Origin of the sequence: Flavobacterium sp. 83 (assembly GCF_000744835.1) — a bacterium.
Classification (GTDB): domain Bacteria; phylum Bacteroidota; class Bacteroidia; order Flavobacteriales; family Flavobacteriaceae; genus Flavobacterium.
In genome coordinates this window covers 2364202-2479544 of sequence record NZ_JQMS01000001.1, presented here as the reverse complement: position 1 = coordinate 2479544, position 115343 = coordinate 2364202, and the positions used below count along the sequence as shown (strand labels likewise).

Below are 115343 nucleotides of genomic sequence, written 5' to 3'. Positions count from 1 at the left end.
TGCTTCTCGTTGGTCTATTGTACATGAGTTTTTGAATGAAGAAAACAAACTTTGCGCAACCATAACCGTTGACGGCGCTTGGATGGATACCAAACTTCGAAAATTAGCTTCTCCAACTCCTGAAATTGCAATTGAAGCCCTGAGTATTTTTCCTAAAAGTGACGATTTCGTAAGTCTTTAAAAGGAATTTAAACTCAATTAGTCAATAAGAAAACAAAAAATATGAAAATATTCCCATTTAAGAAAAGTATTTTAAGCCTGATTATTATATGCTTCTTATCATGTTCATCAGTAAAAACAGCTACTGTTAGTGGGAAAGTTTCAGCTATTCAAAAAGGGAAAGATGGATACACCGTAACAATTGAAAATGCAAAAGGCAATTTTTTTCACGGAACAATTAGCATTCCTAATATGAGCTATCCTCAATTATTCAAACAGGCAGAAATTGGAGATACAATAACAGTAAAAGGAGAAGTTTGGAAAATGGGAAAAGAAAAACAAATTAGTGTTAGAGAAATATTGGAACTGAAAAAGAAGAATAATGCCGAAGCAAAAATTACTGGAATAGTTCAATCTGTCGAAAAAGGAAAAGATGGCTATACTGCCAAAATAAAAACAACTGAAGGAACAATCTATTTTGCTGTAATTAGTATTCCTAACCTTGGAAGCACAGAGAAATACCGCACTTTCAAAATAGGAGAAAACGCAACTTTATTTGGAGAAATCTGGAAAATGGGAGACAATAACCGGATCACAGTTAGAAAAATTTTAGATTAAAACTACTCCAAATTAACATTCGGTAATAGATTTTCAATTATACGAAATTGCTTTTATCAGATTCTTAAATCATATTCAATCTATTTATGTAATTCCAAAAAAGTGATACTTTTTTTTATACTTTTATAAACACAACAAGATTTATGATCGGTTTTAAAAAAAGATTACAAATCAACAGCCAAAAAATAAATAGAGATGAAAACATTGGGACTTATTGGTGGGATTAGTTGGGTTTCTACTGCTGATTATTATAAACTTATTAATGAAGGAGTAAACGAGAAACTGGGAGATATTAATTTTGCCAAATGCATAATCCATTCTTTCAATTATGCAGATATTATAAGAAACAATAACAACAATGATTGGGAATCAACATTTATAATGCTCTCAGAAGCTTGCGAAAACCTGCAACAAAGTGGTGCAGAAGCAATTGTTCTATGCGCAAATACAATGCATCTTTTGGCGGATAGAATTGAACAAAAAATGAATATTCCTGTAATTCATATTGCAACTGAAACTGCAAAAGAAATAAAAAAACTGAATCTGTCGAAAGTCGGGCTTTTAGGAACTAAATTCACAATGGAGCTGGATTTTTTCACCTCCAAACTCAGCAATGAAAATATTGAAACTTGTATTCCAGAACCAGAAGACAGAGATTTCGTTCAAGATACCATTTATCATGAGCTTGGAAAAGGAATAATTAACCCTGATACGAAACAGCGTTACATCAATATTATCAATAAATTAATAGAAAATGGTGCTGAAGGAATTATTCTGGGTTGCACTGAAATTCCATTATTAATTCAACAAGAGGATATTGAAGTTCCTATTTTCGACACTGCATTAATTCATTCGGCAGCTGCAGTAGCATTTGCTTTAAGCTAAAAATACATTACCATAATTTTCAATTAAACCAGAATAAGTTTAAATCAAATAAAATATGAAAGCAACAAAATTACTATTATTAGCGGTTATCGCCTTAGCCATTACCAGCTTTAAAACAATAACTTCTGATACTAAAATCGTAACGCCATCAAGAGAATTCTACCAGCTCAAAACCTACATTTTGAATACGGAACAGCAGGTTCAAACGACTGACAAATTTTTGAAAGAAGCCTATTTACCAGGATTAAAAAAACTAGGAATAAAGAATATTGGTGTTTTTAAACCAAGACCAAATGCAACTGATACCTTAAAAAAGATTATAGTTTTAATTCCGTTTTCTTCCCTGTCACAATTTCTTGGATTAGAAGAAAAACTAGCCAAAGACAAAACCTATTTGGCTGCCGGAGCAGATTATTTGAATGCAAGCTATAAGCAAGCTCCTTATGCGCGTATCGAATCTGTTTTATTAAAAGCATTCGCTGATCATCCCATTATGACAACTCCTGTTTTAGATAGCCCTAGAGCTAATAGAGTTTATGAATTAAGAAGTTACGAATCAGCAACCGAAGCAATTTACAGCAATAAAGTCGATATGTTTAATGCCGGCGGAGAAGTAAAACTCTTTAACCGACTAGCCTTTAATGCGGTTTTTTATGGTGAAGTACTTTCGGGTGCGAAAATGCCAAACTTGATGTACATGACCACTTTTGCAAACCAAGAAAGTCGAGACGCACACTGGAAGGCTTTTTCGGAATCGCCTGAATGGAAAGGGCTAATTGCTATGGAAAAATACAAAAATAACATTTCCCACATGGACATTACTTTTTTATACCCAACGGACTATTCTGATTATTAATTTGTTGTTTTCTAACTTATACTTAAAAAATAAGTTGTAAAAACTCAATTGCTATTTACTCATAACGCAAGGCTTCGATAGGATTTAATCTCGATGCTTTCAACGCTGGATAATAACCAAAAAATACTCCTGTAATAAAACAAACTAAAAAAGAAAGAAGTACGGAGGATTGTGTGATTAAGGTGGGCCAATTCATAAAATAAGTAACCAGTTTGGTAGCGCTAATTCCCAAAATAACCCCGATCAATCCTCCAGTTATACTGATCATAATGGCTTCAATTAGAAATTGCATTAAAATATCGATTCCTCTGGCGCCAAGGGACATTCGCAACCCAATTTCTTTGGTACGTTCCGTTACCGAGACATACATGATATTCATGATTCCAATACCGCCTACAATCAATGATATTCCTGCAATAACCGTCAGCAATACCGTCAAGGTTCGACTGGTTGATGAAAAAGTACTGATGAGTTCCGCTTGTGTTCGTACCGAAAAATCATCATCCATCCCTTTCTGGATTTTGTGACTGATGCGCAACATTTTCTGAATTTCTAAAGACGCTTTATCTGTTGTATTTTCATTAACCGCTGAGGCAAAAATAGTCTGATAATAGGTAGTAGAAAGTATTCGTTTTTGTACCGTCGTAACTGGGGTAAGGATTACATCATCTTGGTCCTGACCAAAAGTATTCTCCCCTTTCTTACTCAACACACCAATTATTTTGAAAGGAATCTTTTTGAAACGAATGTTTTTTCCCAACACCTCTTCTCCATCGGGAAAAAGGTTATTCAGTACGGTTTGTCCTATCAAACAAACTTTGGCAGCCGATTTTACATCTTGATTGGTAAAAGAAATGCCTTCCTGCAAATTCCAGGCACGAATAAATAAATACTCCGGATATACGCCCTGCAAAATTGTAGAACTATTATAAGGACCATTAATAGCTTGTCCTCTGGAGGAAACCATGGGGGAAACCGCATTGATATATTCTGATTGATTTTGAACTGCTTTTACGTCTTGTTCTGAAAGTGACTGAACATTTGAATTGTCTATTCTTGTACCTCCCATCACATTGCTGCTTGGTCGTATCGTAATCATATTACTACCCATGCCTTTGATCTGGCTTTGAATACTTTGTTTGGAGCCTTCTCCAATGGCAATCATAGCAATAACGGAACCTACACCAATTATAATTCCCAGCATAGTCAAAAAGGAGCGCATCTTATTGCGTTGTATTGCCCTTAAGGCCAAGCGTAAAAGATTAGTTATTTTCATTTTGCTGGAGTTGGTAATTCACTAAGTGGCGGAAGGCTCTGCAGAACTTCTTTTGCAGAGCGAACATTGGTATTGATACTATCATTTATAATCTGACCATCTCGCAGTGTAATGGTTCGTTTACTGAACGTAGCAATATCCGGTTCATGGGTGATAAAAACAATTGTTTTTCCCTGAACATCATTTAGTTCTTGCATCAATGCCATAATCCCATAAGAATTTCTGGAATCCAGATTTCCGGTGGCTTCATCGGCAAGAATCAATATTGGATCATTTACCAAAGCTCTCGCAATGGCAACACGTTGCTGTTGACCTCCAGACAATTGACTTGGAAGATAATTAATCCTGTCTTTTAGATTAACAGCTTCCAGCGCTTTCGTGGCTTTTCCCTTGCGCTCTTTTGAAGATATTTTCGGATTATACAAAAGCGGTAACTCCACATTTTCGATTGCTGATGTTCTAGGCAATAAATTATACGATTGAAAAATAAAACCCAATTTCAAATTGCGAAGTCTTGCCAGCTCATTTTTGGAAAATGTGCTGATATTAGTTCCATCCAAAAAATAATCACCAGATGTAGGTTGGTCTAAACACCCTAATATATTCAATAAGGTCGTTTTACCCGAGCCGCTGCTGCCCATGATCGTGATGAATTCGCCGGAATTAATGGTAAAACTGACATTGTTAAGCGCTTTAACAACTTCGCCACCCATTTGGAATTCTCTAAATAGATTTTTTATTTCAACTATAATGGAGTTCATTACTCTTTTATTTTATTCGTTAATTTCTGGAACCGCCTGAGCTTCTTCTTCCTGGCATTTGCGGCATAAACGGGCTTTTTTGTGCATTATTCGCATTATTGTTTTCACCATTGGTTATCGCATTTGTTATTACGTCGTCCTTTGGCGAAAGCCCTTTTATCACTTTTACAGAAGCATCATCATTCAAACCAATCATTATGGTTTTCTGTTGTAAAGTGTCTCCTTTTTTTATCCAAACAAATGCTTTTTGCATGTTTTCATTTACACTATCCTTTTGGGGCTTATTTCTTTTGATACCATTTTTGTCGGTTCCTATAAAACTTCTTTCCTCCTTTATAATAACATATCGAGCAGTCATAGTGGAATCAGGTTTGAAGTTCAATGATCGGGATGGAATTAATAAGGCATTATCGTCTTGTTCCGTATAAATATTGATGCTTGCCGTCATACCCGGCTTAAGTTTCATTTCGACATTTTCAACATTGATTAAAGTTTTATAAGTTACCACATTTGCCGATACCGAAGGATGCAGCAAAATTTCTTCAACGGTTCCTTCAAACGTGTCATTAGGGAAAGCATCTACCGTAAAAGTTACCTTCTGTCCCGCTTTGACTCCGCCTATATCAGCTTCATCGACGGACGCACGAACCTGCATTTTAGTAAGGTCTTTTGCAATAACGAATAATGTTGGCGCATTAAAACTGGAAGCAATGGTCTGACCAGCGCTCACATTTCTATTGAGTACAACTCCGTCAATAGGAGAATAAATATTGGTGTAATAAAGATTCTTAGTCGTAATATTTAATTGGGCAACGGCACTAGCAACTGAAGCTTTCGCACTATTATATTGATTTTGCGCCAACTGGTAATCGGCTTTGCTGATGGCTCCCAAGTTGAACAATTGCTTTTGTCTTTCAAAAGTGCTTTCCTGAAAGGTCAGATTACTTCTGGCGGTCATGAGGTTTGCTTTTGATTGTTCGGTTTGTGCTATAATAATTGACGGATCTATTTTGGCTAGCAATTGCCCTTTCTTAACCACACTATTAAAATCAACATAAATATTTTTTACAACACCAGAAACTTGTGCACCAACAGAAACGGTATCCACAGGCTGAACGGTTCCTGTTGCCGTCACACTTTTGGCAATAGCCCCATAATGCGCTTTACTGGTTACAAAAGTAATTTCCTGCGTTTTTTTTCGCGACATGAAATACAGAATGGCAGCAACTCCAATTACAATTAAAACGGATAACCCTATTATCTTTTTTTTCATCGTAGTGATTTTATAATTGTATTGGAATTCCTCTATAGAAATCATATATTTTTTGTTGCAAAACAGCGGTATATTTTGTTTGTGTATAAGACTGAACAGCCTGTACATATTGATTTCGCTGCTGTAATAAATCAAATGAATTTATACCGCCCAGCCGGAATTGTTCATTGACAATTCGGTACGTTTCTGTCACGGCGCTCAATTGCTCTTTCGCCGCATTATAAGCCTGTAAGGCATTTGTAAAGTTGAGATACGCCTGTTCCACCTCTTGCGATAAAACCAGTTGGCTATTTTGCAGATTGATATTGGCTTGTTTAAAACCAATATTAGCTTTTTCAAGATTGGTTTTATTGATTCTGTTTGAGAAAATTGGAATGGATAAATTGAGTCCTACACGTTGGTAAAAATTATTATCTAATTGCGTAAAATAGCTAGTTTTCGAGAAATTTGAATTGGAAATTACCGAACTGTAACCCGTGCCCAATGCCCCATTTGCAGCAAGCGTTGGCTTAAAACCCGCTTTCGCTTTGGCGATATCCAGAGAAGCAATCGCAACTTCTAATTCTCCAATTTTTATTTCAGGGAAAATTTCAAAGGCAGTTTGTTGCACACTTTGAAGTGAAGGTGCAACGGTAACAATTTCTATTGATACTGGTATAAAAACATCAAATAAAACCTCAGTTGGTAATTGCAATATTTGTTTTAGTGATAGGATATTTTGCCTAATGGTGTTTTGGGTTTGTACCACTAAGTATTTATCGCCTGCCAATTGTGCTTGTAACTGCAGCAAATTATTTTTTGGAATACTGCCAGCATCGTAAAATAGTTGTCCTTGTTTTACCTTGGCTTCTGATGTGGTATAAAGATCCAAAAGGTAGGTTAGGTTTTCTTTTGCCAGTAAAATAGCCAAATAACTCTGCGTAATCAAAAACGTAATTGTATTCCTTGATTGCTGCACCGAAAGTCCTGCCGATTGTCTTAGCAAATCTCTTTGCTTTATATTGTTTTTTATATAATTCGCATTCCAAAGAACAATCGATGAATTAACGGAATAGTTTCCGCTACTGGTTAATTGGTTTTCCAAATTGCCGCTACCAGCGCTTTCAATTTTACTATTATTGAATTGGTTATTAACAGAACCAGAAAGATTAGGGATTTGGCTCCCTTTGGCTGCATATAAATCTTGGGCAGAAGATTGTTCCATAAGTAGCAGTGTGTTTATTTCAATATTATGCTCCATCGCATATTTAAAACACTCTTCAATACTCCATTTCCGAATAGAATCTGAAATTTGTGCATGAACAGGATTAAAAATCACAACCACTAAAAGGCAAAATAAGCACAACATCAAATGTTTCATTTGAAAAATATTTAGCTATTCTGACAAAAAGAAAAATAGTAACATAAAAAAAAAAACATACAATTCTGATAAACAATATTTTACAGAAAATTAATTATTGTTTATTCCTACTAAATTACACTCAAATTTAAGATTTTGTTTCTGAAATATGGGTACATATCTTTAAAATTATTGCTTTAATTCCAATTAATTATTATTGAAAAAATTTAAGTTATCCTTTTGAAATAAAATAACAAATTGTTCAAAATATAGAAACTGATTCTTGACAAAATTTATTTAAGACTTTAGATTATTGTTAGACAACAGTTCCAACACGATTATATAATTAAATTAGTTATCTTTATTTGTATATTCTGCTATGGAAAATCTCAATCATTTTTTCAAACTTGCAGCCGGGATTGGTTTATTCCTTTTCGCAATGTATCTACTGGAGGAATCCTTAAAAAATCTTTCGGGGCGGAGTTTCAAACTTTTTCTGCAACGCATTACCAAAAATAAATTGGGCGCTGTTGTAGGTGGTGTCATCATAACGGGTATTTTACAAAGTAGCTCTATGGTTACGCTGATGTTACTGGCTTTCGTCGGCGCAGGGGTTTTCAGTATGCGAAATGCCATGGCAATTATCTTGGGCGCAAATCTAGGGACGACTGTTAATAGTTGGCTAATTGCCAGTCTTGGTTTTAAAGTAGATATTGAAGTAATTGCATATCCTGCAATATGCTTAGGAGGAATATTTCTTATCCTTTTTAGTAATCGCAAGTCGATGAAATATCTAGCCTACTTCCTTTTTGGTTTTGGTTTGTTATTCATTGGTCTTTCCTTCATGAAAACGGCAATGGAATCACAAGTACTGGATTTTGATTTTTCAAAATATGTCGAAATGCCTAAAGTTATTTTCATACTTATAGGCTTTCTTATAACCCTTATCGTACAATCTAGCTCCGTAACTATGGCGCTAACACTTAGTGCGCTTCACGCCGGAGCGATCAGTTTTCCTATTGCAGCTATAATTGCGCTAGGATCAGAAACAGGTACAATTATCAAAATTGTATTGGGAGCTATAGGCGGTAATGCTTCTAAAAAACGAATTGTTCTTGGTAATTTATTTTTTAATATTTTCATTACAGCATTGGTTTTTCTATTTCTAAATCCAATTCTTTTCTTGATTACTGATGTTTTAAAAATAAAAGATCCATTAATTGGTCTGGCCACTTTTTCCAGTCTGATCAATTTTATGGCCATTCTTATTTTTTTTCCAATACTCAACTATTTCACAAAATTTTTGGAACTATTTTTCAAAGATACCGATGCCGATACAGCAGCTTTTATTAATCATGCGACAATCAAAGAACCTGAAACTGCTCTTGATTTACTCCGTATGGAAACAAAATATTTCGTCCATAATTCCATGTTATTCAATTTGGAATTATTCAAGATTGACACCTTAATGCTTCGTAAAAATGAGGACTTTAAAACTACCAATGAAAAAAGAAATTTCTTTTCGAAAACCATAGAAGAAAAATATGAATTCATGAAACAATTACAAGGCGAGATACAGTCTTTTTATTTAGACTTAAGACCAAAATTAGAAGGCGATCAGCAAGTGGAACTCAACCAACTCATTTCTGCAGTGCGCAGTGCGATGCATTCTGCAAAAAGTATAAAAGACATTGGCACTAATATTTCAAACCTCAGAAATTCATCAAAAGATATCAAGTATAATTTTTTCCTACACCATAAAAAAGAAACTGAAAACCTGTATCTTGAATTTAATACGTTCCTTACTCAAAATAAAAAAGCAAGTTTTGAAGACCTCCAACATCTATTTGATTCCATACAAAACAACTATACAACTGCTCTCAATACGTTCTATACAGAAGCCGTAAATGCACCCATTGAAAAAATAGACATAACGACTGTCATTAACTTTAACAGGGAATTATTCACCTCAAATAAAGCAATGCTTATGGCAATAAAAGAAATTTTATTAGAAGAAAAACAGGCGGAATATTTCAATGAAATTCCTGTTTATAAAACCTAACCTATAAAAATTGTTTCGTTTACCATTCATTTTCAATTAAACAGGTCATGGAATTGTATTTGTAATATTTAAATCCAAAAATTTTACAAGTTAATATCCAAATTATATAAAACATTTCTGATTTAAAATTACATCTTTGTGTTTAATCCAATTTAGACTTTAAATTGGATTTCTAGTCTAAATTGGCTAATTTTAGACCTAAAATCAAGACCATTTGAAAAAATACTTACAAAAAAGTTTTAAAATTTTCCTATGGACAATAGGGACAATTTTACTATTGTTTCTATTGTTAATCATTGTTCTTCAATTCCCTTCCGTTCAGAATTATGCCAAAGAAAAAGCGGTAACCTACCTTGAAGGAAAAATTCAAACCAAAGTTTCAATAGACAAACTAAAAATTGCTTTTCCTGAAAAATTAATTCTCGAAGGCGTTTATTTTCAGGATCAAAAAAAAGATACACTCTTAGCTGGAGAAAAACTCGCTGTTGATATCAGTTTGTTGCAATTAATAAATAACAAAGTTGAGATTAACTCCATGCAACTCGAAGGTTTTACAACTTATTTAAATAGAGATTCTAATGGCATTTTCAATTTTGATTATATTATAAAAGTTTTCTCTTCGCCTGATAAACAAAAAGCAAATTCAAAACCGATGCAGTTTTCTGTGGAAGAAATACAATTGGATCGAATTCAATTTAAATATACTGATGCTATTTCAAAAAATGATATTGTCACGAATCTAAATCATTTTGAAACAACGATAAAGACTTTTGATTTAGAACAAATGAACTTTGAAATCCCTAAAGTAAAAATCAAAGGATTAAAGTTTAAATTGAAACAAGGCTTGGTACAAACAAAAGCAATTTCCGAAAAAAAAACTTCCCAAACTGCCTTAAAATTAAAACTGGGCGAAATTGATTTATCCAAAATTGATGTTGATTACCAAAGTGAAGAAACCAAGTTATCTACTACTTTTTATTTAAAACAACTATTAGCCAAAATTGATAAAATAGATTTCAATAATCAGATTTTATTAATCGACAGATTTGACCTGACAGGTGTTGAAGGTGCATTAGCATTTGAAAAATTAGAAAAAACAAAAAAACAATCTGTAAATTCAGCACCAAACAACTGGGAAGTAAAAGTAAATAAAACAGATTTTAAGCGCGTTTATTTCCGTTATGACGATAATAATGTTGCTGCAATAAAAGAAGGTTTAGATTACAACCATTTGTATCTTAATAAATTAAATTTACAAGTTGACGCACTTTACTACAATCCCGAAAACATATCCGGAGATGCAAATTCGTTAACATTTAAAGATAAAAGTGGTTTAAACGTTCAATCGTTTAATGCTGAATTTTTCTATGGCAAAAAGAATGCTTTTCTTAAAAAATTATATTTAAAAACTCCTCAAACCGAATTGAGAGATGAAATTCTAGTAGGTTATCCTTCAATTCAATCATTGGTGAAAAATCCAGGGGAATTAGGGATCACTGCTAACTTGAAGAAAAGTAAATTGGGTATTAAAGATATTTTGCTTTTTGCACCCATTTTAATAAAAACGAATCCATTCATGAGTTATCAGAATTCGATTCTGCTCGTAAATGGTAAAGTGTCGGGGAAATTGAAGAATTTTGCATTTCCAGGTGTTGAAATTAGCGGTATTGGAACTACGAAAGTGGCAGCCAGCGGAAGAATCATTGGTTTGCCAGATGTAAATAAAGCGTACTTTGATTTGGATATTAAAGATTTACAATCCGGTTCTAAAGATTTCAATGGAATTTTACCTCCTGGAACGATTCCAAATTCGATTCAGCTTCCTACAAAATTTAGTGCAGTTGGAACTTTCAAAGGAACTATTGCTGCTTTTAAAACCAATATGAATGTGGTAAGCAATTTTGGAAATGCAAAAATCAAAGGCGCATACGACCGTAGCATAAAAAATAAAGATAAATACGATGCTCAAATAGAGTTGAATAATTTTGATCTAGGAAAATTTATCAAAAACGATTCGATTGGTAGGGTTACATTAAAAGCCAATATAAAAGGAAGCGGTTCTAATCTAAAAACAGCGACGGCTTCGCTCAACGGAACAATTCTAAAAGCCTATTACAATAAATACACCTATAATAATTTAAACATAAAAGGAGTAATTCGCAATGGAAATTTCAATGTTACTGCTGTGGCAAAAGATCCAAATCTGACTTTTGATTTAGTCAGTAGTGGGAGTTTTAGAGACAAATATCCAAGCGGAAAATTAAAACTCAATGTTGATATCGCTGATTTAGAAAAACTGAATCTGCATGCGGGGCCAATGAAAATAAGAGGTGTTGTAGATGCTGATATTCAATCGGGAAATTTAGATTATCTCAATGGAATTGTAAATGCACATAACATAACAATCGCAAATGCGAAAGAACAATTTGCAATTGATTCGATCAATATAATAGCAACATCAACTTCTGAAAAGAATACATTACTACTGAAATCTCCTTTTATAGATGCTGAAGTAAACGGTAAATACAAATTATCAAAAATAGCTTCTGCTTTATCTAATTCGATTGCAAAGTATTATGACAGTAAACCAAATTCAAAAAAAATTGCTGTTGAAAAACAACAATTAGTTTTTAAAATTGACATAAAAGACAGTCCAATTTTATTAAAACTTATTCCTGATTTGAAAAGTCTGGAACCGATTAACATCAATGGAAGATACAATTCAGTTAACGATTCTATTGTTCTGAGCGCCACCATTCCTAAATTAATTTATGGTCAAAACACCGTTACAAATGCAGTTCTTAAAGTGGATACAAAAGACAAAGCACTTGTTTACAGCCTAATTGTAGACGACATTCAAAATAAACAAATCCAATTGCCTTATACTAATATATCTGGAAAAATACAAGACAACCTTGTAGAGTATACCTTGCAATTAAAAGATGTAAAAGACAAAGAAAGATACTTAATTACGGGAACATTACATGCAACAAACGGGAGTAACGAAATAGTTTTTGATCCGAAGAATTTACTTCTTAATTATGAATCATGGAAAATATCACAAGATAATTTAATCCGTTTTGGTAAAAAAGGGATCTATGCTAATAATTTCGAATTGAGTAAAGATGGAAGCAGTATTAGAATTCAATCTCAATCTGACGTCGCGAATGCACCTATAGCAATAGATTTCAAGGATTTTGACATCAAAACCATTACTAGTATCGTAGAGAAAAGTGATTTGCAAATGAGCGGAAAAATCAATGGAAATGCGTTGATAAAAAATCTAGCGACATCGCCACTTTTTACTTCGGATTTAAATATTGAAAATTTTACTTTCAAAAAAGATACCGTTGGTACCATTAGTATAAAAGTCAATAATGCATTAGCAAATAGATATGATGCCGTAATTTCGATTACTGGTCAGGGAAACCAAGTCAATTTAGATGGAAACTATAAAGCATCTGACAGCAGTTTTGATATGAACCTAGCCATTGGAAAACTAAATTTGAAAAGCATTCAGGGTTTCACATTGAATAATATCATAGAAAGCACTGGCTTTTTTAGCGGTAATTTCAAAATAACAGGGAATACTTCTCAACCTAAAGTTATTGGAGAATTACAATTCAATGAAATTGGTTTTAAAGCAACGCAACTTAATTCAAAATTCAAATCGGCAAATGATAAAATCGTTTTTACCGGCGATGCTATCCTTTTTGATAATTTCATTATAAAAGATGAAAAAGACAATGATTTAACCATTAACGGAAAAATAAACAGTACCAATTTCAGCAATTTTGGTTTTGATTTAGCCTTGGATGCTGATAATTTCAAAGCTATCAATTCTAAATCCAAAGACAACGATTTGTATTATGGCGAATTATACCTAGACAATCATTTGAAAATATCAGGCAATTTTGATAACCCTGTAGTGGAAGGAAATATCAAAATCAACAAAGACACTAAATTTACTATTGTTTTACCACAATCAGACCCATCAATAGCTGATAGAGAAGGAATTGTTGAATTTATTGATCAAGACCAGCCACAATTAATTGAGACGGTTGCCATCAATGAATTAAATAGCCAATCGGACGTAAAAGGAATCAATGCTTCTGTAAATATAGAAATAGACAAAGACGCAGAATTATCCCTTATTATTGATAAAGCAAGTGGAGATTTCCTGAAACTAAAAGGGGAAGCACAATTAAACGGTGGAATTGACCCTTCAGGGAAAACGACTTTGACCGGCCGATATGAATTATCTGAAGGAAGTTATGAGATGAATTTTAATTCTATAAAAAGAAAATTCGACATCAAAAAAGGAAGTTATATCCTATGGACCGGGGAACCAACCACGGCCGACATCAGTATTACGGCAATTTATAAAACGCAAGCAGCGCCAATTGATTTAGTTAATGATCAATTGGGATCTGTTACAGCTTATGTAAGAAATACGTACAAACAAAAAATTCCTTTTGAGACTAAATTAAAAATGACCGGTGAAATAATGAAACCTACTATTTCATTTGACATTGTTTTACCAGAAGGAAATAATAGCGTTTCGACAGAAATCATAAATACGACTCAAGCCAAACTGACTCAGTTACGCCAGCAACCGGATGAATTGAACAAGCAGGTTTTTGCCCTATTGCTACTAAATCGTTTTATAGGAGAAAACCCTTTTGCGAGTGAAGCAGGAGGAATAAACGTTTCATCACTTGCCAGACAAAGTGCCAGTAAAATTTTATCACAGCAGCTAAATAATCTGGCTGGTGACTTAATTAGTGGTGTCGAACTTAATTTTGATTTGAATACCGCTGATGATTATACAACAGGGCAGCGTGCGAATAAAACCGACCTTAATGTTGGTATTTCTAAAAAATTACTAAATGACCGCTTGAAAGTTACTGTTGGAAGTAGTTTTGGCATTGAAGGTCCACAGCAAGTTAATCAGAATGCAAATAATATAGCAGGTGATGTTTCTCTGGAATACCAACTTTCAAAAGACGGAAGGTATAAAATGCGAGTTTATCGAGTAAATAAATATCAAGTAGCGCTTCAAGGTGAAGTTGTAGAAACTGGAATTGCTTTTACCATCACTTTGGATTATAATAAATTCAAGGAGCTATTTGTTAAAAGTAAAGTCCAAAAAGCAGCGAAAAAAGACAAATAAAATCCGTTGAACCATTATAAAATTAAGAAAATTCACTAATTGATTCTTCTTAAGAAACATAAATTCTTACGGGTTTAATTTTTTAAAAACACTTCAACAAAATCAGATGAATAAGAGCCATTTATTATATTTTCTTTTTTTAGCATTGTTTGCTGCGTCATGTAGCAATACAAAATATTTGCCCGAAGGAGAACTTCTGTATACCGGTGCAACTTTAAAAGTGGAAGGAAATGAAATTTCTAAAAAAGAAAAAAAAGCATTAAAAACAGCGTTAAAAGATATTCTTAGACCGAAACCCAATTCCACAATTTTAGGTTTAAGACCTAAGCTATATATCTACAATATAGCAGGGACACCAAAAAAAGAAAAAGGATTCCGTTATTGGTTAAAAACCAAAGTGGGAGAACCGCCTGTTTTGTACAGTAAAGTAGATTTAGAATATAGTAAAAGTGTTTTACAGAATTTTTCTGAAAATAGTGGCTATTTCAACACTAAAACTACTGCTGATTCAACCCGTCATGGTAAAAAAGCAACCGCGGAATATAGTGTAAAACCAGGGAAACAATATAAAATAAGAGAAGTAAAATTCCCAACAGATTCCTCTGTAATATCAAGCGCCGTCCGAAGAACAAGCCGCAGAAGCTTATTAAAAAAAGATAATGGTTACAGCCTGGATATTATTAAATTAGAACGAATTCGTATAGATGCCAGGCTTAAGGAGAAAGGTTTTTATTACTTTAATCCAGACTATCTTAAAGTGCAAGTAGATAGCACTGTTGCTGATCATCAAGTCGATTTAATTGTCAAAGTAAAAGAAGAAGCTCCTAAGCTTGCAGAAATACCATATAAAATCAATAAAATTATTGTTTATCCAAATTTTTCAATTGGTTCTGATAGTTTGAAACCTAATTATAACTCTATTAAAAAATACAATGACTTTACCATTATAGATCCTGAAAACTTATTCAAACCACGAATTTTTGATCGTACTTTATATTTTAAAAAAGAAGATTTATACAATCGTACCAATCACAATTTATCGTTGAACCGATTAGTGAATCTGGGCACATTCAAATTCGTAAAAAATCAGTTCAAACCTTCAGACACTTTAGGTAATTATCTGGATGCGTATTATTACCTCACTCCATTACCAAAAAAATCACTGCGTTTAGAGGTTTTGGCAAAAACCAATTCTGCAAACTACACCGGGACAGAATTAAATATAAACTGGAGTAATCGAAATGCTTTTAGAGGTGCTGAATTACTTACTATATCTGCGTTTGGCGGTATAGAGGTACAAGTATCGGGGCTTAATAATGGCTTTAATGTATATCGCTTTGGAACCGAAGCTAATTTAGTTTGGCCTAGATTTGTTTCACCATTTAAGTTTAGATCTTCAAGTGGTTTTGTACCGAAAACAAAAGCAACATTAGGATATGAATTTCAAAACAGATTAAAACTATATTCATTGCAAACATTCAAAGGATCGTTTGGTTATTTATGGAAAGCAAGCGAGAAAAAAGAACATTTATTAAATATTACTGAAATTACGTATGCCAGTCCACAAAATGTAACGTCCTTGTATCAAGAACAAATAGCTGGCAATCCATCACTGGGTAAAGTAATTGAAAAACAATTAATTTTTGGGCCTACCTACTCTTTCACCTATACCAACACATTGGAAAAAAGAAGAAAAAACACTTTTTACTACAAGGGAACAATAGACTTGGCCGGAAATATTACAGGATTAGCTACTGGAGCAAACATAAAAAAAGGAGATACAATTAAAGTATTTGATGTTCCTTTTAGTCAATTTATAAAAATAGAAAACGATTTCAGGCATTATTTAAAGTTAGGGCCAGATTCGCAACTTGCCAGCAGAATTATTGTGGGTGCAGGATTCGCTTATGGAAATTCGAATGAGCTACCATTTATTAAGCAGTTTTTTATTGGTGGAACTAATAGTTTAAGAGCATTTCGTGCCCGATCCATAGGACCAGGATCTTATGATGGTTCTGCAACTGCCAGTAGTTTTTTAGCAGATCAGTCAGGAGATTTAAAACTGGAATTTAACACCGAATATCGAGCAAAAATCTACGGCTTAGTAAAAGGCGCCTTATTCATAGACGCAGGAAATATTTGGCTCTTGCACGACAACCCTGAAAAACCTGGCGCAAAATTTTCTAAAAAATTCATGAACGAAATAGCTGTTGGAGCCGGAGCTGGATTGCGTTTTGATTTCTCTTTTCTAATCCTTAGGACAGATCTTGCGTTCCCTATTAGAAAACCTTATTTACCAGATGGACAACGTTGGGTTTTAGATCAAATCAATTTTGGAAATGGTACGTGGAGAAAAGAAAATTTAGTGTTTAATTTGGCAATTGGTTATCCATTCTAGTCGTGATTCAATTGATTCTTTTAATAATTAAATAATAATGTTTTAAGACATTTACATATTTTTTTATTGAAATTATATGGGATGGTCGTACTTTTATTACACGCTAAAGTGCTTGGTTAAATTACTCAAAAGTAGCTAAAAATGAATACCCGAAAAAAATTATCTACTAAGTTTGTGCGTTTTTGGAAACTCCTTGGCCCCGGATTAATAACAGGTGCTAGTGATGATGATCCATCTGGTATTGCTACGTATTCACAAGCAGGTGCAGCATTTGGACTTTCAACGTTATGGACAGCAGTCATTGCATTTCCTCTTATGGCTTCTATTCAACAAATGTGTGCCAAGATTGGTCTAGTAACTTCACAAGGCTTAACAGGTACACTAAAAAAAAACTATCCAAGACCTGTCTTGTATCTGATGTTATTATTTAGTTTTCCTGCCATTGTTATGAATATTGGTGCTGATATCGCAGGAATGGGAGCTGTTGGTAATTTATTATTTCCCGCAATTGACGCCACTTTTTTCAGTGTTGTTTTTACTATTATTCTGCTAATACTAATTATCTATTTACCCTATCAAAAAATTGCGGTATCTCTTAAATATCTTTGTCTTGTTCTTTTAGTCTATCTAATAGTTCCTTTTTTATATAAACAAGATGTGACCGAAATATTAAAGGCAACCTTTATACCTACCATACAATTCAATAAAGAATATATCGGGATTCTGGTTGGGATTCTTGGCACAACTATTTCACCTTATTTGTTTTTTTGGCAGGCATCCATGGAGGTGGAAGAAATGAAACACAAGAAAAATCATTTGATGGTTAATAAAAAAATAATTAATGACATGAAAGAAGATGTCGATTTTGGTATGTCATTTTCAGGCTTAGTCATGTTTTTTATTATTCTGACCACCGGTACCGTTTTATTTAAAAGCGGCATCCATCAAATTGACACAGTGGAGCAAGCGGCATTGGCTTTGAAACCATTAGCAGGCAACTCAGCCTACCTCCTATTTGCAATTGGAGTTATTGGAACAGGTCTTTTGGCCATTCCTGTTTTAAGTGGCTCCCTTTCTTATATCATAACCGAAACTTTTGGTTGGGAACAAGGTTTAGATAAAAAGTTTCATGAAGCCAAAGCATTTTACATTGTGATTGCTATATCTCTAATACTTGGTTTATCTTTGAATTATATTGGTATTTCACCTATTAAAGCCCTAATTTATACGGCTATTCTTTATGGTTTGACAGCACCGGTATTAATTGCTATTATTCTACATATTTCAAATAACAAAAATGTAATGGGAGAATTTACTAATGGTAAAACCGCTAATATTCTTGGAATTACGGCTTTTGTTATTATGACTATTGCTGCAGTGACTTTAATTTACTTACAAGTATTTGAATGAGGCAAATAAAAAACTCTGACAAAACAAGATTGCTTTTATCAGAGTTTAAAGGATTTAAATGGTTTATATTTATTTCATTTCGTCCATCATTCCACCGCATTTTGAACATTTATCTGAATTTTTTCCTTTCATATGGCAGGTTGTGCACACGTAGCCTTTTTTAGAATGTCCTTTTTCTCCATATTTTGTAATTTGTTTACCGCATTTTGTGCATTTCCCATCTTTCATCATGGTTTTTTCTTTACACATTGGGCAATACGCTTTGGTCATATTTTTAGATTCAACTAAATCCATTCCGCACTTGGGACATTTCCCAGGATAATCTTGCATTACATCAGAATGCATGGGACAAGTATACATTTTTTCATGCATACCGCTATGCATTGAATCATGCATTTTCCCGTCCATCATCTCATGCATATCGCCTTTTTTACTAACAGTATCTTGGGCAAATCCAATAGCAGTAAATGCTACAGTCAATAGTATTAATAATAAATTTTTCATTTTGTCAGCATTTTAAATTAATTAAATATTTTTAGTTTCCTTCAAATCCAACTTATATAATAAAAAAATCAATCTTTAAATTCGTGATCCTATTCAAATAAAAGTGTATTATTCTATACCATTCTCTCTATCAAAGTTATACATTTTATTCGAATTATAATTTGTATTCATTTAAAAATGAACAATCTAAATAAAAAATTAAATCAATTAAAGTGCGTAAAATGTTTTTCATTCTTATACACTAGACACAATAAAGTAGGCAATACGATTAAAAGTAAAGGCATTGCAATTATAAATCCACCAATCACAGCAATGGCAAGTGGTTGATGCAATTCTGAACCGGTGCCAAGACCTATAGCAAGGGGAAACAAAGCTATGATCGCCCCAAGTGCAGTCATTAATTTGGGGCGCAATCGGGTGGAAATCGAATAAATTATAGATTCATTTACGTTTCGTATCAATTTGAACGTTTCTCTAAACTGTAAAAAAGTAAAAATAGCATTCTCACTTATTATTCCAACAATCATAATAATTCCTGTATAACTCCCTACATTTAATGGTGTTCCAGTTATAAAAAGCAAAAGATAACTCCCTGCAATTCCCAATACTGAAATTAAAAGAATGACTAATGCTACTCTGAAATCTCTAAATAAAAATAAAATAACACCAAAAACCAATAAAGAAGAAGCGATTAATATCATCAACAATTCTTTGAACGATTGCTGTTGCTCCTTATAAGCACCCGCGTATTCTATATAATACCCGCTTGGTAAATGAATATTCTCTGAAACTTGTGTTTGAATGTCCTTCATCACACTTCCTAAATCTCTATTATCCAGTCTTCCCGTAACAACACTTATCATTTGCAGATTTTCACGTTCTATTTCAGCTACTCCTTTTTGAGCTGAAATAGTAACTAAACTGGAAATAGGAATCGATTGACCATTGGGCAAAAACAATTGTAATTTTTTAATGTCTTCTAAACTTCTTTTTTCTGAATTTTTATAGATTAACCGAATGGGAGTTACACGTTCATTCTCTAATAAATTTCCAATAATATTGCCCTCAAGCGCAGTTTGCAACTGAAATTGTAAGTCGGCTGGAGTGATTCCATACTGCGCTAACTGACTATAATTAGGCTCTATATTTATCGATGGTCCCGCCAAAACAATACCATCAAATACATCAGCAGTTCCTTTTACTTTTTCGACTATTGCATTTACTTTTTTGGCTATTTTTTGCAATTCAGCTTGATTGTCTCCAAATATTTTTACTTCAATTGGAGAAACGGAGCTCATTAAATCACCCAACATATCCCCTATTACCTGACCAAAATCAATACGCAAAGCAGGCTGGGTAGCCTCTACATTTTGCCTGATTTCATCAATAATATCATTGCTTGTTTTACTTCGATCTTTTTTTAATTGAATCAAATAGTCTCCACGATTGGGCTCTGTTATAAAAAATCCCATTTGCGTTCCAGTTCGGCGACTGTATGCTTCTACTTCAGGTATTTTTATAATTATTTTCTCTACTTCTTTGAGTATTCTGTCTGTTTCTCCTAGTGAAGTTCCTGGTGGACTTTCATAATCCAAAATGATGCTACCTTCATCCATTTCCGGTAAAAAACCGGTTTCTAAATTGGGCAAAATAATAAAAATAGAAAGCACCAGTACAATACAAAATAAAATACTAATTATCGGTTTTCCAATAAAATAAGCTACCCAAGTCTGCGTTTTTACATCATGGATTTCAATTTCTTTTTTCGTTTCCGAATTATTTTCTTTTTTGGAAAGCAATAAATAAACTACCGGAAGTAACAGCCAAGTCACAAAAAAGGAACAGACCAAAGTGATTATCATAGTATCTGTTAACACTTTAAAATACGAACCCGCCACACCGCTCATTAATACAAAAGGAATAAAAATCACAATCGTACTTATGGATGAACCCACCATTGCCGGGAATAAATAGTGAATCGCTTTTTGCAAAAGCGAAACAGTAGGCTCATCAGGATGCTCTTCGTGTGTTCTATGAATTTGTTCTACAACTACAATCGCATCATCAATTATTAATCCTAAAGCCGCAGCAATAGCACCTAAAGTCATAATATTAAACGTTTGTCCGGTTAAGTACAAAACTATCAATGTTAACCCTAAAGTAACGGGAATAATAATCAAAATAGTGGCGCTGGCTTTCACCGATTTCAAAAATAAAACAGCAACAATTATGGCTAACAAAAGCCCTATTAACAAACTATCCGTTACACTTTTTACAGCATCATTTACAAAACTGGCCTGCTCATAAAATGGAGTTATTTTTATGTTTTTTGGAAGGATTTTTTTTAATGATTCCAGTTTATCATGCATCGCCTCTGATAGTGCAATCAAATTTGAATTGGGTTGCTTGAGAACGGCAATAAGAATACTCTCTTTACCATTCGCATTTACTTTTATGTATTCTTTAGCTTCCCGAATTTCAACAGCAGCAATATCTTTTAAGGTTACAATTCCTTTTCCGTTATTGCGAATAACCAAATTTTCCAGTTCGTCCTTTTTATCAACCTGGGCATCCGTAATCGTAAGATACAAATAGCGGTAATCCGATAAATACCCATTCGATTTAATAAAATTAGTTTGACTCAATACTTGTGTGATAGCATCTGGCGTAATTCCCAATGCTGTCATTTTAGTGAAATCAAGTGACAACCAATATTCTTTTTCTTTTCCGCCAATAATCCTAATCTCGGAAACGCCATCAATTTGAGAAAGGAAAGGTTTTATGGTATAATTGGCTATTTTTTTGAGTTCAATAGCCGAGATTCCTTTTCCTTCTATAGCATATCCAATTACAGGAAGAATGGAAGGATTCATTTTCTCGACTGAAATTTGGGTATCGGGCGGAAGATTATTTTTTATCTGATTGATTTGCTCTTCTATTCTGGTTTTGCTCAAATCGATATCCGATTTCCAATCCATAAATGCCGAAATTTCACAACTTCCTCTGCTGGTTGTACTTCGGACCGTTTTTAAATTCTGAACTTTTTTAATGGCATTTTCCAACGGTTTTGTAACCGTAATCATCATTTTATCAATCGGCTGTTGACCGGCGTCAGCAATGATTTTTATTTTTGGGAAAGTAATCTCCGGAAACAAACTGGTTTGCATTTTAGAATACGCAAAAAAGCCTCCCAGAATAATTAGAAAGATTATGGCACTCAGTCCGTTTTTATGTTTGACAAAAAAATTATTCATTTCAATCCGTTTTTATCACTTTTACTTTAATTGTATCTGCAACACCATAATTTCCTGAAAGTAAAATTTTATCTTCAGCAGTTAAAACAGGCGCTAGAATTTCTACTTTATCTTGCGTTTCTACTCCTTTTTTTATCGGGATTTTTATGGCAGTATTGGTATTAATCAGTTTCATAATCCAAAAATCCGTTTCTGTTTCATTACTCAAAACAGCCGCTTTTGGCAACGAAATACTTTTTGAATTTGAACTTTTATTAATTCTGACTTTTACAATTAAATTCTCTGGAATGTCATGTTTACCAATGACTTTTAGAATCACACTTTGCGTTTGTGAAGTGGCGTCAACGGTGGGCATGTATTTTTGAACTTTCGTTTTTATCAAAGTACTATCCGGTAAAATCACCGTTAGTTCTTCATTGATTGAAACATATTTTTTGAACTCATAAGGCAAACTCAGAACGATGGCAAAACTATTGGTGTCATTAATCGTTACTAGGGCATCCCCATCCTGAACATAATCGCCTTGTTGCACATTTACTGAAGTTACAAAGCCATTTGTATTTGCTCTAACTTTTATGGCTCCGCCAAAGTTTAAACTGGGGTCAATTTTATTAATCGTATTCCCTAACACTTTTGCCTCACGGGTTGTTATCGAAAATAATGCTGCCCCATTAGAAACATAATCATTGGGAGCCACATTAACGGAATTCAAATATCCAGTAGCATTTGCCTTTATAACATTTTTAACCAAATAAGTTGCTGTAGCATTCAGATCAATATAACTTTCAATTGAACTGGTATCAATAGCCGTTAAAGTCACAGGAACACTTGCGTCAATTACTTTCTCCGCTTCGTTGCTATTTTTACAGGAAATAAAAAAAAGCGCTATCAGGATAAAAAACAGAATTGGTTTCTTCATAGAATTAGTCATTAAAACTCCAGTAATTAATTTCATTTATGATTTGGAGTTTGGTGCTGTTATTTTGGGAAATGGCATTTTTGATTGCTATTAAATTGCCAACAGCAATACTATATTCGGTGATTTGTGCATCTCCGGTAAGCAATAATTTTTTATTGGCTTCAATTAATGCATCAGCAATAATAAGCTGCGATTGCAACTGATTTTCTATCGCCACTGCTTGCTTCAATTTCAAATTCAACATCATTATTTGCTGTTTGTATTGTTTATTGAAATTGTTTTTATACGCCAAAATAGTCGCTAATGCTGCATCGTTTTTTTGATGCTGTAAAGTGCGTTGGTTTCCGTCATAAATAGGAATTGACAGTCCTAAACCAACGCTAAATCCAAAATTTTTATACGCTTGGTAGACAAAACTGGAATTGTAACCCGCATCAGCTAACAGAGACAAGGAAGGTTTATAACTGTAATCAATAAATTTATTTTGATTCTGAAGTTTCAGACTGTCCACTTCAAATTGTTTCAAAAAAACTATTTTATCCGAAGACTGAATATTTTTCAGAGTTATTTCAGGCTTTTTCAAATTGATAAAAGTTGTATCGGTTTCTCCAGAAAGGTAATTCAGCAAAGCCAAATCATTTTGATATTGCTGTTTTAATTGTAACAATACTAAATCCTGTTGCTTCACAGTTGCGCTAAAAATCAAATAATCCGTTTGTTTGTAAACGGCATTTTGGGTTAATTTTTTTAGGATGCTTGTTTCCTGTTTTAAAAGAGTTGCAATTTTCTGGTTGAAACCAATTTGCTCTGAACTTGCCGAAGCCGAAATATATTGAGCAACAATGGTTTTGTTTAAATCTTTTAAAGTAATTTTTTGATTCAAAACCAAAGCTTCTTTTATCAATTGAAACGAATCTGATTGCGAATTGATTCTATTTTTTCCAATTATCTTCTGGTTAACACCCACCAAACCCGAAACGGATTGCCCGTTACTTAAAGCCGAATCATACCCAAAACCATTAATTATAGGGGCGTAATTAGCATTAAGATTTCCGGAAACTTGTGGTTTATAAACTGCTCGATTCAATAAACTGTCCAGTGTAGCCGATTTTATTTGGTTGCTGTAATCTTTAATTAAAGGAGAATTATTTTGTGCTTTAGTAATGAAGTAATTCAAATCCTTTTCTTGCGAAAAAGATTTGAAACAAATAAAAATTAGTAGTAAAAGCTTCCATTTCATTGGATAAATTTAGATAAAAAGAATGAAACTATTTAGAAATTGGCTCAACAACTAAAACAACAAAAGAATTAGGTACTATTCCTGCTCGTGGTTTCGGGTTTTCTGTTGTTGGTTCTGGTTTTGCACCAAAATCTGCTGTAGGTAAATACAATTGATTCGTAGTTTTATTCAGTGCAATGGTTCTGGCTCCTTTTTGAGTTTTTACAGTTTCAAGAACTGAAAAAGTATTTGCGTTATTCTCTTTTACAACGGTAATCGTTCCTTCGCCATTAGAACTAAAAATAAGATTCTTTTTGGCATCAAAAGCAACACCGTCACAACCATCACCAATTGGTAAAGTCTTTATTATTTTTCCATTTGTAGCATTAACAACGATCATCAAATTATTACCGCAAACAGAAAACAATCGGTTCGTAACTAAATCTATTGCCAATCCTGATGGTTCATCTCCGGGAGCAATACTCCAGGTATTTGTAACTTTTAATGTCGAAGCGTTTATCGTTTTTATTTGGTTTTTATCTTCAATATTCACATAAATTAACCCTTTAGTATTGGTTACTGAAAACTCTGGTTTTCCACCCAATGCAATTGTTTTTACCACTTTATTTGTATTGGCATCAATAACCGTAGCATCATTACTTTCTGCATTGTAAACAAACACTTTTCGAGAAAATTGATCGTATAAAATGGCATCTGGTTTAACTCCTGCAATTTTTACTTTTTCAAGTAATTCAAATGTTTTCAAATTGACAATTGCAATAGAATTGTCTTTTCCGTTGCTGATAAATGCTTTATTGAGATCATTGGCAACCGCAATTCCATGAACTCCTTTTGTATCTGGAATAGTAGCTATTGTTTTATCTGATTTTAAATCAATCACATTGACCATATTTCCGTGTGAAACAAATAAATGTTGCGCCACATCATCAACAGCGAGATAATCCCATCCGTCATTGCCAGAAGTGCTGATCTTTTTGGATAATTTATAGGTTTGACTGTAACTATTAGAAATAGAAGCAATAATTATAAATGATAGTAGTATTTTTTTCATTTTAAAGAAATTTAAAAGTTAATTGTAATTAATTTTATGAGACAAATTTCAGCTGTAATTCTATTTTAATTCTATGGAAATCACAACTGTTTAGATTATTAAAAAGAGTTGGATATAGAAACCCAACTCTCTATGATGGATATTAATTAATTAAAAAAATTATTCTTTTATCGAGGTACCATCTTCTTTAAAAGCAAGACTTTTACTCTTCATCCCTTTTTTTAAATCTACTTCATAAATAGTTCCGTGTTTTAAACTTTCAGTTTTATCAGCTTCTGCAATTTTCCAATCACTGTATTTCGATTTTACTGCTGCTAAAACCGCTTTTGGTAAATTGACAGCTTTAATTTCTCTTTCCGTTTCCAGCCAGGTTCCATCTTCTGAAAAATTAGCAGAAATCTTGTTTCCTTCCAATGTGAATTCTGCTTCCCATTCTTTTGGACCTTCAACTCCCCAACTTACTTTTGTTGCAGTAGGAAATTTTTTAGCGAAGGCTTTTTTTACTACATCCGGTGGAGTTCCTGCAAATGCACAACTGCAAATGAATACAATCGACATAATCATTACTAATTTTTTCATTTTTTTACATTTAAAAGTTAATTGTAAATAATTTCATAGTACAAATATTAAATACAATTCTATTTTAATTCTATGCGAAAATCATAGCAATTCAGTTTTTTTAATGCTAATAAAATTCAACTATTTATTACATCTGGTCAATTATTTGCAAAAATACTTCCTGCCAATAATTAGGATGATACGAGGTTTCTGTATCTCCAAAACGGACTATAATAATATTCTTTTCAGGATACATATAGAGATATTGACCAAACAAACCAACAGCAAAATAACTGCCATATTTAAAAGGTCCTATTCCCCAATTATTATTATAAAAGTGTTTATTATTTCCGGATGGATCAGAATGTGTCGAATATTCAACCCATTTTTTAGAAACAATTTGCTTCCCATTCCAGTTCCCTCCATTCAGATAAAGTCTGCCTAATTTAGCAAAGTCAATAGCTCTAGCTTGTAAACAACAAAAGGTTTTTTCGATAGCTTTATCATCTTTTCGGTCTAAACTCCAGGTCGCTGGTGCCTCCATTCCTAATGGCTTCCAAATTTTATCTTCCAAATATTTTGAAATAGTACCTCCGGTCACTTTCTCAATGATGTATCCTAAAAGCAATGTGTTTTCGCTACTATATCTAAATTTAGTATTGGGTGGACATTCGAGAGTTATATTAATCATTCTTTCCCGTAAATTATCACCCCAATAAAACTCCGCATTATCAGATGCAGGATCCAATTCGCTATCTGTAAATCGTATTCCGGAGGTATGCTGTAACAAATTTTTTATGGTGATTTTTTCCCAACCTATTTTATCTTTAAATTCAGGTAAATAATCAACGATGAAATCATTTTCACTTTTTATTTTCCCCTCATCAATTGCTATTCCTATTAATGTAGAGATAAATGGTTTAGCCATTGAAAAAGAGGAAACAAATGAGTTTGAGGTATATCCTTTGTTGTATTTTTCGTAAACAATTGTGTCATTGCGAATAATTAAAAATGTGATCGTTTTATGTAATGTCGCAAAACTATCCAAGCTTACATTTGTAGAATTAAAATCCCGATTGGCTAGTCCTATTGTTGTTCCTAACTGATATTCTTTATTGGATTTATAAAAATTATAAGCGGGACCTCCATTATTAATTACTCTGTGAGGAAAATGTTTATAATCACTTTGGCTAGGAATTCCCCCATATCTTAAGGATCGAAATACGTCACAAGAAATTAAGCAGCAAAATAAAACAATAAGAAAAAAATAGTTAAACAGCTTTTTTGATTTCATTACACTAACTCTTTTTTATTTTAATTCAACAGTATTGTCTTTTGTCAAAATAAAACAATGTTTACCACTAGTAAATTTATAGTTAAATACCAATCCGCTTACATCAGCAATTTCTTTTACGATAGACAATCCAAGCCCAAGTGATTCTTGTGAAGTGGAGTTTTTATGAAAGCGTTCAAATAACTGACTGTCAATTGGGTTATCAACCCCCAAATTTGAGATTGTAATTTTATTTTTCGCTATAAAAATTTCAATATTTCCACTATTAATATTATGCCTAATTGCATTTTGTAATAAATTATTAACCAATACTAAACACAAATCAGCATTCATCAAAACACAAAAATCGCTTTCAATATTTTTTATTATCTCAATTTTATTGGCTTGAATATGCTCTTCAAAAAAGACTAAGGAGTTATCAACTGTATTTTCAAAAGATACTTTTTCTGTGGTATTAAATTGTCTGTTTTCAATTTTGGTAAGTAATAAAAATGTTTTGTTCAATCGAATTATTTTAGAGCAAGCATAATCAATTGCTACTATTAATTTCATTTCATTCTCTTTCAAATTTTCAGATTGAATAAGTAAATCAATCTTAGATTTTATAACCGCTAATGGCGTTTGGATTTCGTGCGAAGCATTTTCAGTGAATTTTTTTTGGCTATTAAAATCAACTATCATTTTCTGCATCATAACGTTTAAGGAAAGATTCAATTCATCAAATTCAGTTACCGATGTATTTGCAAAACGTGGAATTACATTATCACTGGCACGAAATTTCTTTAAATTGGTTACTGTTTCATAAAAGGGTTTCCATACTGTTTTTGAAATCCAAAAATTTATAATCAAATAGGTCACAAAAAGCAAAATCAATAAAATAACTAACGAAGTAAAAATACCTCTGAACAATTCGTTATATTCTAATGTGCTTCTCCATATTTTAATGGAATAATTAGTATTTCCAACTTTAAAAACAGAAGAAAGTAATCTATTTTCCGCCAGTTCATTTTCTTTTTTATCAAAAATTAAAGTGTCCGAAAAAATAGGTGTAAAAATTTCGTTAGCATTTATTTTAGCTATTTTTTTAATTGTAGCTTCACTGCTTTTAGTGATTATTTTCAAAGAAATGGTGTCATTTTCTTTTAAATAATTTTCAATTAGTTCTTTCCGATTTAGCAATAGTTCGTTATTACTTTCTCTAACCTCTCTTGTAATGATATGAAAACAAATAAATCCTGATAGAATTAATATCGGGATACTCAAAATCAAATAATACAAACTTGTTTTAGCTAATAATTTCATTCTTGAGTTTTAAAATTATAACCTATGCCATAAATAGTTTGCAAATAATCTTCGCATTTTTTTTCCAATAATTTTTTGCGCAGATTTTTCACGTGATTGTATATAAAATCGAAGTTATCCAATCTATCCGAATTATCACCCCAAAGATGTTCTGCAAGCGCACTTTTGCTCACTACTCTATTTTTATTAGATATAAAGTAAAGCAATAAATCATATTCTTTTGACGTCAAAATTATATCATTATTATGAACTAAAACACGTCTTTCGTGAGGCAAAATTTTTATTTCATTGATACTAATTTCTAAATTTCCATCAAAACTTTTTCTTCTAATCAAAGCTTTAATTCGTGAATTAAGTTCCGACAAATGAAAGGGCTTTGGCAAATAATCATCCGCTCCAAGGTCCAAACCATTTACTTTATCATCAAGAGAATTTTTTGCAGAAATTATTATAATACCCGCTTTAGATTTTTTCAGTTTAATTTCTTTGAGTAAATCTAAACCAGAGCCGTTTGGCAAAGTAATATCAACCAAAATACAATCATAATCGTAAATCGCAATTTTCTGTTGCGCATGAGAAAAATCAGGAGAAATCTCAACAATATTCCCTTCCATTTCAAGGTATTGCTCAATGCTTTTTTGCAATTCTGGCTCGTCTTCTATTAGGAGTATTTTCATAGCTAACGTAAAAATAAAGCTAAAATCTATTCTAATTCTGTTTTTAAATTAAATTTAAGTGATTTCAATAGCTCATTAGTACAAATTAGCCCAACTACCCAAAATTTCAGAAGAACCTATTGCAACTCCAATCTTAAGTTCCTATTTATTTACGTTATTGAATAATTAGAATTTAAGTTGATACGTTGCCAAATATCTAACAAAACTCCATTTTAAAACCTTTTCATTGCTACATTCTATTATCTTTGTTTTAAATAAACCTACTAATAAATTATGGAAGAATGTATCTCTGTTTTTGATATGCTTAAAATTGGTGTTGGCCCCTCTAGTTCTCACACACTTGGGCCTTGGCGTGCAGCAGAACGTTTTCTGAGTGAATTGAAAAACGAAAATTTAATTCCTAAAGTAAACAGAGTAAAAGTAGATTTATATGGTTCCCTTTCGCTAACTGGTAAAGGGCACGCCACTGATTTAGCAATTATGCTAGGTCTAAGCGGACAAGATCCTGAGTATATTCCTATTTCGGATATTGATAAAATTATAAAATCAATCAAGGATAAAAATGAAATCAATCTTGGTAATGAAAACCAGATTCCCTTCCATTTTTCACACGATATTATTTTCAATAAAAACTTCCTTCCTTTTCATGCAAATGGTCTGACTTTTACGGCCTACATAACGGATGATAAAGAATATACTTCCACCTTCTACTCAATTGGCGGAGGTTTTGTGGTGAAAGAAGAACGCATCAATGCCAAGAAAAAAATTGCTATAAAATGTGCTTTTCCTTTCCCAATCGATAAAGCAACTGAACTTTTGGACTACTGCAGAAAAGAAAATAAAAAGATTTCGGAAATCGTTTACGAGAATGAAAAATCGATGCGTTCCGAAGAAGTTATTCATCACGAATTAATGCGCATTTGGAACACCATGCTGGAGTCTATGTATATTGGTTGCCATTCCGAAGGGATTTTACCCGGCGGATTGCATGTCCGTCGTCGTGCCTTTGATATGCATCAAAATCTTATTGGTTTAGCCAATTATAATTCGCCACAAACTTGGTTACAAGAAATTAGAAAAACCGAAGTCAAATTTCGCCAAATCCTAAAATGGGTGAGCTGTTTTGCACTTGCTGTAAATGAAGTAAATGCAGCTTTAGGGCGTGTAGTTACAGCACCAACTAACGGGAGTGCCGGAGTCATTCCAGCTGTATTAATGTATTACTTAGTTATCGAAAACCATAATGCTGGCGAAAAAGAAATCAAACAATTCCTGATGGTTGCCAGCGAAATAGGAAGTATTTTCAAGAAAGGCTCTACTATTTCAGCAGCAATGGGTGGCTGTCAAGCAGAGATTGGTGTTTCCTCATCAATGGCAGCAGCAGCTTTATGTGAATTAATGGGAGGAACTCCGGAACAAGTTTTAATGGCTGCCGAAATTGCTATGGAACATCATTTGGGTTTAACCTGTGATCCTATTGGTGGTTTAGTCCAAATTCCTTGTATCGAAAGAAATACAATGGGAGCCATAAAAGCGATTAATGCCGCCGAATTAGCCTTATCAACCGATCCAAAAAACGCTAAAGTTCCCTTAGACAAAGTGGTTGACACCATGTGGCAAACTGCTAAGGATATGAATAACAAATACAAAGAAACCTCCGAAGGAGGTCTGGCTATTGCCGTGAATATGGCCGATTGTTAAGAAAATATTCAGTGATCAGTCGTAGTTCACAATAACTGCAACTGATCACCAAATACTTATATTTAAATCTTTTTTCTTTCCAATTCCAATTTTTGAATAGGTTGATATACAAAAGGTATCTCTTCAATTTCAACATCACTTTTATCCAATCCAAACGCTTTCGTATCTGAAAGGGACCAGTTTTTAAGCATATAATAGGAATTCAACAGTAAAGCATCTTTAACGGCAAATTCGTTTTCGACAGAAAGGAATTTTTCCAAAATAATGAATTTAAAATCAGGTTCGGCATTGTATTTTGTAGAACCGTCAGGACGAATATGCAAATTCAATTCTTTATTTTGAACCAGATTTTGAACAATTTTCTTGAAATACAATTCAACCTTTGGCTGGATTCTAAAACCAATATTCAAAACAATTTTGATTACTTTGTCGTCTAATAATTCAATTACTTCATAATTTAGAGTAAAAGGATCATTGGTTCTGTTGATATGAAAAAACCAGTAAACATCTGCTCTTTTTGGTTTTTTGGAAAAAATGGATTTTAATATTTTTTCTTCAATTTCATAATTTCTATCTGCCTTTGACAGATAAATTAAATGCGTGGAGTACTTTGGAATACTGATGTCATTACTCAATTCCTGAAGTTGCAGTGTATGCTCCGTTAAATTTGTAAATTTTAGAAATTTATTATTAATTTTTCTTGCGAAAAACCAAGTATACATCGTCATGAAAATGAAAAGCTCAAAGAACAAAAACATCCAACGTTCTTTAATTTTTACAATATTGGCAATAAAAAAAGCAATTTCAATAATTCCAAAAACTGTAATAATTATGGCTATCAAAACCCGGTTCATTTTTTTGATATAAATCAAGTAATAATTCAAAAGTACTGTGGTCATCAACATGGCAATGGTAATGGAAAACCCATAAGCCGCTTCCATATTGGAGGAGTTTTTAAAATATAAAATCATCAAAACACAGCCTGCCCAAAGAATAGTATTTACTGAAGGAATATAGATTTGTCCTTTCAAATTGGTCGGATTTCGCATAGAAACTCTTGGCCAAAAGTTAAGTGACATCGCTTCATTTATTAATGTATAAGAACCACTTATCAAAGCTTGTGAAGCAATGATTGCTGCAAAAGTGGCAATGATAACACCTGAAAAAAGAAACCATTGTGGCATAATGGTATAAAAAGGATTTCTTCCTTCAAGAAATGTATTTCCTTGGGTCATAAGCCAAGATGCCTGACCTAAATAGTTCACGACTAAAGCAATTTTAACAAAGATCCATGTAATCCTGATATTCTCTTTTCCACAATGCCCTAAATCCGAATACAAAGCCTCTGCTCCGGTTGTACATAGAAAAACCGCTCCCAACAGCCAGAATCCATGAGGATATTCAACCAGTAATTGATAGGCATACATTGGGTTTAATGCGGTCAAAATAGCAGGATGATCCAGTATTTGTACAAATCCTAAAACAAAAAGCATCGAAAACCAAACTACCATAGCCGGACCAAAAAAGAAACCTACTTTTTGGGTTCCAAATCGTTGAAAATAGAATAATCCAGATAAAATTACAATCACAATGGGAAGTGTTGGAATACCGGGAACCACATCTCCTAATCCTTCAACAGCGGAAGCCACGGAAATGGGAGGCGTAATAATTCCATCCGCCAAAAGTGTTGTGGCCCCAAGTATTGTTGGAATTACTAATTTACCTTTCCCAAACCTTTTTACCAATGCATAAAGCGAAAAAACACCACCTTCACCATGATTATCAGCCGAAAGTGTCAAGAAAATATATTTGAATGTAGTTTGAAATGTAAGTGTCCAAAAGATGCAGGAAATCCCACCGTAAACCAGCAGTTTTGATATTTCTCTTTGTCCAATAATGGCTTTCATAACATATAACGGACTGGTTCCTATGTCTCCATAAATAATTCCTAATGCCACTAAAAGCGATGCGGCACTGACTTTTTGAATAGTTGATTTATTCATTTTAATTTTAATTTTTAAGATTGTAAAACGTATTAATTAATAGACAACAGAAATCCTTATCGTGATGTTTAGAACATACAATTCAATGATTTTTTTTATCTTTTTTTTGATTATTGCTTAAAGAGATTACTCAAAGCATTGTAAATTTTAGCTGGTGTTAAAGCGATAACCGACTCCGGATTCTGTGATGATAAATTTAGGTCGGTTTGGGTCTTCTTCTATTTTTTTACGAAGTTGAGCCACAAAAACACGCAGGTATTGTGTTTGGTCAGAATAGCTGTTGCCCCAAACTTGTTTGAGCAAATACTGATGTGTGAGTACTCTGCCTTCATTTTTAACCAAAATGGAAAGCAAATTATATTCAGTGGTTGTTAATTTTAAAATTTCATTTTTTAACTTGACAATTCTCGAAGTAAAATCAATCGAAATTGCTCCAAACCCGATTATTGGTTCATTTTCATCTTGGTTTAAATTCCTTAAAGCGGTGCGAATTCTAGCTAATAATTCTTGGGTTCTAAATGGTTTTGCCAAATAATCATTGGCCCCATTATCGAGTGCTTTTACAATTTCTTCTTCGGTGTTTTTTACGGTTAAAATCAAGATGGGCTTTTTATACCATTCTCTCAATCTTTTTAAAACTACCTGTCCATCTTCGTCTGGCAAACCTAAATCCAAGATGATTAAATCCGGCTGATGGTTTGCTGCAAGGGATATACCTTCCTTTCCATTTACAGCGAAAATAGTTTTATATCCATTAGAATCTAAAGCGATTTCGAGTAGTTTCCTAATTTGGATTTCATCGTCTATGATTAATATTTCGGCTGAATTATTCATTTGAAATGGCTGCTGTATTCATTACTAATGTTGGGAAATATATTTTAAAAGCGGAACCGCCTTCTTCCTTATTTTCTAAAGTTATTTTACCATTTTGGGCTTCAACAAAACCTTTTACAATAGACAATCCTAATCCAGTTCCTCCCGTTTTAGAATTTTGCAATCTGTAAAATTTATCAAAGACTTTATCTATTTCAGCTTCTGGGAAACCGTTCCCATCATCGGAAATAGTGATGACACACGGCATTAATTTATCTGGATTATATTCAAAATCAATATCCGGATTATATTCTACTTTGATTTCTATTTTAGCTCCTTTTGGAGTGTATTGAGAAGCATTAAAAACCAAATTGTAAATAATTTGTTCCATCAAACCGTAATCCAATTTGAAAAGTGGTAAATTTTCATCGGCAATAACAACAACTTTATGAAATTGCAGATCATCTTTCAAACTATCCAGAACATTATAAACCAATTCTTTTAAATCACACCAATCCATTTTTGGTTGTATTACCCCCGATTCTAATCGGGACATATTCAATAAATTTTCCACTTGATGATTTAAACGTAAAGAAGCTTTTTCAATTTCTGAATATAATTTTTGTTTATTTTCCTCAGAAATAGTTAACGTTTTACTTTGTATTGTATCAATGGAACCCATAATTGTTGAAATGGGAGTACGTAATTCATGTGATAATGAATCCAATAATGCATCGTAAAGCTTCATTGTATTTATCCTGAGTTCTTTTATTTGCAATATTTTTTCGGCTTTTCTAATTCTGTAGGTCAAAACTCCGTTGATGAGTGCAATTAAAAAGAACAAAAACAATAATAAAGAATCTTCGGCATTACTGATATGAAATGTATAATAGGGTTTCAAAAAGAAAAAATTCATGATTAAAGCACTAAGAATAGCACTTAATAATACTGGCAAAATGTCTAAAAATGTAGCTAATAAAGAAACTACAACCAGCAATAAATAACCCACAATTTTGTAATCCAAATAATCTCTGGTGAACAAACATAGTGAAGCGACTATGCTTACAGACAATACACAAATTAGGTATTGGTTTTCTCTTTTAATTTGGTTTAAAATACTTTTCACAACTATCTTTCTTATTAACAATACAAAGTTAAATGATATGTTGTAAGTATTTTATAATATATCTAAACAAGACATAAAGATTTTATAAAGATTTCTTTCGCTGATAACTTAAAACGATTCCTATAAAAAAAAGCTGTAATTTTTATTCATCGTCAATGAGGAATATATAAAACATCACTCATTCAACAACTTAAAATTTCTACCACCCTTCATTAAATCCATTTCTAAGAGCTAATTGGTATTTTTCCAAATCAAATTTATATAAATCCGGTGCTTTGTGCGCTCCCCCTTTTCTGCTTTCTTCTAATTTTTCGAGAATATCATAGCGCAGCATCTTTCTATAAAAATTACCGCGATTCAACTTCTTTCCTAAAATAATTTCATACAATTTTTGAAGTTCAGGCATAGTAAATTTTTCAGGCAACAGACTGTAACCAATAGGTTTATGATTTAATTGTCTGCGCAGCGTTTCTAACGCTTTATCAAAAATGCTTCTGTGATCCATCATAAAATCTGGCAATTCATCAATTGATTTCCATTCGCAAGCATCTGAAATATCATCCATTACTAAATTTACTTGATGATAATCGACTAGCGCATAAAACCCTACAGAAAGAAATCGCTGTTTGTTCCATAATGTATCCGGAAATTCATCGAAAATACCGTCAGAACGATTCAAATCACTGAAAACTTTAAATTCCTGTAAATAAATATTTTCCGCACCCGTTCTACTAAATAAAATTCTATTAGCAGCTTCTTTTAGATTTTCTGTTTTTAAAACATATCCGCCAGGAAGTGCCCATAGATTTTTTTCTTTTAATCTCGTTACCAATACTTTTAAGGTGGTGTCATGAAATCCAAAAACTACACAATCTATTGATAAATTTGGAATGTAAACATCCCAAGCTTCGGCTGAATTCTTCTCAATTATTTTATTAAATTCCATTATTTTATATTGATCGCAAAAATACGAAATTGATTATAATTTTTTCTTTAAAAACCGATAATCAAAAAATAAACTATCTTTTTTTGCAAATATTAAAAAAAATAATTAATATTGCTTCATATTGAAGCAATAAAAAAAACTATTTACTAAAAAACCAAATGAAGAACAAATCAATTTCAAAAATTGCAAAGACTTCGCTTCTTTCAGCGCTTGTCATTTCTGGAATTTCATGGGGGAAAAACCCAGAAATTAAAGAGACTAAATCCAACCCAATAATCACTATCAATGGATTTACCTTTTCTGATTTAAATAAAAACGGAAAGTTAGACCGATATGAAGATTACCGTCTTTCTACTCAGGACAGAATTCAAGATTTAATCAATCAAATGACTGATGAAGAAAAAGCAAGTATGCTTATCGGAATTGGAATGCCAGGTTTTGACTGGGCTAAAATGCAGTTTATCACTGGAAAAGACACTGCAAAAGTTCCAGGTTCTGCGGGAGGAACAACTGAAATTTCTCGTTTAGGAATTCCTTCAGTAATTGTATCTGATGGCCCTGCCGGTTTGCGTATTAAATCTATCAGAGAAGAGGATCCTAACACTTATTATGCTACCGCATTTCCTGTAGGAACAGCATTAGCTTCTACTTGGAATGAAGCACTTATCAATTCTGTTGGTAAAGCAATGGGTAATGAGGTAAAAGAATATGGAGTAGATGTTTTATTAGGTCCAGGAATGAATATTCACAGAAATCCATTGTGTGGAAGAAACTTTGAATACTATTCTGAAGATCCATTAATCGCCGGAAAAATTGCTGCAGCAATGGTAAATGGTGTACAATCTAATGGCGTAGGAACTTCTATAAAACACTTTGCTGCTAATAATCAGGAAAGAAACAGAATGGGTGTTAATGCACATGTGAGCGAAAGAGCTTTACGTGAAATATACCTAAGAGGATTTGAAATTACTGTAAAAGAGGCACAACCATGGACAGTAATGTCTTCTTATAATTTATTAAACGGTACATACACATCAGCACGTAAAGATCTATTGACTACTGTACTTCGTAACGAATGGGGATTCAAAGGATTAGTAATGACGGACTGGTTTGGTGGTTATAATGGTTTTGGAAGTATTATGGCTAAAGATGTTATTAGTGATGTAACTAAACAACTTAAAGCAGGAAATGATTTATTGATGCCAGGTTTACCTGCACAACAAAATGCAATTGTTGAAAACATAAAAAATGGTAAACTATCTAAAGAGGATATCAACATCAATTTAAGACGTGTATTAGAATTGGTAATGAGATCTCCTGCAATGAGCAATTACAAGTATTCAAATAAACCAAACTTAAAAGAAAACGCTCAAGTAACAAGAGATGCAGCAGCAGAAGGTGTTGTTCTATTAAAAAACAATAACAACGTATTGCCTTTCACTTCAAAATCAGCTCCTTTAGCCGTTTTTGGTGTAACTTCTTATGACTTTATCTCTGGCGGAACTGGTAGTGGTGATGTTAACGAAGCATACTCTGTTTCATTAATTGATGGTTTAACAAATTCGGGCTTTTCTATTGACAAAGAATTAGAAGGATTATACAAACCTTTTATGGCTACTCAAAAAGAGATTGAAACAAAAAGACGTGAAAAAGAAGGTTTATTGGCAACACCAAAAAGACTTCCTGAATTAGCATTAAATACAGAAGTCGTTCAAAATAAAGCAAATACCTCTGAATTAGCATTAATCACAATCGGTAGAAATGCTGGTGAAGGTGATGACCGTAAAGTAGATGAAGATTTTAATTTAGCTCAAGATGAAATCAACTTAATCAATACGGTTTCAGCAGCTTTTCATGCTAAAGGAAAAAAAGTGGTTGTAGTTTTGAACATTGGTGGCGTAATTGAAACGGCAAGCTGGAAAGATAAAGTAGACGCTATACTTTTACCTTGGCAACCGGGTCAAGAAGGTGGAAATTCTGTTGCAGATGTTTTCTCAGGAAAAGTAACTCCTTCAGGAAAATTAACCATGACTTTCCCTGTAAAATATGAAGATACACCATCAGCTAAAAACTGGATTGGAACTCCTGCTGAAAATCCTACTAGTGTAACTTACGAAGAAGGGATTTATGTTGGATACCGTTATTTCAATACATTCCATGTAAAACCATCTTACGAATTTGGTTACGGATTATCGTATACTACATTTAATGTGTCTAATTTAAAATTAAGTTCAAGTACATTTGTAAACAAAATGACTGTTAGTGTAACTGTAAAAAATACGGGTAAAATAGCAGGAAAACAAGTAGTGGAATTATATCTTTCTGCCCCAGCAAAAAAGATTGACAAACCAACTGAAGAATTAAAAGCTTTTGGTAAAACTAAATTATTGCAACCAGGAGAAAGTCAAACGATTGTATTAACACTAAACTCAAAAGATTTAGCTTCATTTATTCCTAAAAAAAATGCATGGATTGCTGAAGCAGGTTCTTACAAAGTGGCAATTGGAACCTCGTCATTAGATATTAAACAAACAGCAAATTTTACTTTAGCAAAAGAGAAAATTGTTGAAAAAACAAATGCAGCATTTGCAGCAGACACAGTATTTTCTGATTTGAAAAAATAAAGAATATTATTTATCATAATTGCTTAAAAATGGGTTCATAAAACGAACCCATTTTTTTGTTTCTAAAGAATTTGTTTTACTACTTTTACATTTTATAAACTGTCACCTAAAATTGTGACAAAAAGCAACAATCCATGTCTGTAGCAAAAAAAGATTACAAAAGAATTACAACAAAGTCATTAATTGAAATGAAAGCCAATGGAGAGAAAATTTCCATGCTGACCGCTTATGATTATACGATGGCTAAAATTGTTGATACTGCTGGAATGGATGTAATCCTTGTAGGCGATTCAGCTTCGAATGTTATGGCTGGACACGAAACAACTTTACCTATTACTTTGGACCAAATGATATACCATGCTTCTTCTGTAGTAAGAGCAACAGAAAGAGCCTTGGTTGTAGTTGATTTACCTTTTGGTAGCTACCAATCTGACCCTAAAGAAGCATTGCGTTCTGCCATCAGAATCATGAAGGAAAGTGGTGGACACGCCGTAAAATTGGAAGGTGGAAAAGAAATTAAAGATTCTATCAAAAAAATACTTAATGCCGGAATTCCGGTTATGGGACATTTGGGTTTAACCCCACAATCAATCTATAAATTTGGAACCTATACTGTTCGTGCTAAGGAAGAAGAAGAAGCGCATAAATTAATTGAGGATGCCAAATTGCTTGAAAAACTAGGTTGTTTTGCCTTAGTTTTAGAAAAAATTCCGGCACATTTAGCCGAAAAAGTGGCTCAAAGTATTTCGATTCCAGTTATTGGTATTGGTGCTGGAGGCGGAGTTGACGGACAAGTTTTGGTTATTCACGACATGTTAGGAATGAACAATGAATTTAGTCCCCGTTTCTTGAGAAGATACATGAATTTATATGACGGAATGACAACTGCAATCAGTCAATATGTTACTGATGTAAAATCAAGCGATTTCCCCAATGCTAATGAACAGTATTAAATTAGAGTTCTTAGATTATTGGACTTTTAGATTGTTAGACTAAAAAAATAGAGATGCATCGATTTAAGGATTTAGAAATTTGGAGACTAAGTAGAAAATTTTGTTCTGATATTTATATTGTTACGGGAAATTTCCCTGATTCAGAAAAATTTGGGCTCACAAATCAACTTCGCCGTGCTTCAGTTTCTATTCCGTCTAATATTGCAGAAGGTTGTTCCAGAAGCAGTAATAAAGATTTTTCTAGATTTCTTGAAATAGCAATTGGTTCAATTTATGAAATTGAAACACAGTTATTAATCGCTTTAGATTTAGGTTATATAGAACAAATAAAACTTGACGAACTATGTTTTAATAGTGATAGAATTCTAAAAATGACTTCTAAATTTCGTTCCACATTAAAATAAAGATATTAGTAAAATCTAATAATCAAGATGCCTAAAAATCTAAGGAATCCAACAATCTAAAAGTCTAAATGAAAATAATTTCGAACAAAAACAATCTCCAAATTCTACACGAAGACAACCATCTTATTGTGGTCAATAAACGTGTAGGCGATATTGTGCAAGGCGATAAAACTGGCGACAAACCGTTGAGCGAGGTTGTAAAGGAATATATAAAAGACAAGTACAACAAACCCGGGGAAGTTTTTCTGGGTGTTGTACATCGTTTAGACAGACCTACAACCGGTATAGTCGTTTTTGCCAGAACAAGCAAGGCTTTAACCCGAATGAATGAACTGTTTAGCAACCGAGAAACCCAAAAAACATACTGGGCAATTGTAAAAAATAAACCTTCAAAAGAGGAAGATAATCTCGTTCATTATATAAAAAGAAACGAAAAGAATAACACCTCAAAAGCGCATATCAAAGAAGTTCCTGAGAGTAAATTAGCTAGTTTAGATTATAGAATATTCAAAGAATTAAACAACTATTTTGTACTGGAAATCAATCTTCATACCGGAAGACATCATCAAATCAGGGCACAACTTTCTGCCATTGGTTCACCGATAAAAGGAGATTTAAAATACGGTTTTGACCGCAGTAATCCTGACGGAGGAATTCATTTACACGCTAGGAAATTAACCTTCATTCATCCAGTTACGAAAGAGGCCATAACTATAACTGCTCCCACTCCATCTGACTCTATCTGGGATGCACTATGATTTTTTTTTAAAGAATAATTCATTATGTAAATTATAAAAATTAACTTGCATAGCACTAAATAAACGGTGTGTCTCTAATGAATTACAAAACTACTATAGGTTCCAGAAAAGAAACTCTAATAAAGTTGCTGAATGTAATCATAACCCATGAAAATGAAATTATTCAGGCTTTATACGATGATTTTAAGAAACCGGCTTTTGAAGCGGTACTCACAGAAACCAATTACGTTATTTCTGAATTAAAAGACACTATAAAGAATTTACATAAATGGGCAAAGCCAAAGAGGGTTTTTCCTTCCATTCTCAATTTTCCTTCCACCGATTATATTTACAAAGAACCTTACGGCAAAGTATTAATCATAGCCCCTTGGAATTATCCATTTCAATTGGCTCTTTGTCCATTAATTTCGGCTGTGGCCGCAGGAAATCAAGTAGTCTTAAAACCATCTGAACTGACTCCAAAAACATCTGAAATAATTGCAAAAATTATTCAAAAAACATTTCAAATCAATCAAGTAGAAGTTATTGAAGGTGGAGTTGAAATTACTCAGAATCTGCTTTCACAACGTTGGGATTATATCTTTTTTACAGGAAGCGTTCCGGTTGGTAAAATTGTGGCAAAAGCTGCAGCCGAAAACCTGACGCCAGTAACATTGGAGCTTGGAGGAAAAAACCCTTGTGTTATTGATGAAACTGCCAATTTAAAACTCGCTGCCAAAAGAATCGTTTGGGGGAAATTTATAAATGCAGGCCAAACCTGTATTGCACCGGATTATATTTTGATACAGAAAAATATGAAAAGCCATTTTTTGGAATTCATGAAAGAGGAAATCACAAAAGCTTATGGGGAAGAGCCTAAACTTTCTCCTGATTATGCTCGAATAATAAATCAAAAAAACTGGCTTCGATTAGTCAATATGATTGACGAAGATAAAGTGGCTTTTGGCGGTCATAGTGAAATTGAAAATTGTTACCTTTCCCCTACACTTATTGATGAGTCAGATGTTGATAGCCTCATTATGAAAGAGGAGATTTTTGGTCCCTTGCTTCCTATTCTTTCCTATGAAAATGAGGAAGATTTAAATACTATAATCTCTAAATATGAGAAGCCTTTAGCCTTATATATTTTCACTGAAACCCATTCGTTTGCACAAAAAATGATACAAAAATATTCTTTTGGTGGAGGTTGCATTAATGATACTGTAATTCACTTTTCAAATAAAAGGCTGCCTTTTGGAGGTGTTGGCCATAGCGGGATAGGCGCTTATCATGGCAGTTTGAGTTTTGACACTTTTTCACATAAAAAAGGAATCGTAAAAAAAGCAAATTGGCTCGATTTACCAATGCGTTATGCCCCATACAATGATAAATTAAAAACAATTCGAAAATTACTAAAATGGATGTAACAAATGAAAAATCAGTAAGTGATGCCATTAAATACCGACGATCTGTTCGGGTTTTTAAAAACGAACCTATTGATACCCAAAAAGTAAAAGATTGCATTCACTTAGCAACACTTGCAGCTACGAGTAGTAATATGCAGCTTTGGGAATTTTATCATATTGTTTCTCCAGAAATCATACAAAAAATAACGACCGCTAGCTTTGGTCAAAATGCTGCAAAAACAGCACAACAAATGGTTGTTGTTGTAGCCCGAAAAGATTTATGGAGAAAAAGAGTGAACTCAAATATTTCTCATTTAAAATCACTTTACGGTAACAAACCTGAATCAACCTATTCCAAAAGAGAAAAATTTGCCTTAAATTATTATCAAAAAATTATTCCGACACTTTATTTTGATTTTCTGGGAATTATTGGAATAATAAAATTTATTGCTTTTCAAATCATCGGAATATTCAAACCTATTTACAGAGAAGCAAGACAGAGTGATATGCGCATTGTTGCACATAAGAGTGCCGGACTTGCTGCTCAAAATTTCATGATAAGTATGGCCGCAATAAATTATGATACTTGTCCTATGGAAGGTTTTGATTCGCTAAGAATAAAAAAAATATTACATTTACCCGCTTCATCCGAAATAAATATGATTATAGGATGTGGTATTAGAGAAGAACAGGGCATTTATGGAGAACGCTTTAGAATTCCTTTCGAAGAAGTCTATTTTAAAATATAAACACATTCAATTAATACCTTAAAAACTAATAAAACAATTGATGAGAACTACAAAAGAAAAAATTGAAGAGATAAAAAACAATGGATACCAATTAGATTTTGCAAACGTTTTTAATTTGGCATTTGAAAACTATAAAAAAATTGCCATATATGCCGGCTTAATGATATTTGTTTTCTCAGTATTAATAGGAATATTAACTGCTGGAATTATAATTTATACGTTTGGAATAGGTGAAATGAATCAACAGTTTTTAGAAAATTTAAAAAATGAAAATTTTACTGGAATTTATCTTTTGATTTATATTGTAAGTGCTATTGTTCTCACTTGTCTGCTAAGCCCTTTTCCAGCAGGATTAATCAAAATGGCTCATTGCGCTGAAAAAGATGAAGAATTTCATGTTTCTACAGTTTTCGAATATTATAAAGCACCTCATTTTAAAGAATTAGTCATTTCAACTTTAGCAATTTCTATTTTAAGTTCCATTCTATCCTCTCTTTTTGATTATAGTGGAATTAAATTTATAGGAACTTTGTTATCTATGACTGTATCCTTTTTTACGTTTTTAACTATTCCATTTATTATTTTTGGTAATCTAAAAGCAATCGATGCTATTAAATCTAGCGCCATCATTATTGCAAAACAACCCTTAGTAATTTTAGGATTAATTATTGTAGCTATTATAGCATCAATGGTAGGATTTATAGGATGTTGTATTGGTGTGTTTTTCACTATTCCTTTTATGTATTCCATGTATTATTCCATTTATGTTTCTATTATTGGAATTGATTCAGAAAGTGAATTGGAATAAATTAGCCTGTTTTAAAAAAAACACACATCTAAAAAAACTATGTTGTTGTTTTTTATTAAAAAATTATTAATTTACTGACCAAAAAGATCAAAACCCAAATCGTGTCTTTCTAACCTAAGCAAAATATATTCTATGGTATTCTACTATAGCACCTTATTATTAACGAAACTTAACCTTACTTTTTTTAGTTGGTTTAATAACTTCACGATTTCCAATCATTTTTTAGTAATTAAAAAACTGATTAATACAAATCTGAAATTTTGGTTACTAATTACTGTCTTACTTTTTTTTATTTTTTTATTAGTCTATAATTTTTTAAAAATAAAAGACTTTTTAAATAGCACCTTTATAGAAAAAAACCAGTACAACGATTCCAAAAATAAAGAATATCAAATCTATCTTTTGTTTTTAGGAATTATTCTACCTATCATAGAGATTAATTTTGAGCTTTTTGACATAAGGCCAAAAAGCTTATTGATTACAAACGGACTTATTGGTTTTTTTCTATTGATTTTCTATTATATTAGCACAATATCAGATTATATTTTTCGAAAAATTAAACCTTTATTTATAACTATCTTTCTTCTTTATTTTAGTTTAATCTGTCGGAATTTAATTTTCTCGCCTACTGACATTATTCCAATTATAGCATTTATAGTCACTTTCTTCTTTTCCTACAGTATTCTTAAACCTTTAAAATTATATTGGTTTTTTGTTATATCTGTTATTTCTTATTTGTTTATTGCTTCCTTTTTTGAATTAATCTCTATTAAAACAAGTATTCTATTATTAAATTATATACTAATAACATTCATTATAAACTACATTCGATACATATCCTCATTAAAAATAAAGAACAAGTTTCGTTTTAATGATCAAATTATAAATAAGGGAAATTCTCTTATTATTGCGACAAATAAAAAAGGAGAAGTTTCATTTTGTAGTGAAACAATTACTTCAATTTTAGGATATTCCATCAATGAAGTTTTGGGATTAGGGTATTGGGAGCTTACTGAGGATAGCAATTTTTTTGGAGAAGCATACCATGATGACTTCAATGAAGAAGCAATGTTCATAAGGAAACTTAAATGCAAAAATGGTGAATACAAATACATCCAGTGGAAAGATAAAAAATTCACAGAAGATCTGATTATAGGTATTGGGCAAGATGTAACCAATGAAATTCAAATTCAAAATCAATATAAAAATTTAATTCAAAACGCAACTGATATTATTTTTGAAGTAGATGATGATGGTAATTTCACATTTATAAATGACTTTACTATTAAAATTTTAGGTTATTCCGAAGAGGAGATTTTAACTAGAAATTACTCTGAATTCATTCGAATTGATTACACTGAGGAAATGATGCGGTTTTATCAAAACTTAGAAGAAAACGAAAATGATTTCCCAACAATCGAAATCCCTTTATTAAAAAAGAACGGAGAAATAATATGGATTTCTCAAAAAGTAATTATTCGTAGAAATGATTCTAATAAAATCATTGGTTACTCTGGTATTGCCAGAGATATATCAACACTAAAGGATATTGAAACTCAAAATAAGATACGCCAAGAAAAAACGGGAGAGTATAACAAAATAATTAAAACATTATCTACTACAAATTTCAACAGTTATTATAATCTAGAAATCAGTATTAAATTAATTCTTGAGACTGCTGCAAAAGCTTCAAAATGCAATCGCGTCAGCTATTGGAAATACTCTGATGAATTAATTTCTTGTGAGAATTTGTATCATTTAGATACTAATGAATTTAGTACAGGAACTATTTTAAATAGAGAAAAATTTCCAATTTATTTTGAATCTATAAAAACCAAAAAACAAATTTGTGCTCCAGATGTTTTTAACACTATAGAAGTTTCAGAATTTGTAGAAAATTATTTTTTGAAAAACAACATCAAGTCATTGCTTGACATACCTATTTTTACAAATGGTGAATTATCTGGAACGATAAGCTTTGAAGCAACAGGAACTAGTAGGAATTGGGATAATGAAGACATCAATTTTGCCCGTACAATAGCAGATATTATTTCCCTAGCTATAGCATCTCAACTGAGACATGAAACGGATAAAAAATTAGAATATAAAAGTGAACTATTATCCGCAATGGCACTTTGTACAGAAAAATTCTTAAATAGTAAAGATTTTAATGATATCTTTTCGGATGTTCTTATAATAATGGGTAAAGCTACTAAATCACACAGAGCATATTATTATGAAAACGATGAAAACACAGGATTAATAAGTCAGAAATACCGATGGATAATCAACAATATAAAACTAACTGAAAATAACATAAAGCTTCAAAACTTACCACATGCATTTTTTGAGGAATTATTAACTCCACTTCTAAACAATCAGATTTTTGAAGCAACTGTGCCAAAAATTAAGAATGAATCATTAAGAAATAAATTATCTAATGTAGATGTTACCTCATTAATTCTTTTTCCAATTTTTGTGAAAAATAAATTTCATGGCTTTTTAGGATTTGATGACACTCACAATGAAAGGATATGGAATGAAGATGAAGTTAATATTTTACAAACATTAGCCAGAAACATTGCGGCTTCTATTGAACGTAATACAAATGAGACTGCAATTTATGAAAGTGAAGAAAAATTTCGATTATTAGCCAATAATATTCCTGGTACAGTTTATTTGTCAAAATATGATAAATACGCCACAAAAATTTACATCAACGATGAAATTGAAAAACTGACAGGTTATCCTAAATCAGATTTTCTTACTAAAAAACTATCTTTCATAGATTTAATTCATCCTGAAGACAAAGAACAAACTTTACTTGCAGAACAAGATGCTATTGAAAACGGAAGACCAATACATTCTATTTATCGAATTCTTCATAAAAACAAAGAAATTGTATGGGTTGAAGAATTTGGTGATGCTATTTATAAAGACGGAAAAATTGCATTTATAGAAGGAATTTTTATTGATATTACAGAAAGAAAACAAACTGAAACTTTTATAAAAGCAAAAGAATTAGCCGAAGCTTCTAACAAAGCTAAATCAGAATTTTTAGCTAACGTGAGTCACGAAATCAGAACTCCTTTGAATGGAATTATAGGATTCACTGATTTGCTGATGAAAACTAATTTGGGAAGAACCCAGGAAAAGTACATGACGACAGTAAATCAATCGGCACATTCGTTGTTAGAAATTATAAATGACATTCTTGATTTTTCAAAAATAGAAGCAGGAAAACTGGATTTATTTATTGAAAAACATGATGTGCAAGAAATGTTGAGACAAATAATTGATTTAATTTTATATGAATCCAATCAAAAAAAATTAGTTTTAGAACTAAATATATTCCCTGATGTTCCAAAATATTTTTGGACAGATAATGTTCGTTTAAAACAAATTTTGATTAACCTTTTAGCAAATGCAGTAAAATTTACAGAAAATGGAAGCATTAAATTAGATGTTTCTGTTATTGAAAAAACGGAGGTTTCCAGAGCCAAAATTCGTTTTGCCGTTAAGGATACTGGAATTGGAATTTTAGAGGAAAACCAAAAGAAAATCTTTAAAGCTTTTTCCCAAGAGGATAGTTCTACAACCAGAAAATTTGGAGGAACAGGTTTAGGTTTAACAATTTCAAATCAATTATTAGGTTTGATGGATAGTCAATTGAAACTAGAAAGCGTTATTAATATAGGGAGTACTTTTTATTTTGATGTAGATTTAGAGATAAGTAACATAATTTCTGAAAATGAAAATAATGAATTCATTGATAAAAAAGAACCATCAATTAAGAGCAATAAAAAAATAAAAATTATGATTGTTGAGGACAATAAAATCAATATGTTATTACTAAAAACGATAATAAAAAACTTATATTCTGATGTCATCATTTCTGAAATTTTCAATGGTAAAGATGCCGTTGATCAATTTGAAAATCTAAACCCTGATATTATTTTCATGGATATCCAAATGCCAATAATGAATGGATATGAAGCCTCTAAAGAGATTCGCAACTTAAAAAACGGCAGACAAATTCCTATAATCGCAATAACTGCGGGTACTGAAAAAGATGAAAAAGACAAATGTATTACTGCAGGAATGAATGATTATATTTCAAAACCAATAATAAAAGGGATTATTGAAGAGACACTTTCTAAATGGACAAATTAATTCGAATAAAATTTGCACTTATTTTAAAAATAATTTTAAATTAGAGTAAATTATATAAAAAGAACTTAAAAACATAAAATCATGAAATGGATAGGACGCCGTCAAAGTGACAACGTAGAAGATAGAAGAGGCATGTCGTCAGGGGGTAAGACCATTGTTGGGGGCGGAATAATAGGAATTATAATTCTATTATTAAATGTTTTTGGAGGAGAAAATGGTCAAATGCTGACTCCTATATTAGAACAAATGAATCAGGGGCAAAATGCTCCTACTGAACAAAGAGAATTGACTGTTGAGGAAAAAAAATTAGCTGAATTTCCTAAAACTGTTTTCGCCGATACCGAAGACATTTGGGGAAAGATATTTAGTGAAAATAATATGCAGTATAAAAATCCTGGAATGGTTTTATTTACTGGTGCTGTTGAAACAGCCTGTGGAGGAGCATCCTCAGCTTCAGGCCCTTTCTATTGCCCCGGAGATCAAAAAGTCTATATGGATTTAGACTTTTTTGATGAATTACAAACTAAATTTGGCGCTAAAGGGGGAGACTTTGCAATAGCCTATGTAATTGCTCATGAGGTAGGACATCATGTGCAACATTTATTAGGCACTTCTGATAAAATGAGAGAAATGCAAGCAGGAAAAAGCGAGGCTGAAGCTAATAAATTATCAGTGGCATTGGAGTTACAAGCTGATTTTTATGCAGGAGTATGGACAAAATACAATCAAGAAAACCTTGACATTGACGATATTGACGAAGCTCTAAGCGCTGCTCAGGCAGTAGGTGACGATGCCATTCAAAGTAAAATGCAAGGACATATTGTACCGGAATCTTTTACACACGGCACCTCTGAACAACGCAAATTTTGGTTCATGAAAGGTTATAAAACAGGTGATATCAAACAAGGAGATACTTTTGCAGAAATAAGATAAATCACGATTCAATCAAACAATTAGAATTTAAAAATCGGGAACTAATTCCCGATTTTTTTGTGCCTATATTTAAACAAATCGAAGCAATCAAAAGCACATCGAAAAATTAACAGTACCTTTGCGCCCAATTAAAAAAGTAACCTAAACAATAGTGTTTACTTTATAAACACCATTTATGTCATTTAACTCATTAGGTTTATCTGATGCTTTACTTAAAGCCATCAGCAAAAAAGGGTACACAACTCCCTCTCCAATACAACAAAAAGCAATTCCCCCAATATTAGAAGGTAAAGATGTTTTAGCATCTGCACAAACAGGAACAGGAAAAACAGCCGGTTTTACACTACCTATTTTACAACTATTATCACAAGGGCAACACTTAAGTCGCAGACCTATTCGTGCCTTAATATTGACGCCAACGAGAGAATTAGCTGCACAAATATTGGCTAATATCAAAGAATACAGTGAATTTGTAGACCTAAAAAGCACCGTAATTTTTGGAGGTGTAAACCAGAATCCACAAGTAACACAACTGCGTCAGGGAGTTGATATTTTAGTGGCCACTCCAGGTCGATTAATCGATTTGCAAAACCAAGGTTTAATATCACTTGCCAAAGTGGAAATCTTAGTTTTAGATGAGGCTGACCGTATGCTGGACATGGGATTTTTACGAGACATCGAACGAATATTGAAAGTGTTGCCTACTAAAAGACAAAACTTACTATTTTCGGCAACTTTTTCAAAAGACATCAAGAAATTGGCGATGGGTATTTTGCACCATCCCGTTCATGTGGAAGCAACACCGGAAAACACTACTGTTGATGCTATTACACAAATAGTGTATCCTGTTGCCAAAGAGAAAAAAACTGAACTGATTATTAAATTGATTACAGAAGGAAACTGGAAGCAAATTTTGGTTTTTACCCGTACCAAACAAGGCGCTAATAAATTGACAGAGAGCATGATTAGTGCCGGAATCAAAGCAGCAGCCATTCATGGAAATAAAGGACAAGGTGCCCGTACAAAAGCCTTAGCCGGTTTCAAAGACGGAAGCCTAACCGCTTTAGTGGCTACAGATATTGCCGCACGAGGTCTGGACATCCCGTTATTACCGCATGTTGTCAATTTTGAATTGCCTAACATTCCCGAAGATTACGTTCACCGCATTGGTAGAACCGGAAGAGCTGGAGCAAGCGGAGAAGCTATTTCGCTATTCAGTCCGGACGAAACGGTCTTTTTGCGTGATATAGAAAAATTAGTGGGTTTAAATTTGCCTAAAGAAAATATCAAAGGTTTCGAACCCGATCCTAACGCTTCCAAAGAACCAATCAAACAAGGGCAAGGAAGACAACAACGCGATTCAACTCCGCGAAAACCAAAAACCGACACTACAAACCGAAGCAGCAATAACAGTTTTGGTCCAAGACGCCCAAGTCAAAATAATGACAGACGTTCTAATAGATAATTAATTTTTATTCTTTTTTAGGAGCAGAACGAGTTCGTTTTTTTAGAACGTATTTCCCGCTATACACTACAATCTTTACACCCTGTCAGGGTTTTGAACCCTGACAGGGTGTAAAGGATTTTCGTTTCTATCGGGGCTATTTAGAGCGTTTTACTTTCATAATACCATTTTGTAAATTCACTTCATAAATCTACAATAGCCAGACGAATTGTAAGAAAAAATCAATATATTTGAGATAAAATAATATGACCGTTGTCAAGTAGGCCTTTACTAAATTGGGATGATTTTGTCAGACCTATCACTAGTTTTATAGATAAAGCAGGGTGCTGGACTTAAAATCACCGGTGCTCAACGATTATATGATGCAAAAAAAGAGGATAAGAAAAATTAAGGATAATGGACTATATCAATATTTCAAAAGGGATTGGATGCTTTATAGCAGCATTTATTTATTTCCATTTTTTTAGCAAACCTTTTTTTGACGAAAAAAAAGAAGAGAGATTAGAAAAGGAGGGATATTCAAAAAGTTTTATCGAAAATTTTAAGTTAGATGACTATGTTAGAGATTTTAGAGGTAAAATAGTAGGGTATGGCTTTATAATTGTTGGGATTGTATTAATTTATTTAGGTTTGACAAAAAAATAATTTATGAACGTGTATGAAAAATCTTGAAATTTTCAGATTATTAATTACATTATTAGCAATACTATTTGGAATAGTGGTTAAAAATTCTAATAAGCAACAATTTAATTCAATAAATAATAATAATAATAATAATAATAATGCTTCGGCTGAAAATCCCGGCTAGCGCGAGCGTCCCGCTCGTGAACACTAACAAAAGTAGATCTCTATAAATTTGTAATAGGCACGAGCGGGACGCTCGCGCTAGCAATCGCATTATCGATTTTGCAGAAGTTAAATATCTGAAATCAAAAATCGTTAATCAAAAATCTGAAATCTGTTCCTATTCATAGGTATTCAAATCTAGATTAAGAATAGTACCTACTTTGCTAAACTCTTCATTAATCTTTGCATTCAAGATAAGTGGTTCATTTGTTATGGGATGATTAAAAATTAACTGATGTGCATGCAGCATCATTCCTCCCCGCTCCGCAAAGTCTCCGACTTTGAGTATATGTTTTTCAGTCTCCGACTAAACCAGCTCCGCAAAGTGTTCTTATAAAAAATAAATTTCTCGTTAATGCTGCGCAAATGTCTCTGACTTTGCGCAATTTTATGAATTTGTTATTAAAATTAAAACGCCATAAAGTCTCTGACTTTAATCCACCTCTGCTTTCCCAGCTCCTCAAAGCCTCAATACTTTGAGCTTTTAATTTAAATATTCTTAAAAATCGCAAACGATATAAAAGTCTCCCGACTTTTTTCGTAAATATCTCAAGAATTAATCAAAAATCTGAAATCTACTCCTCTTTATACTGAAAACTGTTGATTCCAAAAACAACAATAATTTAAAGCATTACTTTACAAAGCAGTATGCTATTCATACGTATTCAAATCCAGATTAAGAATAGTACCTACTCTGCTAAACTCTTCATTAATCTTTGCATTCAAGATAAGTGGTTCATTTGTTATGGGATGATTAAAAATTAACTGATGTGCATGAAGCATCATTCCTTTCACTTCAAAATGCTCCAACCATAATTTATTTTGTTTGTTACAACCATGTGGCCGACTTCCTAAAATGGGATGAAAAATATGTTTAAAATGTTTTCGTAATTGATGCATGCGTCCCGTTTCAGGTATCGCTTCTACCAAACAATATCGTGAAGTTGGTTTATTGTTAAATTCTAACTCAATTTCGGTAGTTTGCAAACGATGAAAGTAGGTTATAGCATTTTGTGTAATGCCATCATCATTGGTTAAATCATAATCAATCGTTAGTTCTTCGGGTGACCAACCACGTAAAATTGCTAAATATTTTTTTTCGACTTCGCGTGTGGCAAAACGATCATTCATAATTTTTAAAACTTCCTTATCCAACGCAAATAACAAGACACCAGATGTTTTGCGATCTAACCGATGAATAGGATAAACGTGTTGCCCTCCTATTTGATTTCTCAATTCTTGAATCGCATAAACTTTTGCATCGCGCGCATAAAACGATTTGTGGACCAATAATCCACTTGGTTTATTAATTGCAATAATATATTCGTCTTGGTAAAGAATTTCTAACATTTGGCAAAAATAAAAGAGATTCCTCTCGAAATCTCTTTTTTGACTTATTTATTTCTGTCTTTTCTTTTTTCCCAGCTCCGCAAAGTGTTCTTATAAAAAATAAATTTCTCGTTAATGCTGCGCAAATGTCTCTGACTTTGCGCAATTTTATGAATTTGTTATTAAAATTAAAACGCCATAAAGTCTCTGACTTTAATCCCCGCTCCGCAAAGTCTCCGACTTTGAGTATATGTTTTTCAGTCTCCGACTAAACCAGCTCCGCAAAGTGTTCTTATAAAAAATAAATTTCTCGTTAATGCTGCGCAAATGTCTCTGACTTTGCGCAATTTTATGAATTTGTTATTAAAATTAAAACGCCATAAAGTCTCTGACTTTAATCCACCTCTGCTTTCCCAGCTCCTCAAAGCCTCAATACTTTGAGCTTTTAATTTAAATATTCTTAAAAATCGCAAACGATATAAAAGTCTCCCGACTTTTTTCGTAAATATCTCAAGAATTAATCAAAAATCTGAAATCTACTCCTCTTTATACTGAAAACTGTTGATTCCAAAAACAACAATAATTTAAAGCATTACTTTACAAAGCAGTATGCTATTCATACGTATTCAAATCCAGATTAAGAATAGTACCTACTCTGCTAAACTCTTCATTAATCTTTGCATTCAAGATAAGTGGTTCATTTGTTATGGGATGATTAAAAATTAACTGATGTGCATGAAGCATCATTCCTTTCACTTCAAAATGCTCCAACCATAATTTATTTTGTTTGTTACAACCATGTGGCCGACTTCCTAAAATGGGATGAAAAATATGTTTGAAATGTTTTCGTAATTGATGCATCCGTCCCGTTTCAGGAATCGCTTCTACCAAACAATATCGTGACGTAGGTTTATTGTTAAATTCTAACTCAATTTCGGTAGTTTGCAATCGATGAAAGTAGGTTATTGCATTTTGTATAATGCCATCATCATTGGTTAAATCATAATCAATCGTTAGTTCTTCGGGTGACCAACCACGTAAAATTGCTAAATATTTTTTTTCGACTTCGCGTGTGGCAAAACGATCATTCATAATTTTTAAAACATCCTTGTCCAACGCAAATAACAAGACACCAGATGTTTTGCGATCTAACCGATGAATAGGATAAACGTGTTGCCCTCCTATTTGATTTCTCAATTCTTGAATCGCATAAACTTTTGCATCGCGCGCATAAAACGATTTATGGACTAACAATCCACTTGGTTTATTAATTGCAATAATATATTCGTCTTTGTACAGAATTTCTAACATTTGGCAAAAATAAAAGAGATTTCTCTCGAAATCTCTTTTTTGACTTATTTATTTCTGTCTTTTCTTTTTTCTCCTCCAGCGCGAGCGTATTCTCAATTTTGCAGCCGTGAAACATCTGAAATCAAGAATCTGAAATCTGTTTTAACCCAACCAACCATCACGATCCAAACTTCGATATTGAATCGCTTCGGCAATATGAGACGAAACGACTGTTGGCGCAGCATCTAAGTCGGCTATCGTGCGTGCTACCTTCAAAATCCTATCGTAGGCCCTAGCAGATAAATTCAATCGCTCCATGGCGGTTTTCAATAATTGCTTGGAAACATCGTCCAAAGCGCAATATTCCCGAATGTGTTTGGTATTCATTTGGGCATTGTAATGAATGTTTTCCATTTGCTCAAAGCGTTCGGTTTGAATTTCTCGTGCTGCAGTCACTCTTTTCCGAATATCAACACTGCTTTCTGCTTTTTGATCTTCGGATAATTTGTCGAAAGGAACAGGAGTCACTTCGATATGAATGTCAATTCTATCTAATAAAGGTCCCGAGATTTTACTCAAATACCGTTGCATTTCGTGTGGCGATGAAGTTTGTGGCGAATCCGGATCGTTGAAGAAACCACTCGGACTCGGATTCATACTTGCCACCAGCATAAACGAGGACGGATAAGTAACCGTAAATTTAGCTCTAGAAATCGTCACTTCTCTATCTTCCAAAGGTTGACGCATCACTTCCAAAACATCACGTTTGAATTCTGGCAATTCATCCAGAAACAAAACGCCATTGTGCGCCATCGAAATTTCGCCTGGCTGCGGATAACTTCCACCGCCCACTAAAGCGACATTTGAAATTGTATGGTGTGGACTGCGAAACGGACGTTGATTCATTAAACCTACTTCCTTTAGTTTTCCTGCAACACTATGAATTTTAGTTGTTTCTAACGCTTCACGCAACGTCATGGGCGGCAAAATACTGGGTAAACGCTTGGCTAACATTGTTTTTCCGGCTCCTGGCGGGCCAATCAAGATAATATTATGTCCTCCAGCAGCCGCTATTTCCATACAACGCTTGATGCTTTCCTGTCCTTTGACATCCGAGAAATCGAATTCAGGAAAATCTAAGGTTTTATAAAATTCGGCTCTCGTGTCAATTGTTGTTGGCTCCAGCGTTCCTTTTCCTTCAAGAAAATCAATTACTTCCTGCACATTTTCAACTCCATACACATCCAATCCGGCAACAATTGCGGCTTCTTTCACATTTTGCTTTGGAAGAAAAAAACCTTTAAAACCTTCTTCTTTGGCTTTTATCGCAATTGGCAAAGCACCACGTATCGGTTGAAGGCTGCCGTCAAGGGAAAGTTCTCCCATAATGATGTATTTATCAACGTCCTCGGCATTGATTTGTCCAGATGCCACCAAAATTCCGATAGTTAAAGTCAAGTCATACGCAGAGCCTTCTTTGCGCAAATCAGCGGGAGCCATATTGATGGTGATTTTTTTTCCGGGCATGGCGTACCCATTATTTTTAAGCGCTGCCGCAATTCGATAACTGCTTTCTTTTATAGCATTATCAGGCAATCCTACTAAATGATATCCAATACCTTTATCAATATTTACTTCGACGGTAATCGTTGTGGCTTCGACTCCAAAAACGGCACTTCCAAAAACTTTAACTAGCATACGTGTTAATTTTGTATGAAAATTAGTAAAATATTGGCATTAATGGTACGTAATTTAATTTATTTTTGAAAAATTATAAATCAAAAAAAATTATGGGACTATTTAATGCCATTTTAGGCAACGCATCAGAAGTTACTATCGAAAACGTTTCAAAAGAATTTGAACCTATTTTAATTGATGGTGAAATAATCGAGAAAGCATATAAAGTCATTAAAGACATGTTTATTTTTACCAATAAAAGACTGATTCTAGTAGAGAAACAATTAGTTGGAACTAAAGTCGACTATATGTCAATTCCTTATTCAAGTATAAAAAAGTTTTCAAAAGAAAGCGCTGGTATACTGGATATGGATGCTGAATTAAAAATTTGGTTAAAGGGTGAAGATACTCCCATCTCAAAACAATTTGGAAAAGGAGGAAACAATATCAATGAGGTTTATAAAATTTTAAGCCTGCATACCTTAAAGTAGTAACATCCTAAGATTTGTAAAAAAGCGCCTGATATAATGATTGTATCAGGCGCTTTCGTATAACACTAATTTTAACATTTTCATTACTAAATAGCCTATATTAGCATGATAATAAACAAATAATCGTCACAATATTAAAAAACCAATAATATATTATGAAAATATTAATAATTTTTAAAACATTCAATTTTTTAGAAAACCAGCATTAATAAATCATTAATTTTATTCTTTTATTATCATATACCCATAAAATATAAGGGGGTAAAATGAAAAATTAATAAAAATAAAATAATATACTCTTTTTTTATAGGGGGTTTAAAATGATTTTATATTTTTATCGAAATTTAAAACTAAAAACTATGCGAAAGATTATTTTAAGTGTGATATTGATCACAATTCTAGTATTATCCATTTTTTCAATTCATCTTTTTACTGAATCTTCAACACTGGGTGCACACGTTGTAGCATTAAAATTAGATACCGGTGATACTGCTTGGATGATAGTTGCTACTGCTCTAGTATTATTAATGACTCCAGGACTTGGATTCTTTTATGGCGGAATGGTTGGCAAAAAGAATGTCATTAGTACTGTATTACAAAGTTTCATGGCTATGGTTATAGTTACCGTATTATGGGTTGTTGTTGGATTTGGATTATGTTTTGGACCATCAATAGGTGGATTTATAGGTGACCCTATGCCAAACTTATTTTTTCAGGGAGTAAGTGCTAATACTGCTTGGGAATTAGCTCCAACGATTCCAATGATTTTGTTTGCTTTATTTCAAGCTAAATTTGCAATTATTACACCAGCCTTAATTACTGGAGCTTTTGCAGAACGTGTTCGTTTCTGGGCATACTTATTATTCATGGTATTATTCATACTATTTGTTTATGCTCCATTATGTCACATGACATGGCATCCTGATGGATTATTCTTCGGATGGGGTGTATTAGATTTTGCCGGTGGAACTGTTGTACACATGAGTGCTGGATGGGCTGCTCTTGCTGGAGCAATGTTCTTAGGAAAAAGAAAAGTACAAAAATCAAATCCTGCTCGTATTACTTATGTATTATTAGGAACAGGTTTATTATGGTTCGGCTGGTTCGGTTTCAATGCTGGATCTGCTGTAGGAGCTGGAAGTCTTGCTGCTCAAGCTTTAGGAACTACTACAGTTGCTGCTGCTGCTGCTGCAATGGGTTGGGTATTTCTTGACAAAATTCTTGGACACAAACTTTCTGCAATGGGAGCTTGTATTGGGGCTGTTGTAGGTTTAGTAGCTATAACACCTGCTGCAGGATTCGTAAGTATTCCTCATGCTATAGCAATTGGTATTATTGCTAGTATTGTAAGTAACCTTGTAGTAAGTAAATTCCCTAAAGGAAAAATTGATGATGCTTTAGATGTATTTGCTTGTCACGGTGTTGGAGGTATGGTAGGTATGCTTTTAACTGGTGTATTTGCTTCAAAATCTGTAAATGCGATTGTAGGAGACAACCAAGGTTTAATTTTTGGTGATGCTACTTTGTTTTTAATTCAATTAAAAGCATTAGTTCTTGTTTCAGTATTTGCATTTTCTGTATCGTATTTCCTTTTCTTTATTGTAAATAAAATTACTCCTTTAAGAGTTTCTGAAGAAAAAGAAGAATTAGGTTTAGATATTTCTCAACACGGAGAATACTTATAAATCACTTTTATAAATTAATTAAAACACTCTGAAAATGAATTTTCAGAGTGTTTTTTTTTGCTTCAATTCAGTTTACAATAAATTAAGTCTATACCTTAAAAGAAAAATACTGCAATAAAATGTACTTATATAAAATTTGCCGACATCCTTAATTTTTATTTTATAGATCCACATCATTGCACAAATAAAATGAATTGCTACAATTAATTACGCTACAGTCAGTATGGGCAAACAAAATTTCTATTTATTCTCATAACAGAACTAAGACAATCAATCTAAATGATATAAAAACTCCATCCCAATAAAATTGAAATGGAGTTAGTTAAAATGCCTCTAGAAATAAACTTTATTGTTTTATTAGTTTCACTGTTTTTTGATTACTCCCTTGACTAATTATTGCAAGATAAGTTCCAAATGGCAACTCTTCACCAAAATTAATTTCCTGTCCGTCGTTTACTTGAATTTGTTTTATTATTCTTCCTATCAAATCATAAACCACTACTTCTACTTTTGAAACACTACCACTTTTCACTTCGATGGTAAACTGATTGTTAGAAGGATTCGGATATACTTTTGGCAAAAACGATAGCGCTTCAATCTTTTCAACCTTGTTTTTAACAATTTTAGTAGTAATCTTAGTGTCATTAATCTCGATAGAGCCGCGCGTAATATTTGAAGCCGCATATCCATCTTGAGACATACCCATTTGATTATCATAAACCACAATTCCTGCTGAAGTTGTAATTACAATTCTAAATTGATCTGGGATTAGACACTTTTTATCATTACATTTTTTACCATCTCTATGATAACCATTATGATTTTCGTCCTTATCATAGCCATTATGATGATCGTTATCATCATCAATATCGCCATCATGTTCATCTTCTCCCTCACATGTTCCATTATCGATTGCAGTTACTATAAAATTATATGTCCCCATATTATTTATTTTACCTGTACCCTTGAATTGAGATTTATTACCCGCTATTACAAGCCATTGGAAAGAAGTACTTTCAAATTTCATTTTGTTTTTTTTCAATTGAAAATCAAGTTCTCCTTGTGGTAAAGTACTTCCTTTCTTGTACTTGATAGAAAATCCAAATCTAGCTTTAGCAATACAAGTCGTATTAAAAGAATACGCTCCCATGGGAGAATCAAAAGAACCATTTCCTGCAGCAAAACCTTTACTTGGATCATACACTGGTAAAAAACCTGGGGCAGATATTGCACATCCATTTCCTGCAATGGCACTTACTCCATAAACCTCTTCAGGCAATCCTTGTATAGTAATTGTAGCTATTCCGGATGCATTTGTTAAAGAAGTCCCTTTTGGCAAACCATCAAGATAGAATGTAACAGATATACCTGGTGTAACAGGAAGTACTTTTACTGTTAATGAAAATGTCGTATTAAACGGTACCGGCGAAATAGTAGTTAAATTTACAGTAATTATAGTTATTGTCAACACGCCATTACTAGACGTTATCGAATAATTACTTAACTTATTGTTTGGATCATGAAGAACTGGGATAATTGGATAAGTACCCGGTAATAAAGTTGCTAATCCTGTCGAATCATAGGTTACTGTAATACCATCACTACCTTGCACACCGGAAATAACACCAGTTAATGTTAAATTCTCACAATATTTAGATTTATTATCTGCAAATACTACAAGTTGAGCTTTACTAATAATAAACTCAAACGAACTAGAACTAGCTTCGTTGTAATTAGCATCTGCTAAAACGGTAGCTGTTACTGTATAACTTCCAACATTCGTTGGCGGTATTACACTCGCTGAATAAGTAGTTCCGCTCACTCCTAAATAACTATAAATTAATGCTCCAGTTGAACCTGTCTTGATTGCTGAAGAAGGTCCTTGTGCACTCCCGTTATAAACAAAAGTATTCAATCCTGAAACACTAACGGTTGAAGCTGCCTTTCCTATTTCAAAATTTTTACTGTCTGCACTTGCTTCGTGATTGGCATCGCCTACATAAGCATAACTTGCTGTGGCTGTTCCTGCATTAATATTGTTCAAATAATTCGCTGTTGGAGTTGTACTCAAATTCGCTCCAGTCACACTAACCGTGGCTGGCGTTTGGGCTGAGCCGGTGTAAGTAAATGGACCTCCGTTGATTGTTACCACTGTGGCAGAAGCTGCCTTTCCTATTTCAAAAGTTTTACTGTCAGCACTTGCTTCATGATTGGCATCTCCAGCATAAGCATAACTTGCTGTGGCTGTTCCTGCGTTGGTATTGTTCGAATAATTCGCTGTTAGACTTTCATTCAAATTGGCTCCCGTGACACTAACCATAGCCGGAGTTTGGGCTGAACCGGTGTAAGTAAACGGACCTCCGTTAATCGTTACCACTGTGGCAGAAGCTGCTTTTCCTATTTCAAAATTTTTACTGTCTGCACTTGCTTCATGATTGGCATCGCCCGCATAAGCATAACTTGCTGTGGCTGTTCCTGCATTGGTATTGTTCGAATAATTCGCTGTTGGACTTTCATTCAAATTGGCTCCAGTCACACTAACCGTGGCTGGCGTTTGGGCTGAACCGGTGTAAGTAAACGGACCTCCGTTGATTGTTACCAGTGTGACAGAAGCTGCTTTTCCTATTTCAAAAGTTTTACTGTCAGCACTTGCTTCATGATTGGCATCTCCAGCATAAGCATAACTTGCTGTGGCTGTTCCGGCATTGGTATTGTTCGAATAATTCGCTGTTGGACTTTCATTCAAATTGGCTCCAGTCACACTAACCGTGGCTGGCGTTTGGGCTGAACCGGTGTAAGTAAACGGACCTCCGTTGATTGTTACCAGTGTGACAGAAGCTGCTTTTCCTATTTCAAAAGTTTTACTGTCTGCACTTGCTTCATGATTGGCATCTCCGCCATAAGCATAACTTGCTGTGGCTGTTCCTGCATTGGTATTGTTCGAATAATTCGCTGTTTGACTTTCACTCAAATTGGCTCCCGTGACACTAACCATAGCCGGAGTTTGGGCTGAACCGGTGTAAGTAAACGGACCTCCGTTAATCGTTACCACTGTGGCAGAAGCTGCTTTTCCTATTTCAAAATTTTTACTGTCTGCACTTGCTTCATGATTGGCATCTCCGGCATAAGCATAAGTTGCTGTGGCTGTTCCTGCATTAATATTGTTCAAATAATCCGCTGTTGGAGTTGTACTCAAATTCGCTCCAGTCACACTAACCGTCGCTGGCGTTTGGACTGAACCAGTGTAAGTAAATGGACCTCCGTTAATCGTTACCATTGTAGTAGAAATAGCTTTTCCTATTTCAAAAGTTTTACTGTCAGAACTTGCTTCATGATTGGCATCGCCTACATAAGCATAACTTGCTGTGGCTGTTCCGGCATTGGTATTGTTTGAATAATTCGCTGTTGGAGTTGTACTCAAATTCGCTCCAGTCACACTAACCGTCGCTGGCGTTTGGGCTGAACCAGTGTAAGTAAACGGACCTCCGTTGATTGTTACCAGTGTGACAGAAGCTGCTTTTCCTATTTCAAAATTTTTACTGTCTGCACTTGCTTCGTGATTGGCATCTCCAGCATAAGCATAACTTGCTGTGGCTGTTCCGGCATTGGTATTGTTCGAATAATTCGCTGTTGGAGTTGTACTCAAATTCGCTCCAGTCACACTAACCGTCGCTGGCGTTTGGGCTGAACCGGTGTAAGTGAAAGGACCTCCGTTGATTGTTACCACTGTGGTAGAAATAGCTTTTCCTATTTCAAAAGTTTTACTGTCTGCACTTGCTTCGTGATTGGCATCTCCAGCATAAGTATAACTTGCTGTGGCTGTTCCTGCATCAATATTGTTCGAATAATTCGCTGTTGGACTTTCATTCAAATTGGCTCCCGTTACACTAACCATAGCCGGCGTTTGGGCTGAACCGGTGTAAGTAAACGGACCTCCGTTGATTGTTACCACTGTGGCAGAAGCTGCTTTTCCTATTTCAAAAGTTTTACTGTCAGCACTTGCTTCATGATTGGCATCTCCAGCATAAGCATAACTTGCTGTGGCTGTTCCTGCATTGGTATTGTTCGAATAATTCGCTGTTAGACTTTCATTCAAATTGGCTCCCGTTACACTAACCGTGGCCGGCGTTTGGGCTGAACCGGTGTAAGTAAACGGACCACCGTTAATCGTTACCACTGTGGCAGAAGCTGCTTTTCCTATTTCAAAAGTTTTACTGTCAGCACTTGCTTCATGATTGGCATCTCCAGCATAAGCATAACTTGCTGTGGCTGTTCCGGCATTGGTATTGTTCGAATAATTCGCTGTTAGACTTTCATTCAAATTGGCTCCAGTCACACTAACCGTCGCTGGCGTTTGGGCTGAACCAGTGTAAATAAACGGACCTCCGTTAATCGTTACCACTGTGGTAGAAATAGCTTTTCCTATTTCAAAAGTTTTACTGTCAGCACTTGCTTCATGATTGGCATCGCCCGCATAAGCATAACTTGCTGTGGCTGTTCCTGCATCAGTATTGTTCGAATAATCCGCTATTGGAGTCGCACTCAAATTGGCTCCCGTTACACTAACCGTGGCTGGCGTTTGGGCTGAGCCGGTGTAAGTAAATGGACCTCCGTTGATTGTTACCACTGTGGCAGAAGCTGCCTTTCCTATTTCAAAAGTTTTACTGTCTGCACTTGCTTCATGATTGGCATCTCCGCCATAAGCATAACTTGCTGTGGCTGTTCCTGCATTGGTATTGTTCGAATAATTCGCTGTTGGACTTTCATTCAAATTGGCTCCAGTCACACTAACCATAGCCGGAGTTTGGGCTGAACCGGTGTAAGTAAACGGACCTCCGTTGATTGTTACCAGTGTGACAGAAGCTGCTTTTCCGATTTCAAAAGTTTTACTGTCAGCACTTGCTTCGTGATTGGCATCTCCGGCATAAGCATAACTTGCTGTGGCTATTCCTGCATCAGTATTGTTAGAATAATTCGCTGTTGGACTTGCATTCAAATTGGCTCCCGTTACACTAACCATAGCCGGAGTTTGGGCTGAACCGGTGTAAGTGAAAGGACCTCCGTTGATTGTTACCACTGTGGCAGAAGCTGCTTTTCCTATTTCAAAAGTTTTACTGTCAGCACTTGCTTCGTGATTGGCATCGCCCGCATAAGCATAACTTGCCGTGGCTGTTCCGGCATTGGTATTGTTCGAATAATTCGCTGTTGGAGTTGTACTCAAATTGGCTCCCGTTACACTAACCGTGGCTGGCGTTTGGGCTGAACCAGTGTAAGTAAACAGACCTCCGTTAATTGTTACCAGTGTGACAGAAGCTGCTTTTCCTATTTCAAAAGTTTTACTGTCAGCACTTGCTTCATGATTGGCATCGCCCGCATAAGCATAACTTGCTGCGGCTGTTCCGGCATTGGTATTGTTCGAATAATTCGCTGTTGGAGTTGTACTCAAATTCGCTCCAGTCACACTAACCGTCGCTGGCGTTTGGGCTGAACCAGTGTAAATAAACGGACCTCCGTTGATTGTTACCAGTGTGACAGAAGCTGCTTTTCCTATTTCAAAAGTTTTACTGTCAGAACTTGCTTCATGGTTGGCATCTCCGGCATAAGCATAACTTGCCGTGGCTGTTCCTGCATTGGTATTGTTTGAATAATTCGCTGTTGGAGTTGCATTCAAATTGGCTCCCGTCACACTAACCGTGGCCGGCGTTTGGGCTGAACCGGTGTAAGTAAACAGACCTCCGTTAATCGTTACCACTGTAGTAGAAATAGCTTTTCCTATTGTTAATATTCCTACTCCAGTTGTAGAAGAATAATTTGTAGTACCAACAATACTTACTGAAACTTTATTTGTATATACCCCAGCACTATTTACTGTAGAAGGAATTGAAGAAAAAGGAACTATTAATGTAGCTACACCAGAAGCGCTCGTATTACCTGTGCCTACTACAGTTCCATCTAAACTGAATACAATAGGCAAACCGGCAATATTTAAATTAACATTAGCACTCAAGCTAATACTTCCTCCATAAATTCCAAAACCAGTAATCGCAGAAAAAGAAGTAGATGCTTTTGTAACATTAAAATTAACAGTTGCCGTTTGAGCAGCATAAGGTGTTGTATCTCCCGCAAAACTTACTTTTAATTTGTTATTCGTTCCATTGTAATTTCCAACTGGAATAGAAATACTTACAGACGATGTAGCCACTCCTAATGCATTTGTAATAGTTGAACCTAAAGAAGTACCATTATTAACACTAAAATCTAAAGTCCTTCCTGGAATTGGATTATTATTACCCACACATAATGTACAGGTTCCATTTGCACCGCTTTGACTAAGTGTACTAGAAAAACTGATAACAGATCCATAAACTGCTGTCGTTGGTGATGGTGAGGATAAACTTGTATTCGCATCAGTAAAAGTCCACTCTGCATGAATTCCTGAACTTTGTCCATTCGCAGTTAATAATAGTGTAGCACCTAATTCATCTTCATCAAATGGAACTAACCACGTTGAATTAATATTCCCACTTGAATCTGCAATTATAACCCATGGTAAATGTGCAGCACTGGTATCATTATCTCCATTTGCGAGAGTATGAATTACCTGTAGGTCGACACTTTCATCTGCCTGAAAACCACTCCCCGTTATAAAAACAGTTGCTCCAGGTGGATAATCCAGTAAATCAGTGGTAACCGTTGCCTGCCCGAAAGCTGTATTTGCAACAAAAAGAATAATCATTAAAAATGCGGATTTACGTAGAAATGTTTTCATATTTATTGATTTAAAATAATAAAATAACGAATACTATATGCCTAACTATAAAATGCAAAATCAATAGAATGGGGTTTCTATTTTTTTAATTTATTTTAGCTGAACTCTTTTTATAATAAATATTTCTTAATAGAAAACACTTACATAATTATCTAAAATTCAACAACTTAAATACTAATTTATATAATTAAGAAGACATTAATCTTATTTTTAATACATTTTCGACTAAAGGATTAAAAAAAACTATTAACTACACATTTAAATTATTTAAACAAAATAAAAGAGACTAATCAAAGAATAAATTTGCTTTAATCGCCTCCCCTAATTTAAATCCATCAAAATTTTATGCAATAAAAAAACCTGCTCAATCACTTGAACAGGTTTTAACTATTTTAAAATTTTAAATTATTATTTTTTAAAATTTGATATTCCGGTTTTTAACCAACTTTCATATTCGTCAACACCAACATAACTTATTGTTGGTTTAAACTCGTTTAGACTATTACCTTTCAAATCCGTTAAAACATACAAAGGTTGCGTATTGGTTTTATATTTCGAAATCATAAAATCAGTCCATTTATCGCCTGTCGTTTCTATTTCAGATCCAGTTGTCTTAGAAATATAATGTTCATTTTTAGGTAATTCACGCTTGTCGTCAACATATAAAGAAATCAAAACAACCTCATTATTCAAAATAGAGAATACACGATCATCAGACCAAACATTATTTTCCATTTTTCTGCAATTCACACAAGCATAGCCTGTAAAATCAAGCATAATGGGCTTGTTTACCGATTTGGCGTAAGCAAGACCTTTTTCATAATCGTCAAAAACAATTAGTCCGTGTGGTCCGATTTTAGCTCCTTCCGGTAAAAGAGCAGTCGAATTTTTAATTCCTGAACCTCCAAAACCCATCGGACTTTCACTATACTCTATTGGAGGTGGAAAAGCATTAATCAATTTTAACGGTGCTCCCCAAAGCCCTGGAATCAAATAAACGGTAAACGTCAAAACCAACAATCCCATTAACAATCTTCCCACTGAAATATGGCCCATAGGACTATCATGTGGCAATGTAATTTTTCCAAATAAATAAAATGCTAATGCTCCAAAAACAGCTATCCAAATCGCCAAAAACACTTCTCTTTCCAACAAATGCAATTGTAAAACCAAATCAGCATTCGATAAAAATTTGAAAGCCAAAGCTAATTCAAGAAAACCTAAAACTACTTTCACTGTATTAAGCCATCCACCAGATTTTGGCAAAGAATGCAACCAACCCGGAAACATAGCAAATAACATAAATGGTAAGGCCAAAGCCAAAGAAAAGCCTAACATTCCAATGATAGGTGCGATACCGCCTTTGGAAGCAGCATCAACCAAAAGGGTTCCCACAATAGGTCCTGTACAAGAGAAAGACACTATTGCAAGAGCTAATGCCATAAACAATATACCTATTATACCTCCCCTATCGGCTTGGCTGTCTACTTTATTTGCCCATGAATTAGGCAACATAATCTCGAATGCACCAAGAAATGAAGCGGCAAAAACAATCAATAAAATAAAAAATATGATATTAAACCAAACATTAGTAGACAACGCATTCAGCGCATCGGCACCAAAAATCCAGGTTACTAAAAATCCTAATACAACATAAATGAATATTATGGAAATCCCATAAACAATAGCATTTCTAATCCCTTTTGCTTTTGTTTTACTTTGTTTGGTAAAAAAGCTTACTGTCATAGGAATCATCGGGAAAACACAAGGAGTAAGCAATGCAGCAAATCCTGATAAAAAAGCAATAAAGAAAATAGACCACAACCCTTTTTGAGTAGCTGGTTTTGCAGCCTCATTTTTTGTTTTTACAGGAATAACGGTCTTATTTACTGCTGGTTTTGAAACTATTGCATCCACTTTTACAGTATCAGTTTTGATAACCTCAATAGGCTCTTTTGAATTTAATGGAATAGTAAACGTGAATTTTTTCTCTAAATTAATACAAGCATCTTTGCAAACTTGATAATTCAAGCTAACTTCAATTTTAACAATCTTAGGGTTTGTTATTTTTATTTCTTGCTGAATTTGCGCTTTATCATGAAAAAAAGTTTCATTTACCCCAAAAACATCATTGAAAGCGGTAGTCGTTTTACTTTCCTTAGCTTTGCCCACTAAAGTAAAATTGCCTTTTTGATCTTTAAAGATAATTTCCAAAGGCAGTGGCCCACCATCTGGTGTAAACTGTGAGTACATATGCCAGTCTTTTTCGATAACGGCATTAAAACTTAACAAATAAGTATTTTCAGATTTTTTTTCAATTTTAGTAGTCCATTTTGCAGGATCAAGAATTTGGGCATTTCCTTTGGCGAAAGCTAAAAAGGTAAAAAAGATAAATAATAATTTTTTCATTATTGTAATTCTATTTTAAGTATATTTTTTGTGTCGTTTTCTATTCTAAAACGGTTATCCTGACGGATACCAACAATCCAAATAATTTCATTTTGGGAACATAAAAGCCAAGTGTTTTCTTTCTCAATCAATGATAATTTCTCATCCTTGAATAACTTACTCACTTTCTTGGATTTGCCGTCCATCCCAAAAGGCTGAAAGACATCTCCTTCATTCCAATGTCGTAAAATCAAAGGAAATTGTAATTTAGTGGCATCTACAAAGATAGTTTTATTTGAAACGATACTAATGTCAGCTACTTTACAAAACGAAAGATTTAAGGGAATCTTAACTTCTTTCTGATTTACTTCGATTAAAAACTCCTCCTTTTCATTTACGAAATTTATTGGACTTAGGATTAATGAATCTCTGTCTTTCAATAATCGAAACTCTGAAGAAAAAACCTGTTTACCTGATTGGCTTTCGACCAAATCATAAATATCATCCCATGCCGAAAATCCAAATTCTTTCAGCCATTGGTACAAATACGATTTGTAATTGGGCAATTTCATCAATTTATTTAAATCAAAATGAATGTTTTCCTCCTTCTGCTTTGCTACTTGTTGATATACAATTATAGCTGCATCCTCAACCATAGCTTGCGCTTCTTGCAAATATATTTCCGTTTTATGAAAAGAAGAAAGGAAATTTGGATTCAATTCCTTTAACATTGGTACTACATGATGGCGTATTTTATTTCGAAGGTATTTATCCGATGCATTACTGCTGTCTTCTCGCCATTGAATCGTATTTTCTTTAGCATAAGCTTCAATTTCTTGTCGGGAAAACAATAAAAATGGCCGAATCACATTCTCGTTTTGCTCTGGAATTCCGTTTAAACCTTCCAATCCTGTTCCTCGTGTAAGATTTATTATAAAGGTTTCAATATTATCATCAGCATGATGTGCAGTGATAATATAGTCAAATTTTTCTGTTTCCAATAATTCATAAAACCAATTGTAACGCAACTCGCGAGCGGCTACTTGAGTAGAAAGTTTATAATCCTTAGCAAATGCTTTGGTATCAAATTGCGTTATAAATACCGGAATATCATTTGCAACAGCATATTCTTTCACAAAATCCTGATCACCGAAACTTTCCATTCCGCGAAGTTGAAAATTGCAATGTGCGATACCAATTTTATATTCTAATTGCTGAAATAAATGCACCATAACCATGCTGTCTATACCGCCGCTTGTGGCAAGAAGTAGTCTTTTCCCATTCAAAAATTGAAAATTGTGAAGAAGGTGATTTTGGAATTTCTGTAGCATATTCAAAAGTAATTAATTCATTTTGATTTAGCTTAAAACTTCTCGCATAGCTTTAGCTTTAAGCAAACATTCCTCATATTCCTTCGCCGGAATTGACTGTGATGTTATAGCACTTCCCACTGAAAAAGAAACATATTTTTTCTCCTGATTGTACAAGATACTGCGGATTACTACATTGAAATCAAAATCACCACTTGGCGTAAAATATCCTACTGCCCCGCTATACAATCCTCGTTTTGTTTCTTCCTGTTTTTCGATAATTTTCATTGCTGAAATTTTTGGTGCTCCGGTCATACTGCCCATCGGGAAAGTAGTTTTTATAGCATCAACCGCAGTATATTGAAGATCTAATTTCGAAGTAACTGTAGAAATCATTTGGTGTACTTGCAAAAAAGAATATATTTTGCATAACTCGGTTACCGTTACAGAACCTTTTTGTGCTGTATGCGACAAATCATTTCGGACTAAATCAGTAATCATAATATTCTCAGAACGCTCTTTTGGGTCTGAAGCCAATTGAGTTTTAGATTTTTCATCTTCCTCTGGATCCGAAAATCGTTTTGCAGTCCCTTTAATAGGCTGAGAAATAATTAATTCTCCTTCTTTTTTCAAATAACGCTCTGGAGAAGCTGAAAGCAAAAATTGGGTATTATTCTTAAAAAAAACAGCGAATGGCGCCAGAGAAATTTCGTTCAATTTTATAAACTTTTCAATGGGATCAATTGTTGTATTTTCTGCAAAAAACTCCATGCAAAAATTAGCTTCGTAAATATCTCCGTGGTGAATGTGTTCTAATATTTTGGATACCTTTTCGAGATATTTATCTTTTGAAATTCGTTGTTGAATTGTTACTATTTCTTCTATTTCGAATTTCGAATTTTGACTTTCAACTATATCTTCAAAATCTCCATCAACCTCATCATCACACATATTAAGATATCGAATTTCTAGTACATTTCCTTTCAACAAAAATAATTTCTTAGGCTGAAAGAAAAATAAATCTGGAAAACTCAGTCCGTCAAAATTATTAGATTGCAATTGCTCTACATCATTTTTTAAATCATATGATAAATAACCAAAAAGCCAGTCTTTGGTAATTTGCTGGTATTGTTTTAAATCTTCAAAAGCATTATGATAATCTGTTTTTATAGAAGTAAAAGCGTCTACTGCAAGCAAACAATCGTAACTAGAATATCCCTGCGGATAGTCATTACTATCCATGAAAACGACTTCACGGAATTGTTGCGACCAAAGTAAAAGTTGCTGCTTGAAGGCGGACAGATCGGATATTTGCTTATAAATTGAAACTCTCAAAAACGATTTATTTTAGAATTCAAAATTACAATAAAAAAATTCCATCCAAGAAGCAGTATCCAAAAATTAATGGCACGATTTTTATTACAAAAAGAATGACTGTACGTACTTAAATTGATCTGACTATTGATAAAAAATTACTTATCCGTTTTTAATAAAAACAACTCGATTAGCTCTAATTAGTAAATCATTTTTAATCAATATTTAAAATCAATTCTCTATGAAAACAATTGTAAAATTAAGCGTAACATCGTTCGCAATTATCACATTACTATTTTCCTGTAAAAAAGGGGAAGCTCAAGCTGAAGAAAGAACACTCGAATCGTCAACTAAATCAACTGCCGCCATATCTTCATCAGCAGCGGTTGAGAAAAAAGGAGATAATCGAAAATTTATTCGGACAGCAGACCTTAAATTTAAGGTGAAAAATGTACCACAATCAACATATGCAATCGAAAATGCAACCAATAAATTTGGAGGATATGTTACCTACACTAATTTACAAAGTACTATTTCAGACCAAATAGAGACCAAAATAAGTCAAGACAGCATTCTGGAAACTACAAAGTTTTCAGTAGAAAACAACATTACTATCCGAGTTCCAAATACCAAGCTCGATACCCTGATAAAAGTGATAGCAAAACAAATTGCCTTTTTAGACTATCGACTGATAAAAGCAGATGATGTTTCCATACAAATGATAAAGAACCAATTGATACAAACCAGAAAAAAAAATCATCAAAAACGATTGGAAAAAGCCATTAATACTAAAGGCAAAAAACTGAATGACATCACAATCGCCGAAAGTGATTTAGAAGACCAAAAGGAACAAAATGATTCCAGCAAAATCGAAAACCTATCGCTACAAGACCAAGTAAATTTCAGTACATTAAAGTTGCAAATCTATCAACCTGAATCGTTAAAACAGGAAAAAATTGCGAATACTAAAGATAAAAGTGACTATCAAACGAATATAGGAATTGAAATCCTGGATGCACTGAAAAATGGTTGGTATATGCTTAAAGAAATTATTGTTTTTATCTTCAATTTTTGGGCAATTCTGTTAATAGGAACCGTTGGTTTTATTGTTTATAAGAAATATTTGCATAAATAAAATCAAAACTGTTAAAAATCAATCGTTTTCGTTTTAAAAAATTAATTATCTTTATATAATAATTTGAAAACTAATTCAGATGAATTAGGAAATATTTGTAAATATATGGTTGTCAAAAGGAAGTTGATTTTAAATTCCTTTGAAAATTTACAGATAAGAATACAAGAAGAACTGATTGCTAGTGATACTGAAAGCAGCGAAAAAGGAGATGAAATAGTTAAAAATGCAATTGATACTGGCTATTTATAAAACGACAAGATGATGGATGAATATGCAGGTATAACTGATTTATAGGTGTACCAAATGTGAAATCTTGTGTAGGAATGGAAATACTATGCCAACGATAGTAAATTTTAATGTGTAACCTATAAAACCATATATCATGAAAATTGCAATCATTATTATTCGATCTTTACTTGGGCTACTTTTCCTTTATACCTCAATTAGTTTTTTTTTACATCTATCCCCTGAGGCTGAAACAACTGGAAACTTCAAAGCATTTAGTGTCGGTTTAATGGCGTCTACTTATTTGATGCCATTAGCAAAATCTTTGGAATTTCTTTGCGGGTTATCATTTATAACCGGACGATATGTAACATTGGCTAATCTTATCATTTTACCTGTAACTTTAAATATATTATTAATCAATTTTTTCTTAACACCACAAAATCTACCAATTGCATTATTTGTGTTTTTTGGAAATATCTTTTTAATCTTTAGCCATTGGGAAAATTATAAAAGTGTATTTGTGGCTAAATAATCCAGTATTATAAAACAAGAAACCCGCTTAGATAGCGGGTTTCTTGTTTAAAAAGATATTTTTTAATTACACATGTAAAGCTCTGTTATCAGTAGCAGCTAATGCAGCTTCTTTTATTGCTTCTGCAAATGTTGGGTGTGCATGAGACATTCTTGAAATATCCTCAGCAGATGCTTTGAATTCCATTGCAGTAACTGCTTCAGCAATTAAATCCGCACAACGAGCACCAATCATGTGAACTCCAAGAACTTCATCTGTTTTTGCATCAGCAAGAATTTTTACAAATCCGTCTAAATCTCCTCCTGCTCTTGCACGACCTAAAGCTTTGAAAGGGAAACTTCCTGATTTATAATCTACTCCAGCGGCTTTCAATTGCTCTTCCGTTTGTCCAACTGCAGCGACTTCTGGCCAAGTGTAAACAACACCGGGAATCAAGTTGTAATCAATATGTGGTTTTTGACCTGCAATAATCTCAGCAACCATAGTTCCTTCTTCTTCGGCTTTGTGCGCTAGCATAGCTCCACGAACTACATCTCCAATTGCATAAATATTAGGAACGTTGGTTTGCAAATGATCATTTACTTCAACCATTCCTCTATCTGAGATTTTCACGCCTGCTTTATCAGCATTCAATCCATCAGTATACGGACGACGACCCACAGAAACTAATGAATAATCTCCTTCCAGCGTAATTGTTTCTCCTTTTGCATTTTCAGCTTGAACTACAACGCCTTCGCCATTTCTTTCTACTGATTTCACTTTGTGTGAAACGTAGAATTTCATACCTTGTTTCTTCAATACTTTAGTCAATTCTTTAGATAATGAAGCATCCATTCCTGGAATGATTCTGTCTAAATATTCTACAACAGAAACTTGCGCTCCCAATCGTAAATACACTTGACCTAATTCAATCCCAATTACTCCACCACCAATAATTACCAAATGTTTTGGCACTTCTTTAAGTTTCAAAGCTTCAGTAGAAGTAATGATTCTTTCTTTATCGATTTTGATAAATGGCAAAGAAGAAGGTTTAGAACCTGTTGCGATTATGATGTTTTTAGCTTCGATAGTTTCAGAAGTTCCATCTGCTTTTGCAACAGCAACGTGTGTAGCATCAACAAACGAACCTAATCCTTCAAGAACTGTAATTTTATTTTTGTCCATTAAAAATTTCACACCACCCGAAGTTTGATCAACAACAGCTTGTTTACGTGCAATCATTTTTTCAAGGTTCACTTTTACTTCTCCGGAAACTTCAATTCCGTGATCTGCAAAATGAGCAATTTCACTGTAATGATGAGAAGAAGCAAGTAATGCTTTTGAAGGAATACAACCTACATTTAGGCAAGTTCCTCCTAGAGTGGAATATTTTTCAATAATTGCTGTTTTGAAACCCAATTGTGCACAACGAATCGCTGATACATATCCGCCTGGTCCAGAACCTATAATGACTACGTCAAATGAACTCATAGTATATTTTTTTATTGTGTTTTTATAAAATGTTGCACAAAATTAAGGAATTAAGTTTTGTTTAAAGTTTAATTTACAAGGTTTTTTGTTATGAATTTTTAGCAATTCGTATTTACATACCGTTGAATACCTACTTAAATTCGCATATATACTAAATATCAACAACGGTTGTATTTTTCACTTCGCTAATCATAAAAGTGCTGTGGGTACTTCCAATATGCTGTAATGTGGTGAGTTTTGTGACCAAAAATTCTCGGTACGCTTCCATATCTTTAACTATTATTTTCAATATGTAATCATAATCGCCACTCACATGATGGCATTCTATCACTTCTTTTAGTTTTACAACTTCACTTTCAAACTTAGTAAGAAACTCTTTGGTATGTTGTATTAATTTAAGATGACAGAAAACCACAAATCCTTTCTCAACTTTCGACCGATTGACTAATACAACGTATTTATCGATAATCCCTTCCCTTTCCATTTTTTTAATGCGTTCGTAAACGGCTGTTACAGAAAGATTAAGTTTTAAGGACAATTCCTTGGTCGTCTTCTTACTATCTGTTTGTAATAAAAAAAGCAACTTTTTATCAATTGAATCTAATGTCATTTTATTGAAAAATTTGGAATGGATAAATAATCTATAAAATTCTTATTTGAGAAGCTAATTTAGAAAATTAAATTACATAATTAAACTATAATAGTTTTAAAATCCAATATTAAACGATATGATTGATTATTAATCTATAACGCTGTTATTTTGAATAGATTTTATACAGACCGAAATCCCTAGCCCTGATAGCAGCGGCATCCTTTCTAATCCTGAACTTGTTTCAGGATCCTGAAACAAGTTCAGGATTAGAAAGATACAGCGAATAGCAGGAATAGCTTCAAATAACAAAAAATAATTATGAAAAATTTCAATCCCGCAGACAACATTCAGGATTTACAGTACTTTGGTGAATTTGGTGGTGTGAATCCATCGATTTCTGATTCCTCAACCTATACTTTCCTCTCGGCAAAGACCATGTTTGATACTTTTGAAGGTAATATGGAAGGCTGTTATTTGTATTCTCGCCATTCCTCTCCAAGTAATTTGTATTTAGACAAAGCATTGGCCGCAATGGAAGGAACGGAAACAGCCAATGTTTCAGCTTCAGGTATGGGAGCAATAACGCCTACGCTATTGCAATTATGCGGAACGGGTGATCACATCGTTTCCAGCAGAACAATTTACGGTGGAACATATGCTTTCTTGAAGAATTTCGCGCCGAGATTAGGTATCAAAACCACTTTTGTTGACATCACAAAATTAGATGTTGTAGAAGCTGCTATTACTTCGGAAACTAAAGTTTTATATTGTGAAACAGTTAGTAATCCTTTGCTGGAAGTGGCTGATATTGCCAGTTTAGCAAAAATTGCAAAAAAATACAATTTGAAATTGGTTGTAGATAATACTTTTTCGCCCTTATCAGTCTCTCCTGCACGATTAGGTGCTGATATTGTGATTCACAGTTTGACAAAATACATCAACGGAAGCAGCGATACGGTGGGCGGTGTAACGTGTGCTTCGCAAGAATTTATCGATAGTTTAAAAAATGTGAATAGTGGTGCCAGTATGCTACTTGGACCAACAATGGATAGTTTACGTTCGGCGAGTGTAATGAAAAATTTGCGCACATTACATATTAGAATGAAACAACACAGTTACAATGCGATGTATCTGGCAGAACGTTTTGAAAAAGACGGACTGAAAACAGTTTATCCTGGATTAGCAAGTCATCCAAGCCACGAAATCTATAAAACGATGATTAATCCGGAATATGGTTTTGGCGGAATGATGACACTTGATGTTGGAACTTTGGCGAAAGCCAATGAATTAATGGAATTGATGCAGGCAAAAAACCTCGGTTATTTGGCAGTGAGTTTGGGGTTTTACAAAACCTTATTTAGTGCGCCGGGAACTTCTACTTCAAGCGAAATTCCAATGGACGAACAAATAGCAATGGGATTGACTGATGGTTTAATTCGGTTTTCTATAGGTTTAGATAATGATATTGAAAGAACCTACCAGATGATGAAAAAATGCATGATAGAATTGAATGTACTCACATAAGAATCTGTTTTGATGGAATAGTTTTTTTTTAGTTTGTTGTAGTTTGTTGAATCCGTTTGAAAATATATTTCGAACGGATTTTTTTTATAAACAAAAAAATCGTCTTGCTTACACAAGACGATTTACTTTATAAATATTTAAAATTTAAACCTCTTTCAAATTCAACTTACTGTTGTTACGGCTGAAGCTAAAATAAATCACTAAACCTATTAACAACCAAATTGTAAAATAAATCCAGTTCCAAACACTTAGTTCTGCCATCATATACAAACAACAGATTAAACCAAGTAATGGAATTAATGACAAATTTTCCTTAAACGACCAAACGGATAGTCCAACCAAAACAATCAGAAAAATCCACATTGGTATTTTATGTTTAAACAATCCTAAACCACTTTCATACTTAACTGAATCTGATACTGGTAAACTGGCAATTACACTAGCATATTTCGCATCATCTTGTTGGTATTGACTTAGCAAAAATTCTAAATCCGGCGTACCTGTTGTCGCATTTTTAGCATCAACACTTACTAAATAATCATATACTTTTTGAGTTTCTTCTTTATTTAATGATGTAATTATTGCTGCTGAACTATTGATTTGGGTTTCATTAGTAATGAAATCCATTGTGTTTTTTTTGTTGTATCCAAAAGCAAAAACCAATCCCATTATCATTAAAACTGGCATAATGAATTTTGAATTCACGTAAGGTGTTTTGAATTTTCCACGAGGAATATCGGTTCTGTTTTGCAAAGCCAAAACTCCTGCACAAACCAATACGAAAGCAAACAAAGTCCCAATACTACATAAATCTGTAACCATGGTTAAATTCAAAAACAAAGCAGGTATTGCCACTACAAAACCAGTAACAATTGTAGCGTAAGAAGGTGTTTTGAATTTTGGATGTACTTTAGAAAAACGCTTCGGCAATAATCCATCACGACTCATACTCATCCAGATACGAGGTTGTCCCATTTGAAAGACCAATAAAACACTTGCCATGGCAATTACAGCACTTACAGCAATTATTCCCGACATCCATTTTAAATGCAGTTTATCAAATACAAATGCTAATGGATCTCCTACATTCAATTCATTGTAGCTTACCATACCAGTTAATACTAATGCGATTGCAATATATAAAAGGGTACAAATAATAATGGCCCACATCATTCCTTTTGGTAAATCGCGTTGCGGATCTTTACATTCTTCAGCAGTTGTAGAAATTGCATCAAACCCGATATAAGCAAAGAATACGGCCGAAACTCCTTTTAAAACGCCTGAAACTCCATTAGGCGCAAACGGATGCCAATTATCAACATCTACATAAAAAATCCCTACTGCTATTACTAAAAGTACAATGCATAATTTAACAACTACCATTATATTACTTGCATTACGAGACTCTTTCATACCGCGGTAAACCAAAGCCGTAATTAAAACAATAATTAATAAAGCTGGTAAATCAGCCACAAGGTGAAAGGAACCAATAACAGGTGAAGTAGTCCATGCTGTATATGCCGCTTGTGTTGCTAAACTTAGATTTTCAAATGTTTTCCCACTTTGCATTAAAGCTGTTGCATCTTTAAAACCATTGGAAGCCGATAAATAATCCATTTGGGCATATTGTGGAAGATGAACCCCCATACTATCGAGCAATCCGGTAAAATAATCACTCCACGATATGGCAACGGTTATATTCCCTACTGCATATTCCATTATTAATGCCCAACCAATAATCCAAGCGATTATTTCTCCAAAAGCTACATAAGAATAAGTATAAGCACTTCCGGAAACAGGGACCATCGAAGCAAATTCAGCATAAGCAAAGGCCGCAAAACTACAGGCTATGGCAGTAAACAAGAAAAGAAAGATAACTGCAGGACCTCCATCAGCACTTGCTTTTCCTATAGTACTAAAAATACCGGCTCCTACGATTGCTGCAATTCCAAAGGCGGTTAAATCACGAGCGGTTAAATGCTTTCCAAGTGCATTATGCCCATCCGCATTATTCTTTTCGACCTGTTTTAGAATGTCTTGTACTGTTTTCTTTCTGAATAAACCACTTAATGCCATATTGTAAATTTTATCATTAAAAATTAATCTGTCGTAAATTTTACGGTTTAATCCGAAAATAACGTAAATTTTATAAAAAATCAAATATATAAAACAATTTCAATATTAGAAATTTTAAGGAAACTATTTTGTTTTTAACTTCACATCTCATTCCATATTTCGTTTTTTTAACCATTAAAAAATATCAAATCAATATTTAATAGCCCTAATTTTTACGAAATAACAGATATAAAACAAAACTTTTAAACTAAATTCATTTTTTACAAATATTACACATTTAATGTTCCAAAACAAGTACTATCCTATTTTAAATATGACTTTAAAACTGATACCGGATGCAGCGCTTTTCTATTGGTACCGTCAAAAATCTGATGACGACAACTTGTCCCAGCAGCAGCAATGGTTATAGTGGCATCAGTCGCTCTGATTTTTGGAAACAAAGTATCTTCTCCCATTTGCATACTAATGTCATAATGCTCTTTTTCATATCCAAAAGAACCTGCCATTCCACAACATCCCGAATTATAAATCGTAACCGAACTGTTTTTTGGTACATTCAACATAGCAAAAGTCGCTTCAATAGAACTCAATGACTTTTGATGACAGTGCCCATGAATTTTTATTGTTCGCTCCGCATCAGAAAATTGTTCAGAATGAATTTTTCCAGTTGTAATCTCATTTTTAAAAAACTCTTCGATGGTAAATACATTTTTGGATAATTTTTCGGCATTGTCTTTATCATCTACCAAACGGATGTATTCATCCCTAAAAGTTAATATCGCCGATGGTTCTATTCCTATTAAAGGAGAATTATCAGTAATTATAGTCGAAAAAACAGCAACATTTTTATTGGCAATTGCTTTTGCTTCTTCCAGAAAACCTTTGGATATAAAAGCTCTTCCACTTTCCTCATGATCCACGACAATTACTTCATAGCCAATTCCTGTCAGTAATTCGTAGGCATCTATTCCTACCGAAACATCGTAATAATTGGTAAACTCATCACAAAACAAATATACTTTTCCGTTTGCAAAAGAAGTACTTGGCGCTTTTGATTTATTTTTTTTATACCATTTTCTAAAAGTAGTCGGAGCCAATAAAGGAACTTCTCTTTTTGGAGCAATACCCATACTATTTTTTACCAAAGGTAAATTAACTATAAAATTAGTAATCGAAGGAGTAACGCTCCCCAGGTTATTTAATTTAGAGTTGAAAGCAAATATTTTATTCCGCAATGAAAATCCGTTTGCTTTTTGGTATTGATACAAAAATTCCGATTTTAAAGCAGCTACATCTACATTACTTGGGCATTCGCTTGCACAAGCTTTACAACTTACACACAATTCAAAAACTTTATATAATTCTTCGTGATTGAACTTATTGTCTTTTTCTGAATGCGTCAAATATTCTCGCAGCGCATTGGCTCTGGCACGAGTCGTATCTTTTTCATTCCGTGTAGCTCGATAACTTGGACATAAAGTACCGCCAGCCGAAGGTAATTTTCTGCAATCTCCTGAACCATTGCATTTCTCAGCAGCACGCAAAATCCCCATACTATCAGAGAAATCCTGAATCGTTTTGATATCCGGTTCAACCCTTCCCGCTTCTACTCGAAGGTTTTCATCCATTTTGAAGGCATTTACAATTTTTCCAACATTTAAAATAGTATCTGGATCAAAAGCCTTTTTTACTCGCTTTAATAATTCGTAATTCTTTTCTCCAATCATAAAAGGTAAAAACTCACCACGAACTATTCCGTCTCCATGTTCCCCACTCAATGATCCCCTATATTTTTTTACCAAAATAGCTACTTCGGTAGCGATATTTCTAAATTGGTGCAATCCTTCTTTCGTTTTTAAATTTAAAACAGGTCGCAAGTGAATTTCTCCGGCTCCGGCATGGGCATAATAAATGGCGCTCTGGCCATGACGCTGCATCATTGCGGAGAACTCGGCAATATAATTGGGTAAATCACTTAACTCGACAGCGGTATCTTCAATAGAATCAGCTGCTTTATCATCACCAACAATACTTCCTAAAAGCCCGAGACCTGCTTTACGCAACTCATTTATTTTATCAATATCAGAGCCGTAAATTTTAGGTAAAGCATAACCAAAATTATTTCTTTCTAGATCTGCTATCAAAGCATTAGCTTGTGATTCGGCATCTTCCATGCTATGATGAGACGCTACTTCAAGCATAATAACTGCTTTTGGTTCCCCTTGTATAAAAAACCTGTTTTTGGCTTGTTCTCTGTTTGTTTTAGTACAATCTAATATGGTGTCATCCATCATTTCACACGTGTACAAATGATGTTTCATCGCTGTGACTACGGCTTCTAAACTTTCTTGAATGGTATGAAAATGCGCTACTACCATGACATTATTCGTTGGCGGTAAATCATCCACTTTCAACGTTATTTCTGTAGTAAATGCTAAAGTTCCTTCGCTTCCACAAAGTAATTTCCCTAAGTTTATTGTTTTTTCTGTTCCTGAAAACAGTTCTGATTTTAATAATAAATCTATAGCATAACCCGTATTTCGCCTGTGAATTTCTGGTTTTGGAAACTCCTTTACAATTTCTTTCTGGTTTTCTACATTCGAAAGTTCCTCATAAATTGCTTTATAAATTGTGTTCTCAAGTGTATTTCCTTTTGCTTTTTCCAAGAATTCTTCCGAAGTCAAATCTTTGAATACTGCGGTACTTCCATCACTCAAAACAGCTTTTAATTCCACAATTTTATCTCGGGTTACGCCATAACGTATTGATGTAGTTCCCGATGAATTATTCCCTACCATCCCTCCTATCATACATCGATTTGAGGTAGAAGTATTGGGTCCAAAAAACAAACCGTGTGGTTTCAAGAACAAATTCAGTTCATCACGAATCACTCCTGGTTGTACCGTTACCGTTTTTTTATTTGCATCGAAAGCAACAATCTTGGTAAAATATTTCGAAACATCAACAATAATTCCGCTACCTACGGTTTGTCCTGCCAATGAAGTTCCGGCAGTTCTAGGCGTTATTGAAATTTTATTTTTTGCTGCAAAGCGAATAATTTTGATAATGTCTTCTTCATTTTTTGGAAGTGCTACGGCAAGTGGCATAATTCTATATGCCGAAGCATCTGTGGCATAAAGTGTTTTATGAAGATTATCATATAAAAGTGTTCCTTCTAATGATTGAGACAATTGTTCTAGTTGAAGTGAGGTTGGCATGGTTGATACATTATATTTCATAAAAGCTGATACTACAGCATTATTTGACAAATATAAATATATAGCGTATTATATGACCGAAAATCAAATAAGAAAAAATCAAAAAAAATTATCTTTTGAGATAAAGTATTTTTTTTTAAAAATACTTTGGCAAAGAAATTGCGCTAGTAAAATAAGTCAAATTTTATACCTATTTTATCTGGTAAATTTCACTAAAAAAACTATTTTTGAATACTTTATAAAATAAGATCCTAATGAAAAAATGCAAGCTTGTCATAATACTTATTTCGTTCTTTTTACTTTCGTTTTCGAATGTAAAAGCACAAATGATAGCTACAAATCCTAAAAATGAATTTAGAGCAGTTTGGATAGCAACTGTTGTTAATATTGACTGGCCAAAAAGCAGCACGGACAATGTTAACAAACAAAAAGCTGATTTTATTGAAATTTTAGACAACTATAAAAAACTAAATTATAACGCCGTTATCGTTCAGATTCGAAGTGTTGGTGATGCCTTTTATCCTACTGAATTAGCTCCTTGGTCTCGATTTTTGACCGGAAAAGAAGGACAGGCGCCAAAACCATATTTCGACACATTAGCATGGATGATAAACGAAACGCATGCCAGAGGCTTTGAATTTCATGCTTGGCTAAACCCCTATCGTGCCACGATGGATTTAAACACAGCAATCTTAAGTCCTAAACATGATTTTTACCAACATCCCGATTGGATGATTAAATATGGCGGTAAATATTATTACAATCCAGCGCTTCCAGAAGTTCAAGACCATCTATTGAAAGTAGTAAATGAAGTGGTTAAAAACTATGACATTGATGCCATTCATTTTGATGATTATTTCTATCCATACAAAGTAAAAGGAGACTATTTCAATGACACTGCAGCTTTTGTAAAATATGGAAACAACTTAAGCTTAGAAGATTGGAGGCGATCTAATGTGAATAATTTTGTCAAAAATGTTTCCATTTCCATCAAAAACATAAAACCTTGGGTACAATTTGGTATCAGCCCGTTTGGAGTTTGGAGAAATAAATCAATGGATCCAAAAGGCTCAGAAACGGAAGCGGGACAAACAAATTATGATGATTTATTTGCCGATCCAATAGCGTGGATGCAAAACAAATGGATTGATTACCTTGTTCCTCAATTGTATTGGAGCATGGATCATCCTAAAGCTTCGTATTCAAAACTATTGCGTTGGTGGTCCGAAAACTCGACTAATACGGCAATTTACATTGGAAACGGAACTTATAAAATAAATACTGATTCTGATAAAAGATGGAATAATCCAAATGAAATTCCAAATCAAATTGACATTACCCGTAGTTATAAAAACATTCAGGGAAATGCTTTTTTTAGTGCCAAATCCTTTTTAAACAGAAATCAAACCGTAACGCAACTACTGTTAGAAAATCAATATAAATACCCTGCGCTTCCTAATGTTGTACCTAATTCCATTAGAAAAGTAGTTGATGTACCAACAGTCAATACCATCGTAAAAAATGCAGTTTCTTCTAGCTTCAATGTAAAATCCCCTTTGAACAGCAAAATTCGCTATGTCATGGTATATGGATCAAATGCAACTACTAAAATTGATATTAATGATCCAAGTCAAATCATTGAAAAAATACCGTTTCAAGAAAAAAGTAATGCTGTCGAAGTAATTATACCCACTTGCAAACTAGATAAAAATAGCTCCTGCGCCATTACATTCATAGATTTTTATGGTAATGAAAGTGAGCCAACTTTAGTGAACTTTACACTATAAAATTTGAATTGAATATAATCCGCTATAAATGAGAAAAGACAACAGCCCTTGGTATTGGATTCCATTATTAAATTTCGCATCGGGATTTCCGTATGCCATCATAATCTCTGTATCTGTGATTATGTACAAAAGTTTAGGTGTCAGCAATGAAGACATCGGAGTGTACACCAGTTTGTTGTATTTGCCGTGGGTTATTAAACCATTATGGAGCCCATTTATAGATTTATATTCAACTAAAAGAAAGTGGTTTCTGACGATGCAACTGGTTATTGCAATAACGTTTTTGATTGTAGGACTAAGCATCCCAATGAGTAATTTTTTCGTCCTAAGTCTGGCTATTTTTTGGGTTGCAGCTTTTGCATCGGCTTCAAATGACGTTGCTAGCGACGGCTTTTATATGTTGGCTTTAGCCAAAGAACAACAATCTTTTTTTCTAGGAATTCGAAGCACTTTTTATAGACTTTCTATGCTTACTGCCAATGGATTAATCGTTATTCTAGGTGGTTTTCTGGAACAGAAATATGGAGACAAAAGCAAAGCTTGGTCGTACACGATGATAATTGTAGCTTTGATTATGGTTTTTCTAACCATCTACAACTTTCTTACCACTCCAAAAGTAGAAGAAGCTAAAGTTACTGGTGAAACTAAAAATAAGCAGAGTTTTGGGGTTGTTTTTAAAACCTTTTTTCAGAAGAAACAAATCGGACTTGTATTAGCCTTTATATTGCTTTTCAGATTAGGAGAATCCCAATTATTAAAAATGCTAACACCCTTTTTAATTGATGAAAAAATTAAAGGAGGTATGGGATTAGCCACCGAAGACGTAGGAATCATTTATGGGACCTTTGGTGTCGCAGCATTGGTAATAGGAGGAATTCTTGGCGGAGTAGCCATTTCCAAAGGAGGGCTAGGCAAATGGATGTTACCCATGTTTCTGGCCATGCACTTACCCATAATAGGATTCATTTTACTTTCCCATTTTCATCCTGAATCTATTTTCTATGTTTATGCGACTGTAATTGCAGAACAATTTGGCTACGGTTTTGGTTTCGCTGCCTTCATGATGTATTTAATTTATATTGCCGATGGTGAATCAAAAACATCCCACTATTCCATCGCAACCGGATTTATGGCTTTAGGAATGATGCTGCCAGGAATGTTAAGCGGATTTATTCAAGAATATTTGGGCTATGGAAATTTCTTTATTTGGGTATTTTGCGCCACAATACCAGGATTAATACTTTCCCGATTTTTAATTTTCCCTTCCGATTTTGGAAAAAAATCAGAGCAAGTATAGAAGTATATAAACTTCAACCATATAAGAAATGTAAGGTCACTTAAGTAAGTGTGTTTTTTAGATTTTTATTTCAGCTTAAATTTCTTGTATGGTTAAAATTATTCTTAAAACTATTTCAAAATGACATTAGAACAAAAAATAGGGCAATTTTTCTTCCCTGCCGTTTTCATTAATGATACCGAAGAAAACATTCTGGCAACCGAACGATTAATCAAAGAACACAATATAGGCGGATTGACTTTTTTTCATAGCAGAGCCAGTGCCGCAACCAATTATGAAACTAAGAAAAAAATAGTTTTAAATGATAATAGCTTTCAGCGTTTGAAGGAACTTATCGTCAGGTATCAAAAATGTGCTACTACTCCATTATTGATGAGTATTGATGCTGAATGGGGATTAGCCATGCGCGTAGAGAAAACACCTCAATATCCATATGCCATTACTCTTGGCGCTCTACCAAATAGTGAAAAAAATTTGGTTTACGAAGTGGGGAAACAAATAGGTTTGGACTTAAAATCAGTTGGAATCCATTATAATTTAGCGCCATTGGCGGATGTCAATAATAATCCGAATAATCCTGTAATTGGGTACCGTTCTTTTGGTGAAAATAAAGAAAAAGTAGCTGATTTCGCCCTCGAATACCTCAAAGGAATGAATGAGGTTGGCATTTTAGGTTGTCTCAAACATTTTCCTGGCCACGGAAATACGAATGTCGATTCGCATTTGGGATTACCCGTTTTAGAAGAAACATTGGAAGAATTACTAGCCAATGAATTAGTTCCTTTTATAAAAGGTATAGAAAACAATGTCGATTCCATTATGATTGGTCATTTGGCAGTTCCCGCTCTAAATGACGGAAAAAACACATCGGCAACGTTATCCAAATCAATAATTGAAACGCTTTTGCGAAAGAAATTAGGATATGACGGTCTGGTGATTTCGGATGCGTTGAATATGCATAGCGTCTCGAAATTATACGAGAAAAAAGGGCAATTGGAATGGGAAGCTTTTAATGCAGGAAATGATGTTTTGTGTTTTGCAGAAAATGTATCAGAAGGAATTGAGGAAATCCTAAAAAACGCAACTCCGGAGCGAATTGAAGCCAGTTTTAACCGATTGTGGAAATGCAAACAAAAAGTGGGAATTGTCGATGCAGAACCCCTTTTACCCAACCTTAGCAAAAGTAATTTTGATTTTGAAACTACGTCCGTTTTAAATAGGAAAATTGCTCAAAACTGCATTACAAAAATAAAAGACAATCACAATACCATGACGGTTTTTGATGCTAAAAACAGAGAAGATCTCGCTAAAATTAGCTTTTATAAGAACGCCGATAATTCATTTTTCAAGCGCTTATCTGCTGCTTTACCTTCTCCTGAGTTTTGTTATGAAACGGGAAGTGATTTGACATTATATGAATTGGAAAAATCATTAAACCGTTTTGATACGCTTATTATTTCTTTGTTTGTGCCAAAGGCGAAACCTTTACATAATTTTGAAATTGAGGATTCAGTACTTCAGTTTTTGGATAATGTATTCCAAAACAAAAAATGTGTTTTGTATCTTTTTGGGAATCCTTATGCACTTCAAGTTATACCAAATTTAAAAAACGCTTCAGGAATAGTTCAAATGTATCAAGATTTTACAGAATTTCAAGAAATCGCTGCAGTGCAACTTTTAGAAAACAAAGAATGCAAAGGAACTCTTCCAGTAGAGGTTAACTTTTCGTAATCAATCACTTAAATCATTCAAAAATCACATCATAGCAATTCTCTATTTTGAAATAAATATTTATAATCAAATACTATCTCAACAAACCTTTTGTATAGGCTATTTTTGCACCATCAAAAAAAATTAACTAAAAATAAATAATATGTCATTAGTAGGAAAAAAATTCCCAAGTATTTCAGTTGACGCAATTTCAGAAATGGGTGATAATTTAAAAATCAACATCTTCGAAGAAGCAACAAAAAACAATAAAAAAGTACTTTTGTTTTGGTACCCGAAAGATTTCACATTCGTTTGTCCAACTGAATTACACGCTTTTCAAGCAGCTTTACCAGAATTCGAAAAAAGAAATACAATAGTTATAGGTGCATCTTGCGATACTAATGAAGTACATTTTGCATGGTTAAACACTCCAAAAAACAATGGCGGAATCGAAGGCGTTACGTATCCAATTCTTGCTGATACTAATAGAAACTTATCTAATATTTTAGGAATTTTAGACATTGAAGAAACGGGTTATAGTGAAGAAACGGATTCTATCATTATTGAAGGATCTAATGTAACGTATAGAGCTACTTACCTTATCGATGAAACTGGTAAAATTTTCCACGAAAGTGTAAACGATATGCCATTAGGTCGTAATGTAAATGAATATTTACGTATGGTTGATGCGTATACACACATCCAAGAAAAAGGGGAAGTTTGTCCTGCAAACTGGGAAGCTGGAAAAGAAGCAATGAGCGCTGACAGAAAAAGTACTGCAGAATACTTAAGCGCAAACTAATAAAAAACTAAATTCAACAGCTATTTTAAATTTCAAAATTGCTGTTGAATTTAAATAAAAAATAAAAATTATGTTAATCGAATTAAACGAAGATACATTAGCAGATTTAATCACAAAAGACGAAAAAGTTGTTGTTCAATTTTCAGCTTCATGGTGTGGAAATTGTCGTATCATGAAACCAAAATTCAAAAAACTGGCTTCAGAAAACGAAACAATTACTTTTGCTCTTGTCGATGCTGAAAATTTTCCTGAATCTAGAAAATTAGCTAATGTGAGTAATTTGCCAACTTTTGCCACTTTTGTAAATGGAAAATTAGTAAACGAAATACAAACCAACAAACAGGAAGTATTAATTGATTTAGTAAACGAAATTGTTTAATATTTTTTTTTGTTGAAAAACGGAATGACAAAGTCAAGATAGACTTCATTACACCATTTTCAATAGCAATTAAGAAACCTTAAACTTTTTAAACTTTAAACTTCAAATAAAACAATATGAAATTACCTGTAATCAAGCATTTAACACAGTTTATAGAAGACAATGATGAAGATTATATCATAGAAACCATTGAAGTTTTAGAAGCTATGACTGAAATTACATCATTGAAAGATGAAGAATTAGATGTAATTGGCGAATTAATTTCTAATATGTATGGTGCATTAGAAGTCAATAAACTGGTAAAAACCGGAACGGATAAAAAAGAGGCTTTAAATGGTTTTATGAAACGTGTTCTAGGTTCCATCGACAAATAAAAAAGGATTCTTTAATTCAATATTTATAAAACGCACTCCCAAACGAGTGCGTTTTTTTATGCATTTTATGAAAATAACATTGGGTTATACGGGTTTACTTGATACTCCAAAATCTTGAACTTTATCCCGAAGTTTCGTAACTAAATCTTAAATAATTTTCATACTTTTGAACCTCATTAAAAAACAAATATTATGGCTTCAATCACATTAGGAGGAAATCCAATACAGACTTCAGGAGAATTACCAAAAGTAGGTTCTAAACTTATTGATTTTAAATTAATTAAAAATGACCTTTCTATTGCTTCACTAAATGATTTTGCAGGAAAAAAATTAGTTTTAAATATTTTTCCTAGTATTGATACAGGTACATGTGCGACATCAGTTAGAAAATTTAACGAAAGTGCAAGTAAATTAGAAAACACTAATGTATTATGTATCTCAAGGGATTTACCTTTTGCTCAAAAACGTTTTTGTGGTGCTGAAGGACTTGAAAATGTCATCAATTTATCTGATTTTCAAGCGGGAAGTTTTGGAAAAGCAAATGGTCTAGAAATTGTAGACGGTCCATTAGCAGGATTGCATTCCAGAGCTATAATTGTGCTTGATGAAAACGGAACAGTTACGCACACAGAGCAAGTTGCTGAAATTGCAAACGAACCTAATTATGAAGCTGCTTTAGCGGCACTTTAATAGCATACGGATGGAATTTCAAAAAGATAATACTTTCTTTACCGGAAGATTAAAAAGTGTCACTTATGCTTTTAATGGTGCTGTAAAATTAATTACTACAGAACACAGCATAATGGTACAATTTTCATTAGGAATAATAATGACTATTGCTGGATTCTATTTTGGTATCACTACTACAGAATGGCTATTTCAAACTATGGCCATAGGCCTTATTATGAGTATAGAAGGTTTAAATACAGCTGTAGAAAAAATTGCCGATTTTATTCATCCCAATTATCATGAAAGAATTGGCTTCATAAAGGATATTGCCGCAGGTGCCGTTTTTTTTGCTGCTTTAACTGCAATAGCAATCGGTTTAATCATATATATACCTATATTATTCTAAGATAGAATTACAATCAAGAATGGCAAAAACAATTAAAACAGCACCTTTAGACAAAAAAAAAGATTCTAAATCTGAAGAAAATAATACCTGGAGAGTAAACAAACAACATAAAATTGTTCTGGGTTCTCTTTTGGTATTATTTTCAATTGCTTTATTATTTGCATTCATTTCCTTTTATATTTATGGCCAACAGGACCAAAGTGCTGTTGATGAACTGACTAACAGAACCGAAACTGTTCACAATTGGCTCGGTAAATTTGGTGCTTTTTTAGCTGACTTGATTGTTTATAAAGGATTTGGACTTGCTGCATTTATATTTGTCCGTTTATTTTTCCTTTCGGGAATATACATGGTTCTTGGTATTTCCTTAAGAAAACTAAAAAATATTTGGTTTTGGGATTTATTTGTAATCATCATTCTATCTGTTTTATTTGGTTTTTTTGCGACTTCAATTCCTGAATTAGGCGGAACAATAGGATATGAACTGAATTTATTTTTGCAGGACTACATCGGAAAAACGGGAACATTATTGATTTTGTTGTTTGGATTAATCATCTATGTAATTTTCAAAATTAAAATTTCACCTGAAAAAATCCACTCTTTTTTTGACAATACAAAAAAAGAAATCAATGCTGATTTAGCGACTATCCCTTTAAATAGTACTAAAAACAGTGTCTATAATTTAGAAGAATTTGCAGTTGAAGAAGAGGAAATAGATGAGATACATTTAAAAACAAATGGCTCTCAATTTGAAATCAACAAAGAAGCGTTGAAACCCACTATAAGTAACTCATCTGACATTAACAGAGATCCAGTTGTAAAGCCAATTGCAATGGAAGTTACACCTGTTGCTACTCCCGAAATTATTTCAAATCAGGCAGATACTTTCGTAATTGAAACTGCTCCAGAAGAAGATATTATTGAGGAAAACTTGGCATCTCGATTAGTGGCTGATTTTGGACTATTTGATCCAACTTTGGATTTGTCCAATTATAAATTTCCTACTTTAGACTTATTGAAAGAATATTCAACGGGAGGAATTACCATTAATCAGGAAGAATTAGAAGAAAATAAAAACAGAATTGTTGACACATTGCGCAATTACAAAATTGAAATTGCACAAATAAAAGCGACAGTTGGGCCATCAGTTACCTTGTATGAAATTGTACCGGAAGCAGGAATTCGTATTTCTAAAATCAAAAGTTTAGAGGATGATATTGCTTTGTCACTTTCGGCATTAGGCATTCGTATCATCGCGCCTATTCCCGGAAAAGGAACAATAGGAATCGAGGTTCCTAATAAGAATCCTACCATGGTTTCTATGAAAAGTGTTATTGGTTCAGCCAAATTTCAAGAAGCCGAAATGGAATTGCCTATTGCACTTGGAAAAACCATTTCGAATGAAACTTTCGTAGTAGATTTAGCCAAAATGCCTCACCTTTTAATGGCGGGAGCAACAGGTCAAGGAAAATCTGTTGGATTGAATGCTGTTCTGACTTCACTTTTGTACAAAAAACATCCAGCTGAAGTTAAATTTGTATTGGTAGATCCTAAAAAAGTAGAGCTTACATTATTTAATAAAATTGAAAGACATTATTTAGCGAAACTTCCTGACATGGATGATGCTATTATTACTGATAATGCAAAAGTAGTCAATACTTTGAATTCGCTTTGTGTAGAAATGGATAACCGTTATTCGTTATTGAAAGATGCAATGGTGCGTAACATTAAAGAATACAACGACAAATTTAAAGCTCGAAAACTAAATCCCGAAAATGGTCACCGATTTTTACCTTATATCGTTCTTGTAGTAGATGAGTTTGCCGATTTGATTATGACTGCCGGTAAAGAGGTTGAAGTTCCTATTGCACGTTTAGCACAATTAGCTCGAGCCATTGGAATTCACTTAATTATAGCAACACAAAGACCCTCAGTAAATGTTATTACAGGTTTAATAAAAGCTAATTTCCCCGCAAGAATAGCATTTAGAGTTACCTCAAAAATTGATTCAAGGACTATTCTAGATACTCAGGGTGCTGATCAATTAATAGGCCGAGGAGACATGCTTTACACAAATGGAAATGATGTTGTCCGGGTACAATGTGCCTTTATCGACACGCCAGAAGTAGAAAAGATTACCGAATTTATTGGCTCTCAGAAAGCATATGCAACAGCTTATTTACTCCCAGAATTTGTTGGAGAGGAAAGTGGCATTAATCTTGATATGGATATTTCCGACAGAGATACTTTGTTTAGAGAAGCCGCCGAAATTATTGTTAACGCACAACAAGGTTCCGCTTCATTGTTACAAAGAAAATTAAAATTAGGCTACAACAGAGCAGGTCGATTAATAGATCAGTTAGAAGCTGCTGGAATTGTGGGTCCTTTTGAAGGAAGTAAAGCACGAAGTGTAAATATTCTGGACATGAGTTCTCTTGATCAATTTTTCAACAATGAACAAAACAATTAACAACATGAAATCAACGATTCAAGCATTAAAAAAAAATAATATAAAAGGAATGAGCAAAATGTTTTTTCAAATTACCGCTTTATTACTTTTTAGTTTTTCTATACAAGCACAAGATAAAAAAGCAAAAGATCTTCTAGATCAAGTTACAGCAAAAGTGAGAAGTTATGACAATATCGTAATTGATTTTAAATATTCCTTGAATAATTCCAAAGAAAATATAAATCAAGACAGCAAAGGAAATGTAATCATGAAAGGCAATCAATTTGTATTGAATTTCATGGGTGTTACAAAAATTTTTGATGGTAAAAAAAGCTATACCATTGTCCCTGAAGATGAAGAAATAACCATTTCTAAAGTAAATGATAAAGACGATAATGCTATTACACCATCAAAATTATTAACTTTTTTCAATTCTGGATACAAATACAATATGGATATGTTGCAAGATGTAAAGGGTCGAAAAATTCAGTACATTAAATTGATTCCTACCAATACAAAAGATCAGAGAAAAGAAATATTATTAGGTATTGATGTGCAGACTAAACACATTTATAATTTGATTGAAATGGGTAAAAAAGGAACGAAAACTACTTTAACAGTTAATTCTTTTAAAACCAATCAACCTTTATCAAAAAATCAATTTACCTTTACCGAAAGTAAATACCCAAATTACTACATCAATAAATTAGATTAATTATAGGTGAAAATTCTTGACAAATACTTATTAAAAACATTCCTTACTACATTTACCACGGTATTTGTAATACTATTTTTCATTTTTATACTTCAGACTGTTTGGTTATTTATAGCTGAATTAGCTGGTAAAGATCTGGATTTTATGATGGTAATCAAGTTTCTGGGCTTTTCAATGCCTAGAATTATTCCTTTGGTTTTACCATTATCTGTTTTATTGGCTTCTATAATGACTTTTGGTGATTTATCAGAAAATTATGAACTGGCAGCCATGAAGTCAGCTGGTGTTTCTTTAAAAAGAGCAATGAAAAGCTTGACTATTTTCATTCTTTTATTAAGTATTATTGCGTTTTTTTTTGCAAATAATGTGATTCCTTTTGCTGAATTTAAATTTATCAATTTTAGAAAAAATATAGCGCAAGCTAAGCCCGCTTTGGCAATTGCAGAAGGGCAATTTAGCGATGTGGGATTTTACAATATAAAAGTGAATAAAAAATCAGGAGAAAACGGAAATTTCCTTACTGGTATCACTATTCACAAAAAATCAAATCTTGGTGATGGCAGCAAGACAGTTATTAAAGCTAAGAATGGAGAATTAATCAGCAATGATAAATCCAATATTTTAAAATTAGTACTCAATGACGGATACTATTATGAAGATATAATTCCTAAAAAATTTGAGGACCGAGGTAAAATGCCATTTGCAAAAAGCTCCTTTAAAAAATATGTAATCAATATTGATTTATCAAAATTAAATCAAGTAGATGTTAATGACCAAAGTATTGCTAACACCAATACTATGCTTACGGTAAGCGAATTAAATTACACATTGGATTCGTTGCATAAAAACTTAAAAACTGATGTTATTTCTTTTTCAGAAAATATGAATCAGCGAATAGCCTTCCCAAAAGACAATAAAGTACAACAACTTAAAAAAAGCAAAAAACTACCCAACAATATTCTTTCCTTGTATAACAATGATCAAAAATCTAAAATCTTAGATCTGGCTATTAGTAACCTGGCGAGCACAAAATATTCTATTGATGCCAGCAATACCGAATTTAAAAACAAACGTAAAAACATAAACAATCATTTGCTTGCTTTTTATGACAAGTTTGTTATTTCGTTTGCTTGTTTTCTAATGTTTTTTATTGGAGCCCCTTTAGGAGCCATTATTCGAAAGGGAGGTCTTGGTCTTCCTATAATTTTTGCAGTTTTAATTTTCATATCATTCCATTTTATAAACACTTTTGGTAAAAGAATTTCACAAGAAGATGGTCTGACTCCTTTTCTAGGGGCCTGGATGTCATCCATAATTCTATCACCATTAGCTGTCCTTTTGTCTTACCGAGCCACAAACGATATTGGACTAATAAATTTAGACGTTATTCTGGCTCCATTTCAGAAAATAATTCAAAAAATATTTCCATCACAAAATTAAACACCACTCATGGTTACAAATAAAATACAACTCAATACAATAGAAGAGGCAATTGAAGATATTCGTCAAGGAAAAATTATTATTGTTGTTGACGATGAAGATCGAGAGAATGAGGGAGATTTTTTGGCTGCAGCCGAAAAAGTGACACCAGAAATGATTAATTTCATGGCTACACACGGTCGTGGATTAATATGCGCTCCATTGACAGAAAGCCGATGTAAAGAACTAGGACTGCATGTAATGGTGAGCAATAATACTGATCCTATGGAAACTGCTTTTACAGTTTCAGTAGATTTAAGAGGAAACGGAGTAACTACAGGAATATCAGCTGCCGACAGGGCCAAAACTATTTTATCTCTAGTTGATTCAAAAACAAAACCACATGATTTAGCACGACCAGGGCATATATTCCCGCTTATAGCTAAACAAGGTGGTGTATTACGAAGAACTGGACATACTGAAGCTGCGATCGATTTTGCTCGTTTAGCAGGTTTTAAATCAGCTGGAGTAATTGTAGAAATCATGAACGAAGATGGTTCTATGGCTCGCTTACCACAATTAGTAAAAGTGGCTAAAAAATTCGATTTAAAATTAGTTTCTATCGAAGATTTAGTAGCATACCGCATGCAACACGATAGTTTGATTGTTAAAAAAGAAGATTTTGACATTGATACGCGTTTTGGTACATTTAGACTACGTGCATACCAACAAACAACTAACAAACAAATTCATATTGCTTTAACAAAAGGAAATTGGAATTTAGGAGACCCTATTTTAACCCGAATTCATTCTTCACAAGTTAACAATGACTTATTGGGAACCTTAACAAATAATGTTGACCAACAACTTGACGATATGTTTAAGGTCATTAACGAGCACGGCAAAGGGGCTTTTATATTTATTAATCAGGATATGCAATCTATTAATTTATTAAGTCGTCTCACTGAATTGAAATCGCTACAGGAAACTGGAGAAATGAAAGCGCCTAAAATTGTTATCGATAGTAAAGATTTTGGAATTGGGGCTCAAATATTACATGATATTGACATCTCAAAAATCAGATTAGTATCAAATACTGAAGGAACAAAACGTGTCGGTATGATTGGATATGGGTTAGAAATAACCGAATATGTAAAGTACTAAACCTATTTGCTATTTTTTTTAAAAAAAAATTACTTCTAAAGCATAGAAAATGAAACATTTAAAAAATAGTCCTAAAAATAGATGCTTTTTTTCTAAAAATACATTTGCATAACCAAAAAAGGTTCTTATATTTGCACTCGCAATCAGGTAATGAAAGCGACATACTGGAGAAATGGCAGAGCGGTCGAATGCGGCAGTCTTGAAAACTGTTGACTGTAACAGGTCCGGGGGTTCGAATCCCTCTTTCTCCGCGAAAAGCCCCTCAATGAGGGGCTTTTTACATTTCAATACTTTCCTTTATTTACAAAATCCCTTATTTTACAGCACCTAAGAGTTAAACCTAATTGAATTGTAAAATGGAACCTAATTTCATTGTACACTTTAAATCGGATTCGACAGGTACCCTATTTGGTACCCCATAAATCTATACGCAAATTAATGTACCAAAAGTTGACAATTGCCAACTATAACTAGAGCTGGTAAACTTTCAAAAGTACGTTTGTGAAAATTTAAAACGTAAAACATGAAAAAACAAAAAGTGACCTTCTACCTAAAAGGAGACAAGAAAAATCAGAACGGAGAAACTGTCTTGTCCTAAAATAGGTTTACAAAAAAGTGTAAAAATATGGAAAGATATTCAAAGGAATATTCATCAAAATGGCAATCAAAATATTCGGAAGAATTTAAGAGATTTGTATGTAATGATTATTTAACTGGTTCTCTAACCAGACGTGAAGTTGAAGTAAAACACCGTTTGGAAAATCTCAAGTGGATTTGTTTACATCAGTTTTATAACCGATGCCTATTCTAGAAAAGTTGTCGGCTATCATGAAGCACAAACTATGGAAGCCGCCCAAACCATGGGAGCATTGAAAATGGCAATCTCAGGGCTAAAGAAGAGGCCAGATTGCAATTTCCAACTCACGCACCATACTTGATCGAGGAATGCAGTATTGCAGCGACATGTATGTAAAGCTTTTAGAAAGCAATAACATAGGAATTAGTATGACAGAAAATGGAGACCCTCTAGAGAATGCTATTGCAGAAAGAGTAAATGGTATTATAAAAGAAGAATACTTAATGATTATCAGGTAGATGATTTAGGAGAAGCTAAAGAATTATTAAGTGCTGTTGTTCAATTATACAACAATGAAAGACCACATATGAGTATCGGCAATCTAACTCCAAATCATGTTCATCAAAATAATATAAAAGCAGGAAAATTATGAAATAATTATTATATGAAAAATCCTATTATTGTAAACCAATAACAGGATTAAAAATGAGTTGTAATATTATCGTTTTAAAGAAGTAAGAGTTTGTCATTTTTATAAATAAACCGTGAAAAAGTTGACAAAATACAACAAATTCATACAGGTGTTTTTATAAATATTGTTCGGGTAAATTTAATTATTTACCCTCGCAGTCAACAGTTGATAACTTAAATTTCACACGTTCAAAATCTATAGGTTCACCTTTAACAAAATAAGAGGCTCCCATAGTCGTTTCTATTTTTCCATTACCTAAAATAAGTTCATTTCCGCGCTTTAAAAATGCCATTGGATTTTTATAGGTCACTTTGTCATATGTTCCTTGAATAAATGTATAGCTAGCAAATAATGTATCTCCACGAAATTCCCCGGCTATCTTACCAACCTTTTTCGGCATATTAAAAAATTTCATAACCATATCTCCGGTTATCTTTCCATTTTTTAAAGTATTCATTTTTAATTCAATAGTATCCTCTTGATACAAAGCTCTATAACACTGAACACTTACCGGTTTTTCAACCTGAACTTGCGTACCTTCAACAACTTTTTCACTTTGATTTTTTTTACAACTTTGGAAGCCAATAGAAGCAAGCAAGAAACAAAAAAGGCCTAGATTTTTCATAATAGCAAATATTAAGTTAATTATTGTGGCAATAGCCATTGCTAATTTACGAATAAATAACTTGAAATATTGTAGTTTTTGTAGTATTAAATAATTAGAAAAAGGAAAGATGAAAAGAGTAAACTAAGGATTAAAAATGTTCTGTCATAAATTAGCTTCGGAAAGTACAATGACAGAGATTCCAACTTTCAATACTAAGAAAAGTGCCCAGCAGAATATCAGAAAGAAATCACAGCTACGACAATGCCTATTCCTAAAAAATACCCCTAAAAGATTATCACTTTTTTAGAAGATTTAATTCTGATAGGATGGTTATTTGATTTCTATCATAAAACAGAAAAATCAATCCATAATAAACACTATTAATCCTCTTGCTCCATGAGCTCCTAAAACTAATGATTGTTCAATATCGGCTGTTTTTGAAGGTCCGGCTATGAAAGTTCCAAAACCATATTCTTGATCCCCGATTCGGTCATACCCTTGATGCATTGTTGCAACAATATCTTTTTTATGCACTACAATTGCCAAATATTGTGTTATAAAAGCGGTAACTCTTTGTCCTAATAAAGCATCAGTTACCCAAAGAGCAGAATTCTCTGCAACGCCAAAATGTGCTTTGATTAAAGTTAATTCTACATTTTCTAATGTATGTGGTTCATCATTAAACCAATCAGTATCAGCAATTTCAGAAAGCTCTGGAAGAGTTGTAATTATTCTTTTATCAAGCGCATAGTTTTTTTTGACAAAATCAATCACAGCATCATAATCTTTGACTTCAAGAAAGTCTCCGCCAATGCCCTTCAATACGGTTTTGTATTTTTCAAGTACATCAAAAGCTTCCAATCCTAAAATATCTAAATTAGGTAATACACTGGTAGCGGTCGGTTGGTTTTGTTTTATTTTTTCTAAAATAATAGTTCTGCTACTCATTGTTTTTGTTATTAAATTCTGTACCATTTTTCTTGTACCATTCTCTAAATGATTCGTTTGGTGGTGCAGGCATTTCACGTTGTTTATACCAAGGATTAAGGCTGTTATTAACCAGAACGGGTATGTTTTTCATTACAAATCGACCCACTTTCCCAGCTAAATCAAAAACCATTGGATTGGCTAAAACAGTTGCCATTCCATTCATCGCAATTGTTTTTCCTAATGGCGCATGCCCTTCTTTTACCAATACCTGACGCCATTTATACAATTGATCATGAATATCAATTTTTACCGGACAAACATTAGTACACGAACCGCAAAGTGTACTGGCAAAAGGCAAATCGGCATTTTTATTCATGTCGAGATTGGGTGCCAATATAGAACCAATAGGTCCCGCTACTGCATTATGATAACTGTGACCCCCGCTGCGTCTATAAACGGGACAGGTATTCATACAAGCCCCACAACGGATACATTTCAATGAATTTCTGAAATCTTCCCTGCCTAATTGGGTAGTTCTGCCATTATCGACAATAACAATATGCATTTCTTTACCGTCTCTTGGTTTTTTGAAATGACTCGAAAAAGTTGTAATGGGTTGTCCGGTTGCACTTCTTGCCAATAATCTAAGAAAAACACTCAGATGTTTGCGTTGCGGAATTATTTTTTCAAAACCCATACAGGCAATATGTACATCAGCTAGATGCGCCCCCATATCCGCATTTCCTTCATTGGTACAAACCACAATTTCACCCGTTTCAGCAATGGCAAAATTAACTCCTGTCAAAGCTACTTTTCTGGTTAAGAACGTATCTCGTAAGTGCAATCGCGCGGCTTCGGTTAAATATTGTGGGTCATTATTTCCTTTTTCAGTTCCAAGGTGTTCGTGAAAAGTTTCACTTACATCTTCTTTTTTAAGGTGAATCGCAGGCAAAACAATATGACTTGGTGGTTCTTTTCTAAGCTGAACAATACGTTCTCCTAAATCTGAATCGATTACATCAATTCCTTTTTCGGATAAATATTCATTCAAATGGCATTCTTCGGTAAGCATTGATTTAGATTTCACCATCTGCTTCACGCCATGTTTTTCCATTATGGAATGGACTATTTTATTGTGTTCCTCTGCATCTGCAGCCCAATGAACTACGATTCCGTTTTTCTGAGCATTCGATTCAAATTCAAGTAAATAATCATGAATATTCGAAAGCACATTATTCTTAATCTCTGAAGCCATTTCTCTTAGTAATTCCCATTCGGGAATTTGATGCGCCGCTTTATCTCTTTTTTCACGAACAAACCAAAGCGTTTCATCATGCCAATCGACCCGTTTAACATCTTTATTAAAAATTGCTGCAGCTTCGCTATGTTCTAAATTGTTTTTCATACAGTAGCGTTTAATATTTCGGCAATGTGAATAATTTGTATCGGGCTTTTTTGTCTTTTCAAAATACCTTCTAAGTGCATTAAACAAGACATATCACCACCAGTAATGTAATCTACCTGATGGGCTTCATGGTCCTTTATACGGTCCTGGCCCATTTTTACAGAAATTGCTTCTTCGGTTACACAAAAAGTTCCCCCAAATCCACAACATTCATCTTTTCGACTCAATGAAACCAGATTAATTCCTTTTATTTTGCTTAGCAATTGTTCCGGTTTAGAAAAAAATGGTGCATTCAATTCACTCATTTGCGAAAGCTTCAACCCACGTTGTCCATGACAACTTTGATGCATTCCTACTTTGTAAGGAAAATTTCCAACTATCGTTTCCACTTTCAAAACATCGGTGATAAACTCGGTTAACTCAAAAACTCGCTTTCTCATTTTAGAAGCCAGTTCTTCATTATTTTCATCATGCAAATGCTCTTTCACATGCAATACACAACTTCCAGAAGGACAAACAATGTAATCAAATTCGGCAAAATTAGCCATAAAATTAGCATCACAACCTTTAGTCAAATGGGCGTACCCACTATTGGCCATTGGCTGTCCACAGCACGTTTGTTTCATTGGAAAACGAACATCACAGCCTAATTTCTGTAATAATTCATAGGTTGCAATAGCCACTTTTGGATAAAATTGGTCCACATAACACGGTATAAAAAGTCCAATTCGCATATTAATGTTTGTAAAATTTTAAATCAATCATATCATTTTGAATCGGTTTTGGATTCCAATTTTTATGAATAGCTAAGGCAGCACCTAGAGCGCTGGCTTGCGCCATAGAAGCGGCATATACTTCTATTTTAGGGAAAGCTTCTGCAAGCAAATTCATAAAAATAGCGTTTTTGCTAAAACCGCCATCTACAAATACCTTTTTAACAGGGCTATTATGAATCACTAGATTAGTTGAAAGTATTTGCTGTGCAACTATATCCAACATCAATTGATGATAGGCAGTTTCGTAATCTTTAAAATCACTTAGATTTCTCTTTTCAAAAGGAGATTCTCGAAGAATTATATATTTATCAACCTTTGAAGAATAATTTTTGAGGTTAATTTCTCTCAATTTAGAAATAATATCTTTATTGAAAGCGACCTCTTTATATGTGTCTAATGGCACTCCAAAATGAGTTGCTAATTTTTTAGTTTGCACTTCATGCTCATTACCGGCAAACAAGCGAGCTGCCTTTACTGGCTTTTCTTTGTATTGCAAATAACACAAACAGTCGTATTGCATTTCATCAAAAGTTAATGGTGTATCATTGAAAGGATTCATGGAAATACTCCAGGTTCCTGTTGACAACAAAACGAATGGCTCTGTGAAATTTATCATATAAGGAATAATTGCTGAAGAACTATCATGCAATCCTACTCCTACAGCTATATCTCCTATTATATTTAAAGTATCTCCAGCATCATGAATACGCGGAATTTTATCAGCAATATTTTCTTTCTTAAGCCATTTGTGATATTTCATCTTCTTGAAATTCCAAAGATTGGTATGACAACCGATACTGGTAATATCTGCAAAATATTTTCCGGTCAAGAGAGAACTTAAATATTGTGGCAAGTGCAAACAGTATTTCACTTTCTCAAATAAATCTGGATTTTCCTCTTTCAAATGGTAAATCTGCATTCCAGAATTTAAACTTCCTAAAACAGGAGAAGCCGTTTTTAAAGCAAAAGCTTCTTCTCCTTTGTATGTATCATAAAACTTATTTTTTAGCGCCTCGGGATATGGTTTTAGATAATTATATAATGGTGTTAAAGAGTTACCCTTTTCATCCACGTAAATAAAACTGGCTCCGTAAGTGCTGAAATTTATCGCTTTTAAAACATATTCTTTTAATTCCTTTATTTCAGACAATCGATAAACAATCCAATTTCTGAGTTCAGCAATATCTTCACAAGGGAAACCATCTTCATCCACAGTTTCGGCAAGATTTGCAGATCTTTCCCAAACAATTTGATAGTTTTCATTAAACAGAAAGACTTTTTTGTTTGTTTTACCAATATCAAAAATCGCTACTACATTCATTTTTGATTGGTTTTTACAAGCCTGTCGCTACTGTTTTGAATCCTCTTTCATTGATAAGTTCCTTTCTTACCGCTAAATCACGGTATAAACCAACCGGATTTAATGCAGCTCCAGAACGCAAACGTGCTTCGGCAACTAAGGCGCGAACGTCTGTGCGGAAAGCATTTTGCAAAATCTCTTGTGCAGTCACGACATCATTTTCATTTTGTGCGATTTCCAATGCTTTTCGGTCAACTGAAAGTGCTTGTGCATAAGCAACCATAATGGCTTCTACCGATTGCAATAAATCTTCCATAGGATCTTTTACATTATGAGAAGCATCAATCATCCAACCTAAATCTTTAGCATGATTCATTCCTCTGGCATCCATACCTTCTACCAATTCGTTGAAAATCAAGAATAATTGGTATGGTTTTAATGCACCGGCCGTTAAATCATCATCGCCATATTTCGAATCATTGAAGTGGAAACCACCTAATTTTTCTTCCATCAATAATAAAGAAACAATTTGCTCAATATTAGCATTCGGTAAATGGTGACCCAAATCAACCAAAGTGAAGGCTTTGTCTCCTAATTTTTTCACATAAGAATACGATTGTCCCCAATCAGCCACTGTAGTTGAATAAAAATTAGGTTCCGCGCATTTGTATTCTAAAAACAGTTTCCAGTTTGATGGCAATGCAGCATAAATTTCTTCTAAACTTTCCAATGTATTTTGGTAGGCTTTACGGAAATTCAATTGTCCCGGAAAACAAGAACCGTCAGCAAGCCAAACTGTTAATGATTCAGAACCCAAAGCAATTCCTTGTTGAATCACTTCGATATTATGGGCAATCGCTTGTTTACGAACTGCTTTATTTACGTTTTGCAACGAACCGAATTTATACGAATATTCTTGACTCGCTTGGTCTTGAAACGTATTCGAATTAACCGCATCAAATTTTAAGTTGTGTTGTGCCGCTAAGTTTTTGATTGCTTGGTAATCCGTTGGTATATCCCAAGGAATGTGTAACGATATGGCACCCGAAGCATTGTTCAAAGCGTGTAACAAACCTACATCTTCAATTTTTTCTTCTAAAGAACGTGGTTCTCCTCCACCTGGAAAACGACCAAAACGAGTTCCTCCTGTTCCTAAAGCCCAAGATGGAATTGCGATTTGGAAATCAATTAATTTTTGGATAATACTTTCGGTTTCACCAATTTCTGATGCAGTGAAAACCAATTTATTGGTATGAGATTTTATTAAATCTTCATTGTGAGAGGCTATTTTATTGGAATCAATTAACATAGTAATTTTTTTAAGGTAAATAAAAAACTTCTTTAAAAGAAGTTGATGGATGAAGCATATTATTAAAACAATTTAAATTTTTAAAAGAACTTGTTTACAAATTTAGACAAATCTAACGCCCTAAATATAGGGACGTTAGACAAATCAATCTAAAAAACAAACATCTAAAAACCCTATCTATAAAAGCCCATTGCAACTCCACCATCAACATTTAAGGCATTTCCTGTTGATTTATTCAACAAACCACCTACAAATGCAAAACAGGCATTAGCAATATCATCCGGTAATATAATTTCATTCAACAACGTACGTTTTGCATAGTAAGCCGGCAATTCAGCTACCGTAACGCCATACGCTTTGGCACGACCTTCTGCCCAACCACCTGACCAAATATTGGAATCAGAGATTACTGCATCAGGGTTTACGGTATTCACACGAATTTTATCAGCACCTAATTCGGCAGCCATTAAACGTGTTAAATGTGCCTGAGCTGCTTTGGCGGAACCATAACCAGGGTTATTTGGCCCTGCAACTACTGCATTTTTGGATACGATGTTTACAATATCGCCACCAAATCCTTGTTTGCGCATTACTTCTATTCCAGCTTTAGAGACAATAAATTGCCCTTTAACCAAGATATCATATAATTTATCCCAGTCTTCTAAACTGTGTTCTGCAATCGATTTTGAGATACTGATTCCAGCATTATTTACTACAATATCTACTCCTCCAAAGGCCAAACAAGCAGCATCCAATGCTTTTTCAGTACTTTTTTCATCGGTTACGTTTAGCAAAGCACTTGAAACGGCATCTTTACCAAAAGTTTTTATAAAATCAGCTGTAGCTCCTTCTAAACGTTCCTCATTGATGTCATTGATAACTACACAAGCACCTTCTTCTGCAAATCTTTTTGCGATAGCTTTACCTATCCCGCCCGCAGAACCTGTAATCAAAGCGATTCGCCCTGACAACGCTTTTGGTTTTGCCATACGTTGCAATTTAGCTTCTTCAAGCAACCAATATTCAATATCAAAAGCTTCCTGACGCGGCAACGAAGTATATTCTGAAACAGCTTCCGCACCTTTCATCACGTTTACCGCATTAATGTAATATTCTGATGCTAAACGCGCCATTGTTTTATCTTTTGCGAAAGTGAACATCCCAACTCCTGGATATAAAATTACCACAGGATTTGGGTCTCGCATCGCTGGTGAATTCGCTTTCTTACACGTATTGTAATAGTCTGAATACATCTTACGGTACGCTTCAAATGCAGGAGTTAATTTTGCTTTGATTGCTTCCACATCAGATAAATCTTCGTTTGGATCTAACTCCAATACCAAAGGACTAATTTTTGTACGCAAGAAATGGTCTGGACAAGACGTTCCAAGCGGAGCCAATTTCTCTAAATCATTCGAATTAATAAATTCCAATACTCTGGCATCATCGGTATAATGACCAATCATTTTGCGCTCTGAGGAACAGAAACCACGTAATATCGGAGCTACTTTAGCCGCTTTCAATTGACGTGCAGCCACATCTAAACTTTCTATTTTTTGACCTCCAAAAACAGCACGGTTTTTACCATAGTTGCTTTCCAGATATTCGGCACATTTTTCAATTACTTCAAGCGTATTGACATAACTTTCATAAGAAGTGTCTCCCCAAGTAAACAAACCGTGAGAACCTAACATTACTCCTTTTAATTTTTTTCCTTTTGCTTCCGCTTCTTCCAGACAAGCACGCATTTGTAAACCCAAGTCGAAACCTGGACGTTGCCATCCCACCCAACCGATTTCTCCGTTGAATAATTCTTCGGTGATTTTCGCTCCGTCTTTTGCAGCAGCAATAGCAATAGCCGCATCTGGGTGCAAGTGATCAATATGTTTGAAAGGCAAGAAACCGTGTAAAGGGGTATCAATTGAAGGTGCTTTTGACGCTAAGTCAAAAATACAGTGATTGAATAATTCCACCATTTCATCTTCAAATTCGATCCCTCTGTATACGTTTTCCAAATTGCGAAGTCTTTCTAAATAAAGTGCCGCACAACCTGATTTTGTTAATGTCCCAATGTCTCCACCAGAACCTTTGATCCACATTACTTCAGAATCAGTTCCTGTTAATGGGTCTTTATCAGTAATTTTTACCGAAGTGTTTCCACCTCCATAGTTCGTTAATCTCAAATCGGCTCCTAATAAATTAGAGCGATAAATGAAAAGTGCTACTTCATCTCCTGCTAATTCCTTAGCTTTAGCTTCATCCCAAAGGTAGCTTACGTGCTGAAAAGTCATGTTATTTGTATTTATATTTGACATAGTGTTATATTAAAAGTGATATAAAAAGTATCTTATTTTTTGATTATTAAAGTGAATTTCCAATGCCCACCAAAAAGATTGAAGCCATGATAAGACCGATACCCCAAAGGAATGTTCTAAAAGTTTTTTTGGACACCCCAGACCATTCTTTGAGATAAAATCCCCAAAAGTTAGCCGTTAGAATAATAGTTGCCATGTGTAAAATCCAAGAACTGGCTCCGTTACCCAATTTGCTTTCGCCCATTCCATAAAAGAAGAATTGTAAAAACCACATCGTACCTGCAATGGCTGAGAAAAAAGTATTTTTAGCTATTGGAGTTTCAGTATTTGTATAATCTCCAAAAGTTTTGTTTTTGAAATTTAGGTACATGCACCAAATAAAGTTGGTAGTCAATCCACCCCAAAGCAACACTACATAAGTAACATTATTCTGGAACAAAGGATTAAAGCCCTGTCTTACTGCCTCATCAGCCATTGGTTTTCCTGCTTCTATTCCAAAATTGAAAAACGAACTCAGAATACCTGATATTACAGCTATAATCAATCCTTTTACCAGGCTAAAATCTTTGTCTTTACCCTCATGTCCCGTAGCAAAATCTGCTTCTTTGAGCATTCCTGCTTTTCCAGAAATAGCAATACCCATAAGACAAACCAATACACCTAGCAAAACAACTTGACCACCAGTATTAGAAAGCATATCGGTAAAAGAAACTTTACCTGCAACTGGATAAAAATTATAATAAATAGAAGGTACTAATGCTCCAAAAGCAGAACAAAAACCCAATGTAATGGAATTCCCTAATGACATTCCCAAATAGCGTACACCAAGACCATACGTAAGTCCTCCTATTCCCCAAATCAATCCCATAGAATAGGTAACTGCTTTTACTGTTGGAACTGCTGCACTAATAATTTCGGCAAAACCAGGAATGGTTAAATAGGCTGCAATTGGCGGAACTACCAACCAAGAGAAAAACCCACCTACGATCCAATAGCTTTCCCAAGCCCAACCTTTTACCTTTTTGAAAGGCATATAAAAACTCCCTGAGGAGAAACCTCCTATCGAGTGAAAAAGAATTCCGAGTATTGATTCCATTTAATATTAATAATTTATGGTTAGTGATTCTGGTGTTGTAAAATAAGAGAATATCTAAAACAAAACAGTCCTATACAGTCCTTATAAAAACACCTTTTTTTTCCTCTCCCCGACCCTCTCAGACGTGATACGAATGTGGGAGTAGTTATTTATACTTTTTTACAGTTCCTCGCAAAAAAAATTAAAGTTCCATTTCAAAATGATACTTTCCTGAACCAACTGTTTTAGTTTTTACATTTAAAACAGCATTGTTTTCTTTTATAGTTTCTATTTTATTTGTTGGAAATTCAATCGTAGCATTTGTGTTTGCAGGAACTTCAACATCAAGAATAAATTTGTTCTTTTCTATTTTCCAAGAAGAAGAAACTAAACCATAATTTGTTTCTAAACTTGCTTTGGCATACGTCAAATTTCCACCAAGTTCAGGTTTAATAATAATTGATTTATATCCTGCACCTTCGGCTTCTTTAGTATCAATACCTGTAATTGTTCTATACATCCAATCTCCCACTGCACCATACGCGTAATGATTAAAGGAAGTCATGCTTGGATCTTGAAAAGTACCGTCCGGTTTCATCGAGTCCCAACGTTCCCAAATTGTAGTCGCTCCGTGCGCTTTTATTGGATACAACCATGAAGGATAGGTGTCTTGAAGCAACAATTTGTAAGCCACGTCATTTCGTCCAAAACGGGTCAAAACGGGATTTAAAAAAGGTGTTCCCAAGAATCCGGTAGTCAAATGATACTCATAACTTTCGATATTTTTTACCAAACGATCAACCGCTTGCGCTCTTAAGTTTTCTGGTAACATATCAAATTGTAAAGCCAAAATATAAGCAGTTTGTGTTTCCGAAATTAACTTGCCTGATGCTGTCATATATTCGGTTTGAAATGCTTTCTTTATGCGTTCCAAAAGCGCTTGATATTCCTGTACTTCATCGGTTTTACCCAATAAAGTAGCGGCTTTTATCATAATTTGAGTATTGTAGGCATAGAAACATTGGGCAACCAAATAGTTATCGGTAATAGCGGATTTCATTCCTATCATCCCTTTCGAATCATCCACTCTATAGCTCAACCAATCTGCAAACTGAAAACCAGTATTCCACAAATCATTTTTGGCAGTACTTTGCACATAGCCTAAATACGCTTTCATGCTTGGATATTGTCTTTCTACGATTTCCTTGTCGCCAAAACTCACATACATATTGTACGGAATAATAACACTGGCATCCGACCAACCTGCAGCTCCAACAGGCATATCAAAAAAAGATCCTTTCAAAGCATTTGGAATAACAAATGGCACTGCTCCATTTTCTTTTTGGTCTGCCGCAACATCAATTAGCCATTTTGCAAAAAACTGATCCACATTAAAATTAAAAGAAGCTGTTCTTGAAAATACTTCGGCATCACCGGTCCAGCCTAAACGTTCGTCCCGTTGTGGACAATCTGTAGGTACGTCCAAGAAATTCCCTCTTTGGCTCCATTGAATATTAGATTGTAATTTGTTTAGGTATGCATTTGAAGTTTCAAAAGCACCCGTTTTTTTAATGTCAGAATATAATGCAATTGCCGTAAAATCATTTGGGTTTATTTTCCCTGTAATTCCTTCTACTTTTAAATAACGAAAACCAAAAGTCGTAAAATGAGGTTCGAAAGTTTCAATTCCATTACCACTTAAAGTGTAAGTAGCTTGTGCTTTGGCAGAACGTAAGTTTTCAAAATAAGGAGTTCCTTTTTTGTCCAACATTTCTACGTGAGAAAGTTTGATGATATCACCCGCTTTTCCTTGAACACTTACTTTTACCCAACCTGCCAGGTTTTGACCAAAGTCCAAAATTGTTTCCCCTTTTGGAGAAGTCAAAACAGCTATTGGTTTTAAATTTTCGTGTTTGCGAATTGGCTCATTGATGGCAGCCGTAATATAATTTGTTGGAAAGTCTTTGTTAACAACGTTTGTCCATTTGCTATCATCAAAATTAGCAACACTATAGTTTTTTTGTTCCAAACGGGCATCTTGAACTTCGCCGTTATAAATTTCAGAAGAGATAATGTGACTATTGCTCGATTTCCAAGAAGTATCAGAAACTACCGTTTCAGTTGTTCCGTCAGTGTATTTAATTACCATTTGAAAAAGCAGCGCCGTTTCTTTTCCATAAATATTTTGCCTGTTTTCCCAACCTAAACGCGTGCGGTACCAACCACTTCCTAACAATACTCCAATGGCATTTTTCCCTTCTGAAAGCAAATCAGAAACATCATACGTCTGGTATTGTAAGTGCTTATCATAACTGGTCCAACCTGGAGATAAATAGGAATCTCCCATTCGTTTCCCGTTGATTTGAACCTCATACAAACCTCTTGAAGTTACATACACTTTTGCGGAAGCTATTTTTTTATTGGCCAAAAATGATTTTCTGAACATGGGTACAACACCATTTACGGTATCGCTTTTTAACCCAGATCCAATCCAAGTTGCTTTCCATTCATTCGAATGAAGTAAAGCAGTTCCAAAAGAAGCTGTTGCCCATTTAGAAGACTTGCCTTGATTATCCCAAACGCGTACTTGCCAAATGTATTTCGCATTAGATACTAATGGCGAACCGGCATATTTATTAAAAATAGACGCTTCCGAAGTCACTTTTCCGGAAGACCAAACGGTAGTATTTCCTTCTTTAACCTGAATTTCGTAAGCCGTTTGTTTTACGTTTCTTTTATTAGAAACCAATTGCCAACTAAAACGTGGTGTTTTTACTCCAATACCAATTGGATTACTTGCATTTTCGACAGTAAGATTTCGAAGTTCTGTTTGTCCAAAAGCTATTGCATTGAAACAAATGAATAGTAAAATCAGAATGTTTTTTTTCATTATTTGATCTATTAGGTTAATTTTTATTTTATAATCCTTTATTAATCTTTAAAATCCAAGCTGTACAACTGTCAATCCATTCTACATCGCTAGTAGGATTATCCATGCTATAACCGTGTCCGCCTTTGGCATAAAAGAAAGATTCGACCGGAACTTTATTTTTTTGCAACGCCGCTATAAACAAAATAGAATTTTGCACTTTAACTGTATTATCATCTACCGAATGCGTTATAAATGTAGGAGGTGTATTTGCCGTAACCTGCAATTCATTAGAATATTCTTTAATTTTATCTCCATTTACTGGTAGGCTGACTAATTTTTGTTCTGATGTTTTCCAGTCACTCATAATTTTATTCAATGCTACAGGAGATAATCCTTCGCCTATCAAATTATATCGTGACCCCATATGTGTCAAACTATCCGCCATGCTGATAACGGGATAATTTAAAACCATAAAATCTGGACGCAAACTGGTTTTTAGCGGATTGTCAATTAGTGCTTTTTGATAATGTGTGCCGGCTGTGGAAGCTAAATGTCCTCCTGCCGAATTTCCTTCTATACCAATTTTATTGGGATTGATTCCCCATTTTTTAGCATTTTCCCGAACCAACTGAATAGCACGTTGTGCATCTTGCAAAGGAACTATTTGTTTGTTTTCAACATATAGCGCATTGGGCAAGCGGTATTTTAAAACAAAACCCGCAATCCCTTTTTCATTTAATTTTTTGGCAATATCATACCCTTCATGGTCAATTGCCAAACCCGAATAACCTCCACCTGGACAAATAATAACCGCTATACCAGTAGCTTTACTTTTCTCTGGCAAAAAAATAGTCAAATCCGGACTGGCAACCCTCAAAACAAAATGAATCATTTTATTTCCTGATGGAAAAACAGCTGTTGTATCCGTCAATCCTGCTATCTCTTTAGAATTAGGAACTTTTCCATTGTAAAGTGGAATTACTTTTTGAGCATTACTCATTGTAAAGCTCAATAACAGGACTAGAATTGTTGCTTGTTTTATCATTTTTGAAAGATTTGAGGATATTTTTAAATCATTTATAAATTGAAAGTTACCTAAAAAACCAGATAAGACAATAAGTCTTATCTGGTCATTTCTAAAAAAACAATTATGAAACTTAAAATTTATAAGTAGCAGTAATGAAATATGCTCTAGCCGGTAAGCTTAAAGTAGAATATACTGCGTTTGGATTAGCAGCCAATTTCTCTGCTGTGAATCCTTGTCTGTCTAATGCTGCAGGAAATCCTCCTGGTGCTGACCAACCCATTACGCCAATTTGGTTAAAAAGGTTGTTAATGTTAGCTTGCAATTGCAATTTTGCAGTCAAATTGTATCCTAAATTCAAGTTTGTTTGATTGTAAGATGGTAATTCGAATGCATTTGGTACGTTAGCTGCACGTTTTCCCATATAAGAAAAATCAAGAGAAGAATAAAATTTACCAGAAGCATAGGTAGGTGAAACTCTAAGAATTACTTTAGCATTATTATCTGTTTCGTTTCCAGAAAAGTCAACTATTTTATCATCTGCTGATCCATTAGCCCCTAAATCCCAAGTTCTGTATATAACTGCTTTAGAATCTTGAAAAGTAGCTACTGCTTTTACACTAAATTTTTCTGTAAATTCCTGATTTACTTCAAATTCAACACCCATAGTTCTAAATTTATTATACAAAGCAGGTGTATTGTAAGCAGTAGTAATATCAGCTGTTTCTTGACCAGTTGTTCGTTGCGGTACATTGCTCACGATACTATAAAAAGGAGTTACAAATAAATTAGTTCCTGCAGTTTTCAATTTGTAACCAGCCTCATATTGTTGTATTTTTTGAGCCGTAGGATTCAAATTAGCAGCTCCAAATGCTGTGTTTGTAGTTACAAACATATCCATATCTGGCGCTTTATTCCCAAGAGAATAACGACCATAAACAGCTTGATTATCAGCAAATTTATAATTCAAACCACTTGAAAAAGAAAAAGTATTTACTTTCTTGTCTGAATAAGCATAAGTTGCAGCAATACGCCCCATTGTATTATCATATAATGTCAATGGATTTCCATCTGTTCCACCTGGATTAGTTGTAGCTACACTTTCAGAAATTTGATTGTTTCCATTAAAAGATACTGTTTCAGAACGAATACCCCAGTCAAAATTTACTTTTGAACTCATCTCCCAAGTATGACCAAAGAAAAAAGCCATTTGTTTTTGAGCTACTGAAATAATATCTACTGGAGCACTTTTTCCTGAACCACCAGTTATTCCGTCAGGATTTGTTACTTGATACGTTTGACCATCAAATAAACCAATATATGAAATATCTGTTAATGATGGACGTGGTGAAGTCATTTGAGAATATGATACCCCAATACCTGTAGATGACAATCTATCTAAATTTGATTTAGCAAAAAACATTCCTCCCGTAAAAGTCATTTTATTGATTTTTTTGGTAATTGTAAATTGATCTATGATTTCTTTCATTTTATTTTGATTGAAGAAAATAGGATTAAAATACAAAGAGTTAGGCTGTATAGAAGCACCAGGAAAGTTACTATAATTTACTGTTTCATTAAATCCTGCAAAATTACCGCCAATTATATTTGGAGAATGAGTAACTGAACCTATTTGAGTTCCAGTTGCATGATCGTTAAAAGAATATGTTCCAAAATTGAATAAATTCCCAGAAACAGCATAAAAAACAGGAGTATCAGTAGCAAATGGATACACTACAGCGGTAGTATTCCAAACAGCACTTTTATCAGAATAACGTATTTTATTGTCTAATTTCCATCCTTTTCCTAAGTCTTGATCCCAGTTAATTCCAATAGATTTATCAATAGAATGTACTTTATCTCTTGAATCATAGTGCATCTTTTCCCCCGTTTGGTTTACTGTAAAATCAGCTGTAACTGCCGGAATTAATACCGAAGTAGTATTAGTAACCCCAGCTGGATAATGTGGATCACTAAAACCAATAGTTGGTGTAAATTCGTTCCATCCATTTTTATCATTAAGGTACTTTGCAAAAACTTTAACAGAACCCGTTTTATACGTTTTTACCAAATTCGCTTTTATTTGTCCACCATTATTCATCGGGTATCCAGAATATCTGGCTCCATCAGATTGACGTAAAAATCCACCTACGTTAAATGTAACCGATTTGGCTTTACTCAAAGGCCCTCCAAAATCAAAGTCAGTTCGGTAATACGGATTTTTTCCGTTTCCTTCTAAACCATATTTAGCACGAATTTCTCCTTCAAATTTAGATCCACCTAATTTAGAAACATAATTAAAGATTCCTCCGGGAGCATTATTACCCAAGATAGAAGCTGTTCCTCCTCTTACTGCTTCCAGTTTACCTAAAGTAGCATCTGTGCGTAAGAAATAATCAGGACCGTAATTACCAAATGTTGCATTCGTTACCGGTAATCCATCCTCTTGCATAGAAATATAATAATAACCCGAAGCTCCATCATTTGACCCTACAGATACCCCACGAGAGTATACTGTATTACGTATTTCTCCTAAAGAGGAATTCACAAATACTCCTGGGATATTTTTCAATAAATCAGCAGAACTGGTAATCGCAATTTTATCAAATTGTTTCGCACTAATGGTCGAAATAGAAACAGAAGATTGCATTCTTGTACGCTTATCCAATACACCTGTAACTACAACCTCATCTAATGCCTGTGTGTCTCCTTGTAGTACAACATTAACAGTTGTTTGATTACTAATAACAACCTGTTTAGTTTTAAAACCTATATAATTAAAAACTAAAGTCGAATTACTTTTAGCTGTGATTGTATACTTTCCATCAGCATCAGTATTTATTCCATTATTTATTCCTTTTATTGTAACACTTACACCTATAAGTGGTTCATTCTTTTCATCAGTCACTTTACCCTGAATAATTTGTTGCGCCATCGCTTGGGTACAGAATCCCAAATACAACACCAATGCCTTTATCAGGAACAGGGCAACTCGATGTTGTTGTAAAAACTTCTTCATTTTTTGGTTTTTTTTAGTTAGTATTTATTTATTCTTGGATTTTTTTATACATAACATATTTTTATGTTTTATATAATTCAAATTTAACAATACCACTTCTATCAACTGTCCTACGCAATCGTAATAGAAAACATTGTTTTAATTCTTTTTATTTATTAAAATAATAAATTTTATTAATCAAAACAGCTATGAAAGATAAAGACTGCATAGAAAAAAGGGAGCCTCTAAGCATACAAACGGTCAAAGAAAACATTTTAAACAGTTAAAAATCTTACACTTAAATCCCTAATTATTTACTTAAACCCTCATAAACAAGGGAGTTTGTGTGTTTTTACAATTAAAAAATTGACATTTAATATCTTTAAAAGGGTATTTTTCTCTTTTAAAAATAAATCCACATGCTTTATAGTCCAAAATATTGAAATAATACTCTTAAAAAAGCCTCAAAAAGGATTTGAATTTATAAAACAACAAAAAGGTGAAACCAAACTATTTCGTTTTGGTTCCACCTCTTTAAAATTAAATTCTAATTATTTCAAATCATTCGAAAGGAATAATTTTCTATTTCACTGATAAAACAGTTACTGTACTCAGTAATCCTGACGGTAACAATGGAGCGTCTGCTTTGTAAAATGGCATCGTAGTATAGGTGATTTTCTTTACTACTCCCGGTTGTGCATCTCCAATAAGTCTATTTACCCAAAGATTCGTCACTTTTATCGCCAAGGTGTTTTTTCCTGGTTTCAAAATACCAGTTGCATCTACTCTGAATGGTTTTTTCCAAACAATTCCTAATGATTTTCCATTAACGATAACTTCGGCCAGGTTTTTTACTTCTCCAAGATCAATCCATAATTGTCCCTGATTTTTAAACCAGCTTTTTGGTGCATCAATTGTTTTTGAATAGGTTCCTGTTCCTGAAAAATACTTCACGCCAGCATCTGAATTATCTGTCCAAGAAGTCAACTTATCCATTGTAATTTCTGAAGGCGCTCCTCTTTCTTTTTGGAAACTCAAATTCCAGTTTCCTTCCACAGCAGCTAATTTAGTTTCGGTTACAGCTGGTAAAATTTGCGCTGTTGTAGTAGTATTGTCTTTAAAAACAACAAATACAGCATCATTAGGCTCTAAATGCAAAGCTACTTTAGTGCGTCCATCTGCAAAAGAATATGAAGCTGGTTGCGACTTACCTGTTTCAGGATGCCAAATTTCTACTGTTTTTCCAGAAACTCTGAAAGTTGCTTCAAGATCTTCGGTTCTTGCATTGCGATTGTTTACCCAATACAATTCTTGCTCCGGTAATTCACGATGCACAAATAATAACTGAGTATCAGCCTGCGGTTTAGTATATTCAAAATCTGGTTTAACAGCTAAAGCGGTTAAGACTTTTTCGATGGTTTCTCCTGTATATACTTTTCCGTCACCAATCGATTTTACCGTGTTATCAGCACCCCATAACTCAGCTACAATTGTATTAAAAGCAGTTTTATCATCGTTTAAACTTGGAGACCCTATTGGCTTAGGCCCTACAACAATTGCTCCTGCTTTTACTAATTCACTAATTTTATTAGCCACTTTTAATGTCATTTGTTGGCTATTAGCATCCAGTGCCAAAACTTTATAATGCATACCACTTGGAGTAACAATTTGTCCATTTTTTACAGAAAGCAAGTTAAGAAGCGCATCGGCATTAACATAATCAAAATTATATCCTTGCGGAATGTTTGGTGATTTTTTTTCAAAAAGAGACGTGATATTATTGTCTTCTCCATAATAATAAATAACATCCGCTACAAATTTCCCTTGTTGCAACAAATAGGAACTGCGGGAAAGATAATCTGTCCAGGCTGTTGCTTGTTCGGCCCAAGTTTCGTGACGCGTAAACCACTGTCCGAATGGTCCAAGTCCAAGACCGGGAACATGCTCATCTGATGGTTGATGTACCGAAGTATGAATCACAAATCGATTGAGTCCACTCGCTAATTCCATATCTGCAGTTGGTTTCAACCGCTCTGGTGAAAATGCCCATGCGTTACCAATTGCAGTAAGCGACTCGGCTGCCACTAAATTTTGTCCATAAATATGGGCTACCGATGCGGATTCTCTAATATCTGCCTTATGTACTGCATCATCTCCTCCTAAGCCTCCTGGTGTCCACATCGCTCCCATAGGGATAGAAGCCGTACGTTTGACTTCCATACCATCGGCAATTAACGTACGACCAGACTCATGAGATTCAGAATAGCGCTTCATTCCACGCTCCGCTAATAATGTTGTCAACTGATCATAATGGTATTCAGATACCATTTCGCTTAAAGTTTTGCGGTAATCCCATAAGAATTTTTCACTGACTTCAGAACTTTTAATAATTTGCCCCGTTAATACTGGTAACCATGGCAATAAACTATATCCTCTTCTTTTGGCAAACTCAGCCGGTAAATTTTTCGTCCAGTTTTGCGCTCCAGCTTCCCAACTATCGGTAACAATGTATTGTAAACCACCTTTATCTCCCATTAAGCCTCCTGTAGCACTCTTGTATTGATCGAGGTAATTTTCAAAATACGCTTTTATGGCAACTGGATCTAATTTGTCTACTTCTAATCCGGTTGCTTCCGGTGAAGCCGGATGATTGGTTATTCCCAACAATGAATATCCAAAACGTACAAGCTTCCAATTTCCTGCAGGTGGAGTCCAATTCAATGTTCCGTCTGCATTCAATTTACCTGATAAATCAATTACATTTTCCAATGCAATTCCATCAGTACTAGGAGTACCATTTATGTCGATATTTCTGACAGCAGCAAAAGCCGCTTTTTCTTCAAATCGATCAATTTGCGTTGTATTATGCAAAACTATTTCGGCAACATCCGTTCCTGGCGAAGGTTTTGGAGCTTCGTTTGACCCCATCATCGCTGCAAAACTAAAAAGAGGAGGAGGATTTTTAAAAGTAACCCTGAAATATTTTGCAGTTGTTACTGAAAAATTAATAGTTTGTTGTACAATTCCTCCAGCAGGAATAAAAGTGATTTTTTTGAAATGAACACCATCATCGCTTACTTCAACGGAACGTGTATCCGCTTTGTCTCCAAAAAGACCAAAAGGGCCTTTGTCTCCACCACCAACAACAGTTATTCCTTTGAACGTTTGTGGTTTTTCAAAAGCAAATTGTATCCAGGCGCTTTCATCGTTTTTAGTAGCAGGCAGCAAAATAGTCGTTCCTAAGTCTCCGTCTGTAAGTTGGTTTATCGTAAAAGCCCCTCCACTTGAGGTAATCTTTGGTTTTAAATCGCTTAAATTTATTTCTGTATCCGGCAATTTATATGCCATAAGACTGATGTCTTCATAATAATCAGCTGGAGCTGCTACCGATTCTCCCATAGGCATTGCTTCAAAGAAAGGAATGTTCTGGAATGGTCCTGTTTTAGTAGGCGCTTTTGGCAAAACCCCAGTGAATTTTTTTCCGCCTTTTATGCGGATTTCACTCCACACTAATTTTTTCATTCCATCTTTTGGACTTACCCACGGCCCACCACTTTCGCTCCATCCCGGTGAACCTGCAATAGCCATTTCCAGTTTTAGGGAATCGGCCAATTTAGTTGTAAACTGAAAAGCATCTTTCCATTCAGGAGTCATGTAAGTTAGGCGCTTTTTTACAATTTGAGGTGTTGCCATCGCAGCATCAAAATTCATGAAACCACCAATACCTATTCTATTCATCCACAAAAGATCTTTGGTAATACCATCTTTAGAAATATTACCATTCATCCAATGCCACCATACACGAGGCTTTGCAGAATTTGGAGGTGTAGCAAACTCTTTCAATAAGTTATCACTCTTATTTTGAGCATAACCAGAGCTGCAGGCAAGCATCAAAGAAAATGCTGCTATTAATCCCGAATTTTTTTTCATATTTGAAAATTATATAGATTGAAAATTATTTTAAATTTTACTGAAAGACATATTTAAAAAGTAACCAGCCATTTTTATTAAAAGTTTCCCTTTTTTAATACTACAAAAAATATTTCTCTTTTAAATATAGAAATACTACTGATGTTCTTTTTTGTAAATTAAAGAAATATCAAAAACATAACTGTCCTACTCAATCGTTATCGCAAACTACTTTTTGATTACTTTTTTTATTCTTTTTAATAAAATTTATTTATTGGAAATCTCGAATCAAAAAAACACAAAAAGAAAACCAACTCCTCTTAAAGAGAAGAGTTGGTTTTAAAAATAAAGTACTCTATGCTAAAATGTTAGTTAACATTTTTTTTAGATCCTTCAAACAATTCATTATTTAGTACGCTATTGGTAAAAGACTATTTACCAAACATTTTTTATTGTTTGCTGGTATTCTTCCTCAAGTGTTTCTTTGTATGCCACTATTTTGGTAACTTCTAAATGGGTATTTTCAGAAAAAACTAATTCTTTAGAAATAATCCCCTCTAAATTTGTTGGATAATAGGATGGAAAAATAGCAATTCCAATTCCTACAGTAACCAATCCAATCAATAATTCAACATTTGACACTTCCTGAACAATATTAGC

General features: G+C 33.8%; 81 protein-coding genes and 1 tRNA gene (2 of these 82 only partly in view). 41 read left to right on the top strand and 41 right to left on the bottom strand.

Annotated elements, in window-relative coordinates; translation table 11 throughout:
- The 4 genes from T410_RS10855 to T410_RS10840 form a co-directional block, all read left to right on the top strand.
- Positions 1-181: the 3' end of a thioesterase family protein gene (locus T410_RS10855; protein ID WP_035671557.1), read on the top strand. Its footprint begins 257 nt before the window's first position; the window shows 181 of its 438 coding nt (coding positions 258-438); its start codon lies beyond the left edge, outside the window; it ends in the stop codon at positions 179-181.
- Between the two features lie 41 nt (positions 182-222).
- Positions 223-777 carry a hypothetical protein gene (locus T410_RS16490; protein WP_051929394.1) on the top strand — a complete coding sequence of 185 codons (555 nt, stop codon included), beginning with the start codon at positions 223-225 and terminating at the stop codon, positions 775-777.
- A gap of 195 nt (positions 778-972) precedes the next feature.
- Positions 973-1662: an aspartate/glutamate racemase family protein gene (locus T410_RS10845; protein ID WP_035671556.1), complete on the top strand. Its 690-nt coding sequence runs from the start codon at positions 973-975 to the stop codon at positions 1660-1662.
- 55 nt (positions 1663-1717) lie between these two features.
- A complete protein-coding gene (locus tag T410_RS10840; RefSeq protein WP_035671555.1) occupies positions 1718-2518 on the top strand; it encodes an NIPSNAP family protein in 801 nt (266 codons plus the stop codon).
- 55 nt (positions 2519-2573) lie between these two features.
- Here the strand turns inward: T410_RS10840 and T410_RS10835 are convergent, their stop codons facing one another.
- The 4 genes from T410_RS10835 to T410_RS10820 are packed head-to-tail and all read right to left on the bottom strand — an operon-like array spanning position 2574 to position 7188.
- A complete protein-coding gene (locus T410_RS10835) occupies positions 2574-3794 on the bottom strand; it encodes an ABC transporter permease (RefSeq protein WP_035671553.1) in 1221 nt (406 codons plus the stop codon).
- Positions 3791-4555, bottom strand: coding sequence for an ABC transporter ATP-binding protein (locus T410_RS10830; RefSeq protein ID WP_035671551.1), 765 nt, complete (start codon positions 4553-4555; stop codon positions 3791-3793). Before T410_RS10830 ends, T410_RS10835 begins: the two co-directional genes overlap by 4 nt.
- A gap of 19 nt (positions 4556-4574) precedes the next feature.
- Entirely contained in the window at positions 4575-5828 is a 1254-nt protein-coding gene (locus tag T410_RS10825) for an efflux RND transporter periplasmic adaptor subunit (protein ID WP_035674396.1), read from the bottom strand.
- Positions 5829-5838: 10 nt separating this feature from the next.
- Positions 5839-7188: a TolC family protein gene (locus T410_RS10820; RefSeq protein WP_035671550.1), complete on the bottom strand. Its 1350-nt coding sequence runs from the start codon at positions 7186-7188 to the stop codon at positions 5839-5841.
- A gap of 358 nt (positions 7189-7546) precedes the next feature.
- Between T410_RS10820 and T410_RS10815 the strand changes: the two genes are divergently transcribed.
- The 4 genes from T410_RS10815 (at position 7547) to T410_RS10800 (ending at position 18210) form a co-directional block, all read left to right on the top strand.
- A complete protein-coding gene (locus tag T410_RS10815) occupies positions 7547-9229 on the top strand; it encodes a Na/Pi cotransporter family protein (RefSeq protein ID WP_035671547.1) in 1683 nt (560 codons plus the stop codon).
- A gap of 214 nt (positions 9230-9443) precedes the next feature.
- A complete protein-coding gene (locus tag T410_RS10810; RefSeq protein WP_035671544.1) occupies positions 9444-14402 on the top strand; it encodes a translocation/assembly module TamB domain-containing protein in 4959 nt (1652 codons plus the stop codon).
- Between the two features lie 106 nt (positions 14403-14508).
- Positions 14509-16800 (top strand): BamA/TamA family outer membrane protein, encoded by a 2292-nt coding sequence (locus T410_RS10805; RefSeq protein WP_035671541.1) that lies wholly within the window; start codon positions 14509-14511, stop codon positions 16798-16800.
- 141 nt (positions 16801-16941) lie between these two features.
- Positions 16942-18210, top strand: coding sequence for an NRAMP family divalent metal transporter (locus T410_RS10800; protein ID WP_035671538.1), 1269 nt, complete (start codon positions 16942-16944; stop codon positions 18208-18210).
- A 69-nt stretch (positions 18211-18279) separates the two neighbouring features.
- Here T410_RS10800 and T410_RS10795 read toward each other — a convergent pair whose 3' ends face one another.
- The 9 genes from T410_RS10795 to T410_RS10755 all read right to left on the bottom strand — a co-directional run bounded on the left by T410_RS10795 (position 18280) and on the right by T410_RS10755 (position 29009).
- Positions 18280-18714 (bottom strand): heavy metal-binding domain-containing protein, encoded by a 435-nt coding sequence (locus T410_RS10795; protein ID WP_035671534.1) that lies wholly within the window; start codon positions 18712-18714, stop codon positions 18280-18282.
- Positions 18715-18917: 203 nt separating this feature from the next.
- The gene (locus T410_RS10790; RefSeq protein ID WP_035671531.1) at positions 18918-21968 is read right to left on the bottom strand and encodes an efflux RND transporter permease subunit; all 3051 of its coding nucleotides are present in this window, start codon (positions 21966-21968) and stop codon (positions 18918-18920) included.
- A gap of 1 nt (position 21969) precedes the next feature.
- The gene (locus tag T410_RS10785; protein ID WP_051929392.1) at positions 21970-22923 is read right to left on the bottom strand and encodes an efflux RND transporter periplasmic adaptor subunit; all 954 of its coding nucleotides are present in this window, start codon (positions 22921-22923) and stop codon (positions 21970-21972) included.
- Positions 22892-24127 carry a TolC family protein gene (locus T410_RS10780; RefSeq protein ID WP_035671529.1) on the bottom strand — a complete coding sequence of 412 codons (1236 nt, stop codon included), beginning with the start codon at positions 24125-24127 and terminating at the stop codon, positions 22892-22894. The genes T410_RS10785 and T410_RS10780 overlap by 32 nt, the downstream gene beginning before the upstream one ends.
- 28 nt (positions 24128-24155) lie before the next feature.
- Positions 24156-25178, bottom strand: coding sequence for a YncE family protein (locus T410_RS10775; RefSeq protein ID WP_035671526.1), 1023 nt, complete (start codon positions 25176-25178; stop codon positions 24156-24158).
- A 159-nt stretch (positions 25179-25337) separates the two neighbouring features.
- Positions 25338-25757: a PepSY-like domain-containing protein gene (locus tag T410_RS10770; protein WP_051929391.1), complete on the bottom strand. Its 420-nt coding sequence runs from the start codon at positions 25755-25757 to the stop codon at positions 25338-25340.
- 127 nt (positions 25758-25884) lie between these two features.
- Positions 25885-27030: a serine hydrolase gene (locus tag T410_RS10765; RefSeq protein WP_051929390.1), complete on the bottom strand. Its 1146-nt coding sequence runs from the start codon at positions 27028-27030 to the stop codon at positions 25885-25887.
- A 15-nt stretch (positions 27031-27045) separates the two neighbouring features.
- The gene (locus T410_RS10760) at positions 27046-28332 is read right to left on the bottom strand and encodes a HAMP domain-containing sensor histidine kinase (protein ID WP_035671523.1); all 1287 of its coding nucleotides are present in this window, start codon (positions 28330-28332) and stop codon (positions 27046-27048) included.
- Positions 28329-29009 carry a response regulator transcription factor gene (locus T410_RS10755; RefSeq protein ID WP_035671520.1) on the bottom strand — a complete coding sequence of 227 codons (681 nt, stop codon included), beginning with the start codon at positions 29007-29009 and terminating at the stop codon, positions 28329-28331. The genes T410_RS10760 and T410_RS10755 overlap by 4 nt, the downstream gene beginning before the upstream one ends.
- A 273-nt stretch (positions 29010-29282) precedes the next feature.
- On the opposite strand from T410_RS10755, the gene T410_RS10750 reads away from it, so the two are divergent.
- Positions 29283-30710 carry an L-serine ammonia-lyase gene (locus T410_RS10750; protein ID WP_035671517.1) on the top strand — a complete coding sequence of 476 codons (1428 nt, stop codon included), beginning with the start codon at positions 29283-29285 and terminating at the stop codon, positions 30708-30710.
- A 62-nt stretch (positions 30711-30772) separates the two neighbouring features.
- Here T410_RS10750 and T410_RS10745 read toward each other — a convergent pair whose 3' ends face one another.
- The 4 genes from T410_RS10745 to T410_RS10730 all read right to left on the bottom strand — a co-directional run bounded on the left by T410_RS10745 (position 30773) and on the right by T410_RS10730 (position 35598).
- On the bottom strand, positions 30773-32713 hold the full coding sequence (locus T410_RS10745; RefSeq protein WP_035671514.1) for a KUP/HAK/KT family potassium transporter: 1941 nt from the start codon (positions 32711-32713) through the stop codon (positions 30773-30775).
- A gap of 147 nt (positions 32714-32860) precedes the next feature.
- Positions 32861-33547, bottom strand: a complete 687-nt coding sequence (locus tag T410_RS10740) for a response regulator (RefSeq protein WP_035671512.1) — start codon at positions 33545-33547, stop codon at positions 32861-32863.
- On the bottom strand, positions 33540-34652 hold the full coding sequence (locus tag T410_RS10735) for an ATP-binding protein (protein WP_238567367.1): 1113 nt from the start codon (positions 34650-34652) through the stop codon (positions 33540-33542). The genes T410_RS10740 and T410_RS10735 overlap by 8 nt, the downstream gene beginning before the upstream one ends.
- 199 nt (positions 34653-34851) lie before the next feature.
- Positions 34852-35598 (bottom strand): NUDIX domain-containing protein, encoded by a 747-nt coding sequence (locus tag T410_RS10730; RefSeq protein ID WP_035671510.1) that lies wholly within the window; start codon positions 35596-35598, stop codon positions 34852-34854.
- 158 nt (positions 35599-35756) lie between these two features.
- Between T410_RS10730 and T410_RS10725 the strand changes: the two genes are divergently transcribed.
- The 11 genes from T410_RS10725 to T410_RS10675 all read left to right on the top strand — a co-directional run bounded on the left by T410_RS10725 (position 35757) and on the right by T410_RS10675 (position 50495).
- Entirely contained in the window at positions 35757-38222 is a 2466-nt protein-coding gene (locus tag T410_RS10725; protein WP_035671508.1) for a glycoside hydrolase family 3 N-terminal domain-containing protein, read from the top strand.
- A gap of 134 nt (positions 38223-38356) precedes the next feature.
- Positions 38357-39175, top strand: coding sequence for a 3-methyl-2-oxobutanoate hydroxymethyltransferase (gene panB, locus T410_RS10720; RefSeq protein WP_035671506.1), 819 nt, complete (start codon positions 38357-38359; stop codon positions 39173-39175).
- A gap of 53 nt (positions 39176-39228) precedes the next feature.
- Positions 39229-39579 (top strand): four helix bundle protein, encoded by a 351-nt coding sequence (locus T410_RS10715; protein ID WP_035671503.1) that lies wholly within the window; start codon positions 39229-39231, stop codon positions 39577-39579.
- Positions 39580-39647: 68 nt separating this feature from the next.
- A complete protein-coding gene (locus tag T410_RS10710) occupies positions 39648-40337 on the top strand; it encodes an RluA family pseudouridine synthase (protein ID WP_035671500.1) in 690 nt (229 codons plus the stop codon).
- A 77-nt stretch (positions 40338-40414) separates the two neighbouring features.
- Positions 40415-41743, top strand: a complete 1329-nt coding sequence (locus tag T410_RS10705) for an aldehyde dehydrogenase (protein WP_035671498.1) — start codon at positions 40415-40417, stop codon at positions 41741-41743.
- Positions 41734-42471 (top strand): nitroreductase family protein, encoded by a 738-nt coding sequence (locus tag T410_RS10700; protein ID WP_035671496.1) that lies wholly within the window; start codon positions 41734-41736, stop codon positions 42469-42471. Before T410_RS10705 ends, T410_RS10700 begins: the two co-directional genes overlap by 10 nt.
- Positions 42472-42511: 40 nt before the next feature.
- A complete protein-coding gene (locus T410_RS10695) occupies positions 42512-43279 on the top strand; it encodes a hypothetical protein (RefSeq protein WP_035671494.1) in 768 nt (255 codons plus the stop codon).
- Between the two features lie 735 nt (positions 43280-44014).
- Positions 44015-47452 (top strand): PAS domain S-box protein, encoded by a 3438-nt coding sequence (locus T410_RS10690; RefSeq protein WP_238567366.1) that lies wholly within the window; start codon positions 44015-44017, stop codon positions 47450-47452.
- 81 nt (positions 47453-47533) lie between these two features.
- Complete coding sequence (locus tag T410_RS10685; RefSeq protein WP_035671491.1) at positions 47534-48385, top strand: neutral zinc metallopeptidase; 852 nt, start codon at positions 47534-47536, stop codon at positions 48383-48385.
- Positions 48386-48560: 175 nt separating this feature from the next.
- Positions 48561-49850, top strand: a complete 1290-nt coding sequence (locus T410_RS10680) for a DEAD/DEAH box helicase (RefSeq protein WP_035671489.1) — start codon at positions 48561-48563, stop codon at positions 49848-49850.
- Between the two features lie 396 nt (positions 49851-50246).
- Complete coding sequence (locus T410_RS10675) at positions 50247-50495, top strand: hypothetical protein (protein ID WP_035671486.1); 249 nt, start codon at positions 50247-50249, stop codon at positions 50493-50495.
- Positions 50496-51347: 852 nt separating this feature from the next.
- Here T410_RS10675 and T410_RS10670 read toward each other — a convergent pair.
- From T410_RS10670 to T410_RS10660, 3 genes are all read right to left on the bottom strand, one after another.
- A complete protein-coding gene (locus tag T410_RS10670) occupies positions 51348-52046 on the bottom strand; it encodes a pseudouridine synthase (RefSeq protein ID WP_035671480.1) in 699 nt (232 codons plus the stop codon).
- A gap of 591 nt (positions 52047-52637) precedes the next feature.
- A complete protein-coding gene (locus T410_RS10665; RefSeq protein WP_035671477.1) occupies positions 52638-53336 on the bottom strand; it encodes a pseudouridine synthase in 699 nt (232 codons plus the stop codon).
- 141 nt (positions 53337-53477) lie between these two features.
- Positions 53478-55013, bottom strand: coding sequence for a YifB family Mg chelatase-like AAA ATPase (locus T410_RS10660; protein WP_035671475.1), 1536 nt, complete (start codon positions 55011-55013; stop codon positions 53478-53480).
- Between the two features lie 92 nt (positions 55014-55105).
- On the opposite strand from T410_RS10660, the gene T410_RS10655 reads away from it, so the two are divergent.
- Both T410_RS10655 and T410_RS10650 read left to right on the top strand, forming a co-directional pair.
- Entirely contained in the window at positions 55106-55483 is a 378-nt protein-coding gene (locus tag T410_RS10655) for a PH domain-containing protein (RefSeq protein WP_035671473.1), read from the top strand.
- A 359-nt stretch (positions 55484-55842) separates the two neighbouring features.
- Complete coding sequence (locus tag T410_RS10650; RefSeq protein WP_035674376.1) at positions 55843-57168, top strand: ammonium transporter; 1326 nt, start codon at positions 55843-55845, stop codon at positions 57166-57168.
- A gap of 346 nt (positions 57169-57514) precedes the next feature.
- On the opposite strand, the gene T410_RS10645 is transcribed toward T410_RS10650, so the two are convergent.
- The 4 genes from T410_RS10645 to T410_RS10630 form a co-directional block, all read right to left on the bottom strand.
- Positions 57515-63937, bottom strand: a complete 6423-nt coding sequence (locus tag T410_RS10645) for a T9SS type A sorting domain-containing protein (protein ID WP_035671471.1) — start codon at positions 63935-63937, stop codon at positions 57515-57517.
- A gap of 408 nt (positions 63938-64345) precedes the next feature.
- Positions 64346-66346 carry a cytochrome c biogenesis protein CcdA gene (locus tag T410_RS10640; RefSeq protein WP_035671469.1) on the bottom strand — a complete coding sequence of 667 codons (2001 nt, stop codon included), beginning with the start codon at positions 66344-66346 and terminating at the stop codon, positions 64346-64348.
- On the bottom strand, positions 66346-67656 hold the full coding sequence (gene tilS / locus T410_RS10635; protein ID WP_035671466.1) for a tRNA lysidine(34) synthetase TilS: 1311 nt from the start codon (positions 67654-67656) through the stop codon (positions 66346-66348). The genes T410_RS10640 and tilS overlap by 1 nt, the downstream gene beginning before the upstream one ends.
- A gap of 27 nt (positions 67657-67683) precedes the next feature.
- A complete protein-coding gene (locus T410_RS10630) occupies positions 67684-68970 on the bottom strand; it encodes an anthranilate synthase component I family protein (RefSeq protein WP_035671462.1) in 1287 nt (428 codons plus the stop codon).
- A gap of 220 nt (positions 68971-69190) precedes the next feature.
- Between T410_RS10630 and T410_RS10625 the strand changes: the two genes are divergently transcribed.
- From T410_RS10625 to T410_RS10615, 3 genes are all read left to right on the top strand, one after another.
- A complete protein-coding gene (locus tag T410_RS10625) occupies positions 69191-70084 on the top strand; it encodes a DUF4349 domain-containing protein (protein WP_035671460.1) in 894 nt (297 codons plus the stop codon).
- Positions 70085-70147: 63 nt separating this feature from the next.
- Positions 70148-70333, top strand: a complete 186-nt coding sequence (locus T410_RS10620; protein WP_035671458.1) for a hypothetical protein — start codon at positions 70148-70150, stop codon at positions 70331-70333.
- Between the two features lie 133 nt (positions 70334-70466).
- Entirely contained in the window at positions 70467-70844 is a 378-nt protein-coding gene (locus T410_RS10615; protein WP_035671456.1) for a DoxX family membrane protein, read from the top strand.
- A gap of 66 nt (positions 70845-70910) precedes the next feature.
- Here T410_RS10615 and lpdA read toward each other — a convergent pair whose 3' ends face one another.
- Positions 70911-72314 (bottom strand): dihydrolipoyl dehydrogenase, encoded by a 1404-nt coding sequence (gene lpdA / locus T410_RS10610; protein WP_035671453.1) that lies wholly within the window; start codon positions 72312-72314, stop codon positions 70911-70913.
- A gap of 151 nt (positions 72315-72465) precedes the next feature.
- Positions 72466-72924, bottom strand: coding sequence for an Lrp/AsnC family transcriptional regulator (locus T410_RS10605; RefSeq protein WP_035671450.1), 459 nt, complete (start codon positions 72922-72924; stop codon positions 72466-72468).
- Between the two features lie 300 nt (positions 72925-73224).
- Between T410_RS10605 and T410_RS10600 the strand changes: the two genes are divergently transcribed.
- Positions 73225-74430, top strand: coding sequence for an aminotransferase class I/II-fold pyridoxal phosphate-dependent enzyme (locus T410_RS10600; protein ID WP_035671447.1), 1206 nt, complete (start codon positions 73225-73227; stop codon positions 74428-74430).
- 144 nt (positions 74431-74574) lie between these two features.
- Here T410_RS10600 and T410_RS10595 read toward each other — a convergent pair whose 3' ends face one another.
- Positions 74575-76506 carry an amino acid permease gene (locus T410_RS10595; RefSeq protein ID WP_035674373.1) on the bottom strand — a complete coding sequence of 644 codons (1932 nt, stop codon included), beginning with the start codon at positions 76504-76506 and terminating at the stop codon, positions 74575-74577.
- 302 nt (positions 76507-76808) lie between these two features.
- A complete protein-coding gene (locus T410_RS10590; RefSeq protein ID WP_035674371.1) occupies positions 76809-79724 on the bottom strand; it encodes an FAD-binding and (Fe-S)-binding domain-containing protein in 2916 nt (971 codons plus the stop codon).
- Positions 79725-79978: 254 nt separating this feature from the next.
- On the opposite strand from T410_RS10590, the gene T410_RS10580 reads away from it, so the two are divergent.
- The 15 genes from T410_RS10580 to T410_RS17345 all read left to right on the top strand — a co-directional run bounded on the left by T410_RS10580 (position 79979) and on the right by T410_RS17345 (position 94124).
- A complete protein-coding gene (locus T410_RS10580; protein ID WP_035671442.1) occupies positions 79979-81511 on the top strand; it encodes a glycoside hydrolase family 10 protein in 1533 nt (510 codons plus the stop codon).
- 28 nt (positions 81512-81539) lie between these two features.
- Positions 81540-82808, top strand: a complete 1269-nt coding sequence (locus tag T410_RS10575; RefSeq protein ID WP_035671438.1) for an MFS transporter — start codon at positions 81540-81542, stop codon at positions 82806-82808.
- Between the two features lie 120 nt (positions 82809-82928).
- Complete coding sequence (locus T410_RS10570; RefSeq protein ID WP_035671436.1) at positions 82929-84539, top strand: glycoside hydrolase family 3 protein; 1611 nt, start codon at positions 82929-82931, stop codon at positions 84537-84539.
- Between the two features lie 142 nt (positions 84540-84681).
- On the top strand, positions 84682-85320 hold the full coding sequence (locus tag T410_RS10565) for a peroxiredoxin (protein ID WP_035671435.1): 639 nt from the start codon (positions 84682-84684) through the stop codon (positions 85318-85320).
- Between the two features lie 70 nt (positions 85321-85390).
- Positions 85391-85699 carry a co-chaperone YbbN gene (locus T410_RS10560; RefSeq protein ID WP_035671433.1) on the top strand — a complete coding sequence of 103 codons (309 nt, stop codon included), beginning with the start codon at positions 85391-85393 and terminating at the stop codon, positions 85697-85699.
- Between the two features lie 116 nt (positions 85700-85815).
- Positions 85816-86073 (top strand): hypothetical protein, encoded by a 258-nt coding sequence (locus T410_RS10555; RefSeq protein WP_035671430.1) that lies wholly within the window; start codon positions 85816-85818, stop codon positions 86071-86073.
- A 192-nt stretch (positions 86074-86265) separates the two neighbouring features.
- On the top strand, positions 86266-86763 hold the full coding sequence (gene tpx / locus T410_RS10550; protein WP_035671428.1) for a thiol peroxidase: 498 nt from the start codon (positions 86266-86268) through the stop codon (positions 86761-86763).
- 10 nt (positions 86764-86773) lie between these two features.
- Positions 86774-87148, top strand: coding sequence for a diacylglycerol kinase family protein (locus T410_RS10545; protein ID WP_035671425.1), 375 nt, complete (start codon positions 86774-86776; stop codon positions 87146-87148).
- Positions 87149-87167: 19 nt separating this feature from the next.
- Positions 87168-89618 carry a DNA translocase FtsK gene (locus tag T410_RS10540; protein WP_035671423.1) on the top strand — a complete coding sequence of 817 codons (2451 nt, stop codon included), beginning with the start codon at positions 87168-87170 and terminating at the stop codon, positions 89616-89618.
- The gene (locus tag T410_RS10535) at positions 89602-90312 is read left to right on the top strand and encodes an outer membrane lipoprotein carrier protein LolA (RefSeq protein WP_369793026.1); all 711 of its coding nucleotides are present in this window, start codon (positions 89602-89604) and stop codon (positions 90310-90312) included. The genes T410_RS10540 and T410_RS10535 overlap by 17 nt, the downstream gene beginning before the upstream one ends.
- A gap of 6 nt (positions 90313-90318) precedes the next feature.
- The gene (locus T410_RS10530; protein ID WP_035671420.1) at positions 90319-91752 is read left to right on the top strand and encodes an LptF/LptG family permease; all 1434 of its coding nucleotides are present in this window, start codon (positions 90319-90321) and stop codon (positions 91750-91752) included.
- Between the two features lie 9 nt (positions 91753-91761).
- Positions 91762-92895 carry a 3,4-dihydroxy-2-butanone-4-phosphate synthase gene (ribB, locus tag T410_RS10525; protein WP_035671418.1) on the top strand — a complete coding sequence of 378 codons (1134 nt, stop codon included), beginning with the start codon at positions 91762-91764 and terminating at the stop codon, positions 92893-92895.
- A gap of 166 nt (positions 92896-93061) precedes the next feature.
- Positions 93062-93146 (top strand) — tRNA-Ser (locus T410_RS10520).
- Between the two features lie 694 nt (positions 93147-93840).
- Positions 93841-93990, top strand: coding sequence for a hypothetical protein (locus T410_RS16745; RefSeq protein ID WP_081897830.1), 150 nt, complete (start codon positions 93841-93843; stop codon positions 93988-93990).
- Positions 93969-94124, top strand: coding sequence for an integrase core domain-containing protein (locus T410_RS17345; protein ID WP_081897881.1), 156 nt, complete (start codon positions 93969-93971; stop codon positions 94122-94124). Before T410_RS16745 ends, T410_RS17345 begins: the two co-directional genes overlap by 22 nt.
- A 181-nt stretch (positions 94125-94305) precedes the next feature.
- Here the strand turns inward: T410_RS17345 and T410_RS10510 are convergent, their stop codons facing one another.
- The 13 genes from T410_RS10510 to T410_RS10450 form a co-directional block, all read right to left on the bottom strand.
- Entirely contained in the window at positions 94306-94788 is a 483-nt protein-coding gene (locus T410_RS10510; protein ID WP_035671416.1) for a hypothetical protein, read from the bottom strand.
- 342 nt (positions 94789-95130) lie between these two features.
- Positions 95131-95718 carry an LUD domain-containing protein gene (locus tag T410_RS10505; protein ID WP_035674368.1) on the bottom strand — a complete coding sequence of 196 codons (588 nt, stop codon included), beginning with the start codon at positions 95716-95718 and terminating at the stop codon, positions 95131-95133.
- Positions 95711-97105 carry a lactate utilization protein B gene (locus T410_RS10500; protein ID WP_035671413.1) on the bottom strand — a complete coding sequence of 465 codons (1395 nt, stop codon included), beginning with the start codon at positions 97103-97105 and terminating at the stop codon, positions 95711-95713. Before T410_RS10500 ends, T410_RS10505 begins: the two co-directional genes overlap by 8 nt.
- Positions 97102-97839, bottom strand: coding sequence for a (Fe-S)-binding protein (locus T410_RS10495; RefSeq protein ID WP_035671410.1), 738 nt, complete (start codon positions 97837-97839; stop codon positions 97102-97104). Before T410_RS10495 ends, T410_RS10500 begins: the two co-directional genes overlap by 4 nt.
- Position 97840: 1 nt before the next feature.
- On the bottom strand, positions 97841-99202 hold the full coding sequence (locus T410_RS10490) for an FGGY-family carbohydrate kinase (protein ID WP_035671408.1): 1362 nt from the start codon (positions 99200-99202) through the stop codon (positions 97841-97843).
- 13 nt (positions 99203-99215) lie between these two features.
- Entirely contained in the window at positions 99216-100490 is a 1275-nt protein-coding gene (locus T410_RS10485) for a TIM barrel protein (protein ID WP_035671406.1), read from the bottom strand.
- Positions 100491-100663: 173 nt separating this feature from the next.
- Positions 100664-102805 carry a bifunctional rhamnulose-1-phosphate aldolase/short-chain dehydrogenase gene (locus tag T410_RS10480; protein ID WP_035671403.1) on the bottom strand — a complete coding sequence of 714 codons (2142 nt, stop codon included), beginning with the start codon at positions 102803-102805 and terminating at the stop codon, positions 100664-100666.
- 46 nt (positions 102806-102851) lie between these two features.
- The gene (gene rhaT, locus T410_RS10475) at positions 102852-103901 is read right to left on the bottom strand and encodes an L-rhamnose/proton symporter RhaT (protein WP_035671401.1); all 1050 of its coding nucleotides are present in this window, start codon (positions 103899-103901) and stop codon (positions 102852-102854) included.
- Between the two features lie 181 nt (positions 103902-104082).
- Positions 104083-106770, bottom strand: a complete 2688-nt coding sequence (locus T410_RS10470; protein ID WP_035671398.1) for an alpha-L-rhamnosidase — start codon at positions 106768-106770, stop codon at positions 104083-104085.
- A 28-nt stretch (positions 106771-106798) separates the two neighbouring features.
- Positions 106799-107797, bottom strand: a complete 999-nt coding sequence (locus T410_RS10465; protein ID WP_035671395.1) for an alpha/beta hydrolase — start codon at positions 107795-107797, stop codon at positions 106799-106801.
- Between the two features lie 112 nt (positions 107798-107909).
- The gene (locus tag T410_RS10460) at positions 107910-110795 is read right to left on the bottom strand and encodes a TonB-dependent receptor (RefSeq protein ID WP_081897829.1); all 2886 of its coding nucleotides are present in this window, start codon (positions 110793-110795) and stop codon (positions 107910-107912) included.
- 561 nt (positions 110796-111356) lie between these two features.
- Positions 111357-114704, bottom strand: a complete 3348-nt coding sequence (locus tag T410_RS10455) for a glycosyl hydrolase (protein WP_035671389.1) — start codon at positions 114702-114704, stop codon at positions 111357-111359.
- Between the two features lie 414 nt (positions 114705-115118).
- On the bottom strand, positions 115119-115343 hold the final stretch of the coding sequence (locus tag T410_RS10450) for a LysR family transcriptional regulator (protein WP_035671388.1). The gene runs 666 nt beyond the window's last position; the window shows 225 of its 891 coding nt (coding positions 667-891); the start codon falls outside the window, past its right edge; its stop codon occupies positions 115119-115121.

What these genes read in the sequence shown, in the direction of transcription:
- T410_RS10715 (WP_035671503.1), top strand. Translation starts at nt 39,229, where the DNA reads ATGCATCGATTTAAGGATTTAGAAATTTGGAGACTAAGTAGAAAATTT.
- T410_RS10500 (WP_035671413.1), bottom strand. Translation starts at nt 97,105, where the DNA reads ATGAAAAACAATTTAGAACATAGCGAAGCTGCAGCAATTTTTAATAAA.
- T410_RS10770 (WP_051929391.1), bottom strand. Translation starts at nt 25,757, where the DNA reads ATGAAAAAATTAGTAATGATTATGTCGATTGTATTCATTTGCAGTTGT.
- T410_RS10835 (WP_035671553.1), bottom strand. Translation starts at nt 3,794, where the DNA reads ATGAAAATAACTAATCTTTTACGCTTGGCCTTAAGGGCAATACAACGC.
- T410_RS10595 (WP_035674373.1), bottom strand. Translation starts at nt 76,506, where the DNA reads ATGGCATTAAGTGGTTTATTCAGAAAGAAAACAGTACAAGACATTCTA.
- T410_RS10560 (WP_035671433.1), top strand. Translation starts at nt 85,391, where the DNA reads ATGTTAATCGAATTAAACGAAGATACATTAGCAGATTTAATCACAAAA.
- T410_RS10750 (WP_035671517.1), top strand. Translation starts at nt 29,283, where the DNA reads ATGGAAGAATGTATCTCTGTTTTTGATATGCTTAAAATTGGTGTTGGC.
- T410_RS10705 (WP_035671498.1), top strand. Translation starts at nt 40,415, where the DNA reads ATGAATTACAAAACTACTATAGGTTCCAGAAAAGAAACTCTAATAAAG.
- T410_RS10840 (WP_035671555.1), top strand. Translation starts at nt 1,718, where the DNA reads ATGAAAGCAACAAAATTACTATTATTAGCGGTTATCGCCTTAGCCATT.
- T410_RS10480 (WP_035671403.1), bottom strand. Translation starts at nt 102,805, where the DNA reads ATGTCAAATATAAATACAAATAACATGACTTTTCAGCACGTAAGCTAC.
- T410_RS10790 (WP_035671531.1), bottom strand. Translation starts at nt 21,968, where the DNA reads ATGAATAATTTTTTTGTCAAACATAAAAACGGACTGAGTGCCATAATC.
- tilS (WP_035671466.1), bottom strand. Translation starts at nt 67,656, where the DNA reads ATGCTACAGAAATTCCAAAATCACCTTCTTCACAATTTTCAATTTTTG.
- T410_RS10645 (WP_035671471.1), bottom strand. Translation starts at nt 63,937, where the DNA reads ATGAAAACATTTCTACGTAAATCCGCATTTTTAATGATTATTCTTTTT.
- T410_RS10780 (WP_035671529.1), bottom strand. Translation starts at nt 24,127, where the DNA reads ATGAAATGGAAGCTTTTACTACTAATTTTTATTTGTTTCAAATCTTTT.
- T410_RS10555 (WP_035671430.1), top strand. Translation starts at nt 85,816, where the DNA reads ATGAAATTACCTGTAATCAAGCATTTAACACAGTTTATAGAAGACAAT.
- T410_RS10710 (WP_035671500.1), top strand. Translation starts at nt 39,648, where the DNA reads ATGAAAATAATTTCGAACAAAAACAATCTCCAAATTCTACACGAAGAC.
- T410_RS10825 (WP_035674396.1), bottom strand. Translation starts at nt 5,828, where the DNA reads ATGAAAAAAAAGATAATAGGGTTATCCGTTTTAATTGTAATTGGAGTT.
- T410_RS10605 (WP_035671450.1), bottom strand. Translation starts at nt 72,924, where the DNA reads ATGACATTAGATTCAATTGATAAAAAGTTGCTTTTTTTATTACAAACA.
- T410_RS10565 (WP_035671435.1), top strand. Translation starts at nt 84,682, where the DNA reads ATGTCATTAGTAGGAAAAAAATTCCCAAGTATTTCAGTTGACGCAATT.
- T410_RS10680 (WP_035671489.1), top strand. Translation starts at nt 48,561, where the DNA reads ATGTCATTTAACTCATTAGGTTTATCTGATGCTTTACTTAAAGCCATC.
- T410_RS10570 (WP_035671436.1), top strand. Translation starts at nt 82,929, where the DNA reads ATGACATTAGAACAAAAAATAGGGCAATTTTTCTTCCCTGCCGTTTTC.
- T410_RS16745 (WP_081897830.1), top strand. Translation starts at nt 93,841, where the DNA reads ATGCAGTATTGCAGCGACATGTATGTAAAGCTTTTAGAAAGCAATAAC.
- T410_RS10795 (WP_035671534.1), bottom strand. Translation starts at nt 18,714, where the DNA reads ATGAAAAATTTATTATTAATACTATTGACTGTAGCATTTACTGCTATT.
- T410_RS10685 (WP_035671491.1), top strand. Translation starts at nt 47,534, where the DNA reads ATGAAATGGATAGGACGCCGTCAAAGTGACAACGTAGAAGATAGAAGA.
- T410_RS10665 (WP_035671477.1), bottom strand. Translation starts at nt 53,336, where the DNA reads ATGTTAGAAATTCTGTACAAAGACGAATATATTATTGCAATTAATAAA.
- T410_RS10460 (WP_081897829.1), bottom strand. Translation starts at nt 110,795, where the DNA reads ATGAAGAAGTTTTTACAACAACATCGAGTTGCCCTGTTCCTGATAAAG.
- rhaT (WP_035671401.1), bottom strand. Translation starts at nt 103,901, where the DNA reads ATGGAATCAATACTCGGAATTCTTTTTCACTCGATAGGAGGTTTCTCC.
- T410_RS10670 (WP_035671480.1), bottom strand. Translation starts at nt 52,046, where the DNA reads ATGTTAGAAATTCTTTACCAAGACGAATATATTATTGCAATTAATAAA.
- T410_RS10655 (WP_035671473.1), top strand. Translation starts at nt 55,106, where the DNA reads ATGGGACTATTTAATGCCATTTTAGGCAACGCATCAGAAGTTACTATC.
- T410_RS10485 (WP_035671406.1), bottom strand. Translation starts at nt 100,490, where the DNA reads ATGTTAATTGATTCCAATAAAATAGCCTCTCACAATGAAGATTTAATA.
- T410_RS10700 (WP_035671496.1), top strand. Translation starts at nt 41,734, where the DNA reads ATGGATGTAACAAATGAAAAATCAGTAAGTGATGCCATTAAATACCGA.
- T410_RS10535 (WP_369793026.1), top strand. Translation starts at nt 89,602, where the DNA reads ATGAACAAAACAATTAACAACATGAAATCAACGATTCAAGCATTAAAA.
- T410_RS10600 (WP_035671447.1), top strand. Translation starts at nt 73,225, where the DNA reads ATGAAAAATTTCAATCCCGCAGACAACATTCAGGATTTACAGTACTTT.
- T410_RS16490 (WP_051929394.1), top strand. Translation starts at nt 223, where the DNA reads ATGAAAATATTCCCATTTAAGAAAAGTATTTTAAGCCTGATTATTATA.
- T410_RS10805 (WP_035671541.1), top strand. Translation starts at nt 14,509, where the DNA reads ATGAATAAGAGCCATTTATTATATTTTCTTTTTTTAGCATTGTTTGCT.
- T410_RS10495 (WP_035671410.1), bottom strand. Translation starts at nt 97,839, where the DNA reads ATGCGAATTGGACTTTTTATACCGTGTTATGTGGACCAATTTTATCCA.
- T410_RS10575 (WP_035671438.1), top strand. Translation starts at nt 81,540, where the DNA reads ATGAGAAAAGACAACAGCCCTTGGTATTGGATTCCATTATTAAATTTC.
- T410_RS10625 (WP_035671460.1), top strand. Translation starts at nt 69,191, where the DNA reads ATGAAAACAATTGTAAAATTAAGCGTAACATCGTTCGCAATTATCACA.
- T410_RS10545 (WP_035671425.1), top strand. Translation starts at nt 86,774, where the DNA reads ATGGAATTTCAAAAAGATAATACTTTCTTTACCGGAAGATTAAAAAGT.
- T410_RS10745 (WP_035671514.1), bottom strand. Translation starts at nt 32,713, where the DNA reads ATGAATAAATCAACTATTCAAAAAGTCAGTGCCGCATCGCTTTTAGTG.
- T410_RS10640 (WP_035671469.1), bottom strand. Translation starts at nt 66,346, where the DNA reads ATGAAAAAATTATTATTTATCTTTTTTACCTTTTTAGCTTTCGCCAAA.
- panB (WP_035671506.1), top strand. Translation starts at nt 38,357, where the DNA reads ATGTCTGTAGCAAAAAAAGATTACAAAAGAATTACAACAAAGTCATTA.
- T410_RS10505 (WP_035674368.1), bottom strand. Translation starts at nt 95,718, where the DNA reads ATGAGTAGCAGAACTATTATTTTAGAAAAAATAAAACAAAACCAACCG.
- T410_RS10465 (WP_035671395.1), bottom strand. Translation starts at nt 107,797, where the DNA reads ATGATAAAACAAGCAACAATTCTAGTCCTGTTATTGAGCTTTACAATG.
- ribB (WP_035671418.1), top strand. Translation starts at nt 91,762, where the DNA reads ATGGTTACAAATAAAATACAACTCAATACAATAGAAGAGGCAATTGAA.
- T410_RS10820 (WP_035671550.1), bottom strand. Translation starts at nt 7,188, where the DNA reads ATGAAACATTTGATGTTGTGCTTATTTTGCCTTTTAGTGGTTGTGATT.
- T410_RS10815 (WP_035671547.1), top strand. Translation starts at nt 7,547, where the DNA reads ATGGAAAATCTCAATCATTTTTTCAAACTTGCAGCCGGGATTGGTTTA.
- T410_RS10490 (WP_035671408.1), bottom strand. Translation starts at nt 99,202, where the DNA reads ATGAATGTAGTAGCGATTTTTGATATTGGTAAAACAAACAAAAAAGTC.
- lpdA (WP_035671453.1), bottom strand. Translation starts at nt 72,314, where the DNA reads ATGAGTTCATTTGACGTAGTCATTATAGGTTCTGGACCAGGCGGATAT.
- T410_RS10455 (WP_035671389.1), bottom strand. Translation starts at nt 114,704, where the DNA reads ATGAAAAAAAATTCGGGATTAATAGCAGCATTTTCTTTGATGCTTGCC.
- T410_RS10590 (WP_035674371.1), bottom strand. Translation starts at nt 79,724, where the DNA reads ATGCCAACCTCACTTCAACTAGAACAATTGTCTCAATCATTAGAAGGA.
- T410_RS10580 (WP_035671442.1), top strand. Translation starts at nt 79,979, where the DNA reads ATGAAAAAATGCAAGCTTGTCATAATACTTATTTCGTTCTTTTTACTT.
- T410_RS10695 (WP_035671494.1), top strand. Translation starts at nt 42,512, where the DNA reads ATGAGAACTACAAAAGAAAAAATTGAAGAGATAAAAAACAATGGATAC.
- T410_RS10785 (WP_051929392.1), bottom strand. Translation starts at nt 22,923, where the DNA reads ATGAAATTAATTACTGGAGTTTTAATGACTAATTCTATGAAGAAACCA.
- T410_RS10510 (WP_035671416.1), bottom strand. Translation starts at nt 94,788, where the DNA reads ATGAAAAATCTAGGCCTTTTTTGTTTCTTGCTTGCTTCTATTGGCTTC.
- tpx (WP_035671428.1), top strand. Translation starts at nt 86,266, where the DNA reads ATGGCTTCAATCACATTAGGAGGAAATCCAATACAGACTTCAGGAGAA.
- T410_RS10725 (WP_035671508.1), top strand. Translation starts at nt 35,757, where the DNA reads ATGAAGAACAAATCAATTTCAAAAATTGCAAAGACTTCGCTTCTTTCA.
- T410_RS10540 (WP_035671423.1), top strand. Translation starts at nt 87,168, where the DNA reads ATGGCAAAAACAATTAAAACAGCACCTTTAGACAAAAAAAAAGATTCT.
- T410_RS10470 (WP_035671398.1), bottom strand. Translation starts at nt 106,770, where the DNA reads ATGAAAAAAAACATTCTGATTTTACTATTCATTTGTTTCAATGCAATA.
- T410_RS10660 (WP_035671475.1), bottom strand. Translation starts at nt 55,013, where the DNA reads ATGCTAGTTAAAGTTTTTGGAAGTGCCGTTTTTGGAGTCGAAGCCACA.
- T410_RS10730 (WP_035671510.1), bottom strand. Translation starts at nt 35,598, where the DNA reads ATGGAATTTAATAAAATAATTGAGAAGAATTCAGCCGAAGCTTGGGAT.
- T410_RS10740 (WP_035671512.1), bottom strand. Translation starts at nt 33,547, where the DNA reads ATGAATAATTCAGCCGAAATATTAATCATAGACGATGAAATCCAAATT.
- T410_RS10765 (WP_051929390.1), bottom strand. Translation starts at nt 27,030, where the DNA reads ATGAAATCAAAAAAGCTGTTTAACTATTTTTTTCTTATTGTTTTATTT.
- T410_RS10845 (WP_035671556.1), top strand. Translation starts at nt 973, where the DNA reads ATGAAAACATTGGGACTTATTGGTGGGATTAGTTGGGTTTCTACTGCT.
- T410_RS10800 (WP_035671538.1), top strand. Translation starts at nt 16,942, where the DNA reads ATGAATACCCGAAAAAAATTATCTACTAAGTTTGTGCGTTTTTGGAAA.
- T410_RS10755 (WP_035671520.1), bottom strand. Translation starts at nt 29,009, where the DNA reads ATGAAAATACTCCTAATAGAAGACGAGCCAGAATTGCAAAAAAGCATT.
- T410_RS10675 (WP_035671486.1), top strand. Translation starts at nt 50,247, where the DNA reads ATGGACTATATCAATATTTCAAAAGGGATTGGATGCTTTATAGCAGCA.
- T410_RS10650 (WP_035674376.1), top strand. Translation starts at nt 55,843, where the DNA reads ATGCGAAAGATTATTTTAAGTGTGATATTGATCACAATTCTAGTATTA.
- T410_RS10830 (WP_035671551.1), bottom strand. Translation starts at nt 4,555, where the DNA reads ATGAACTCCATTATAGTTGAAATAAAAAATCTATTTAGAGAATTCCAA.
- T410_RS10615 (WP_035671456.1), top strand. Translation starts at nt 70,467, where the DNA reads ATGAAAATTGCAATCATTATTATTCGATCTTTACTTGGGCTACTTTTC.
- T410_RS10775 (WP_035671526.1), bottom strand. Translation starts at nt 25,178, where the DNA reads ATGAAAAAAATACTACTATCATTTATAATTATTGCTTCTATTTCTAAT.
- T410_RS10760 (WP_035671523.1), bottom strand. Translation starts at nt 28,332, where the DNA reads ATGAAATTATTAGCTAAAACAAGTTTGTATTATTTGATTTTGAGTATC.